The sequence below is a fragment of the Gelidibacter maritimus genome, assembly GCF_014062315.1.
In the GTDB taxonomy this organism is placed as follows: domain Bacteria; phylum Bacteroidota; class Bacteroidia; order Flavobacteriales; family Flavobacteriaceae; genus Gelidibacter; species Gelidibacter maritimus.
Map to the genome: position 1 here is coordinate 230687 of NZ_JACGLT010000003.1, position 115343 is coordinate 346029.

General features: G+C 38.2%; 85 protein-coding genes and 2 tRNA genes (2 of these 87 running past the window's edge). 58 read left to right on the top strand and 29 right to left on the bottom strand.

From position 1 onward, the window contains the following. Together H3Z82_RS05460 and H3Z82_RS05465 are read left to right on the top strand one after the other, a co-directional pair. Positions 1 to 2598: the 3' portion of a DUF3427 domain-containing protein gene (locus H3Z82_RS05460; RefSeq protein ID WP_182203396.1), read on the top strand. Its footprint begins 549 nt before the window's first position; 2598 of the gene's 3147 nt are visible here — the last part of the coding sequence; the start codon falls outside the window, past its left edge; the stop codon is at positions 2596 to 2598. A 191-nt stretch (positions 2599 to 2789) separates the two neighbouring features. Next, positions 2790 to 3590, top strand: coding sequence for an aspartate dehydrogenase domain-containing protein (locus H3Z82_RS05465; RefSeq protein WP_182203399.1), 801 nt, complete (start codon positions 2790 to 2792; stop codon positions 3588 to 3590). Here the strand turns inward: H3Z82_RS05465 and H3Z82_RS05470 are convergent. The 7 genes from H3Z82_RS05470 to H3Z82_RS05500 form a co-directional block, all read right to left on the bottom strand. Beyond that, positions 3577 to 4494: an NAD(P)-dependent oxidoreductase gene (locus H3Z82_RS05470; protein ID WP_182203401.1), complete on the bottom strand. Its 918-nt coding sequence runs from the start codon at positions 4492 to 4494 to the stop codon at positions 3577 to 3579. The two genes, H3Z82_RS05465 and H3Z82_RS05470, sit on opposite strands and share 14 nt — an antisense overlap. A gap of 306 nt (positions 4495 to 4800) precedes the next feature. Then, positions 4801 to 5199, bottom strand: coding sequence for a lipocalin family protein (locus tag H3Z82_RS05475; RefSeq protein ID WP_182203404.1), 399 nt, complete (start codon positions 5197 to 5199; stop codon positions 4801 to 4803). 186 nt (positions 5200 to 5385) lie between these two features. After that, the gene (polA, locus tag H3Z82_RS05480) at positions 5386 to 8268 is read right to left on the bottom strand and encodes a DNA polymerase I (protein WP_182203407.1); all 2883 of its coding nucleotides are present in this window, start codon (positions 8266 to 8268) and stop codon (positions 5386 to 5388) included. A 295-nt stretch (positions 8269 to 8563) separates the two neighbouring features. Further along, positions 8564 to 9781, bottom strand: a complete 1218-nt coding sequence (gene dinB, locus H3Z82_RS05485; protein WP_182203410.1) for a DNA polymerase IV — start codon at positions 9779 to 9781, stop codon at positions 8564 to 8566. Between the two features lie 137 nt (positions 9782 to 9918). After that, positions 9919 to 10344 carry a type II toxin-antitoxin system VapC family toxin gene (locus H3Z82_RS05490; RefSeq protein ID WP_182203412.1) on the bottom strand — a complete coding sequence of 142 codons (426 nt, stop codon included), beginning with the start codon at positions 10342 to 10344 and terminating at the stop codon, positions 9919 to 9921. Position 10345: 1 nt separating this feature from the next. After that, positions 10346 to 10597: a DUF6364 family protein gene (locus H3Z82_RS05495; protein ID WP_182203414.1), complete on the bottom strand. Its 252-nt coding sequence runs from the start codon at positions 10595 to 10597 to the stop codon at positions 10346 to 10348. Between the two features lie 87 nt (positions 10598 to 10684). Then, positions 10685 to 13744, bottom strand: a complete 3060-nt coding sequence (locus H3Z82_RS05500) for a DNA polymerase III subunit alpha (protein ID WP_182203417.1) — start codon at positions 13742 to 13744, stop codon at positions 10685 to 10687. A 185-nt stretch (positions 13745 to 13929) separates the two neighbouring features. Between H3Z82_RS05500 and H3Z82_RS05505 the strand changes: the two genes are divergently transcribed. The 3 genes from H3Z82_RS05505 (at position 13930) to H3Z82_RS05515 (ending at position 18854) form a co-directional block, all read left to right on the top strand. Continuing rightward, entirely contained in the window at positions 13930 to 14700 is a 771-nt protein-coding gene (locus H3Z82_RS05505; RefSeq protein ID WP_182203419.1) for an XRE family transcriptional regulator, read from the top strand. Further along, complete coding sequence (locus tag H3Z82_RS05510; RefSeq protein ID WP_182203421.1) at positions 14700 to 16085, top strand: exonuclease domain-containing protein; 1386 nt, start codon at positions 14700 to 14702, stop codon at positions 16083 to 16085. Before H3Z82_RS05505 ends, H3Z82_RS05510 begins: the two co-directional genes overlap by 1 nt. Positions 16086 to 16658: 573 nt before the next feature. Then, entirely contained in the window at positions 16659 to 18854 is a 2196-nt protein-coding gene (locus H3Z82_RS05515; protein ID WP_182203424.1) for a M43 family zinc metalloprotease, read from the top strand. 264 nt (positions 18855 to 19118) lie between these two features. Here the strand turns inward: H3Z82_RS05515 and H3Z82_RS05520 are convergent, their stop codons facing one another. Continuing rightward, the gene (locus tag H3Z82_RS05520; RefSeq protein WP_182203427.1) at positions 19119 to 20747 is read right to left on the bottom strand and encodes a sodium/sugar symporter; all 1629 of its coding nucleotides are present in this window, start codon (positions 20745 to 20747) and stop codon (positions 19119 to 19121) included. A gap of 281 nt (positions 20748 to 21028) precedes the next feature. Here H3Z82_RS05520 and H3Z82_RS05525 point away from each other — a divergent pair, with 281 nt between their 5' ends. From H3Z82_RS05525 to H3Z82_RS05535, 3 genes are all read left to right on the top strand, one after another. After that, positions 21029 to 21919 carry an aldose 1-epimerase gene (locus H3Z82_RS05525; RefSeq protein WP_182203430.1) on the top strand — a complete coding sequence of 297 codons (891 nt, stop codon included), beginning with the start codon at positions 21029 to 21031 and terminating at the stop codon, positions 21917 to 21919. Positions 21920 to 21929: 10 nt separating this feature from the next. Further along, a complete protein-coding gene (gene galK / locus H3Z82_RS05530) occupies positions 21930 to 23078 on the top strand; it encodes a galactokinase (RefSeq protein WP_182203432.1) in 1149 nt (382 codons plus the stop codon). 164 nt (positions 23079 to 23242) lie between these two features. Continuing rightward, a complete protein-coding gene (locus tag H3Z82_RS05535) occupies positions 23243 to 24265 on the top strand; it encodes a UDP-glucose--hexose-1-phosphate uridylyltransferase (RefSeq protein WP_182203435.1) in 1023 nt (340 codons plus the stop codon). Between the two features lie 123 nt (positions 24266 to 24388). Here H3Z82_RS05535 and H3Z82_RS05540 read toward each other — a convergent pair whose 3' ends face one another. Continuing rightward, a complete protein-coding gene (locus tag H3Z82_RS05540; protein WP_182203437.1) occupies positions 24389 to 25645 on the bottom strand; it encodes an oligosaccharide flippase family protein in 1257 nt (418 codons plus the stop codon). Between the two features lie 90 nt (positions 25646 to 25735). On the opposite strand from H3Z82_RS05540, the gene H3Z82_RS05545 reads away from it, so the two are divergent. From H3Z82_RS05545 to H3Z82_RS05580, 8 genes are all read left to right on the top strand, one after another. Further along, positions 25736 to 26716, top strand: coding sequence for a helix-turn-helix transcriptional regulator (locus H3Z82_RS05545; RefSeq protein ID WP_182203440.1), 981 nt, complete (start codon positions 25736 to 25738; stop codon positions 26714 to 26716). Positions 26717 to 27123: 407 nt separating this feature from the next. After that, complete coding sequence (locus H3Z82_RS05550) at positions 27124 to 27471, top strand: hypothetical protein (protein ID WP_182203443.1); 348 nt, start codon at positions 27124 to 27126, stop codon at positions 27469 to 27471. Between the two features lie 351 nt (positions 27472 to 27822). After that, positions 27823 to 28032: a DUF6140 family protein gene (locus tag H3Z82_RS05555; RefSeq protein WP_182203445.1), complete on the top strand. Its 210-nt coding sequence runs from the start codon at positions 27823 to 27825 to the stop codon at positions 28030 to 28032. 83 nt (positions 28033 to 28115) lie between these two features. After that, complete coding sequence (locus H3Z82_RS05560; protein WP_182203447.1) at positions 28116 to 29999, top strand: dynamin family protein; 1884 nt, start codon at positions 28116 to 28118, stop codon at positions 29997 to 29999. 5 nt (positions 30000 to 30004) lie between these two features. Beyond that, entirely contained in the window at positions 30005 to 30394 is a 390-nt protein-coding gene (locus H3Z82_RS05565) for a hypothetical protein (protein ID WP_182203450.1), read from the top strand. A gap of 5 nt (positions 30395 to 30399) precedes the next feature. Then, positions 30400 to 32253 carry a dynamin family protein gene (locus H3Z82_RS05570; protein ID WP_182203452.1) on the top strand — a complete coding sequence of 618 codons (1854 nt, stop codon included), beginning with the start codon at positions 30400 to 30402 and terminating at the stop codon, positions 32251 to 32253. Between the two features lie 2 nt (positions 32254 to 32255). Further along, positions 32256 to 34304, top strand: a complete 2049-nt coding sequence (locus tag H3Z82_RS05575; protein WP_182203454.1) for a dynamin family protein — start codon at positions 32256 to 32258, stop codon at positions 34302 to 34304. A 72-nt stretch (positions 34305 to 34376) separates the two neighbouring features. Next, positions 34377 to 34823, top strand: coding sequence for a hypothetical protein (locus H3Z82_RS05580; protein WP_182203457.1), 447 nt, complete (start codon positions 34377 to 34379; stop codon positions 34821 to 34823). A 96-nt stretch (positions 34824 to 34919) separates the two neighbouring features. Here the strand turns inward: H3Z82_RS05580 and H3Z82_RS05585 are convergent, their stop codons facing one another. Together H3Z82_RS05585 and H3Z82_RS05590 are read right to left on the bottom strand one after the other, a co-directional pair. After that, complete coding sequence (locus tag H3Z82_RS05585) at positions 34920 to 35093, bottom strand: hypothetical protein (RefSeq protein ID WP_182203460.1); 174 nt, start codon at positions 35091 to 35093, stop codon at positions 34920 to 34922. A gap of 70 nt (positions 35094 to 35163) precedes the next feature. After that, positions 35164 to 35334 (bottom strand): hypothetical protein, encoded by a 171-nt coding sequence (locus H3Z82_RS05590; protein ID WP_182203462.1) that lies wholly within the window; start codon positions 35332 to 35334, stop codon positions 35164 to 35166. 80 nt (positions 35335 to 35414) lie between these two features. Between H3Z82_RS05590 and H3Z82_RS05595 the strand changes: the two genes are divergently transcribed. Then, positions 35415 to 36308 carry a helix-turn-helix transcriptional regulator gene (locus H3Z82_RS05595; protein WP_182203464.1) on the top strand — a complete coding sequence of 298 codons (894 nt, stop codon included), beginning with the start codon at positions 35415 to 35417 and terminating at the stop codon, positions 36306 to 36308. 132 nt (positions 36309 to 36440) lie between these two features. Here H3Z82_RS05595 and H3Z82_RS05600 read toward each other — a convergent pair whose 3' ends face one another. The 4 genes from H3Z82_RS05600 to H3Z82_RS05615 form a co-directional block, all read right to left on the bottom strand. Further along, positions 36441 to 37367: a serine hydrolase gene (locus tag H3Z82_RS05600; RefSeq protein WP_182203466.1), complete on the bottom strand. Its 927-nt coding sequence runs from the start codon at positions 37365 to 37367 to the stop codon at positions 36441 to 36443. A 48-nt stretch (positions 37368 to 37415) separates the two neighbouring features. Then, on the bottom strand, positions 37416 to 39515 hold the full coding sequence (locus H3Z82_RS05605) for an amino acid carrier protein (RefSeq protein WP_182203758.1): 2100 nt from the start codon (positions 39513 to 39515) through the stop codon (positions 37416 to 37418). Between the two features lie 156 nt (positions 39516 to 39671). Continuing rightward, the gene (locus H3Z82_RS05610; RefSeq protein ID WP_182203468.1) at positions 39672 to 40121 is read right to left on the bottom strand and encodes a hypothetical protein; all 450 of its coding nucleotides are present in this window, start codon (positions 40119 to 40121) and stop codon (positions 39672 to 39674) included. A 153-nt stretch (positions 40122 to 40274) separates the two neighbouring features. Further along, positions 40275 to 40354: transfer RNA gene (locus H3Z82_RS05615), tRNA-Leu, on the bottom strand. Positions 40355 to 40510: 156 nt separating this feature from the next. Here H3Z82_RS05615 and H3Z82_RS05620 point away from each other — a divergent pair. From H3Z82_RS05620 to H3Z82_RS05640, 5 genes are all read left to right on the top strand, one after another. Then, positions 40511 to 41452: a ribose-phosphate pyrophosphokinase gene (locus H3Z82_RS05620; RefSeq protein ID WP_182203471.1), complete on the top strand. Its 942-nt coding sequence runs from the start codon at positions 40511 to 40513 to the stop codon at positions 41450 to 41452. A gap of 162 nt (positions 41453 to 41614) precedes the next feature. After that, positions 41615 to 42268 carry a 50S ribosomal protein L25/general stress protein Ctc gene (locus H3Z82_RS05625; protein ID WP_182203474.1) on the top strand — a complete coding sequence of 218 codons (654 nt, stop codon included), beginning with the start codon at positions 41615 to 41617 and terminating at the stop codon, positions 42266 to 42268. Positions 42269 to 42727: 459 nt separating this feature from the next. Then, positions 42728 to 43360 (top strand): aminoacyl-tRNA hydrolase, encoded by a 633-nt coding sequence (pth, locus tag H3Z82_RS05630; RefSeq protein WP_182203476.1) that lies wholly within the window; start codon positions 42728 to 42730, stop codon positions 43358 to 43360. 164 nt (positions 43361 to 43524) lie between these two features. Further along, positions 43525 to 44727 carry a porin gene (locus tag H3Z82_RS05635; RefSeq protein WP_182203478.1) on the top strand — a complete coding sequence of 401 codons (1203 nt, stop codon included), beginning with the start codon at positions 43525 to 43527 and terminating at the stop codon, positions 44725 to 44727. Positions 44728 to 44796: 69 nt separating this feature from the next. Further along, the gene (locus H3Z82_RS05640) at positions 44797 to 47115 is read left to right on the top strand and encodes an inorganic phosphate transporter (RefSeq protein ID WP_182203480.1); all 2319 of its coding nucleotides are present in this window, start codon (positions 44797 to 44799) and stop codon (positions 47113 to 47115) included. Positions 47116 to 47441: 326 nt separating this feature from the next. On the opposite strand, the gene H3Z82_RS05645 is transcribed toward H3Z82_RS05640, so the two are convergent. The 5 genes from H3Z82_RS05645 to H3Z82_RS05665 form a co-directional block, all read right to left on the bottom strand. Further along, positions 47442 to 50942: an efflux RND transporter permease subunit gene (locus tag H3Z82_RS05645; protein WP_182203483.1), complete on the bottom strand. Its 3501-nt coding sequence runs from the start codon at positions 50940 to 50942 to the stop codon at positions 47442 to 47444. Next, on the bottom strand, positions 50935 to 52122 hold the full coding sequence (locus H3Z82_RS05650) for an efflux RND transporter periplasmic adaptor subunit (protein WP_182203485.1): 1188 nt from the start codon (positions 52120 to 52122) through the stop codon (positions 50935 to 50937). The genes H3Z82_RS05645 and H3Z82_RS05650 overlap by 8 nt, the downstream gene beginning before the upstream one ends. Before the next feature lie 80 nt (positions 52123 to 52202). Beyond that, positions 52203 to 52580 carry a four helix bundle protein gene (locus H3Z82_RS05655; RefSeq protein ID WP_182203488.1) on the bottom strand — a complete coding sequence of 126 codons (378 nt, stop codon included), beginning with the start codon at positions 52578 to 52580 and terminating at the stop codon, positions 52203 to 52205. An 89-nt stretch (positions 52581 to 52669) separates the two neighbouring features. Beyond that, positions 52670 to 54013 (bottom strand): TolC family protein, encoded by a 1344-nt coding sequence (locus tag H3Z82_RS05660; RefSeq protein WP_182203491.1) that lies wholly within the window; start codon positions 54011 to 54013, stop codon positions 52670 to 52672. Continuing rightward, positions 54013 to 54615 (bottom strand): TetR/AcrR family transcriptional regulator, encoded by a 603-nt coding sequence (locus tag H3Z82_RS05665; RefSeq protein ID WP_182203493.1) that lies wholly within the window; start codon positions 54613 to 54615, stop codon positions 54013 to 54015. Before H3Z82_RS05665 ends, H3Z82_RS05660 begins: the two co-directional genes overlap by 1 nt. Before the next feature lie 121 nt (positions 54616 to 54736). On the opposite strand from H3Z82_RS05665, the gene H3Z82_RS05670 reads away from it, so the two are divergent. Both H3Z82_RS05670 and H3Z82_RS05675 read left to right on the top strand, forming a co-directional pair. After that, positions 54737 to 55711, top strand: coding sequence for a polyprenyl synthetase family protein (locus tag H3Z82_RS05670; RefSeq protein ID WP_182203496.1), 975 nt, complete (start codon positions 54737 to 54739; stop codon positions 55709 to 55711). A 36-nt stretch (positions 55712 to 55747) separates the two neighbouring features. Further along, positions 55748 to 56101, top strand: coding sequence for a hypothetical protein (locus H3Z82_RS05675; protein WP_182203498.1), 354 nt, complete (start codon positions 55748 to 55750; stop codon positions 56099 to 56101). 160 nt (positions 56102 to 56261) lie between these two features. On the opposite strand, the gene H3Z82_RS05680 is transcribed toward H3Z82_RS05675, so the two are convergent. Next, positions 56262 to 56531, bottom strand: a complete 270-nt coding sequence (locus tag H3Z82_RS05680) for a hypothetical protein (protein WP_182203501.1) — start codon at positions 56529 to 56531, stop codon at positions 56262 to 56264. Between the two features lie 173 nt (positions 56532 to 56704). Between H3Z82_RS05680 and H3Z82_RS05685 the strand changes: the two genes are divergently transcribed. Beyond that, complete coding sequence (locus tag H3Z82_RS05685; protein ID WP_182203519.1) at positions 56705 to 58117, top strand: aldehyde dehydrogenase family protein; 1413 nt, start codon at positions 56705 to 56707, stop codon at positions 58115 to 58117. 146 nt (positions 58118 to 58263) lie between these two features. Here the strand turns inward: H3Z82_RS05685 and H3Z82_RS05690 are convergent, their stop codons facing one another. Together H3Z82_RS05690 and H3Z82_RS05695 are read right to left on the bottom strand one after the other, a co-directional pair. Then, complete coding sequence (locus H3Z82_RS05690) at positions 58264 to 59574, bottom strand: sugar MFS transporter (protein WP_182203522.1); 1311 nt, start codon at positions 59572 to 59574, stop codon at positions 58264 to 58266. A gap of 89 nt (positions 59575 to 59663) precedes the next feature. Next, positions 59664 to 62636 (bottom strand): GH92 family glycosyl hydrolase, encoded by a 2973-nt coding sequence (locus tag H3Z82_RS05695; RefSeq protein WP_182203761.1) that lies wholly within the window; start codon positions 62634 to 62636, stop codon positions 59664 to 59666. Positions 62637 to 62751: 115 nt separating this feature from the next. On the opposite strand from H3Z82_RS05695, the gene H3Z82_RS05700 reads away from it, so the two are divergent. Together H3Z82_RS05700 and H3Z82_RS05705 are read left to right on the top strand one after the other, a co-directional pair. Then, positions 62752 to 63987 (top strand): metallophosphoesterase, encoded by a 1236-nt coding sequence (locus tag H3Z82_RS05700; RefSeq protein ID WP_182203763.1) that lies wholly within the window; start codon positions 62752 to 62754, stop codon positions 63985 to 63987. Between the two features lie 102 nt (positions 63988 to 64089). Further along, positions 64090 to 64386 carry a thioredoxin family protein gene (locus tag H3Z82_RS05705; RefSeq protein WP_182203524.1) on the top strand — a complete coding sequence of 99 codons (297 nt, stop codon included), beginning with the start codon at positions 64090 to 64092 and terminating at the stop codon, positions 64384 to 64386. A 212-nt stretch (positions 64387 to 64598) separates the two neighbouring features. On the opposite strand, the gene H3Z82_RS05710 is transcribed toward H3Z82_RS05705, so the two are convergent. Continuing rightward, the gene (locus H3Z82_RS05710) at positions 64599 to 65267 is read right to left on the bottom strand and encodes a polysaccharide deacetylase family protein (RefSeq protein WP_182203526.1); all 669 of its coding nucleotides are present in this window, start codon (positions 65265 to 65267) and stop codon (positions 64599 to 64601) included. Between the two features lie 6 nt (positions 65268 to 65273). Further along, positions 65274 to 68588, bottom strand: coding sequence for a glycosyltransferase family 117 protein (locus H3Z82_RS05715; protein WP_182203528.1), 3315 nt, complete (start codon positions 68586 to 68588; stop codon positions 65274 to 65276). 569 nt (positions 68589 to 69157) lie between these two features. On the opposite strand from H3Z82_RS05715, the gene H3Z82_RS05720 reads away from it, so the two are divergent. Next, positions 69158 to 69230: transfer RNA gene (locus H3Z82_RS05720), tRNA-Gln, on the top strand. A gap of 73 nt (positions 69231 to 69303) precedes the next feature. On the opposite strand, the gene H3Z82_RS05725 is transcribed toward H3Z82_RS05720, so the two are convergent. Then, positions 69304 to 69516, bottom strand: a complete 213-nt coding sequence (locus tag H3Z82_RS05725; RefSeq protein WP_182203531.1) for a hypothetical protein — start codon at positions 69514 to 69516, stop codon at positions 69304 to 69306. A gap of 22 nt (positions 69517 to 69538) precedes the next feature. After that, positions 69539 to 70363, bottom strand: a complete 825-nt coding sequence (locus H3Z82_RS05730) for a universal stress protein (protein ID WP_182203533.1) — start codon at positions 70361 to 70363, stop codon at positions 69539 to 69541. Positions 70364 to 70517: 154 nt separating this feature from the next. On the opposite strand from H3Z82_RS05730, the gene rimP reads away from it, so the two are divergent. Genes rimP through infB form a run of 3 tightly spaced genes read left to right on the top strand, consistent with a single transcriptional unit; the run spans position 70518 to position 75070 of the window. Further along, positions 70518 to 70985, top strand: a complete 468-nt coding sequence (rimP, locus tag H3Z82_RS05735) for a ribosome assembly cofactor RimP (RefSeq protein ID WP_182203765.1) — start codon at positions 70518 to 70520, stop codon at positions 70983 to 70985. Positions 70986 to 70997: 12 nt separating this feature from the next. Next, positions 70998 to 72230 (top strand): transcription termination factor NusA, encoded by a 1233-nt coding sequence (gene nusA / locus H3Z82_RS05740; RefSeq protein ID WP_182203535.1) that lies wholly within the window; start codon positions 70998 to 71000, stop codon positions 72228 to 72230. A gap of 29 nt (positions 72231 to 72259) precedes the next feature. Then, positions 72260 to 75070, top strand: coding sequence for a translation initiation factor IF-2 (gene infB, locus H3Z82_RS05745; protein ID WP_182203537.1), 2811 nt, complete (start codon positions 72260 to 72262; stop codon positions 75068 to 75070). Between the two features lie 150 nt (positions 75071 to 75220). Here the strand turns inward: infB and H3Z82_RS05750 are convergent, their stop codons facing one another. Then, positions 75221 to 75604, bottom strand: coding sequence for an SPOR domain-containing protein (locus H3Z82_RS05750; protein ID WP_182203540.1), 384 nt, complete (start codon positions 75602 to 75604; stop codon positions 75221 to 75223). 295 nt (positions 75605 to 75899) lie between these two features. Between H3Z82_RS05750 and H3Z82_RS05755 the strand changes: the two genes are divergently transcribed. The 12 genes from H3Z82_RS05755 to queG all read left to right on the top strand — a co-directional run bounded on the left by H3Z82_RS05755 (position 75900) and on the right by queG (position 92155). Then, entirely contained in the window at positions 75900 to 77192 is a 1293-nt protein-coding gene (locus H3Z82_RS05755) for a c-type cytochrome (RefSeq protein WP_182203542.1), read from the top strand. A 69-nt stretch (positions 77193 to 77261) separates the two neighbouring features. Further along, the gene (locus H3Z82_RS05760; protein ID WP_182203551.1) at positions 77262 to 80387 is read left to right on the top strand and encodes a TAT-variant-translocated molybdopterin oxidoreductase; all 3126 of its coding nucleotides are present in this window, start codon (positions 77262 to 77264) and stop codon (positions 80385 to 80387) included. 31 nt (positions 80388 to 80418) lie between these two features. Next, positions 80419 to 82170 (top strand): NrfD/PsrC family molybdoenzyme membrane anchor subunit, encoded by a 1752-nt coding sequence (gene nrfD / locus H3Z82_RS05765; RefSeq protein WP_182203553.1) that lies wholly within the window; start codon positions 80419 to 80421, stop codon positions 82168 to 82170. Between the two features lies 1 nt (position 82171). Beyond that, complete coding sequence (locus H3Z82_RS05770; RefSeq protein WP_182203555.1) at positions 82172 to 82705, top strand: DUF3341 domain-containing protein; 534 nt, start codon at positions 82172 to 82174, stop codon at positions 82703 to 82705. A gap of 5 nt (positions 82706 to 82710) precedes the next feature. Then, entirely contained in the window at positions 82711 to 83292 is a 582-nt protein-coding gene (locus H3Z82_RS05775; protein WP_182203557.1) for a c-type cytochrome, read from the top strand. A 2-nt stretch (positions 83293 to 83294) separates the two neighbouring features. After that, entirely contained in the window at positions 83295 to 84638 is a 1344-nt protein-coding gene (locus H3Z82_RS05780) for a quinol:cytochrome C oxidoreductase (protein WP_182203560.1), read from the top strand. 25 nt (positions 84639 to 84663) lie between these two features. Continuing rightward, on the top strand, positions 84664 to 85734 hold the full coding sequence (locus H3Z82_RS05785; protein ID WP_182203562.1) for a cytochrome c oxidase subunit II: 1071 nt from the start codon (positions 84664 to 84666) through the stop codon (positions 85732 to 85734). 32 nt (positions 85735 to 85766) lie between these two features. Then, a complete protein-coding gene (locus tag H3Z82_RS05790; RefSeq protein WP_182203564.1) occupies positions 85767 to 87563 on the top strand; it encodes a cytochrome c oxidase subunit I in 1797 nt (598 codons plus the stop codon). A gap of 472 nt (positions 87564 to 88035) precedes the next feature. Beyond that, positions 88036 to 88554 carry a hypothetical protein gene (locus H3Z82_RS05795; RefSeq protein WP_182203566.1) on the top strand — a complete coding sequence of 173 codons (519 nt, stop codon included), beginning with the start codon at positions 88036 to 88038 and terminating at the stop codon, positions 88552 to 88554. A gap of 218 nt (positions 88555 to 88772) precedes the next feature. Beyond that, positions 88773 to 89798, top strand: a complete 1026-nt coding sequence (gene ruvB / locus H3Z82_RS05800; protein ID WP_182203568.1) for a Holliday junction branch migration DNA helicase RuvB — start codon at positions 88773 to 88775, stop codon at positions 89796 to 89798. An 87-nt stretch (positions 89799 to 89885) separates the two neighbouring features. Next, positions 89886 to 91223, top strand: a complete 1338-nt coding sequence (locus H3Z82_RS05805) for a cytochrome P450 (protein WP_182203570.1) — start codon at positions 89886 to 89888, stop codon at positions 91221 to 91223. Continuing rightward, complete coding sequence (queG, locus tag H3Z82_RS05810; protein ID WP_182203767.1) at positions 91223 to 92155, top strand: tRNA epoxyqueuosine(34) reductase QueG; 933 nt, start codon at positions 91223 to 91225, stop codon at positions 92153 to 92155. The genes H3Z82_RS05805 and queG overlap by 1 nt, the downstream gene beginning before the upstream one ends. Before the next feature lie 119 nt (positions 92156 to 92274). Here the strand turns inward: queG and H3Z82_RS05815 are convergent, their stop codons facing one another. Beyond that, complete coding sequence (locus tag H3Z82_RS05815) at positions 92275 to 94137, bottom strand: hypothetical protein (RefSeq protein WP_235982379.1); 1863 nt, start codon at positions 94135 to 94137, stop codon at positions 92275 to 92277. Between the two features lie 363 nt (positions 94138 to 94500). On the opposite strand from H3Z82_RS05815, the gene H3Z82_RS05820 reads away from it, so the two are divergent. From H3Z82_RS05820 to H3Z82_RS05890, 15 genes are all read left to right on the top strand, one after another. Continuing rightward, entirely contained in the window at positions 94501 to 96816 is a 2316-nt protein-coding gene (locus H3Z82_RS05820; protein ID WP_182203572.1) for an NADP-dependent malic enzyme, read from the top strand. 45 nt (positions 96817 to 96861) lie between these two features. Next, positions 96862 to 97443, top strand: a complete 582-nt coding sequence (ruvA, locus tag H3Z82_RS05825; protein ID WP_182203574.1) for a Holliday junction branch migration protein RuvA — start codon at positions 96862 to 96864, stop codon at positions 97441 to 97443. 6 nt (positions 97444 to 97449) lie between these two features. Beyond that, positions 97450 to 104646 (top strand): T9SS outer membrane translocon Sov/SprA, encoded by a 7197-nt coding sequence (sov, locus tag H3Z82_RS05830; protein WP_182203576.1) that lies wholly within the window; start codon positions 97450 to 97452, stop codon positions 104644 to 104646. 57 nt (positions 104647 to 104703) lie between these two features. Then, positions 104704 to 105084 (top strand): glycine cleavage system protein GcvH, encoded by a 381-nt coding sequence (gcvH, locus tag H3Z82_RS05835; RefSeq protein WP_182203578.1) that lies wholly within the window; start codon positions 104704 to 104706, stop codon positions 105082 to 105084. Continuing rightward, positions 105077 to 105439 carry a VanZ family protein gene (locus H3Z82_RS19615; protein ID WP_182203580.1) on the top strand — a complete coding sequence of 121 codons (363 nt, stop codon included), beginning with the start codon at positions 105077 to 105079 and terminating at the stop codon, positions 105437 to 105439. Before gcvH ends, H3Z82_RS19615 begins: the two co-directional genes overlap by 8 nt. A 65-nt stretch (positions 105440 to 105504) precedes the next feature. Continuing rightward, the gene (locus tag H3Z82_RS05845; RefSeq protein WP_182203582.1) at positions 105505 to 106233 is read left to right on the top strand and encodes an energy transducer TonB; all 729 of its coding nucleotides are present in this window, start codon (positions 105505 to 105507) and stop codon (positions 106231 to 106233) included. A gap of 229 nt (positions 106234 to 106462) precedes the next feature. Next, the gene (locus H3Z82_RS05850) at positions 106463 to 107260 is read left to right on the top strand and encodes an energy transducer TonB (protein ID WP_182203585.1); all 798 of its coding nucleotides are present in this window, start codon (positions 106463 to 106465) and stop codon (positions 107258 to 107260) included. Positions 107261 to 107371: 111 nt separating this feature from the next. Then, positions 107372 to 109483: an energy transducer TonB gene (locus H3Z82_RS05855; protein WP_182203587.1), complete on the top strand. Its 2112-nt coding sequence runs from the start codon at positions 107372 to 107374 to the stop codon at positions 109481 to 109483. Positions 109484 to 110146: 663 nt separating this feature from the next. Continuing rightward, positions 110147 to 111040 carry a heme o synthase gene (gene cyoE, locus H3Z82_RS05860; RefSeq protein WP_182203589.1) on the top strand — a complete coding sequence of 298 codons (894 nt, stop codon included), beginning with the start codon at positions 110147 to 110149 and terminating at the stop codon, positions 111038 to 111040. A gap of 1 nt (position 111041) precedes the next feature. Next, positions 111042 to 111623 carry a cytochrome c oxidase subunit 3 gene (locus H3Z82_RS05865; RefSeq protein ID WP_182203591.1) on the top strand — a complete coding sequence of 194 codons (582 nt, stop codon included), beginning with the start codon at positions 111042 to 111044 and terminating at the stop codon, positions 111621 to 111623. 145 nt (positions 111624 to 111768) lie between these two features. Then, entirely contained in the window at positions 111769 to 112746 is a 978-nt protein-coding gene (locus tag H3Z82_RS05870) for a cytochrome c oxidase subunit 3 (protein WP_182203593.1), read from the top strand. Positions 112747 to 112767: 21 nt separating this feature from the next. After that, complete coding sequence (locus H3Z82_RS05875; RefSeq protein WP_182203595.1) at positions 112768 to 113163, top strand: cytochrome C oxidase subunit IV family protein; 396 nt, start codon at positions 112768 to 112770, stop codon at positions 113161 to 113163. Between the two features lie 196 nt (positions 113164 to 113359). Then, the gene (locus H3Z82_RS05880; RefSeq protein ID WP_182203597.1) at positions 113360 to 114073 is read left to right on the top strand and encodes a hypothetical protein; all 714 of its coding nucleotides are present in this window, start codon (positions 113360 to 113362) and stop codon (positions 114071 to 114073) included. Beyond that, on the top strand, positions 114057 to 114815 hold the full coding sequence (locus H3Z82_RS05885) for an SCO family protein (protein ID WP_182203599.1): 759 nt from the start codon (positions 114057 to 114059) through the stop codon (positions 114813 to 114815). The genes H3Z82_RS05880 and H3Z82_RS05885 overlap by 17 nt, the downstream gene beginning before the upstream one ends. Next, positions 114815 to 115343, top strand: the 5' portion of a protein-coding gene (locus tag H3Z82_RS05890) for a DUF420 domain-containing protein (RefSeq protein ID WP_182203601.1). It continues 17 nt past the right edge of the window; 529 of the gene's 546 nt are visible here — the first part of the coding sequence; its start codon is at positions 114815 to 114817; its stop codon lies beyond the right edge, outside the window. Before H3Z82_RS05885 ends, H3Z82_RS05890 begins: the two co-directional genes overlap by 1 nt.

A 115343-nucleotide genomic window follows, 5' to 3' on the forward strand; every position in this document is an offset into this window, starting at 1 on the left:
GGAAAATTAAGAGTTATTACTACCACCTATATGGGAGCATCGGATGCCAAAGCTATTGATTTTTTAAACCATCTGCCCAATACGCAGGTAAAAGTTTCCTACAACAATTCAAATGAAAGGCTTCACGCCAAAGCTTATCTTTTTTACCGCAATACCGGATACCACACAGGTTATATTGGCTCTTCCAATTTTTCTCGCTCTGCATTAACTGATGGATTGGAATGGAATGTAAAAGTGACCACCAAGGAGATACCTCATATTATCGATAAGTTTCAAAAAACCTTTGAAAGCTATTGGAATGATCCAGAATTTGAACTGTATGATTCCAGTCAATTTGATAATCTCGGAAAAATTCTTTTGCAAAGTCAATTTGGGAAGAGAACAGAAGAAATCGTGAACTTTTTCGATCTAAAACCTTACCATTTCCAATCTGAGATTTTGGAAAAATTAAAGGTTGAACGAAACGTTCATGATTCCTGGAAAAATTTAATTGTAGCTGCAACAGGAACAGGAAAAACAATGATTTCTGCTTTTGATTTCAACGCTTATAAACAGGAAAATCCGAGAACAAAATTTCTTTTTATTGCACATCGGATTGAAATTCTACGGCAATCGCTTCATACGTTTCGAAATGTTCTAAAAGATCAAAATTTTGGAGAGTTATTTGGTGATAGTTACGTTCCCACACAAAAGAATGCAGTTTTTGCTACCATTCAAACTTTGGCCAATCAACTAAATTCTTTTTCCTCACCTGAATATTATGATTATATAATTTTAGACGAAGTTCATCACGCGGCGGCCGATTCGTATCAAAAAATCATTAATTATTATCGCCCAAAAGTGCTATTAGGTTTAACAGCTACTCCGGAACGAATGGATGGAAAGAGCATTTTAAAAGATTTCAATTTTCGAACGGCGGCGGAAATTCGATTACCAGATGCGTTAAACAACAAGCTTTTATGTCCTTTTCAATATTTTGGAATTTCAGATTCAGTGGATTATTCAAGAATTAAGTGGAATAACGGAAGATATGATATAAGTGAATTGACGCACTTGCTAACGGCAAATGACATTCGTGTAAGAGATATTATACGCAATTTAAAAAATTACACAAAAGACATAAACTCTGTGAGTGCCATTGGATTCTGTGCAAGTATCCTCCACGCAAAATATATGCAGCAGAAATTTTCGGAGGCAGGTCTAAAGTCCGAGTGCCTGACTTCGGAAAATACCAGAGATCGGGTTGATATTATTCATAAATTCAAATCAAAGGAAATCAATTATCTTTTTGTTGTTGATATTTTTAATGAAGGCATTGATATCCCTGAAATTGATACGGTTTTATTTTTAAGACCAACAGAAAGTTTGACCATCTTTTTACAGCAATTAGGCCGGGGTCTTCGACTCCACCAAGGAAAGGATGTACTCACTGTACTGGATTTTGTGGGTCACGCAAGAAAGGAATATGATTATGAGAATAAATTTCGTGCTTTAATTGGTAAAACTAATACCACTGTCCAAAATGAAATAGAAAAGGACTTTCCCAATCTACCACTCGGCAGCGCGATTGTCTTGGAGAAACAAGCAAAGGAGCATATTTTAGAAAATATACGTCAGGCGACTGATATGAATAAACGGAAGTTGATCAACTTATTGGAAAACTATGGAAACCACACCCATCTTCCTTTAAACCTTGAAAACTTTCTCCATATATACAATCTCGAACTAAAACATATTTACAAACACCACACATTTAACTCTCTATATTCTGAAGCTTTTAATAAGAAATTTGACACTCTTTATTTTGATAACTTCAAATCAATGATGGGTAAAAAATGGATGGTGACGGAATCTTTGACTTATTTTAAATTCCTTCTGGAATTAATCAATGTCGATTTTGAGTTAGACGCGTTACCGACTTCACAACAGAATGAGAAAATCGCTTTGATGTTATATTACGATTTTTATAAAGATGCGATCTCAGAATTGTCTTTAAAAGAAGGTTTAAAAAGGATTGGTAAAAACAAAGAGATGAATAAGGAGTTGAAATCTTTTTTATCGATTAAAATTGATAAAATTGGCTTTGAAGAAATTCCATTCACTTTGGATGATGGTTCGCTTTTTCCCTTACAAATTCATTCAAGATATACTCGTGATCAAATTTTAGTTGCTATGGGATTGAGTACCATAGACAAGAAAAATCCGAATCGCGAAGGAGCCGCTTTGAATAAAGAAACCAATACAGAAGCCTTGTTTATCAACCTACATAAATCGGAGGAAGATTTTTCACCCACTACCATGTACGATGATTATGCCATCAATGAGACTCTTTTTCATTGGCAGTCTCAAAATCAGACTTCGTCCGAAAGTCCAAAAGGTCTCTCCTACATTAATCAAAAAAAAGACAATAAAACTATTTTATTGTTTGTTCGCGAAAGCAATCGCGATGCAGATGGCTTTACGCAGGGTTATGTGTTTATTGGCCCTGCAAAATATGTGGAACACGAAGGTTCAAAACCAATGTCCGTAAAATGGGAGCTTCACGAACCGATTCCTCACTATCTCTGGAAAGAGAGTGCAAAATTGCGTGTAGGTTAACTTTTGATATAGGAGCTTTATAAGAACATTTAGATTCAAATGCTTTACGAGGTTTCGTGTTTCCCGCCCTCATTCCCCAGAATATTCCCTAAATTTGCTCACATGAAATGAGCATGCTAAATACTTTATTAGCATGAGAATGGTTAATTGCGAATTGCATGTAACCATTGAAAAACATTAAAAATAAATACATGAAATCATACACACTGGCCATTGCTGGCTGCGGAAAACTGGCCCATATTGTTGTGGAAGCTTTATTGAAAGACTTATTGCCAAATTATAAACTGATTGGTACCTACTCCAGAACCTTTGAAAGCGCCGAGGAGATTGCCAAAATTATTGACACTTCAAATTCGGGATACACCTGTACCCCCTGCCACAGTATTCAAGAACTGTTGCAACTCAAACCTGATTATATCGTGGAGACGGCTTCTCCAACCGGTTTTAAGGAATTGGCCTTGCCTGCCCTAAAAAACGGATCCAATATAGTGACCTTGTCCATTGGTGCACTTGCCGATGCTGAGTTTTATAAAGACGTGGAAAAAACGGCGTTTGAAAATGGTACCCGAGTCCATTTGGCATCTGGTGCTATTGGTGGTTTTGATGTCATGCGAACCGTCGCGCTTATGGAAGAAAGTGAAGTGACCTTTACGACCGAGAAAAGTCCTAACTCACTAAAACGAACTTCGGTTTATGACGAGGTACTTCAAACCGAAAGGCGTGAGGTTTTTAATGGTGATGCCATAGGTGCTATTGCCCTTTTTCCAACCCACGTCAATGTATCGGTGGCTGCTGCTTTGGCTTCGGTGGGTCCTGAAAATATAAAAGTATCTATCAATTCCATTCCTGGTTTTGTGGGTGACGATCACCGTATTGAAGTCAAAAGCGAAAACATCCACGCGGTGGTGGATGTCTATAGCAAAAACGCAAAAATTGCGGGTTGGAGCGTGGTGAATACCTTACGAAATATCGTATCGCCTATTGTATTTTAGTATAGGCCGTTAAATTCGCCAATACTTTTTCGCTCAGACGCTTAAATGCCTGTTGGGTTCTCCCGGTAGACACTTGCAGGCAATTGACGTTCGGGTATTTTAAAAAGCGTTTGTCGCCCAATGCAATGAGCGTATCGCAATACACGACATTATCGCCAGCAGTCAGCCATTTTTCAAAAGGTTCGGCATCCCAGGAAGGGGACAATCCTGTGTTGAACAATATCTTTCGGTTACCAAAAGCTTCAAACTCGGCTTCGTGCAGCAAAACGGTGTTTTTGTTCAAACAGGTAATGACGACTTCACTGGTGGCCAATACTTCTTTTAGCGGTAAAAACTGATAGCCTTTGGCCTTGGCATCTGCTTTTTCACTGCGTGCGAAATAGGTGATGTCAGCGCCAAAAAAGCTTAGCGCATCGGCTATCATGCCACCGGACTTGCCCAAGCCGACGATACCGGCTTTCAATCCAGTGATCTCACGTGGAATCGTACTCCAAGGCTGTCTCGGTTTGCCATCAGAAGTGGTGCCAAAGCCGTGCAGACACCGCACCAATTCACTGATCACGTATTCCACAACGCCTTCATCGCCATAATCGCGGACGCCTTTGACCGTAATGCCTTGTGAATTGGCATAAAGGATATCGACGTTAGCACTTTCCGGAGAATATAGGGAGCAGCACATCCCAATGTATTTGATATTTGGACATTGCTCTAAGATATCCTTGCCTATGGTACTTCTATGACTGATCAACACGCCATCGGCATCGCCAATGCGCTTAACGATTTCTTCAGCGGTTGAGGGCTGGTTTTCATGTAAAATAAGCGTTTCCGCAAAAGATTCTAATTTTTTATTAGCCGAAGGGATCAATTCCAATGGCTCTATTCCAACAAGTTTCTTGAACTTCATTTTTTTATTATTTTTTGATTTTTAGGACAGTCAAAAGTGGACTGCCCAATTGTTTTTATTTCCAACAGGGATTTAAATACCCGAGGTTTTTTATAAACACAGTGGTTGGTGGTAGATTTTTAATTTCACAAATAGCACTGAGCTTTAGTCTGTTTTGAAAAATTTAAGTGCTTTTTTGTTTCGTGTATGGGCAGTGGCGTGGTTCGTCACGGACATTTGCAAACAGGTACTTGCCAGGGGTAAATCCGAAGGGTTTTCCAAGTAGGTAAGGACGAGCCATTGCTTATACTTTGTTGTAAGCAGCTTTTATTTCTTTTTATATTTCACTTTACAAGGTTCAATACATGGATAATTAATAATTAGTATGTTTCCATTTTGTTCAAATGTGAAATCATATTCTGGATTGTCACAGTCAGATGAATTAAAAGTCCATTTAGATTTAGAGTAGGTTCCAGAAGTCGGGTTACCCGCATTTATCCCCATATCACATAAATTTCCATTTGAGGCTATTATTCCTCCACTTTTAAAAGTTATAGTTTTGTCGCTTTCAACAGAAGAGAAGGTTCCGCTTCCATCTCCAGGGTCTGATAAAACTTCTATTAATTGCCAATTTCCAATTAAGTCGGTATTTAAGTTTGAATCATCATCATTATTACAGGAAAATAAAATTCCAGCAATAATTAAAGTAAATATTAATTTTTTCATAATTGAGGTTTCTTTATAGATGCTGAAATTCTAAATGGTTGCGTCAAATTGCTTACAACATAGGTTTTAGGTTAAGCTAACTTTTTTAAGTAATTAAAAGACGCCACTAAATCTTGATACTTGATTCTAAAAGCGAAGCGGTCTTGATTCTCTTATTTTTCTCCCCAATTCGATAATTTAGATACGTTAGTGCGCCTCCAGCCAATCCTGTCCAACGCCCAAATCCACAACCAAAGGCACCGCTAACTCATAAGCACTTTCCATTTCCGATTTGACCATTTTTTTGATGTCCTCCAATTCTGTCTGATACACATCAAACACGAGCTCATCATGCACTTGAAGGAGCATCTTGGTTTTGAATTTTTTGTCGACCAGTTTTTTGTGGATGTTGATCATCGCCACTTTAATGATATCCGCTGCACTCCCTTGGATTGGTGCGTTTACGGCATTACGTTCCGCGGCACCTCTAACTACGGCATTTCTGGAATTGATGTCTTTTAAATAGCGACGACGGCCCAAAACCGTTTGCACATAGCCGTTTTCTCGTGCTATTGCTATTTGATCGCTAATATAATTACGCAATTTTGGATAGGTAGCGTAATAGGTGTCAATCAAATCTTTGGCTTCGGTTCTCGATAAATCGGTTTGGTTGCTCAGCCCAAAGGCAGAAACACCATAGATAATCCCAAAATTGACCGTCTTGGCATTGCTACGTTGCTCACGGGTGACTTCCTCCAACGGTACACCAAATACTTTTGATGCGGTAGAAGCGTGAATGTCCTCACCTTTCTTAAAGGCATTGATCATATTCTCCTCTTCACTCAGGGCTGCAATAATGCGCAACTCAATTTGGGAATAATCCGCTGCCAGTAAAATGTAATTCTCATCTCTTGGTACAAATGCTTTACGGACTTGACGACCGCGCTCTGTACGGATAGGTATATTTTGCAGATTGGGATTGTTACTGCTCAAGCGTCCGGTAGCGGCCACAGTTTGCATATAGTCGGTATGGACCCGGCCAGTAGTTGGCTCTACCTGATTTGGTAGCGCATCAATATAAGTGCTTTTCAGTTTTGCCAGTCCGCGATAGTCTAAAATATGTTGGATGATTTTATGGTCCTTGGCCAAAACAGATAAAATTTCTTCGCCAGTGGCGTACTGCCCCGTTTTGGTTTTTTTGGGTTTTTCAACCAACTTGAGTTTATCAAATAAAATATCGCCCAACTGTTTTGGGGATGCAATATTGAATTCTTCGCCCGCTTCCTTGAAAATATCGGCTTCTAAAACTTTGATGTCGTTATCCAATTTTTCGGAAAGGGAATTCAAGAACTTTTCATCCAAGTTGATTCCTTCCAATTCCATATCGGCAAGGACGCGCAAGAGCGGAATTTCAATCTCATCAAATAGTTTTTGAGTATTGGCTTCTCCCAGCTCTTTTTCAAAATGTTCTTTAAGCTGTAAGGTGATATCGGCATCTTCAACGGCATATTCGGTTTGCTTTTCCAAAGAAACCGAACGCATGGACAACTGGTTTTTACCTTTTTTGCCAATCAAGGCTTCAATGGGCATTGGCGTATAGTTCAAATAGGTTTCCGCCAAGATATCCATATTATGGCGCATATCCGGATTGATTAGGTAATGGGCCAACATGGTATCAAACAATTTGCCTTTGACTTGAATATTGTACTTATGAAGGACTTTAATATCATATTTTAAGTTCTGACCTACTTTTTCTATGGTTTCAGATTCAAAAAACGGTCGCAGTTGCTCAATTAAAGCTTGGGCGTCATCTTGGTCTTCTGGAAATGGCAGGTAAAAACCTTTGCCAACTTCCCACGAAAAGGCAATCCCCACCAATTCGGCAGTAATGGGGTCTAAACCTGTGGTTTCGGTATCAAAACAAACGCTGGTTTGTTTCATCAGATTTTGAATAAATAGCTTGGTTGCCATGCCGCTCGCTACACTCTGGTAAAAATGAGTTGCTGTTTCTGCAGTTTTACGCGTAAACTCTGAAGCCGTTTCAGATTGATTACTGTCATTAGATGTAGCACCGCCAAATAAAGAGAATTGTCCAGCTCCTGCTGATCCTTTTGACTCGGTGGGCTTTTTGCCTACAGCCGTGTTTAGTGAATTTCCAGCGCCTGCAATTTTGTTATGTTCCGTACCTCCGTTAGCAATGGCTTCTTCGGTAAAGGTTTTTAAGAAATTATCGGTAAGACGTCTGAACTCTAATTCTTGAAAAATGGTTTTTACCGCTTCAATATCGGGTTCCGACATTTCAAAGTCGGTTTCACAAAACTCTACAGGTACATCCAACATGATGGTGGCGAGGGTTTTGGAAAGCATGCCCAATTCCCTATTGGCTTCAATCTTTTCTTTCATTTTGCCCTTCAGCTGATCTGTGCTTGCCAAAAGGTTTTCCATGCTTCCAAATTGCTTGATAAATTTTTTGGCAGTCTTTTCACCAACACCCGGAAGGCCTGGAATATTATCGGAGGAATCGCCCATCATTCCCAAGTAATCGATGACTTGTAGCGGGGTTTCAACCTCAAATTTCTTCTTTACCTCTTCAACGCCCCAGGTTTCATAGCCGCCACCAAAAGATTTCGGACGGTACATGAATATGTTCTCTGTGACCAATTGCGCAAAATCCTTGTCTGGAGTGACCATATAGGTGGTGTAACCTTGGGCTTCAGCCTGTCTTGAAAGCGTTCCTATGACATCATCAGCTTCAAAACCCTCCTTAACGATAATTGGAATATGCATGGCTTCCAGTATATTACAAATATGCGGAATGGCCGTTCTAATGCCTTCGGGGGTCTCGTCCCTATTGGCTTTGTAGTCTTCAAATAATTCCACCCGGTCCACACTGCCGCCCTTGTCAAAACAGACCGCCAAATGATCTGGACGCTCTCTTTTAATAACATCTAATAAGGAGTTCATAAACCCCATAATGGCGGAGGTGTCTTCACCCTTGGAATTGATTTGAGGATTCTTGATAAAAGCGTAATAACCTCTAAAAATTAAAGCGTAGGCATCGACTAAAAAGAGTCGTTTTTTTTCTGACATGAATGTGTTTTTTTGAAGTTTATAAAATTACAAAAGATAATTTGATTTGGACCTTGGGATGTGCTTAATGTGAATATTATGCGAGGTGTCGCCGCGTTACACTGAACGTTTGAGGATGCAGCGTACGTGGGATTGTGGGTTGATGCGATATTTGAGTACCAATTTACATGTCTTCATTATTTTATAACCTATGATATTTCAAAAATTTATTTTAATTAAACTCCTAAACTCCAATTAAAATTGCCTACGCGATTGCAGCAAAGCAAAGGCGGTAAACCTTGACTCTGAAACCTAATTACGACTTTCGATGCGGTAACAACGGAGGCGGTTCGCCATTAAACGGGTTCCATCGGCCAATGGTTCGCGCTTCCATGCCGGCGGCATTGATTACAGCCCTGTCGCCATAGCGTTCACGCATTTTGTCAATGGCGGTGTTTAGATTTAGAAGCTTGGTATCGTCGTCAAACAAATTGACCTGGTGGCCACCTTCTACCAAATGGCTGAATTTGACCCCAATCAGCCGTACTAAAAGTCGGCGGTTATAAAGTTTTTCAAACAGATTGAGCACTACGGGAATGATATTGTGATCCATGGCACTGTACGGAATGCGTTGCTGTTGCGTATAGGTCTGAAAATCAGAATAGCGGATTTTAAAAGTTACACATGCCGACAGTTTATTGCCACGGCGCAATTGATAGGCCAGATTTTCAGCCATGGCAATGATAATACCTTTCAATCTGGTCACGTCTGTAGTGTCTTTATTGAAGGTGCGTTCTGTGGAGATGGATTTGCGCTCTTGGTATTGAACCACTGGCGAATTGTCGATACCGTTGGCTTTGTTCCAAATGCTCAAGCCGTTTTTTCCAAGGACTTTGTACATGAGTTCCATGGGCATTTCCTGAACGGTCCTGATTTGTTTGATGCCCAAGTCGCATAGAGATTTATAGGTGACATCGCCAACCATAGGGATTTTCTTAACGGACAAAGGTGCCAAAAAAGGTTTTTCATCGCCTGAGAGAATACGGATTTCATTATTGGGTTTTGCTTCTCCAGTGGCAATTTTTGATACGGTTTTGTTGAGCGACAATCCAAACGAAATGGGCAATCCGGTTTCTTTGATGATGCGTTGACGCAATTCAGAAGCCAATTTATGACAGCCAAAAAACTTGTCCATCCCCGTCAAATCGATATAAAATTCATCAACCGATGTTTTTTCATAAAGCGGAACGCTGTCTTTGATCACATCTGTAACATTTTGTGAAAACTTAGTATAAGTGCCGGCGTCGCCGCGAAGAATAATGGCTTCGGGACATAATTGTTTTGCCATGCGCATGGGCATTGCGGAATGGATGCCAAATTTCCGTGCCTCATAGCTACAGGAGGCCACAACACCTCTATCGCTCGTGCCGCCAATCAGGACCGGTTTCCCAATCAGGCGACTATCGAGCAGGCGTTCGCAGGACACGAAAAAAGTGTCTAAATCCATATGGACTATGGAGCGTTGGTGGGGCATTTTTTCTTTAAAGAATTGAGAATTAAGAATCAAGAACAAGGAACAAAGAATCGAGACTGTTTCTAAAAAGGGTGCTTTTACGAAAGGAAATCAAGATTTGCTTTCGACTCATTAATGAATAACGTTTTTTAGATATTTTATTTGATGTTAGAGTTGCCTTTCAAATACATTTCAGGGGTCATTATGGCTAATGTGCTTTTTTTAAAATCTTTTATATTCCTTGTTAAAATGACTTTAATTTTTCCTTTTCCTATAGCAGAGAAATTTTGTAAAGCATCTTCAAAATCCTTGAATTGAGAATTTAACGCATTTAAGACGACGGTTTTATCCATCTCAGCAATGTCGATAATGGTTAGAAGCTGTTTTAATCTTTCAATAATAATGTCATGCTTTCCAATTTTTCTCAATAAATAATAAATATTTGAAATTGCTACAGGAGTTATAAATCCTTTTATTTTTTGTTCTTCACATAAGTTCAAAACTTTTGCGGCATATTCGGAATAGGGTTCTCGATCAAAGAAAAAATCCAATATGACATCGGTGTCTATAAGTACATGGTCCATTCTATAAATATTTTTCTTCTAATCGTTTCGTTAATTCTTTCTTGTAATCTATTTTTTTAGATGTTTTAAAAGAGCCTTTTAGGGATTTTACAATTGAATGAAGAGTTTTCTCGCTTTGTTGACGTTCTTCCATGGTTAATATTTTGAGATAATTTTCAATAATATCAGATAGGCTACGATTTTTCTCTTTTGCATATTTTTTTGCCTTTTCTATGACTTCCTTTTCGATTGTCAATGTCAATTTCGTACTCATAACTTGTTGTTTTTTATAAAGATAATAAAAAAATAAATGCACGTATATTATTTAATATATCTATACGTATTCTTAATGGTTGTCTACCTATCGGGAAGCGGATATTTGAATAGGTGATCTTTTAGGTTTTAATCTCACTCTCGGCATCATTCCGCTCTGAAAATCCTCTTCCTCTCGGGAAAGGGATTTAGAGGATGGGATTTTATACCTCGGATCTTCAATCACCGCCAAGTGTTCCATACTGCTCACTTCAATGCTTACACAATCAAATTCAACTACTATTTTGCCGGTAATGCTATAAATACCCTTGCCTCTAAATGGAAATTTCGCTGCCACCGGCGGAAAATGTACGGTATCTACAAAATCGCCATCACGATCCAAAAAGTTTCCAAAATGCATGATTTTGCCATTGGTGGTCTTGGTGTTTTTGAGGGTGATAAGGTAACCTTCAATGGTGACCGTCTTTCCTTCCAGGGCTTGCAAATCTTTTGCGCGTAACGGATTTGCCGAACGTTTTTTCAATAGGTGAAACGGGTTGCAAAGCGGAAAGCCTAACAATTCAATTTCGTCAAAAGCATTTTCCAAGGCTGTACTTGGCAATTCTGGGGTTTTATACTGGATTCGTTCAGTCTTGAATAATGTGACGACATTCTCTTGTACGGCATGTTTGCTGATTTTTAAATGAGCTTCCCAGAGCAGTTCGCGTTTGTTGTTTCCGGTAAATCGGAAGGCATTTATTTTTATCAAGATCGAAACCTGTTCTATGGAAATGGGAACCCGTTCAATGAAGTCATCCAAACTTAAAAAGTTGCCTTCTGCCTGGCGTTCTTTTACAATATGCTTGATGGTTTTTGACTCCAAGGACTGTAGGAACATAAATCCGAGGTAAATGGTTTTACCCTGAATGACCGTTTGCGTAAAGCTCGTGTTGATGCATGGTGCCTCTATGAGGCCACCATCCATTCGCGCTTCATGGACATAGAGTTCAGTGCTGTAAAATCCGCCAAAATTATTTATGGTCGCCACCATATATTCCAATGGGAAATAGGCTTTCAAAAACAAACTTTGGTAACTTTCCACGGCGTAAGATGCCGAATGGCCCTTTGCAAACGCATACCCGGCAAAACTTTCAATCTGTCGCCAAATATCGGATACCAAACCATCAGGTTTTCCTGATTTTTTACAGTTGTCAAAAAATTGTTGTTTCACTTTTAAAAACTCATCGCGCGATCGAAATTTCCCGGACATGCCACGACGTAGCATATCGGCTTCGCCAAGCGTGAGGCCACCAAAATAGTGTGCTACTTTTATAACGTCTTCCTGATAGACCATCACGCCAAAGGTTTCCGGCATAATTTCAAGTAATACTTTGGGCGCATCCTTTCGGCGTTGTGGGTCACGATACCGCAGAATATATTCCCGCATCATGCCACTTTTGGCGACGCCAGGACGAATTACGGAACTTGCCGCCACCAAGCCCAAATAGCTATCCACTTGCAATTTCCGCATCAGCATACGCATGGCTGGAGACTCTACATAAAAACAGCCGATGGCCTTAGCATTTTTAAGCAAATATTTGATGCGTGCATCTTGTTTGAACCGTTGAATATCGTGGATGTCGATAGGTGGTTTTTCGGGATGGTTATAGGCGACAATCTCTGTGGCTTCCTTGATCTTCCCGAGGCCGCGTTGGCTCAAAATATCAAATTTGTACAGACCGATATCTTCCGCTACAACCATATCAAATTGAGTGGTGGCATAGCCTTTTGGGGGCATAAAAGTAGCGCCATAACAATGAATGGGTTTTTCCGAAATAATAATACCACCGGCATGAATACCCAAATAATTAGGAAAGCCTTGAATATACGTGCTGTATTTAATGACGAGTTGAGACAGGTTGTCCAATTGATTAATATGGTATTTGCCTCTGGTGAGCTTGTCCATTTCCGATTTTGGTAAACCAAATACCTTTCCCAATTCCCGGACGGAGGCTTTAAACTTAAAGGTGTTATACACGGCAATCAAAGCTGTGTTTTTAAATCGGTTGAAAATAAAAGCGGTGATATCATCTCTATCCTTCCACGAGAAATCAAGATCAAAATCGGGTGGATTCTGTCTGAACACATTGATAAAACGTTCAAAATAGAGATCGAGTTCCACCGGATCCACATCGGTTATCCGAAGCAAATAAGCAACAATGCTATTGGCCCCACTGCCACGGCCTACATAAAAATAGTTCTTGCTGCGTGCATATTTTAAGATCTTCCAGTTGATCAAAAAATAAGACACAAATCCTTTTTGTTCAATGATGGACAGTTCTTTCTCGATACGTTTAAAAATACGTTCTCCAGGATTTTTATAGCGGTAATGGATGCCATCGTAGGTGAGCTTCTTAAGCAATTTGAAATCCAATGCTTCATTGTGGGTGTAGCAACGTTGGTTGTTGGGGTTTTCATGTGAAAAGTCAAAATTAATCTGACATTTTTCAAGAATGGATGCTGTGTTTTTTAAAAGCTCTGGAAACTCATTATAAGTATCGCACAATTCCTCATAGGGCAACATTCTGTCCGTCTCCTCTCCCTGCTCACTTTTAGCAAGTTTGCTCAATAGGGTGTTATTGTCAATAGCACGCAATAAACGATGGGTGTTAAAATCCTTCTTACTCTGAAATGACACGGTTTTTAATACGACCAATTTGTTGCGTAAGGTATTCCATTTGGAGAATTTGAGATGGTTCAAATCCTTTGGTTTGATGCCTAAAAATTCGTTCTCTTTGAGTTGGTATGTTTTTTTATGGATGTATGGATAAATCACAAAGACATCTTCCAGTTGGGGAGCAATTTCAGGGATTTCCAATTCAGGATTATGTAAGAATTCTGATAGGTAATCGTTGATATTCTTAAACCCATGGTTGTTTTTGGCAATGAGGATAAATTGCTGTTGGGCACCATTTCTGAAATCAATGCCCAAAACGGGTTTGATTTTATATTTTGAGGACAATCTTACAAAATCCAAACAGGCGGATGTGCTGTTGATATCCGTTAATGCCAAGGTCTGCAAGCCGTTTTCTGAAGCGATGGCAAGCAACTGCTCAGGCTTAATGGTGCCGTAGCGAAGGCTGTAGTAAGTGTGGCAGTTGAGATACATTTTTTCTTATTTATTGATATTTTTCAAAGTTAGCTATTATATGTAGTATTGATTGCTTATATTTGTAGTAAGTTGTAGATTCAAGATTCAAGATTCAGGATTCAGGATTCAGGATTCAGGATTCAGGATTCAGGATTCAGAATTCAGGATTCAGGAATTGTGGCAGAAATAAAATGAAATAAAAAATGAAACATATCCAAGCAAATATCAAACACCTACGTTCATTAAAGCAACTTTCGCAAGAGCGTTTTGCAGATGAATTGGGTTGGTCAAGATCCATCGTAGGATCTTATGAAGAAGGACGGTCCGAGCCGCCCATTGACCGATTGATCGATTTGTCCAATTACTTTAAAATCCCCATTGACATTCTGGTCAGAAATGATTTGCGAAAAGCCAAAGACACCTCTTTTATTGACATTGGCAGCAAGCGGGTGCTGTTTCCGATAACGGTCAGTGAAGCTAATGAAGACCTCATAGAGATTGTTCCGGCAAAAGCTTCGGCAGGTTATTTGTCAGGCTATGACGATCCGGAATATATTGAACAGCTCCAGAAAATCAAGTTGCCTTTTCTTCCCACCGGTACCCATCGTGCCTTTCCTATCAAAGGCGATTCGATGTTGCCCGTAAAGGATGGTTCTTTTGTGGTCGCAAAATTTGTGGAAGATATTCAAGATGTGAAAAATGGACGTACCTATATTGTATTGACCAAAGACGATGGCTTGGTATATAAGCGTGTTTATAATTTGATGGAGGATAAAAATGTTTTGTTGTTGAGCAGCGACAATAAAGCGTATCAACCGTATGAAGTCCCTATTGAAAATGTATTGGAGCTTTGGGAATTTACCTGCTGTATCAACACTCAGGAATACGACGAAAAAGAACTGAAAATGAGCAGTATTATGGCGATGTTCCAAGAGTTGAAAGTGGAATTGGAAGCAGTTCAAAAAATGGCATAATGGCAAAACCCAAAACCACTTATACCATTATTGATGTCGAAACGACTGGGCGAGGCAATAAGATTACTGAAATTTCCATTTTTAAACATGATGGTGAAAAGGTTCTTGAAGAGTTCACCTCGTTGGTTAATCCGGAAGCCTTGGTTCCAGACTATATTACTGCACTGACAGGAATTGACAATACATTGGTTGCTGATGCGCCAACCTTTGCTGAGATTTCAGATGCCGTTCTTTCCATTACGGAAGATAGTATTTTTGTGGCCCATAATGTCAACTTCGACTATAACGTGATCCGTAATGAATTTAAAGCAATTGGCGTCGATTTTAGACGACGGAAGTTATGTACGGTACGACTATCGCGAGCCTTATTCCCCGGATTCCGATCGTACAGTTTGGGGAAATTATGCCACTCTTTGGATATTAAATTGGTGGATAGACATCGTGCACGAGGCGATGCCGATGCTACCGTCACGTTGTTTGAAAAATTATTGGCTCACGACCATTCGGATACTGTTTTTACCGACTTTTTGAAAAAGGGATCTAAGGAAGCGACTTTGCCATCCCATTTGCCAAGTGCTATTTTTGAGGGCATTCCCAATAGTCCGGGTATTTATTATTTCAAAAATAAAAAGGGAAAAATAATTTATGTTGGGAAGGCCATCAATCTTAAGAAACGCGTCTTAGGACATTTCTACGATAAAAAGGAAAAGGAACTCAATCTTTGCAGAGAAACCGCCCATATTGATTTTGAACTTTCGGGCAGCGATCTCGTGGCCCGACTGATGGAGGATGCAGCCATCAAGCATCATTTCCCCATATATAACCAAGCGGCCAAACGCGTGCCAAAACCGTATGCCGTGTTTAGTTATGAAGATCGACAGGGCGTTCAACATTTGGCTTTCAATACGCTGAAAGCAACACCCAATCCGTTACGGATTTTTCACAGCATTCGCGACTGCCGATTGTATTTGGAGCAGGTATGCGAGCAGTTTGAACTGTGTCCAAAATATTGCCATTTGCAGGAAAATGTATGGACCTGCTCGCATTACAAGCTGACCACTTGCAAAGGGGTCTGTAGAGATGAAGAATCGGTTGTAGCTTATAATGAACGCGTGAAACTGGCAATTGATTATATGGCCAACTCCAATCAGAACTTGGTTTTAAAAGAAAAGGGGCGACACGTGGAAGAAGAAGCTTTTGTGCTCATCAAAAACGGGCTCTATCTTGGCTATGGATTTATTGAGAAATCAGAACAGATTTTAAATACCGACGATTTGGAAACTTTTCTTATACCACAAAAGGAAACTATGGAAGTGCAAGGGATTTTGAGAAAGGTTTTATTGCAAATACCGCAGGACCGTTCTTCTGAACTAATAACACTGTAGCGGGCAAATGCTTCGCAACGTGGCTGTTGATGGCCAGAGAATTTTCCGAGTGCCAGTGTCAATATTTTGATCATAAAAATTGTTTAGACAAGCGCTAACCAAAATAGTTTGTGGGCGCAAAGTTTATAAACTAAGCCACCCCTATGACGTTGATACTTTATTTGTGCTGAATATCTTCGCTAAGAAACAAGACCCTTTCTCAGGCGGAAGCAAAGAGCATAGTTCTTAATTCACTTTTACAACCCATCTGTTTTGCAAGTGCTCATGTGTGGACGGTGGTATTTTATATTGTCATAAAGAGTACGTCTAAGAAACTTAGCCTCACTGCTTAGTTGAAAAGCACATTTATGCAGGTTGTGCTGACCAAAGTTGATGCGTTTTGATCATAAATTTCCATTTGTAAAAATTCAATAAACTTCATTCTGTCTATAGGTTTGTTAATTGCTTTCTCTATCGTAACTATCACTAAATGAGTAACTTATTTCAATTTATTTTTGAAAAACGCTTGTTTTTGAAGTTTATTATAATTATTTTGGTAGGGTCGTTCTTATTAATTTTAATCCACCCTCAGTTATGAAAAAGCGCTATAATTTTTTCGCAACCATTTTCGCCGTTCTTTTTTTTACCCTTCAAAATCATGGGCAAAACCTTCTACCGGCGAATATTTCCCACAAAGGAACAGTTGAAACTAAAAGCATCACCATTAATAAAGAGCTTTGTGGTACAGATTTCATGCATGATCAGAAAATGAAAGAAGATGCTCAGTACCGAGCCGGTCATCAGCGTACTCTACAATCTATGCAAAAAGTGAGCATGCAAAAAGGTGTATCGGCCAACGGTGTTATACAAGTTCCAATTGTAGTTCACGTTATGCATAAAGGCGAGCCTGTTGGGATTGGTACTAATATTTCTGATGCCGATGTGAAAAGAGGTATAAGGTATCTGAATAATTATTGGAGAAAAACAGAGGGTTCACTTGGTGATGGGGTGGGCGTAGATATGAACATTGAATTTGTTTTAGCTGTTCAAGATGAAGACGGAAATTGCACCGATGGTATTTTGAGGATAGATATGAGTGGTGTAACTGAGTATGTCAGTAACGGCGTTAATATAGATAGCACAGACGGGATTGAAGATTATACCGCTGGAGGCGGTGTAAATTCTCTTAAGGAATACAGCATTTGGGACCCAAATAAATATTATAATGTTTGGATTGTAGATCAAATTGACAGCAAGAATTGTTATAATGCCGGTTCAGAATCATATACCGCAGGATATGCATATTTTGCGTCGGCGCATGGTAGACCTTATGATGGTACGGTAGTTTTAAGCTGCTCGTATTTAGATGAATTTTCCAGTACTTTTGCTCATGAGTTAGGACATGCCTTTAACTTACCCCATACTTTTAACGGGGACGACTCTAAAGGAGATGGAAAGGGTGATCAATGTGGTGACGATGGTATTTTTGATACGCCAAGCCATATGAGAATAAGCGCAATAGATCCGCCTATTTATTGTGACAATAGTGATTCTAATGAATGTGACGCGTCATTTGATCAAATAACAAACCCGGATACAGGCTTCAGAAGAAATACAGGGACACATCAAGATCACATGAGTAATTATATGAATTATACAAGTTGCCGCAATGAATTTACTGGAGGACAAAGAGCGGTCGTGAATACTGCACTGAATGGCATGAGAGCTTCTTTCCTAACGAGCACGGCATTAACGCCAACTTCGCAAGTGGAAGTTGAGTTCACATCTCAATTGGACCTTGCATGTTTGGGAGAAGAGGTGAGTTTTTACGATCAATCAACCTGTTCGCCCAATAGTTATACGGATACTAGTTACGACGATACATCATTTCTTTGGACTTTCGATAACAACGTGGATGAACCTTATACTTCAACGGATCAAAACCCTAATATAATATTTAATAACGCTGGCATTTATGATGTAACGCTTGCCATTACAAATGCACATGGAGCATCCAGTTTAACCAAAGCGGAAGGTATAACTGTTAGTGCAGGAATGGTGTCCGCGTGTGATCTCACCAGTTATAATAATGACCAGGATTATGGTCTCGGGGTTACCAATGTGTCATTTAATACCATCAACAAAGAAACCTATACTTTTATTCCAAAAACGGCCATGCAAGATTTTACCTGTTCTGATAACACAACTATTCATCTTGGGTCTTCTTATGATTTAGTGGTCACCTACAAATCAAGAGATAGTGGTACACAACATACCGAAGTATGGATAGATTGGGACAATAATGGCATATTTGAAACTTCAAACAGTCATGGAGTCAATGAACGTGTTTTAACTCATGATATTGGGGTCAATTCAATCGGCTCACCTTCAGTCAGTATAACTCCACCTGCTACGGCTACCCTAAATACCATATTGAGGATGCGGGTTATATCAGAATATACTAAAGCCCCTGTGGTGTGTGGCGATGGGTTGGCACAACGTGCGGATGATTATGGCGTGATGGTAGCAAATACGTTAAGCGTCAGTGCGTTTACAAGTCCTAAATTTATGCTGTATCCGAATCCGACCAAGGATGTTTTAACCCTTCATTTAGAAAACAATGGCCAAATCAAAGGATATAAAGTTTATGATATTACGGGGAAGGAAGTAATGAATATTGCAAAAATCGATAAAAACTCCATTGAGGTGTCAGGGTTACCAAAGGGTTTCTATTTTGTGAAGGTAGAAACAGATACTGCAGAATTGGTAGGTAAATTTATTAAGGAGTAAAGAATTCGATGTGAATTAGTGCGTGGACTATTGTTCCAAACTAAAACATTTAAGAAGCCCATCAAATAGTTTTGAGTCGGCTTCTTTCATGAAAAGTTAGACCAATTAACTACCTAATATCGTGTTTGGTCGTTCAGTTAAGTATTTTAGATTTTGGACATTGATTTCTTTTCCACAATCGACATTTTTGTTAAAACGATAAAGCCCTTTCTCAGGATAAGAGAAAGGGCTTTGTTTTAAATGATGATAATTTTTAATCTACCATTACCAAAACAATGCGTATAAAACTGCGGTAATAATACAAACGACCATCGCACCTACATTGAACAAAGGCGTCGTTTTAAATAGGTCTTTTGTAAACACTATACCTTTAGCATCGTCAGCACCTTTATTTTGAAGATAGCTCAATACGATAATGATGAGCATGGTGAGCACTGCCGTGATTCCCATTTGATGCATCCAAGGTTCTAACGCATCAATTGGCGCAAACTTAAGCACTAAGGCAATTGGAATGGATAGAATGGCGCCCCAAATTGCAGCGTTATTGGTGGTTTTCTTCCAGAATAGACCTAATATGAATACCGCTAAAATTCCCGGACTTACAATACCAGTATATTCTTGAATAAACTGAAACGCTTGATCGATACCTCCTAAAAGTGGTGCTACAATAACGGCGATAATTAAGGCTATTGCGCCCGAAATACGGCCCACACCAACCGTCATCTTATCAGATGAGTTTTTATTGATGTATTGTTTGTAAATGTCCATGGTGAAAATGGTGGACGTCGAGTTGATCATGGAAGCCAACGATGATACAATCGCTGCCGCAAGCGCCGCAAAGGCAATCCCTTTTAATCCGGTAGGTAAAAACTGCAATAACCACGGGTAGGCTTTATCGGCTTGGTCTGAAGTGGGAACGTTTGATATGCCTGCTTCACCCAAAGTGGCCATAATAGACGGATCATTAATCATGACATAAGCCGCAATACCAGGAACGACAACAATCAATGGGATGAGGAGCTTTAAAAACGCTGCCAGCAAAATACCTTTTTGAGCTTCTTTTAAAGATTTGGCCGCTAAAGTTCTTTGAATAATATATTGATTGAATCCCCAGTAATATAGATTGGCCACCCACAAGCCTCCTACCAGTACCCAAATTCCGGGAAGATTGTTGAAATTATCATTAGCCTCATCGAGTATCATGTGGAATTTTTCTGGTGCTGCGTCCAAAATAGCTGAAAAACCTGCCATGGCACCTTCGCCTCCAGATACGGTGTTTAAGGCCAAGTATGTGGTTACCAAACCACCTAAAACTAAGAAAACCACCTGTATGACATCGGTCCATGCCACAGCAGATAATCCCCCATAAAGAGAGTAGGCCGCTGCAAATAAAGCTAACCCGATAATGGCATAGATCATATCTACGCCCATAATTGTTTCTATAGCTAAACCACCGAGATAAAGTACCGAAGCGAGATTTACAAAGACGTAAAGACCGATCCAAAAAACAGCCAATATGGTCTTCAGATTTGTTGAGAAACGTTTTTCAACAAACTCTGGAATGGTATAAAGTCCTTTTTCAATAAAAATGGGTAAAAAATACTTTCCAACAATTAGAAGTGTTAAGGCAGCCATCCATTCATAGGATGCAATAGCAATACCCAGTGCAAAACCGGAACCAGACATCCCAATAAACTGCTCCGCCGAAATATTGGCAGCAATTAATGACGCCCCAATTGCCCACCAAGGCAATGATTTACTTGCTAAAAAATAATCCTCTGCATTTTTTTGGTGCCCTTTTTTATCTCTGGAAACCCATAAGCCTACGCCTAAAATAAGTGCTCCATAGGCAATAAAGACCACATAATCCCACGAATGAAAACCTGATGCCATAAATAATTGATTGTGTTAGTTTAGTTTTTCATTTCAAATATATGTAAATATTCCGTTTGACTATGGTTACATTTTAATTTCTTAAAAACAAAAAATGTTTTAGTAAGGCTTTTCTATATATTTGTAATACTGCGGTTTCAGATGAGGTCAATAAAACCTAATAAAAATCAAAAATGGAGACCATTAGAAACTATTGAAAGATCGTTGCATCTGATTTGTTCGAAGCGAAATGCATTAAAATGAGATCGGCCTTAGAAATTAGTGTTTAAGAATTCTATATTATGTACAGTATCACACAAAATGATCAGTCGGGAAGTGTTGAAATAAAGAATGTTGCTCAAGGCGTGTATGCTAAGATATACCTTAATGACGGCGGCAGTTTGCAAGAACTCACTTTAGATAACGTGCCGCTCATTGTTGATTTGGCACCATTAACATATGATACTACCTATGCTTCTGCTATATTGTTCCCGTTCGCAAATCGGATAAAGGATGGGCAATACCGTTTTAAGGGCCAAGAATTTCAACTGAACCCAAATCAAAAAGAAGAGCATAATGCGCTACATGGATTGGTATATAACAAAACTTTTTTAGTGACGCATCAATCGGTTCAGAAGGAGCGTGCTGAAATTATCATGGAATATGATTACAAGCAGGTGGAGGCTGGTTTTCCGTTTACTTTTAAGATGCAATTAAAATATACGTTTACCCAAACTGGTCTGAATATAAACATTTCGGTAATCAACACATCGGAAACTGCTTTTCCTTTCACCATAGGTTGGCATCCCTACTTTTTGAGCGAAAATCTTGAAAATAGTATTCTTAAATTTGAAAGTGAACACAAATTGAATATTGGTGAACGTAATATTGGATCCCATTTAGAGCCGATATCTCCTATTGATTCCGTAGTTTTAAAAAATAAAGACTTAGACGATTGTTGGCAGATAAAAGGCACCGACGTAAAATTTGATACACCATTTTACAAATTAGTGCTGTCCTCGTCGGAAACCGATGCTTTTTTACAGCTCTACACACCGCCAAAAGAACATATAATTGCTATTGAACCAACTACGGGAGTTTCTGATAGCTTTAATAATAACATAGGATTAAAATTCTTAGAGCCTAGAAAAACATTCGAAATCGACTGGGCTTTAAAAGTTTACACCAACTAAAAACGATACGATGATTGCAAATTTGGTTAAAGAGGTTGAAAGCTCTTTTCAAAAACAGTTTAAATCAGAACCTTTAATTGTGTTTTCGCCTGGGCGGATCAATCTGATAGGAGAGCACACCGATTATAACGAAGGTTTTGTATTCCCAGCTGCCATTGATAAAGGAATTGCATTGGCCATTCAAAAGAGTGAAGACAGCAACAGTAAGGTTTTTGCAGTAGATAAAAGCGAACTTTATGAGTTTTCTTTGGATGATATTAAACCTTTAAAAAATGGCGATTGGCGAAACTATATCCTGGGCGTCGTTGCTGAATTGCAGGTTCTTGGTAAGGAAGTCGGTAATTTTAACGGTGTCTTTTCTGGAAATATCCCGGGTGGTGCCGGTATGTCTTCTTCGGCAGCTTTAGAAAATAGTTTTGTATTTGGATTGAATGAGCTCTTCAATCTCGGTCTGACAAAAGAAGAAATGATTTATGTGTCCCAAAAGGCAGAACACAATTTTGCGGGTGTAAAATGTGGCATTATGGATCAATATGCCAGTATGTTTGGCATAGAAGACAGTGCGCTGCTTTTAGATTGTAGGACGGTGACTGCCAAACCCTATCAAATCGATTTTAAGGACTACGAATTGATGCTGATCAATACCAATGTCAAGCATGATTTAGCTGAAACTGCCTATAACGATCGCCGTGCCGTTTGTGAAAACGTATCTGAAATGCTTGGAATTGTCGCGCTAAGGGATGCTACAACCTCCGATTTAGATAAAATTAAAGAGGATATATCTGAGGAAGATTATCAAAAGGCCTTGTACGTCATTGAAGAAAACAATCGTGTAAAGAAATTTGCGGCAGCCATTGAAAAAGATGATTTGGGTACTTTGGGCAGTTTGCTCTTCCAATCGCATGATGGGTTGAGCATTCAATATAAGGTGAGCTGCACCGAGCTCGATTTTTTGGTGACCCAAGCACAGGGAAGTTCCGATGTTATTGGCGCTCGGATGATGGGCGGTGGCTTTGGCGGTTGCACCATAAATTTGGTGAGAAAGAGTGGCATGGAGAAGTTCAAAAAGCAAGTCTCAGAAAACTTTAAAGATGAATTTGGAAGAGACTGCTCTATTTATGAAGTGAAACTTTCTCAAGGAACACATTTGGTAAATTGACTTAGACATAAAGAGCAAAGAACTAAGAATCAAGACTCAATTGATAGAAAAACAGGTGTTTTCAGCTTTAAGAAAGTTGAATGCTCTTTTGAATTTTTAAATATTTTACTATTTTAAGCGGAGAACCCCTATTGAAAAGTGAAATTAAAATAACAGAAAATACCATGGACAATAATTTACAAGACTATTCACATAAACGCTACAATATCCTTACTGGCGAATGGGTATTGGTATCGCCTCATCGCGCAAAACGGCCATGGCAGGGACAGAATGAGGAAATTTCTGATGAAGAACGCCCAGCGCACGACCCAAGCTGTTATTTGTGTGCAGGCAATACGCGAATTAATGGCGAGCAAAATCCTGATTATAAAGATGTCTTTATTTTTACGAACGATTTTGCGGCACTACAGACCACGTCACCTAATTTTTCTGTAAACGACGGGTTGTTTAGAGCAGAAAGCGAACAAGGGATTTGTAAAGTTATTTGTTTTAGTCCTGACCATTCAAAGAGTTTGGCAGATATGGACGTTCAGGATATTGCTAAAGTTGTAGAAGCTTGGAAAAATGAATATATAGAGTTAGGCGCCAACGAGCTTATTAACTACGTTCAGATTTTTGAAAATAAAGGAGCGGTCATGGGCTGCAGCAATCCGCATCCGCATGGGCAAATTTGGAGTCAATCTACACTTCCTAATGAGGTTGAGAAGAAAGATCAGCATCAACAAGCTTATTATAACCAAAATAAAAGTAGTCTCTTGGGAGATTATCTAAAGCAGGAATTGGAAGTGAATGAGCGTATTATTTATCAAAACGAAGATTTTGTGGTACTCACGCCATTCTGGGCAATTTGGCCTTTTGAAACCATGATTGCACCTAAAAAGAATTACAAAGATATTTCAGAACTTTCAGATGACGAAGGGGTGGCGTTTGCAGATGCTATTTCAAAAATCACTAAAGCTTATGATAAGCTGTTTCAGACCTCATTCCCGTATTCAAGTGGAATTCACCAAGCACCAACCAACGGTGAGAATAATGAACATTGGCATTGGCATATGAGTTTTTATCCGCCATTATTACGAAGCGCCACAGTAAAGAAATTTATGGTAGGCTACGAGATGTTTGGTTCCCCACAACGTGATATTACTGCGGAGCAAGCGGTGGATAGGTTGAAAGCGTTAATATCTTAATGTAGTCACCAAATCTGTAAACGCATTTGTAGGCTTCCAATCGGATATTGGTTCAAAATAGTTATAGGCCTTTGCGGATAGGGTCAAACACTACGATTATTAGAAAGAATCTTTCATAGTTACTTAAAACAGCTTCAGCACCTGTCTTCTGCTGTCTTTATCGATAAAAACATATAGTATATTGGTAACAAAATGGCTTGTTAACACAGCTATTGCTGCCCCAATTGCATGCCAAGTGGGAATTAACAAATAATATAAAATGAGGTTTGTGCAACATCCCAAAATAAATCGGTACACGTTTTTTTGTAAATCGTTAGTGTTGACCAAATGCTTCTCGTAAATCATTCCTATAAAAATAAAAAGGGGAGCCCAACAGAAAATTAATAATGGAAGTTTTGCTTCAGCATAGGAAGCTGTGAAATATTTATCCAGAATAATACTGCCGAATAAAGTGTATATGGCACCGATGGACAGTCCTAAAATTAACATAAACTTGATAAGGCTTTTAATTTTTTTCTGATAGCGATAACTATCGCTTTTATAAGATTCCGCCAAAGATGGATATAGTGCATTGATGACAGAAAAGCCGATATTCCAGCTTAAAATGATGACCAAAAATTGCACTGTGGCAAAAATGCCGTTAGCATGGTCACCATGGTAATATTTCAGAAATAATTCGTCAATAGTAATGTAAAACATGATTAGTGCGTTGGAAATGATCAATGGGAATGACATTTTTAATAAGGATGCTCCCAAGGTCCAAGAAAATGTCCATTGCCTAAATAGCACAAGTTTTTTATGCTTCAGAATGATGATATATATTAACCCTTGTATGAGGAAATCAAAAACAATGAGCTTTGCAAAATAGTACACATCAAATTGGTTCTTAACCCCGTAGTATTGCAATGCTACAATTATAGCTAAGCTCGTTATCTTGCTGATAAAAATTATTTTCGTCCATTTTTTAGCAAGTAGATAATATTCAAAAACATTGGTCAATTTAAATAAATAGCTACACGCTATGATGAGGTATAATCCTGTTAAGGGACTTTCTTCGGTAAAATTAAAATAGAGGATGATTCCTAAAAATATCACACTCCAGCTAATCAATCGCAGATAAAACGCCATGGCCAAAATACGCTGCGTGAACTTTGAATAAAAAATAATTTCTCGGATACATATGGCGGACAAGCCAAGCAAAAATAATGGCGATAAAAGTTCCAAAACAGATTCAACAAATTTGAGTCGTCCAATATCAACAGTTCCTAATGTGCTAAAAATTTTTGGTACTATAAAAACACCGGAAATGAGTTGAATGATCTTTTCGAGCGTAAACCATTTGGTCGCTATAAAATCCTGTTTGCTAAAAACGTAGGTCATTGGGAATAATTAGGCAGCCAAATATATTAAAACTGAAAACTTTTAACGATTTGAAAGTAAATTATTACATTCGTTTTTATAAATATCGCTATGACCCCAGAGTTTCTCCGTCGATACTATATTCTACGTATCATCTCCAATCCTAAAGTGTACGGAATTGAGAAAAACGGCTATGTGCCACTTCCCGATTTGCAAAAAGCACTTGATCAATTGCGTGTTGATAATATAGATGATGCGCTTTACGACAAGTTAAATCAGTATAGTCAAAAAACAGTTAAACGTGATCTGGAAAAAATAAAGTCCTACTATCAAACTGTAATATTATTTAAGCGCAATTATGGCTATTATATTGAAGGTTATGAAATAAGTGATGTTTTAAAAGATGTTTACGAAAAAACAGAAATCTATTTGCTTCATCATCATGCCCATTCTTGGAAAGCCCATGTTACAACGTCTCGCACTTCTTTAGGGCCCGAAATAGATTTAGTGCCACTTATCCACGCTATAGAGCATCAGTTTTTAGTTGAGTTGGAATACCGTGGTTGGTATGATGATAATGGTTTTCAGGCTATAACGGGGTTTTTTCAACCGCTTCATTTAAAAGAAGTTAAAAAGTCATGGTATTTAATAGCGCATAACAAAAAAGTGGGCATATATGCTTTTTGTTTGGATGAGCGGATGACCAACCTGCGTATTACAAAGCAGGAGGTCAAACACCCAATTGCCTTTAATTCCTTTGAATATTTTAAGCATGCCATCGGTATTCTTAAGACGGATATATCTCCAGAATGGATCCACATTCAAGTGGCCAATCATCATTTTAAGTATTTAAAAAACAATCCCCTTCATCATTCCCAAAAAATAGTGGCCTATCCTCAGGAGATGAATACCCCCGAATTGGATTATGGCAATTCAAATATTTGGGGTGAAATTAAAGTGTTTTTGGAACCCAATTATGAGTTTTTAATGGAGGTTTTAAAATACAACCAATGGGTCAGGGTTACCAGTCCAGAGCATGTCAAGGATTATGTAAAGCAGCACTTGAGCTGTATTGTGGCATATTACAAATAGGATGTCACCTTTACAAAAACACTGAAGTTTTGTGAAGCTACACTAAGAGTTTTATAAGGGTATTACTACTTACCGCCTAATCTAACTTTTTTTAAATCATATCTTCTAACTGCACTCTCAACTTCCATTTCAATTTCCACTTCAACTTCAATTTCAATTTTCCACTCCATCTTCTAATCCCTCATTTCTAATCTTCATTTCCCTGTATATCCTTTGTTTTATGTATTGTTTTGATTTTTAAACACAAAAAGAACGTCTACTTTTCAATATTCCCACTATATGGGAAAGCATGTGTCTATCATTGCATTATTAAAGTAGAGCATTAGCGCTAATGCTTTCGAGAAACCAAGTTAAAATATAGAACAACATTAAAACAAATAAATTTTTAACCTCTTAAATATTTTATAATGACAGCAGTATATATCATCGGAATTGTAATTGGAATTATTTTATTCTTTGTGCTCGGATATTATTTATGGTCTACGGCGCTTGATAAATATGACTATAACATATTTAATTTGGGCGTAATAATTAGAGGATTAATTGCAATGGGTTGTTTATGGTTTGGAATAGTTATGATTGATGCTGCCGATGGTTCAACAACTGTTTGGCTCATTGTTTCGGGTGTTTTATGGGTATGGACCTTTGTGGCTACGGCATCCAGAACCAGTATACCTATAGCTGTCTTTTCATTAATTTATCAGCTATTTGCAGTAGTGTTAATTAAATCGGCCATTAATAAAATCATGAAATAGAGCGGAATGGATAAAACAGATTAGGTTCATTATCTCATACCTTAGTATCCCCAAAATATGGAAAAAGTATCTTCTAAAATTGCAGTAGCAACGAAATTGTTTTGAAATAGACATATTTTGTCCGTTTCAAATATAGTTTTGAACATTTACCAACCTAAAATGCCCAAACCTAGATTTATGGCTACCTACACCTGCTTAAAATGTGGTATCTCAAAAAATGATACTCTAAATTCCCAATTAAATACGCGTGTTACCTGTACTAGTGGTAATAAAAACGCTGAAGTTGCTTTCCATAAGTGGGAAAAGATTTCAGAAGAGGATTTGTTTGTCTAATAACCATTAACAATTTATATGGCAACATTTGAAATTAAAACAAAACGCGCAATGAACGTGCAAGGCGAGTTTGTTGATGCTGGTTTAACGGTGCAGATCAGCAGTATGTTTAACAATCCTTTTGATGAGGTTGATAAAATACATAAGGCGTTTATGAGAGTACATGGGATAGACTTGAAGCCTGAGGGATATTTGAGTTTGGGGTGGTTGGTTTTCGTGAGAATATAAAAGTTTTACTTTATATGTAAATCCAACATTTAAATATAACATTGTTATTGCAGATTTATTAATAGAAAAAATTAAAAAATAGAATGGAAAAATTAGACTATTTAATAGAAGTTGCTAGTTCTTTAAAATCGAATGATGTATTGGCAGAGCTGATTTATATAAAGAATCGGTTAGCATCAGATGCATCAGAATTGATATTACCAATTGTTGGAGAGTTTAGTTCAGGAAAAACGACTTTCATTAATAAATTAACAGAAGGGAAGAAACTAGAAACGGCTACTAAGCCAACAACTTCAGTTATTTATGAAATCTATTTTGGCAAAGAGAAAGAAAAGGCTGAAATCATATTTGAAAATGGGGTCGTGAAAGATGTAGAGGATATTACCTCTATAAAAAACGATCACTTAAATAATGTAAAACGCATTAAAATATACGATACGAGTCAGAAAATAGCAAACAAAACTATTTTGGTTGATACGCCTGGGATATCTTCAAATAATCCTAAGCATTTAGAAGCACTAAGTAGTTATTTGCCTGAGGCAGATGCAATATTTTTATTTTCGGATGTTAATCAACAAATTACCAACTCGCTTTTAGATTTTATTAGCACAAATAACATAGTGCATTTACCGCTGTATTTAGTGTTGACCAAAAAAGATGATAAAACTAAAGAAGAGTTAGAGAGTATTAAGCAATATATAACTAAACACATCGGATTAGATTTAGATAATATTATCAGTATTTCCGCAAAGAATAATGATTTAGATGAGTTTTTTCAATTAATGCATAAAATTCAGGATGACAAAAATAATATTATTAATAAAGCTTTAGGATATAGGATAGAAAAAACAGCTCATTATTTGAAAGCACACATTGAAAACTTAATAGAGAATACAAGCTCTGAATCTAATTTTCAGGATGAAATAAAAAATGAAAGGAGGAAGCTCGATAGGACAATAACCGCCATAGATAACCTAATTCATGATATCCAGAATGAAATAGATGATATTGAGTATGATGCTGTTAAACAGTTTGAGAGCCAAATACATTCTAAATTGAATAGTTTAATTACTAAAAATAGTGAGAATATAGATAATGAAGCCGTTGGCATAATTAATAGTACAGCTAATTTAGTTTTCTCAAATTATCAAAAGGAAATTCAAAGAAAGCTATATATGACAGCGTCAGAAAGGAGAAGTTCAGAATTAGTGCCATTGAGGTCAATAGAAGGTATAGATTTTTCAGGTATTAGTATTGGCCAATTATCTTACGGAATGAATTTATCTGAAGCAGGTCAGAGTACCGTTAAGAATATAGCAACAGGTATAAAGACCGCAGCGGTAATTGGCGCAGTCGCAGTAACTGTAGTAACTGCAGGAGCTGCTGGCGCAACAGCAGCCGCTACAGCTACAGCTACAGGTGCTGCACCAGCAGCAACAGGAACAGCAGCAGCCGTTAGTTTAGCAAACAAAGCTACAACAGCTATTAACGTCGCAGATACTGCAAGTGATCTTGCTAGTATGCATTCAAATAGACGTTTAAGAAAAAAAATAGCTGAACAGGCTCAACATGCTGGTAAATATATGGAACATTACAAAAAGCATGTGAAAACCTATGATGACTACAATAAACAAGCTGGACAAATGATAAAGCCCAATCAAAAACTCGGATTTATGGAAGGTGCTATTAGCACCGCAACTGATGGAATTATTGGGAAGCCAGAAAGGAAAAGAATGATAAATAACTTTTTAAGAGAATCTCTTAATCCTGAGTTCAAAAATAAGTTAAAGACTATTTCTAGTAATCTATTAAATGATATGCGAAATTCATTAAACCAAGAGGCAACTATAACCATCAATCAAATCGAAGAACATTTGATCGAGTTAGAAGAACTGAAAAAGAATGAAAAAGAAGGTTTTGATGCTTACATGAAATCACTAAGACAATATTTAGAAAAACTATCATAATTAATATGAGTGGATTAATATTTATTATTGGTGCAGCTGTAGGCGGAGGAGCATGTTATTTTTATTTTTCGAAAAGTGACAAAGCTTTAAAACAGCAACTTAATGATGTAAATCAGAATCTTCTAACACAACAAAAAACAGCTTCTTTAGAGCTGAAGGATTTGGAGTATGAATTACAATTAAAAGGTCATGAATTAAAAAAAACACTAAAAGAAAATGACTCAACTGAAGATAGAATTGATGATTTACATTTTGATCTTTCTAAATTAAAAAAGGAAAATCAATACTTAAAGGAAGAAAACGAGAAGTTTTCGTCAATTACTAGAGAGTATGAAATGCTTTTCAAAGCAAAAAAAGATGAAATAGCAAAATTAAAAAGTCAACTGAATAAGTAATTTAAATGGATTATCTAACAATTATAATTGCCGTAGTAGCATTATTACTTGGAGCAATTTTAAGCTTTTTTTTTGCCCCGAAAATTAGAAAGGAAAAAAAATTAAACACTAACCAATCACTGAAAGACAATAGTATCCAGGTAAAGAATTCAACAAGCGAGGATTTGTTCATATTAGAAAATGAGATTTCTAAACTGAAAGAAGAGTTGACGGAATCGGAAGCTAAGATTTCCGAGTATGAAGAAGAAAATAAATCTATAAAGACTGATGGTGATATAATTTCTGATTCAGATCAAACTAGTGATGAGAAACTAAAAGAATTAGATGAAGAAATTACTCAATTGAAAGATGAAATTGAAGATTTAGAAGATGAGATTTCTGACCTAAAGAAAAGCAACAATCGAGTAAAAGAAGAAGTAAGTGCTTTAGATGAAAAGGTTTATGTAATTGAAAAGGAAAAAAGGGAAATTACCGAAACTTATCAACAAAATTTAAAAAAACTAGAAGAAACTGAAAATGAAAACAAGGTACAGAAAGAAAGTTTAAGCTTTGTTAGTGATATTTTAAATGCAAATAATGCGGTGAACGAAAAATTCATAGAAGTTGCTCATAAAACCTGGGAGATTTATTCTACTATAAGTAATGACTTACGATATTCTTTAGGGTATTTGGAGAACAATTTTATTTCAGATGATTTTTTAGAAGACTGTTGGAACTGGCGAAATCAAGAGGTTAAAACCTGGATAAAGGACAAAAGAGTAGTGGCCATTGTTGGTGAATTTTCTGCAGGAAAAACATCGATTGTGAATAGAATTCTAAAACAAGATGATCCCAATGCTGTTGAATTACCTGTAAAATCTACAGAAACTACCGCAATTCCAACTTATATTTCAAAAGGAATAGATTTTAATTGCCAATTCTATTCACCTTCTGGTGATTTAAAAAATATTTCTGTAGAATCATTTCAAAAAGTAACAAAATCAGTTTTAGATGATATCAATATTTCTTCGCTTGTGAAATATTTTGTGCTTTCCTATAGCAATAAAAACTTATCTGATATCTCTATTTTAGACACGCCTGGATTTGGCTCAAATAGTGATGAAATTATTAGTAAAACCACGGAGGTTGTAAAAGAGGCCGATGCTTTATTCTGGGTTGTTGATGCCAACACTGGAGAAATAAACAATAGTTCTATGAACGTTATTAAAGAGAATCTTCAAAAAGTACCGCTTTATATTATTATAAATAAATCTGATACTAAAAGTCAAAATGATTTAAATGATTTAAAAACGAAAATAGAAGAGACATTGAATAAAAATTGTATTAACTATCAAGAAGTAATCTTATTTTCTCACAAATATGAGATAGATGAGTTGATGGGTATACTTAATGGCATAGCACCTAAAAAAAGCCCAAAAGTTATTAGTAGAGTAAATGAAGAAATTAACAGAACATTAAAAATATCAAAAGCTTCATTAAATAAATTAAACAAGGAAACAATAGACCTTAATTATGACGTGGATGATAGCATATCTATATTAGAACAAACAATACAAAATATTGGACACTCACTTGAGGACATGGATGATGTTATTTCATTTGAATATCCTCTTTTTAGTAAAAATTATTACAAAATAAAAGAGAGTGATTATGGGAGATTTGAAAAAGGGATGAGTCAAATAATAGAGTCTACAAATAGTCTACCAGACAATATAAATGAGTTTAGATCTAATAGCGAAAATTATTCTATGAAAATTGACGAAACAAATGAAATAAAACATTATATCGACTATTTATCAAAATCAAGAAAAACCTTTATGGAATTAGTAAATGCTTATAACCCAAAATTATTAAATTAATTATGAGTGAAAATATATTTAAAAATATAGCTGATAAAAAAGAGCAATTTAAACAATATGCTAAAAAAGCTCACGAATTTGAATGGATAGATAATGATGAATATAGTGACATAATTACAAAGCTTGAAACCGATGTCTTAACTATTGGGGTTATTGGGCAAATGAAGTGTGGTAAATCGACCTTTTTGAATGCTTTAGTGTATGGGGAGGAAGTCTTGCCTGCTGCAACAACTCCTATGACCGCATCTCTTTCTGTAATAACCTATGGAGAACAAAAAAAGTTAGAAGCTGAATTTTATACGTCAAACGAATGGGAGGAATTAAAACATCTTGCAAATAGAAGTTTAAATGAAATAGAAGCAGATGAAAATCAAAAATCAAAAATAAAGGCAGCACAAGAAATAGTAGAAAAATCCTCAAAAATTGAATTTGAAATTAGAAATCTGTTAGGTACTAAAAAAGAGGATAGTTTTGATAAATTGATTGATTATGTTGGAGCAGATGGTAAATACATTGCTATTACTAAATCGGTTAAAATTTATATGCCAATAGATTATTTGAAAGGTGTTGAAATTGTGGATACACCTGGTTTTAATGATCCAATTGTTTCTCGTGTAGAGCGTACCAAAGAATTTTTAGCAAAGGCAGATGCTGTTATAATGTTGCTATATGCTGGTAGAGCATTTGATTCAGTTGATAAGGATATTATTTTTAATCAGCTAAGGACCATTGGTATTGGTAAACTATTGATAGGTGTTAATAAATACGATTTATGCATTGAGAATGAATCAGAAACTGAAATCGTCTCAAATGTTAAAAACCAATTATTTCAAGCAAGTAGAGAATTTTCTAATAATTCAATTGCTGAGTTAGCCACCGAAAAGGATCCCTTATTACTTTCTGCAAGTATGGCATTGATGTCTAAAATGAATATGGACATGATATCAAAAGATAGTAATTTAGATTTCTATTACAAAAAAGCTTCCGATGTTTTTGGCATTAGCAGTCAAAAGGAAATGCTCGAAAAAAGTTTGTTTCCTGATTTCGAAAAAGCTTTGATGGACATTATTTTTAAATCTAAAGATGAAATCTTACTAAAAAAACCAAAGAATTTCATTGATCAAAAGGCAGAAAATAAAAAGGAGTTATTAGAAGAAGCTTTAATGCAAACAAAAAGTAATCTCACTATTCTTAACAAGCCAGATAATGAATTAGAAGAACTATTAAGAAATACTAAAAAAGCAGAAAGGAAAATTAATAGAAAAATTGATAATATTGAAATTGAAGAAACTTTAAAGAGTGGCATTAAAAGTTTATCTCGAAAGACAAAGGATATAATATTTGCATCCAAGCAGAAATGTATGGAGGTAATTAAAGATCACGGAATTGTTCTAAATGCAGAAAATTTACATCTGAATCTAAATTCTGAATTGGAACGTCTTGAACAAGAGTTAGATCGGCTTTTTGAAAGAAGTAATAAAGACATTAATAAATCTTTAAAAAGAGTTATTAATGACTTTATAAGTGATATAAATGAAATTGTCGAAGAATATTTAGAAGAATTTGATATGCACGACTATATAGCATCCTATAGAAATGTATTATCCAGGGATATTATAGAAATAAACTTTATGGATTTAATACCAGTCCCGGAAGAAAGCCCAAAAACTGAAGATAACTTATTGTCAAAAGCATTTGTCGTGACTGGTGCCTTTGTTGTTGGAGCTACTTTTGGGCTTCCAATATTAGCAGCTAATATTTTATCAGGGAAAAGTGATGCGCGAGAATGGATTGGTAATTTTTATTCTATATTGGATCTTGAGCCAATAGAACAAGAAATCACAGCTAATGGAAATAGTCTTATGATAGAAGTAAATTCTAAATTTAAAGATGATTTTTTAGGCCCCATCATCGAAAAAATGAACGAAACAATTGAAAATAAAGCTAATAGGGAAAAAGACCTTATACAAGCCAAAACTAAATTATCTGAATTAGAAAAGGATAAACAAAAATTAGAAGAAGAGATTAGGGTAGTTGGATCAATACTGTAATTAGGGCTGTTATTATAAAATAGAGAAGTAGCTTATTATTTATATGAATTTTAAAGAAACAGATTATTTTAAATGGAATATAGCCCAACCCGCCCCTACCACCGCACCGAAATAGACTTGCTCTTCACAAAAGTAAAATCCCAAATGCACCAAGAGGCTTTAGCCAGAGGAGGCAACGGTATCGCGCTTTACACCGATTGCTACACAGGAGAAATCTTGCGCGGTGGCGATCGATATGATTACGAGCACATTCGTTCTGCAGAAGCTATTTTTATGACGTATAGAGATAGGCTTACCAATCACGAAATTGCCGAAGTAGTTAACTGTCCAGAAAATGTTTCCGTAACATTACGAACTATTAATCAATCTAAAGGAAAGATGAAATTGGAGGATTGGTTATTAAATACTAATAATATTACAAATCACGGAATTAATGTTGCATTGGCGCGGAAAACTTTAATTAATGCAGATGTTGGAATTCAAAAGAAGGTGAATGAAATTTTAGCAAGAAGGGCATAAATGAAAGATAAGTGGTGAGCGGCGTTGCCATGCTGTTCAGGTAGTAAAAGAAGCAGATTTAAACCCCAAAGCCTATAACTTCGGGGTTAAATAAATTCAAACTTTAGTAGCCTTCGCTATCGCATAGCCAATACAAGCTATGCCAGCACCAAGCGCAACGGGTACTGCAAAGGCAATTCCTGCAGACGTAGCGATTAGTGCGCCAACGCCGGCACCTGCTGCCCCAATGGTTGTTACTAATCCTGTTTCTGTTGTTTTTTCATCTTTCATAAATATTTGGTTTTTAAGATTGGCTCTCCTTATTTTTTGATTGGTCTTTGAGCTTATACCAAAATAATTGCTAACTGTTTAAAACGCGTAGAAATCCAGTAATTGCTAATGTAAAACCTAAGCCTAATAGCGTTACCGTGGTTTTATCTTCGCCAGAGATCTCAGCAATTTCGGCAGAGGTGTTCGCGCTGCTTTGTAATAGGCGGCCAATTTGATCCAATTGTGATTTTTGTAAATCCATAATTCCTTGTTATTTATTGTTTGAAACAAAGTTAAACTGTAGCTTTCCCAGATAGTGGGAAAGTAAAAGAATGTAATATTATGAGTAAAGATATTAGACGGTATTTAGTTATTCTGGAGCTTTTGCAAAGCGCAGATTTAGTAACCACTAAGCAAATTGAAGCAGAGCAAAAGAAAGAAGGTTTAGGTTTTTCGACCTCTACCTTGAATAGGGACTATAAGTTTCTAGCTGACCTTGGGTTTAAAATTCATCTTGATAAATCGAAAGGCTACACCTTAGAAATAGAGAATACAGAAGAGTTTTCATTCTTAACCAACATCTTTAAGCGGATCGCTTTATCTAATTTGCTCAATAAAAGCATCACTTTAGAGAAAGACACCCATAAGTTTCTGGCCTTGGATGAAACCAGTTTGGTCAATAATTTTGAATATTTTGATGTCATTTTGGAGGCTATTAAAAACCGAAAGGAAATTAATTTTCAGCACAACAGCTTCTATCATTCCGATAGGACAGCGCCTAAAATACATACCATAAAACCGTACTTACTTAAAGAATATCAAAACAGATGGTATGTGGTAGGAGAAACTGAAGAAGGTTTTCGGGTATTTGGATTGGATAGAATAGGGGAATTAAGGGTGTTAGATAACAAGCCTTTTAGAAATAAAACGGAAGAAGCCAATGAGAAACTATCCCATACTGTTGGTTTAAATTTTAGTGATCATAAGCCGACACGAATGGTTCTGCGATTTCATGTTAGCCAAAAGCCTTATTTGGAGTCTTTAAAACTGCATCACTCACAAGAAGTGGTAACAGATGGTTTAGCCGGTTTTTACACGATCAAACTCTTTGTAAGTTATAATTTCGAACTGAGGCAGCAATTATTGAAATATGGTAGCTTGGTTGAGGTTTTAGAACCTGATTTTGTGAGAGAGGATATTAAAGCAGAATTAGAAAGAGCTTTTAAGTTGTATTAATAAAGACAAGATAGATCTCTCAACCTCTAATTTGCAGTCAAGATTAATCGGTTTGAAATTTTTCATGCTTGCACGTTTTAGGATTTCTTTGTGAAGATTATAAAAATCCTCATAAAAAGGAATAGAAACAAATCAATACCTCAGTCCTTTTACCAATTCCGCAAACCCATTTGCAGGTTTCCATTCTGAATTCGGCTCAAAATAGTTCCAGAGATAGGCTGAAATGTTGCGTTGCAATTGCCATGCTTTATTATCGAATCCCCAAGATTGATCCGCATTGTTTTTAGTAGCGATATAAAAGACATAATCGCCACTTGGCGCATTTACCATAACCAATTCCGATCTTGATTTATTGACCATGCCCTGTTTAGCAGCGGTTTGAACGTAGGGCGGAATCTGCGAAAGCGAATAATCCGTATAGAAGGAATTAGACATAATGCGATACATTTCATCACTTGAAGCCTCATCAATCAATGTTCTTTGCCTCATCTTAATCAATAATGAAGTCATCTCTCGGGGTGTAGTCTGTCCCCAGCCATATTTCTCCCAGTCTTCGGATCTACCTTCCGTTCGGCTGTTGACCCTAGTGTGGGCCAAACCTAAATCGGCCATAGTCTCATTGATTGCCAATCCGCCACCTACAAGCTCTTGACACCACAGCGACGTTGTATTATCGCTTATGGTAATCATCAATGAGGCTAAAGTTCGGAGATCGGTAACAGTACTGTCCTTATAAAACTGCATGAGTCCAGAGCCGCCATACTTTCTTTTGGCATCATAAACCAAAGTGTCATTATAATGAAGACCTCCCTCTTTAATCTGTTTAAAAACCTCAATCAAAATAGGGACTTTAACGATACTTGCCGTCGGGAAAATAGTGTCGGCGTTAATTGCAGCTTCTTTATTGGACTTAAGATTATAGACGTATATACCCACATCGCCTTTAAAGTCTTTTACGAGATTGTTAAGTTCATTTTCCAATATTTCATCGGTTTGTTGCGCTATAAGCATGAGGTTGCACGATAAAAAAAGAAACAAAAAGAGGAATATTTTTTTCATTATAAACAGGTATTCGTTAAAAAGGCAATAATTTATAAAATTTTATAATCACTCTTTGGCTTTGATAAATTTCGGATTGATATAGAGTTTTCCGTCTTTTAATTTCTGCCAATAAATTTTCATATCGGCATTTATTTCGGGAGCCATAATATAGAGTCCGATGATATTTGGAAAGGACATGGCAAGAATCATCATATCGGCAAAACTTAGAACGGCGCCTAAACTGACGGAAGCTCCCAATACCACGAAAACGAGGTACATAACTTTATATACCAATTCCAACTTTTTACTTCTTCCGAAGAGGTAACTCCAAGAACGCATGCCGTAATACGACCAGGACACCATAGTGGAAAAGGCAAATAATACCACGGCTAGTGCAAGTACGGCAGGGAACCAGGAAATGACGGTTCCGAAAGCATCTGCGGTAAGTTCTACACCGCCCATGCCGCTATTGATTTCATGTTTCCCGGTGAAAATAAGCACCAATGCAGTCATTGTACACACCAGCATCGTATCAATAAATGGCTCAACCAATGAGGTGAAACCATCGGCAATAGGATGATTGGTTTTAGATGCACTATGGGCAATTGCTGCCGAACCTACTCCAGCTTCACTGGAAAAAGCAGCACGTTGTAAACCTATGATGAGCACCCCAATAAACCCGCCTTTCATGGCTTGGGCAGAAAATGCGCCATCGAAGATAGCAACAAAGGCACCACCAAGAAATTCGAAGTGATAGCCGATGACCACCAAACAGCCCACCACGTAAAAAATGGCCATCACAGGCACTACTTTCGCAGTCACTTTTGCTATACTTTTAATTCCCCCGATAATCACTGCGCCGACCAATATGGCAAAAACAATTCCAAACCAAAACCCTTGGCCCTGTAACACTGGAACCTGCTCTGATACGATTTTAAAAGCCTGATTTGATTGCAGCATATTGCCACCACCAAAGGAAGCACCAACCCCCAGCACCGCAAAAAGTATTGCTAAAAATTTCCCTAAACGCTTAAGATTCTTCTTTTCCAGGCCGTAGCGCAAATAGTTCATCGGACCTCCAAATATGCGCCCTTCATCATCAATAAACCGATACTTCACGCCCAATGTACATTCTGCGAACTTTAAAGACATTCCGAAAAAACCAGCGAGAAACATCCAAAATGTTGCGCCTGCCCCACCAAGAGAAATGGCAACGGCAACGCCAGCGATATTTCCTAATCCTACGGTCGCAGATACCGCGGTAGCCATAGCTTGAAAATGCGTAATGGTACCAGGAGCATCCGGATCGTCATACTTTCCTCTTGCCAAATCCAAGGAATGCTTAAAACCACGGATATTCACAAATTTCAAACGGAGGGTAAAGAAAATACTACCTAAAATAAGCCAGACCACTATAAAAGGAATGGTGCTGGTTTTTGTATCGCCATTGGGATGTAAAAGAGGTTGTGGGGTTTGAAAATTAATGACGCCTAAGCGTGGCACCCTGTAAGATCCGGGTTTGGGCATTCTTGAAATGACAGAACCTTCTTCAACCAGGTGTTCTAAAGCGCCGGTATCTGGAGCATACACCGACAATTCAATGTCTTGATGGCTTAACAGTACGGCTATTTTATCGCCTTTTTTAACTTGGCTGCCATCGGGAACCAACCAATTTTTTAAATGGTATTGTCCTTCACTGGTTGGATCTTCTAACGGCAGTGCAACGTTTTTATGGGAAGTGTATACCACAGGATCGTATATGCCGAGCGCGGCAAAAGCATCCCAAAATAAAACGGCACCCAACACATCTACGGCAGGCTGTACGCTACTATTGAAAATTTCAGTAATTGATTCTGCCGGTATGGTAAACTGCTTGGTGATGGTGTTTCCGTTGGCATCGCTTACGGTTACAGAATGTTGCATGCCTTCAATTAAGCCAAAGGAATCCGCAGCATTTAAGGAAGTGCTTACATTGCTCCATTTGTATTGATAAGGAGGTTGTCCGCCATCGACCGTTACTTTCGCCACACCATTATTAATTTCGGAGGAAGGGTTGATCAGTTCTAATTGTACGGTCATTTCGCCATTAACTTGAACTTGAGCGAGGCCATTTGCAAAGGTTATTAATAAGAGCGTTAAGAAGGCTAAGTGCCTGTATCTAATCATCAAAATAAGTATGTGTTTTAGTTTACATAATTAAAAAAACACAATTTAATGATAAGCGGAACTCCTCCCAAGCCATTTAGGGTGTTTTTTTGAAATTGCGAGAAATGACACTATAAAAATGAAGATTTAGAGACTTTTTCGTGAGCGAGCGGGTTTTTATTCAGATGCCACTTTGACTTGGGTTTTACCATCTTCGCTTGGGATTTCAGAAACTAAAAAGACGGACTTGTTTTTTTTAAATTCAGAAAATTGGAAATTCTCGAGGCCGGTGTAGGTATATCCTTTTGAAATCAGTTGGTCTTTAATTTCTTGAACGTTATAATTTTTTGCGAGAGATACATCTAAAACATTGGACGTATCATTTGAGGAGATAACTTTAATGACAACCGTATTGTCCAAGTCGTGTTTGTAAGTTTTTCCGTAGGTGCTTTGCAAATTGTCTTTATTATTTCTGATCTTTTCAAATCCGTAATAGTCGATCATATACCTATCTAATGAAGCGAAAGATTTACTTGTTAGATTTTCTAACAGAATGATGTCCAAATTTTTGGACATGGCTGTATTGGCTAAAGAAAGGCATAACGCTAAGGTAAGAATCTTTTTCATGAGGATTATTTTTTATTGAATATCGCAATTGACGGTACAAATTAAGAAAAATTGATGAGATTTCAGATTGAGATATGAAATTAATGGCATTGTTCCTCTTTGACAAAATCGAGAATAAAAAAAGCTCCAACATTTCTGTTGAAGCCTTTGCAGTACTCAAGGCGGGAATCGAACCCGCACTCCGAAGAACTGGATTTTGAATCCAGCGCGTCTACCAATTCCGCCACTTGAGCAAAAGATGTTCTAAATTGGATTGCAAAATTATAAAATTTTTTTCTTCTAACAACTAAAATATCTTTCTTTTATACTTTTTCTGTTCAATTAAATTGTTAAATTTGCAGCCTGTTAAAGAAAACGAGGATTAATGCGTTATAAAACACACTATTACAATGCCTAATTTTGTTCCTGAAGCTAAGATTTTTGCGTGTTCACAGAGCACAGAACTTGCTGAAAAAATAGCAGCAACCTTTGGAGTGCCATTAGGAAATGTTATTACGTCCACTTATAGTGATGGAGAGTTTCAGCCGTCTTATGAAGAGTCGATAAGAGGAACGCGAATTTTTATTATTGGTTCCACGCATCCCGGTCCTAAGAATTTAATGGAAATGTTATTGATGATAGATGCTGCAAAGCGGGCATCAGCAAGACATATTACCGCAGTGTTGCCTTATTTTGGATGGGCAAGACAAGACAGAAAGGATAAACCGAGAGTGCCGATTGCCGCTAAACTTGTAGCAAAAATGCTGGAAGCAGCGGGAGCAACCCGAATCATTACTATGGATTTGCACGCCGATCAGATTCAGGGCTTTTTTGAAAAACCTGTAGATCATTTATTTGCATCTACTGTGTTTTTACCTTATTTAAGAAGCTTGAATCTTGATAACCTGACGATAGCTTCACCAGATATGGGGGGCTCTAAAAGGGCGTATGCTTATTCTAAAACCATGGAGAGTGACGTGGTCATCTGTTACAAGCAACGTGAAAAGGCCAATGTTATTTCGCATATGGAATTGATTGGCGATGTGACTGGAAAAAATGTGGTATTGGTAGATGATATGGTAGATACCGCTGGAACATTGACTAAAGCTGCTGACTTGATGATGGAGCGTGGAGCATTGAGTGTTAGAGCAATTTGTACGCATCCTATATTGTCTGGAAATGCCTACGAGCGTTTGGAAAACTCCAAGTTGGAAGAATTGATCGTTACGGATTCCATTCCTCTAAAGCAAAAAAGTGACAAGATTAGAGTGCTCAGCTGCGCCGATCTGTTTGCTGGGGTGATGCATAACGTGCATTATAATAAATCTATCAGCTCAAAGTTTTTAATGTAGGCTGTGACAAGTTCAGTCCACATCTGAAATAATACAACTGATCAATAGTTAATAAGTAATAGTAACCTTTAATAATTAAATGAAAACGAATTGGAGCAGAACACTTGGTCCTCTTTCAAAAAAGTTTCTATAATACCATTAAATAACAATAAATAAACAATTATGAAATCAATTACAATCAACGGATCTCAAAGAGAAAGCGTGGGCAAAAAAGCAACAAAAGCCTTACGTAATGCTGGCCAGGTTCCTTGCGTATTATACGGAGGAGACCAACCAGTGCATTTCTCAGCACCTGAATTGGCTTTCTCTAAACTGGTTTATACGCCTAATGCGCATACAGTTGTGATTGCCTTAGAAAACGGAACGTCTTATAACGCAGTTATGCAAGACATCCAATTCCACCCAGTAACGGACAGGATACTGCACATCGATTTTTATAAGCTATATGAAGACAAAGAAATCACCATGGAAATTCCTGTGCATGTTATCGGAACTTCAAAGGGGGTTTTAAATGGTGGCGTATTGCAAAGAAATCAGCGTAAGCTTAGAATAAAAGCAATACCAGCAAATCTACCTGATTTTATAGAGGTTGATATTACACCTTTAAAAATTGGAAGTAAGTTGTACATTACTGAACTTGAAAATTCTAACTATGAATTCTTACACCCAGATAACACCGTAGTGTGTCAAGTAAGACGTTCTAGAGCAAGTATTGCTGAGTTTGAAGAAGAGCTTGAAGAAGAGCTTGAAGAAGGTGCAGAAGGCGCGGAAGGAGCTGCTGAAGGTGCTGAAAAACCAGCTGAAGGTCAAGAGTAAATCTTGTTTATACCAAATATTTAAAAGCATTCTGTTTATTCAGGATGCTTTTTTTAGTGAAACCCCTATCTGCCGAGAGGCAGACATATTCCAAAAGCCACAGACCCATTGGAACACGTTGGTTTTTTCCGATGGTTTTCGGGCTAATATCTCTCGATTGTTGTCGGGACTGGCGGTATCATTAAATATCATGCACTATTTGTGTTGTAAAAGCCGAAGTCGCATTAACTTATCGGTTCGTAATATGGCCAGTAATGTTTAATTTTTTAAAATTGACCGGATCTCTGTCCTCACTTTAGTTTCACGAAAGCTGCTGAGGTGGATGTATAAAATCTCTGGTTAGTCATATATTGAAATGTGTTTTGCTTCTTACTTGAAGATTGTTTGTAGGAATAATTCTGAAATTTTATTAAAAAAACGTTATTTTTCATTTTGACAGAAACACTTTAAGTAATTTTCATGCTTCGCTTTTTACAAACAATTTTCAAATCGTCAAACAAAACAACACCTGTAGAAGAAAATACTATGAAAAAATATCTCATCGTAGGATTAGGCAATATTGGAAGTGAATATGCCAATACACGCCATAATATTGGTTTTAGGATTTTAGACCATTTAGCGAAAAAGGAGAATTTAAGTTTTGAAACTCAAAAGTTGGGTGATGTCAGCGTGTATAAATTTAAAGGACGACATTTTACCTTGTTAAAGCCCAATACTTATATGAATTTGAGTGGAAAGGCCATCCTCTATTGGTTGAACAAAGAAAACATTCCTCTTGACAACTTATTGGTGATTACTGACGATTTGAACTTGCCCTTTGGCACCATTCGTCTAAAAACCAAAGGTAGTGATGGCGGGCACAACGGATTAAAGGATACGCAGGACAAATTACAAACTACCAAGTACAACCGGTTTAGATTTGGTATTAGTGATGCTTTTAGTAAAGGCAGACAAGTAGATTATGTTTTGGGAGAATGGACTCCAGAAGAAGAAGCCAAATTGCCAGAACGCTTGGATAAAGCCTTCGAGCTTATCAAATCTTTTGGAACAGCTGGCGTAAATATTACTATGAACACGTTTAATGGCCAGTAGAAGAAGCTGAATTTATAGACGACTTCTCACCTCACTAATACGGTACTTTTTTAGTAATTATTTTGATAAGCAGTGTTAATTATAGGTGTTTTTAAAAAACTTAACGATTACGAAACATTAAATTAACATTGAAATCAGTTCTTTGTGGCCAAAGAACTGATAGAATGACATTTCGGCCAACACTTTTAGCTTTATTTTTTGTTATATTTTCAATGGGTCATGCACAAGAGATCAAAGCTCCTGCGTTTGGAGATGGTATTTTAAACCTTAAAGCCAAAGACAGCACTTGGTCTATGAAAGTGGGAATGCAGTTGCAATTTCAAGGATTTGCAGATTGGGAAGATGAGAACACTGGTTTTTCCAATGCAGAAACTAATTTTTTGATCAGAAGAGCACGTCTTAAATTTTCTGGTTTTGTTTACTCACCCAAATTAACCTACAAATTGTCTATCGGTCTTTCTAATCGGGATATTTCTGGAGCCTCAAAATACACTTCCAATGCGCCACGATACCTTTTGGATGCGGTTATGAAGTGGAATTTTTATAAAAACTTCGAATTGTGGTTCGGACAGACAAAACTTCCTGGTAATAGGGATGACCTCACCTCTTCAAGCAGTCTTCAGCTTGTTGAGCGGTCGCTTGTAAACGGGGCCTACGCTGTTGAGCGCGACCTTGGGTTTCAATTAAGACATCATTTTAAACTTTCCGAAGATTTTATTATTAAGGAGGCATTTGCAATATCGCAAGGCGAAGGACGCAATATCACCTCGGGAAATATTGGCGGTTTTCAATATACATCGCGACTTGAATTTTTGCCGTTGGGCGATTTTATAAAAAAAGGCGATTATGTAGGTGGCGATATCTACAGAGAGCCTACCCCAAAATTGGCCATTGGTGCCACTTACGACTTCAACAACAAGGCCGTAAAAACAAAAAGCAATCGCGGCACCTATATGATTACCGATACAGGATTTTATGAAACTAATATTTCGACATTGTTTATTGATGCCATTTTTAAATATCAAGGATTTTCATTGATGGCTGAATATGCGGACAGAACTGCTGCCGACCCGTTGGCAAAGCATTCTGACGGAACCCTGACCGGCGATAGCGTTCAAATAGGAAATGGTGTTAATTTTCAGGCAGGCTACGTGTTTGAAAATAATTGGGAGCTTACCGGACGATATACCAATATCAATTTTGATAATGCCATGATAGTCAAAAATCTCCAAAACCAATACACGCTTGGTGTTTCAAAATATATTTTAGGTCATAATTTAAAAGTCCAAACCGATGTGAGCTATTTAACGATGAACTTATCCAATGACGAACTGCTATGGCGACTGCAATTTGCCATTCACTTTTAATACTTAACGTTGAGGTAACATACGCTTCGAAAACTGTAGGGATATTTGCAAACAATATTAAACTAAATTATGGAAAATTTTTACTTGTATATGATCATTGCCTTGGCCATTTTAGCAGTGGCTGATTTGGTGGTTGGTGTCAGTAATGATGCCGTCAACTTCTTAAACTCGGCAATGGGTTCAAAAGCAGTTTCTTTTAGAACGCTTATGATTGTTGCCAGTCTTGGAATTGGGATCGGCGCGATATTTTCAAGTGGCATGATGGAAATCGCCCGGAGTGGAATATTCCATCCTGAACTGTTTATGTTCAGTGAAATTATGATCATTTTCATGGCGGTCATGCTGACAGATATTTTATTGTTGGATTTCTTTAATTCCATGGGACTGCCAACGTCAACCACGGTTTCTATCGTTTTCGAGTTGCTTGGTGCGGCTGTAGCGATGACTTTGATAAAAATCAGTCACAGTGGCGGCGGTTATATGGCCGTGTTCAATTATATCAATACAGACAAGGTCACAGAAATTATCTTTGGAATATTGCTTTCTGTCGTCATAGCCTTCTCTATTGGTGCCTTTGTGCAATGGGTGGCGCGATTATTACTGTCTTATGATTTTGAAAAGAAAGCCAATTGGGTAGGGGCTTTATTTGGAGGATTGGCATTGACATCCATTACCTATTTTATTTTCATAAAAGGTATTGGTGGTACCAACTTTGCCAACGAGCGCTATGACCTTATTGGCGGTGAAACCATAAAAGAGTTTTTAGAGCATCAGGTATTTTATATTGTAACCGTCAGCTTGGTTTTTTGGGTTCTGTTGTCTTACGCTGTTATTGAATTCTTGAAAACCAATATTTATAAATTGGTCATTCTGGTGGGGACGTTTGCCTTAGCGCTTGCATTTGCTGGAAATGATTTGGTCAATTTTATCGGGCCTACCATAGGGGCCTTTCAAGCCTATTCTGACTTCACGAACCCTGCGGTCAATACGCTCGGGTTACCAGCTTCTGAGTTCTCCATGTCGAGCTTGGGTGAAGCTGCAGCAACACCGACGTTGTTATTGTTGGTAGCAGGTGTCATTATGGTGGTGACGCTCTGGTTTTCTTCAAAAGCTAAGAATGTGGTTAAAACCTCAATTGACTTGTCAAGCCAAGGCGAAACTAAAGAACGCTTTCAACCCAACTCGTTATCAAGAGTTTTTGTAAGGATAGCGATGGGGTTATCGCAAGCAACATCCTATGTTTTACCGAAATCTTGGGAAGCAAAGATTGATAAACAGTTTGAACCGCCTGTAATTAAATTGGCAAGGGATAAAGTGCACGAGTTGCCTTCCTTTGACTTGGTAAGGGCTGCTGTTAACCTTATGGTGGCAGCAGTGTTAATTGCTATTGCAACCTCTTGGAAATTGCCTTTATCCACAACTTACGTGACATTTATGGTGGCGATGGGTACATCTTTAGCGGATCGTGCTTGGGGCGCAGAAAGTGCTGTTTATAGAGTAGCGGGTGTTATCAATGTGATTGGTGGATGGTTTTTTACTGCTTTCAGTGCCTTCTTTTCAGCCGCTTTAGTAGCCTACTTGCTGAATCTCAACATCAAAATCATGTTCCCAATCTTATTGTTGTTGGCTTTTGGATTGCTCATCAAGAGTTCTATTGCCCATAGCGAAAAGATAAAAGAGACCAAAGCTGAAGACCGTTTGAGTAAAACAGAAAGTAGCTCGGTACAGGGTGTAATTTATGAAAGTGCAAAGAATATTGCCAATGTTGTAAAACGCGGCAATAGGATTTATACCAATGCTATTAACGGACTTGCCTTACAGGATCTCTCATTATTGAAGAAGAATAAAAAGCAAGTTCGAAAGCTCTCTGAAGAGGTTGATGAGCTGCGGGACAATATCTTCTATTTCATTAAAAATTTAGACGAATCGAGCGTTGGTGCCAGTAATTTCTACATCAATATTTTAGGGTTCTTGCAGGATATGACCCAATCGTTGGAGTATATTTCAAAAGTGAGCCACAAACACATCCATAACAACCACAAGAAATTAAAGTTCAGTCAAATAAAAGAGCTGAAAGAAGTGGATGAGCGTTTTGAGCGTTTATTCAATAACACCCGAAATGCCTTCGAGTCGCATTCCTTTGAGGAAATTGGAATCATTCTTGGGAGGAAACAGGAAATTATATCCTTGGTGACAGGCAAGATACAGAAGCAGGTAGAGCGTACCCGAACAGAAGAATCAAGTCCAAAGAATACCACCTTGTATTTCAGTATTCTGTTGGAAACAAAAGACTTGTTAATCGCTACCATGAACCTATTGGAAGAGTATTACCATGCGCATGATAGTTCGGTGAAGCCTATCCCATTTCCTGATAAACAAAAGAAGTAAGAGCGCATAGCCTTAACAATTTATAATAAAACACCCTAAATGTATATGATGCTTTTAGGGTGTTTTTTTATACTATTTTATTCAGTAATAGGTGTAATACATTAAATACCAATAGTGGGTTTAATGTCCACAGGGTTGTCTCTAAGTTCTCATTTGTTTAGTACCGTGTATGTTTTAACCAAAGGCTTTTGATTTCATGGCGCTCTCAATTCCAATGGAGATAATACCGCAATAGATTTAAAAGAGTATTTAAACATTAATTCGAACCATAAAAAAAGACCAACAGGACAGTGCCCGTTGGTCTATGATATTATTTATTATAGGCACTATTCTGCCAATTCCTGATTCAGGTCTTTATTGACCGATTTAATTTTAACCTGCAACCACATTTTTAATTTGGTCACCAAAAAGAATAAAATCGGCACCACGATCAAAGTAAGAAAGGTTGCAATCAATAATCCATAAATCACTGTCCAAGCCAATGGCCCCCAGAAAACAACGTTGTCACCACCCATATAGATATCGGCGTCAAACTCTTTGAACAATGAAAAGAAATTAATATTTAGACCAATAGCCAATGGCACTAGACCTAAAATAGTAGTTATCGCTGTTAGCAAAACAGGTCGTAAACGTGCTTTCCCAGCTTTTACAACGCTTTCAAAAAGATCATCAGTTTCTAAATAATCACTCTTATCAAGGTTGAGTTCGTGTTTTCTACGATCGATCAGCAATTCGGCATAATCCAAAAGAACAACGCCGTTATTCACCACAATCCCTGCTAAGGAAATAATCCCTACCATGGTCATCATAATCACAAAGGCACTTCCTGTAATTACAATACCACCAAACACACCAATAAGGCTTAAGAATATGGCCAACATGATAATGGCAGGTTTTGATATAGAGTTGAATTGGAAAATCAGAATAAAGAAAATTAAACCAAGTCCCGTTAAAAAAGCACCGATTAAAAATGTCATCTGTTTTTCTTGTTCTTCAATCTGGCCCGTATAATCAATTTTGATATTTTCGGGCATTCCTTCGTAGCTTTTCATTTCATTCTGAATTTGAGCTACAATGGCACCTGCATCGGTATAACCTGGAGTTAGTGCGGAATAAACGGTAACCACACGCTTGGTGGCCTTGTGTTTAATGGCACTAAACCCTGACGTATTTTCATATTTAATAAGTGTGGATAATGGAATGTCTTTTATCTGACCTTTATTATCTCTAAAAGTAATGTTTTGGTTGAAAAGCGCATTTAGATTGTAACGGTTCTCTTCGTTAAAGCGCACATAAATATCATAATTATCACCTGCTTCTTTATAGATGCCCGCTTTTGCACCAAATATGGAGTTTCGCAGTTGCTGTCCAATCTGAGCGGCGCTGACACCAAGTTCACCTGCTTTTTCACGATCGATGATGACGCGCATTGTAGGCTTATCTTTATTGACATCAATTTTAAGTTCATCAATACCCGCAATGTTTTTATTGTTTATAAATTCGCGCATATTTTCAGCAACAGCAATCAATTCGTTGTAATCTTCTCCTTCAATTTCAATATTGATCGGTGCCCCTACAGGTGGGCCATTGGCATCTTTTTCTACAGATATCAACACCCCAGGGTAGATGCCCACCAAGGCTTCCTGAACTTTTTGGCGTAGTAGCTCACTGTCAGCACCATTTCGGTATTTGTATTCGCGCATAGAGGCGGTAATCTTTGCTTTATGAGGCATTTCGGCAGCAGAGCCCATATCGGCTTGAGGGTCTCCGGCACCTTCCCCAACTTGGGATACAGCACTTTCTACCATGAAATTATAATCGCCTTCACGGTATTGTTCATCATTGATAACATTATAAACACGTTTCTCAATCAGTTTTGTGATGGCATTGGTTTTTTCAATGGCCGTACCTTGTGGGTATTCAATATATACAATGATTTGATTGGGTTTGTTGTCAGGAAAAAATTCTACCTTGGTACGTTTGGCATTTAAAGAGGCACCAAACCCTATAAACGCTAAAATCAACAGCGCAAAAGTTCCGAGACTCAATATGTATGGCATCTTCCCGGAAAGCGCACTGCGTAGTTGACGTTCATACCAATTTTCTAATTTGACCAATGTACTATTTTGAAAGCTGTTGGCCCATTTTCTCAAGAAAAAGCGATAGACCCAAAGCATAATGGCCGTAAACACCATTAACGATCCGAGCGCACGGTACTCGCCAGCTACCAAAAATACGATCAACCCGAGAATGGCCATCACGCTTGTTGTAATGATAATCCGTTTTAATGGCATGTTTTTATCTTCGATGCTCATAAATTGCGACACCAATACGGAGTTGAAAAATATAGCAACAAACAGTGAAGATCCGAGAACTACCGATAGGGTAATGGGAAGAATCATCATAAATTCACCCATAATCCCTGGCCATAATCCTAATGGAATAAAGGCTGCAACGGTTGTAGCCGTTGAAATAATAATAGGAAATGCAATTTCCCCAATACCTTTTTTTGCGGCCTCTACACGGGTCATGCCTTCTTCATCCATGAGGCGATAGACATTTTCAACCACCACAATTCCGTTATCAACCAACATTCCGAGACCCATAATCAATCCGAAAAGAACCATCGTATTCAAGCTGTGACCTAACATGTTTAAGATCATTAGGGACATAAACATCGACATCGGAATTGCAAATCCGACAAAAATGGCATTCTTAAACCCTAGAAAGAACATCAATACCGTGACCACCAAGATGACCCCAAAAATAATGTTGTTGACCAAGTCTTCAACCTGCCCGATGGTTACGGAAGATTGGTCGTTGGCAATAGAAATATTAAGGTCTGTAGGGAGCACGTCGGTCTGAGCTTTATCAAGAATCACCTTAATCTGCTCTACCGCATCCACCATGTTTTTTCCGGCACGTTTTTTAACGTCCAACATCACTACAGGATCCCCAAACTCGCGAGCAAAGGTGGTTTTGTCTTCTTCCTGAAACGTAACGGTAGCCACATCCTTAAGATAAATGGCGTTACCATCTTCTGATTTTATGACGAAATTCTCTAACTCGTGTGGCGCATCAATTTCACCCAAAATACGTATGGTACGTCTTTGGCCACTGGCAATTAAATTTCCAGCCGACATGGTGACATTCCCATTTTTGATACCGCCAATAATATCGTTAAAAGTAACTTGTGAAGCCATCATTTTATAGATATCCACCGCCACTTCAATCTCTTTTTCTTGGGCACCACGAATGTCTGCTTTTTTAATTTCTTGTATATCTTCAATTTCATCCTGCAAGTATTCGGCAAACTCTTTGAGTTTTTCCACCGTATAATCGCCTGAAATATTGATATTCAGAATCGGCATTTCTTCAGAGAGGCTCATTTCAAAAACATCAGGAACAACCTTTGCGTCGTTAAAGGTTGGCCAATCTTCACTGGAGGTCTCACTGTCTATTTCATCTTTGACCTTTTGCTTGGCCTGTTCAACTGTAATGTTCTCATCAAACTCCACCACCACCATAGAGAAGTCTTCTTGCGATGTTGAGGTAATCTCCACAACATTACTTAAAGTTTTTAATCGGTCTTCTAGCGGATCTGTTATGAGTTTTTCAATGTCCTCTGCAGTATTTCCAGGGAAAATAGAACTCACAAAAACTTTAGTGATATTGACCTCCGGGAAGCTCTCTCGCGGCATACTAAAGAACGCGGAAATTCCTAAATAGAAAATCACCGCAATCAGCACGTACATGGTTGTCTTATTGGTAATTGCCCATGAAGACAAGCCAAATTCCTTTTCCATGCGTTTATTCTTTTTAGTCATTCCTATTATTATCTATGATTAATACTTCCACGGTTTGTCCGTCTTTGACACTTCTTGCACCTTCTTGAATCAATTCGGCATTGCTCTCTATACCTTCCATAACTTCAATAAGATCACCTTGGGCACGTCCGGTTTTTATGATAACACGATGAGCAGTGCCTTGGTTTTTATCATTTTTGTCCTCTACAACATAAACATATTGCTCTCCTTCGGCATTCTCAGAAATAATGCTTTGTGGAATCAATATCGCATCTTCATTGGTATAATCGTTGATTTTGAGACGTACCGTGAGATTGGGTTTGAATACGTTGTCCTTATTAGGGATGGCAATTTCTGCCTTAAATGTCCTGTTGGAAGGGTTAATGACATTACTGGTTTGACGCACCTTAGTATTGATGGTTTTACCGAGAATTGGGAAAAAGACCTCCACATTTTTTCCTACGGTAATTGTACTGAGGTGACGTTCCGGAACCTCAGTTTCAATATACATATTATTCAGGTTTACAATCCGCATTAATTGTGTTTGCCCCGCCGCAACCACGCTACCTTGTTCTGTTATCACAGCATCAATGGTTCCCGAGAAAGGCGCTTTGACAATAGTTTTTGCTATTTGTTGTTTCAATTGGTTTACCGCTTCCACTTGTCCTTCATAATTGGATTTTGCTTGTAAAAATTGAATTTCACTTCCAATCTCTTGATCCCATAATCGTTTTTGACGCTCATAAGTGGTTTGGGCTAAATCGGCTTGAATTTGCAGTTGCGCCAATTGTTGGCTTAATCCACCATCGTCAATTTTAGCGAGTGATTGGCCTTTGTTTACCCATTGCCCTTCTTTGACGTACACATTGGTAAGAATGCCATTATACTCCGGGGTAATAGTCATTAAATCTTTTGTAGTTACATTACCCTGCAGCTCCAATACGTGGTTAAACTCTTCTGGCGTAGCTTTGAAGGTCGTGATAAGTGGAACGTTTTTAGTAGTGTCCAAAACAGAAATCTTTTTATCAAGCCGCACAATCTTATCATGAAGCACCTGCTGTTCATCTACAAGTTCAGCTCTTTTTTTTCTGATGGTCTCAAGGTCATTGCTCTCCAATGCTTTTTCAACCGTGTTCTTTTTTCCATCACCACAGGAGGTCAGTAGGATGCTAAAGGTGAGTATGGTGAGTATGTATTTCATGTTTTTTAAATTTATGAGGTGGGAGTTTATGGGTTTAAAAGTTTTTGTGTAAAGCAAAAAAAATAGCAACGTATGGGTCTTTATGAAATTGACTTGTATTGTTTTGATTGTAATTTGTAATGAGCATCCAGCATGGCTGTGATCTCTGTGAGATAGTGTCTTATTTCTTTATAAAGATCATCAGACAGAAATCCCAAATTATTGGATAAAATTGACTGATTCAATAATTCAAGGGCAGAGCCGTAAGCAATTTCGGTAAAACGTGCTTTATCCTTATTTGAGTGTCTACCGGTTCTTTCGGCAATGTTGAACGACATTGAAATTGAACACCGACGCATTTGATTACTTAACCCAAAACATTCATCTTCTGGAAAATGTTTGGTGGTTTTATGAATTACTTTAGACAGCTCTCTTGCTTTCTGCCAAACTTTTAATTTTTCAAAAGAAAATGTTTTCATAATTGTATTATTTGGTTGTTATGTTTTTTGAGGATTGATCTGTTTAGACTTCAATTTAAACTCCTCAACACTATAACTCCTTTATTTTTTTAATCGTTTACCACATTCAAGGCCGTCTCCAGTTCAGCCTTCGCATTTATCACGTCCAACATGGCTTGTAATAGTTCTTGCTGTGCAGCATATAATTGCGTTTGTGCTTGCCGCAAATCAAAACTGGACGAAATACCTTCAAAAAATTTGATTTGATTTTTTGCTTCAATACGCTCAGCAAGCTTTAAATTTTGTTTTTTATTGTCATAATCTTCAATGGCGAATTGGTAATCGCTTTTTGCAGCTGCAATCTCAAATTGAATGTTTTGTTCTTTTTCAATAAGATCGGTTTTTGCTTTTTCTAAATTGATCTGTGCACGTTGTGTAGCTGCACTGCGCATTCCAGAACTGAAAATTGGGATGTTAAGACTGACCCCAAAAAGTGAAGACCCGAACCATTTTTGGTCTTTGTCCATAAAACTGAATTCATCCGAATAAGCCGAATATCCGCCGTTGATAAAGCTGGTGAGCGTAGGGAGGGCCTTGCTCTTTTCTAGCTTCACTAAAAGCTCCTTTGAAACTTTGTCGTTCTCTGCAATTTGATAATCAATGGTGTTTTCAACTTGGACCTCAGTGTCCAGCAGACCTAAGGAAATGTGCGCTTCAGTTAATCGCTCCAAATCATCGGTTATAATAGTCGGCCAATTGATTTCCAAACCAAGGGTCATATTGAGCATTTGGTAAGCCAAGGTTTTCATTCTGCTCGCATTATTCAGATTACTTTCAATACCTGAAAGTGTAATTTGAAGCTGCTCCACGCTTTCTTCCTCTTCCAATCCGTTTTCAAATATTTTAGTGGTTTCGTTAAGGTTTTTTTGGAGTACCTGTACATTCCGTTCTAAAATTTGAACCGTTTCTTCGGCCATCAAGACATTGCCGTAAGCGTTGATTACGGCTTTTCTCACCTCCAATTCTGTTTTAGTATTGGCGTTCTGTGAGATTTCCAAAAAGACTTTGGCACTCTGTAAACCTACCAAATAAGAACCATCAAAAATTTGCTGACTTAAGGTTGCGGTGGCGTTCATATTTTGCTTGGTACCAAAAATGACCTCTGCAAACTCTCCAGGGGTTCCGCCAAAAAACTCAGCTGGAATTACTTGAACCGACTGTTTCAGAAAATTTTGATAGTCAACTGAAGCATTTATTTGGGGTAAGCCACTGGCGGTTGTTTCCCATTTTTGTGCTTTTGCAGCTTCAATATCCCGCTGTGAATTGATGGCCCTTCGGTTGTTTTTAAGAGCAAAATCAATGGCTTCCTGCAAACTGAATGTTGTTGGAACCTCCTGCGAGATGGCAAAAAATGGGACAAGGATCAATAAAAGTGTATAAAACGTGTTTCTCATTAGACTTGAGTGTTGATGATTTTTTGAAGAGCTTCCAGACCTTTTGGCGTGCAAATGCCCCTAACGTGATATTCCAGATAAAGGTTCATTAGAGAGGTCATAGAGAGATTTTTTAACGGAAATAGTTGCTTATTCTTTAATGCCATTATGGAGGTGAAATACATCTTTGAAATGAAGTCGATTTCTAAATTCTCTCGATACACACCAAGGGCAATACCACGCTTTAAATTGTCTGCAACACATTCTTCCATCAAATGGTATTGTTTGGACCTTAGTGAATTGAAAATTTTAGGGTAGTATTTTTGTAATTGATGGTAGGGCGACGATGTTTCATTTTTTAAGTGCTCCATCACAAGTTGCTTTATGTCATAGATTTCCTCAATAGGATCTTTCTGTAATTGACAAATGCAATCAATACCATGGGAGATAAGCTCAAACATTTCTAACGTTGTGGACTCCACCAATTTGGTCTTGTTTTCAAAATGCACATAAATGGTTTTCTTGGAAATACCAAGTTCGTTGGCAATATCATCCATAGTCACACTCTTGAACCCAAGGGTCAAAAATAATTCTGTAGCTTTATCTATAATTTTTTCTCGCATAATCGGCGGCGAAAATACAACAGGAAACTTAAAAAACCAAAAAAGTTTCCAAAGTTTAATATATTTTTAATAATAATTTTTAGGTTCGTTTTCCTTCGGCTATTTGTGTTATTTTTGTCTCATGCAAAAAATTTCTCATTACCACTCTGCGTTTGTTTCCTATTTAGAAGAAAACATCCAATCAAAGGAGCCGGCCTCACTATATGATCCTATTCTTTATATATTAGGATTAGGGGGAAAGCGCTTGCGGCCCATTTTAACCTTAATGACTGCCGAAGCTTTTAGCGATTGGTATAAAAACGCTCTCGATGCTGCTTTGAGTGTTGAGATTTTTCACAACTTCTCTCTGATTCATGATGATATTATGGATACGGCACCCTTGCGCCGTGGCCAACCAACAGTTCATGAGAAATGGGATGTCAACACTGGTATTTTATCTGGAGATGCCATGCTGATTTTGGCCTATCAGCTTTTTGAACGCTATGATGCCAACACCTTTCAAGACCTGGCCAAATTATTCAGTAGAACGGCACTTCAAGTTTGTGAGGGTCAGCAATACGACATGGATTTTGAAACTAGAGAGGATGTGTCTGTCGCTGAATATCTTAAAATGATTGAATTTAAAACTGCCGTATTGGTTGGAGCCGCAATGAAAATGGGTGCCATAGTGGCTTCTGCCTCGAAAGAGGATCAGAATTATATTTATGAATTTGGACGTCTATTGGGCATAGCTTTCCAGCTCCAAGATGATTATTTGGATGCTTTTGGCGATCCGAAAACTTTTGGCAAACAAGTAGGTGGTGATATTATTGAAAATAAGAAAACCTTCCTTTTCATTAAGGCTTTAGAGTTTTCTAATGAAGACGACCGATTAGAGCTACAACATTTATTTGGAATCACACCATCAGACCCCTCAGATAAAATAGAAACGGTAAAGCAAATTTTTCAGACCAGTGGTTCTGCAGATGCCACGCGTAAGGAAATAGAAAATTACACAAAAAAGGCATTTACGGTACTGGACAAACTATCTATTCCTGAAAATAAAAAGGAAGCGCTGAAAATTTTTGGCGATGATTTAATGAACAGAAGAGTCTAACATCCTATTTAAATAACCCAATTGGAACATTTTTTAATGAAAGACCTAAAAACCTTTGACGACTTGATGGATGAAGCCAATAAATGGGAACTGTATGGCAAACTAGTGGGGCAACTCAATAAAGATTTGGCCTTGGCAAATGTAGATTTGGAATTTGATGTGGAGGTATTGCCAACAAGTTTAAAGTTGCTCTTGCACGAAGAAATTTATCGTCTTATTCAGCATAAGTTCATGGACTATCTGAACTTGTTATATATTGTTGATGTTTCTGAAGAAAAAATAAAGCAATTGGATGGGAATGATGCAATACAGTTGGCGGAAAATGTCACCTTACTAATTCTACAGCGCGAATGGCAAAAAGTGTATTATAAAAATAAGTTTAGTTCCTAATCGTCCATATTTTTAAGACGGCTGTGTGAAATTGTCTCCAAAACAGCATCAATTGTTAGATCAGCGTCTTCCGTACCTCGTTAAAAAAAATCGAGGCATTTCAAATTTAGAAATACCCCGATGGCTAATTATAAGTAATGGATAATTTAGAAATATCTATTTAACAGATCTTAACCTCTTTTGTTCTAATTTGAAGGCTTTTTCTGTAGGCTTTAATACTAATAAGTTCAATGCTCTTTTTGTAGCTTAAGTTGGTCACTTCGTTTTTGGTAACAATTGCAATAGCTGTGTTGCTGTTTATAATTTGCTCAATTGTAACCGCTTTAATGGTAATGATGTCATTCTGTTTTACCTGAGCTTTGGACATGTCTTGACTAAAAGACACTATTGGTAAAACAATTAAAGCAATAAGCATTATAAGTTTTTTCATGATGTCAGAGGGGGTTTGGATTAATCGTTAACACAAAGAAACAACAGAATGTGAATAAAATATAATATATTAGATATAAAACATCGATAAACGGTTGATATGAAATTCTACTCAAAAATCATCGATGAAATACATAAATGAGGCGCGCAGCCCACTAAATACGTTTGTGACCAATGACGCAATATATAGATAATGAGTTCATCAGCTTGTTCAATCGACAAAAGGACAATCAGTTTAAAATTGGAAATTCCACCTATAAAGAACGCATCAGAAAACTGGAAGCGCTTAAAAAAGCCTTGGAGTTTACCTATAAAGATAAAATCAGGGAGGCGATGTATGCCGATTTTAAAAAACCTTTTTTGGAGACTGATCTTACGGAAATTTATCCAGTGCTTAGCGAAATAAAATTCGCCAAAAGCAACCTGAAGTCTTGGTTAAAGCATCAAAAAGTAGACACACCAATGGCCTTGCTTGGCGCGTCATCTTATATTAAATATGAGCCTAAAGGGGTGTGCTTGCTCATTTCTCCCTGGAACTTTCCGATCAATCTCACTTTCGGACCGTTGGTTTCCGCTATTGCAGCGGGAAATACGGTTATTATAAAACCTTCTGAAATGACACCTAATGCCTCAGGCGTTATGGCCGATATCGTAAAAGATCTGTTCAATGAAAATGAAGTCGCTCTTATTGAAGGTGAAGTTGAGGTGTCAGAGGAGCTCTTGAAACTCCCTTTCAATCATATCTTTTTTACGGGCTCACCTCAGGTTGGTAAAATTGTAATGAAAGCGGCATCAGAGCATCTAACTTCCGTAACTCTGGAGTTAGGAGGAAAGTCTCCTACAATAATTGATGATTCCGCCAATCTTGGAACAGCGGTCAAAAGAATTATTTATGGAAAATTCACCAATGCAGGACAGACTTGTATTGCGCCTGATTATGTGCTTTTAAAAGCCGAGTTGAAAACTGAATTTACGACACTCTTCAAATCTAAAATCGCAGAATTTTATTCGGAAAAGCCAGAAAACTCAGCTTCCTATTCCAGAATTGTCAACCCTAAGCATTTTAATCGATTGGTATCTTATATTGAGGAGGCAAAACAAAACAAGAGTGATATTACTTCAGGAGGCCGTTATAATGGAGACGATAACTATATTGAACCCACGTTGATTTTTGATATGCCAGAAGACTCTAAGTTGATGAACGATGAGATTTTTGGACCAATTCTTCCTGTAAAAACTTATTCAAACATTGAAGAGATGGTGTCTTATATCAATTCCAAAGAAAAACCTCTGGCCTTGTACATCTATAGTAAATCTAAAAAGAATGTAGATTTTATTATGAATAACACACGTGCTGGAAGTGGCTGTGTAAACCATAACCTTATCCAGTTTTTGAATCATAATTTACCATTTGGAGGCAGTAATAACAGTGGTATTGGAAAAGCCCATGGGTTTTATGGATTTGAAGCTTTTTCCAATCGACGCGCTATGATGAAACAACATACTTTTGGAGCGACAGATTTTTTGTTGCCACCATATTCCAATTTTAAACAAAAATTGGTGGACTTGACTTTGAAATGGTTTTGAGAAATGGTTTGAAGTCTATTCTTCGGTTTTCAGTTTGAATTTTATGGCAACATAAGATGTTAGCAAACGCAATAAAATAAGCGGCCCACCACTATGGGAGGCAGGCCCTATTTATAATGCAACCTATAAAGCTCATCGCCTTAATATTAAATACTCACCTGCTTTTTACTATTTCTAAGTCCGTAGTAAAAAATATAGGCATAGCATAAAATAACGAAAAACAATGCCGATTTAAATCCGATTTGATCGGTTAGAAAACCAAACGTTGGTGGAATGACTGCACCTCCGACAATTGCTGTACATAACATCCCTGACGCTTTTGGCTTCAAAGACCCGATGCCATCAATAGCCAACGTAAAAATAGTTGGGAACATGATTGAGTTGAACAATCCGACCGCTAAAATACTCCACATGCTGACTAAACCGGTGGTGCTAATAGATATTAAAATTAATGTGATAGCAATGCTCGCAAAAATTCCCAATACTTTTCCTGGTTTAATAATCTTGGTTAAATACGCTCCTGCAAACCGGCCAATCATAGCGCCAGACCAATAGAAGGTTACAAAAACACCAACAATGGCTTTGTTGTCACTTTCGGTCATGCCTGTACTGAGAATAGTATCTACAATAGATCTCATAAAGCCATTCTGTTTAATGACCTCCACCATATTCATGTCTAAAAAGTAATTGACCAAATAGCTCCCAATGGCTACTTCGGCACCTACATAAAAGAAGATGCCAATAATTCCCATAACGAGGTTTTTTTGCTTTAATGCATCTTTATAAGATCCAACCGTCGTTTCATTGATCAGTTTTGGGGGTTTTGCGAAAAAGAAACCTCCTGCAATAATAAAAATGAAAATAGCCAATCCCAGAAATGGTTTTTGAACAGCAGATGCTTCTGTTGCCAAATAAAGACCTTTTTCAGAATCCGTTAGAATCGCAATTTCTTCAGTTGTTTTAATCTTATCGCTTAAAATAAACATAGCGCCAATTATAGGTGCAATGGCCGTTCCTAAGGAGTTGAAGGCTTGAGAAAGGTTCAAACGGCTAGAGGCACCATCTTCAGAACCTAAAACGGCAACATATGGGTTGGCAGCTACTTGTAAAATGGTAATTCCGCCCGCCAATATAAAATAGGCCACCATGAAAATTCCAAATATTCGGTAGGATGCTGCCGGATAGAATAGTAGGCAGCCCACGGCCATAGTACATAATCCTAAAATAATCCCTTTTTTATAGCCTATTTTAGTCAAAATATAACTCGCCGGAATGGAGAGTAAGAAATAAGCACCAAAAAAAGCGAACTGAACCATGCCCGCCTGAAAATATGTAAGCGTAAATAATTCTCTAAGTCGGGGAATAAGCGAATCTACCAAAACGGTTATAAATCCCCATAGGAAAAATAAGATGGTCAATAATATAAAGGAGGAACGATAGGATTTTTGTTGGTTCATAATATATGGTTAATGGTGTTAAGTTCAGAGTTATGCGTTAAAATTTCTTATTAAAATGATGTTTTAATCTCTACACGTGGGGCTTCTTTTTACGTTTCTTTATTGTTAGCAACTGTCTTCTCAAGATTGCCTGCTGAAGACTGGATTTCAATTTCATCTACAAATATCCAGCTTTTACCTTTAGTTTTATAACCTGCATGCCATTTAGGGAGTCTGCTTAATTTTTTAGCAACCACTTTAACGTATTTTGCATTCTTATCGTGGACATCAAAAGTCATGGTCTTTACTTTGACCTCGTCTGACCTATTAATTGCATTGATGCTTTGCTTGCTAATCAATTGAAAGTTTTGATTATCGGCAGAAACATAACATAAAACTTCAGTGGGATAGAAAATAAAAGAACGCTGATCTTGTAAAAAATTGACCGCAACGGATTGGATGGTTTGTATTTCACTTAAATCGACTATCGCAATTACATCTTCACCTTCATAACCTTGCCATGCGCCTCCGCGGAAATCCTTTGACCCTTTCAAACCATCAATTAAAGCATTGGTGCCGCCCGCACTGTATTGCTTAGCATAATTTGTTTTTAAGACGATAGTCCGATTAGGATCAATTTTATAAAAATCAGTGGTAATAGTAGCACTTCTTTCATCGTCCTTTTCAGAATATACATTTAGCGTGGAGGTTTCTGAAATAATAAATGGGGCTTCGTATTTAATGTAAATGGAATCGTTTAAGGTATAGAAAATATCGGTTTCTTTTTGAGCATTCTCTAACACCACTTCTGTTTCACCTTTAAATGCAATATCACCTTTTGCAATAAAAGGTGCCGGAACTATTTTAAAGTAGTCAATGGAAGTAGTTGGTACATCATCGTCGTCACTTCCCCAGTCGGATGGGGAATCGGTCATATAAAACTCCAAGGTACCACCCGAAAGGATATCCTCTGAAGCAATATAGCTTTGATGTAGTTTACGGCCATTAAGTCTGACATGATCAATGTATTTGTTGTCGTCAGAAAGATCAAATGCTTTGATGGTGAAGTTTTTTCCATTCTCAAGATTGATCGTTGCCTTCTCAAACAACGGCGTTCCGATAATATATTGATTGGAACCTGGCGTAACTGGGTAAAAGCCCATGGATGAGAACACATACCAAGCGCTCATTTGTCCGCAATCTTCATTACCAGCAATGCCATCGGGCTGGTTTTTATAAAGTTCAGTCAGAATTTGATGGACCTTTTCCTGGGTTTTATAGGGTTTGTTGACAAAATTATAGAGATAGGCGATGTGATGGCTGGGTTCATTACCGTGCGCATATTGGCCAATAAGGCCCGTAATATCCACCATGTCACGTCCCGAAGTTGAAGTTTTAGCGTTAAACAAACTGTCTAACTGCGCCTCCAACACTTCTTTACCTCCCAAGAGCTCTATAAATCCTGAAATGTCCTGTGGAACAGAAAAGCTGTACTGCCAGGCATTGGCTTCGGTATAGTTGAAATTGACCTCATAGGGATCAAAAGGTGCGAACCACGTATTTTTGAAACGGCCTCTCATAAACTTTGTTTCCGGATCAAAGACATTTTTGTAGTTCTGCGCTCGTTTCATAAAGATTTCAAAATCCTCTACATTTTCCAATGCGTGGGCCATTTTTGCAATGGTCCAATCGTCATAGGCATATTCCAAAGTTTTAGAGACCGATTCGCCCTCTTCCTCAACGGGAATAAAGCCAAAGGCCTTATAAGTTTCTAAACCCCGATGATTTTGATTGGCCGAATGTTTCATCGCTTTAAATGCTTTATCGGCATCAAAACCTCTTATCCCCTTTAAATAGGCGTCGGCAATAACGGGTACGGCGTGGTAACCTATCATGGTGCCGGTATAATTGGCACTTAAATCCCACATGGGCAAAATGCCACCTTCATCATACTTTGCAATTAGTGTGTTAATGAAATCGGTGGTACGCTCTCGTTCAATAAGGGTATACAAAGGGTGTGCCGCCCTATAGGTGTCCCATAATGAAAAAACCGTATAGTAATCAAAATCTTTGGTGGTGTGGATTTTCAGGTCCATGCCTCTGTACCGCCCATCGACATCTTGGTAAAGATTGGGTACAATCATGGTGTGGTAAAGGGCCGTATAAAAATTTATCTTACGGTCTTGGTTTTTCGTTTCAATAATGATTTTTTCCAGCTGATTTTCCCAAACGGTTTGAGCATTTTCCTTGACCTCATCAAAGGTTTTGTCACCTATTTCAGTCTCCATATTTTTCTTAGCGCCTGCTTCATCAACGGCGCTGATACCAATTTTTACATAAACAGGTTCGTTCTTGGGATTGTCAAATTGGAAAACCGCCTTTTTATGAGTCAGTTGTTGCTTTCTGGCAATTAAATCGACCGACACAGGATGCGAGAATTTAATATAATAAAACAATTTCTGATTGGATGCCCACGATTTAGAATGGCGATATCCGGTGATTTCAGTTCTTGAGGTCTGTTTTATTTTTGAGCCCAATAGCTGATCACGATGCTCTAAATCTAAAACGATTATCTGGTTTTTAGCAGTTGGGAATTGGTATTTATGCACGCCACTGCGCTCAGAAACCGTTAGCTCAACATTAATATCTGTATCTGCCAGATGCACTTGGTAATAGCCAGGTTCAGCTTTTTCGTTATCATGGGAAAATTTTGAGCGATAGCCTTTTTTGCCATCACTGCCATTATTGGAAACCACTTCGTTGGTGGGCATGAGCAAGATGTCACAATAATCACTGACCCCTGTACCACTCAGATGGGTGTGGGAAAATCCATAAATATAGTCGTCACTATAATGATAGCCAGACGCGCCATCCCAGCCCTCCAGGCGAGTGTCAGGACTTAATTGCATCATCCCAAAAGGCATGGCTGCTCCTGGATAAGTATGACCATGACCACCAGTGCCGATAAAAGGATTGACCAATGATATTAAGGATTTATCTTTTTTAGCTGGGGTTGTTTTAGGGCGCTCAGAGCAGCCTGTTAGAAGAAACAGGACCATAAATGCTAAAAAAAATGACTTCATCATTTAAGGGATTGATATTGCTGCGGAAATATACTAAATCTTAAGGGACGGTTAAATTTTATCCCAACATTTTAATACCAGCTTAATTCATTTATCTTTGAAGAAAACTGCTCTTATGCTGCGATGGGTCCTATTTACCATTTTTTATATTCTTATCTCCTTATATGGGTTTCAAGCCATTAGGACCATCACCAAAAACGTCTGGTTTCATTATCTGTTTATAGCTATTGGTGTTATTTTTGCCGGTAATTTAATTCTCCAATTTAGTTTCGGCTCCGGAGGACGCGTGCTTTCAGCGGCCAAAAGTTATGCTTTCGGATTTATTCTGACCTATATGCTTTTCAACTCGGTGATGATCCTTTTTTTATTTGGTGAAGATATTGTGCGGTTTTTTATAGGTGTATACACAAAGTACTTAACACCTTCTGAAACGTTTTATATGCCCTCAAGACGAAAATTTATTAGTGGAATAGCGTTGGGGGTAGCGGCAATACCATTTGCTTCCATGCTTTATGGCATGTACAAAGGAAAATATAACTTTAGAGTTATTAAGCATACTTTACATTTTGACGATTTGCCGGAGGCATTTGATGGCTATACCATTACACATATCAGTGATATCCATTCAGGGAGTTTTGACAACCGATCAGAAGTGGCTCACGGGATAGATTTAATCAAGGCACAAAAATCGGATGTAATTTTATTTACTGGAGACCTGGTCAATAACCGAAGCTCTGAACTGTTGCCTTGGAAAGACTTGTTTTCTGAGTTAAAAGCTGATGACGGCGTGTTTTCAATACTGGGGAACCATGATTATGGCGACTATATGAATTGGGATTCTGCCGCAGAAAAAGAGCAGAACTTTGAAGAGATTAAACAACTCCAAAAGGATATGGGCTATGATTTATTGCTCAACGAAAATCGATTTATTGAACGTCATGGGCAACGCATTGCGCTTTTGGGCGTTGAAAATTGGGGTAGGGGGTATTTTAAAAAAGCTGGTGATTTAGATAAAGCTGCAGAAGGCGTTAAACCTGACGACTTTAAAATATTAATGTCTCACGATCCGAGCCATTGGGATGAGGTGGTCATCAATGACGCATACCATTATCATTTGACATTGAGCGGTCATACCCACGGCATGCAATTTGGAGTCGAGATTCCGGGATGGTTAAAATGGAGCCCCATAAAATACAGGTACAAACGTTGGGCAGGGATTTATAAAGAGAAGGGACAATACATTAATGTGAATAGAGGTTTTGGCTATTTAGGCTTTCCGGGGCGTGTTGGAATTTGGCCAGAAATAACGGTGATTGAACTTAAAAAGGGTCAAAAAAACCGAATCGCATAAACTGCTTGTTGCCCATGTTATAGCTATTTACGTATGTCTTAGGTTAATAAAAAAAAAATAAGTAGGTTTGTAATAGCACATCCGATCTAAACATTAAAATGTATGTCAAAATTTGGAGAACTCATAGATGTCGATATTCCAGTGTTGTTGGATTTCTTTACAGAATGGAATGAACAGTCTATTGCAATGCATCCTGTGTTAAGAGATGTAGCTGCTGCGCTTGGAGACAAGGCAAAAGTCATCAAGATAGATGTTGATAAAAATAAAGAATTGGCCGAAGCACTCCGCGTTAAAGGTTTACCTACACTTATTATTTATAAAAGAGGCGAGATGAAATGGCGCCATAGTGGAGAGCAAGACGCTGATTCACTGATAGAAATTCTCCAAGAATACATCTAACTTATTCCTGCGTAGGCAGGAATCCCCTCTTTGAAAGTCCATCAAGGTTTTTATTGAAAATAGCACATTTAGAGCTATCAAAATTTTAGTCTTGCTCTAAAATCTTTTCCAATCTAACAATCAACGGTAATATCATTTTTTTTTTGATAAGATAGAAACATGATAAAATAAGTCATTAAAACTCTTGGATAATAAGACTTTTCGGGGGGTGATTACAGGCGTTCAAACTTAAATCCTGCCTTATTAAAATGGTGCAATACCTTTGGAAGTGCAAATATCATATTTTTAGCAGCTTTCACACTGTCATGAAAAACGATAATGCTTCCCGGTCGGGTTTTGGAAATGACATTTTTTGCACATTGCTCTTCTGATATGGAATCCTTCCAGTCAAACGCTAAAATATCCCACATAATAATTGTATAGTCCAACGCCAACAGTTGCTTCCCTTGTTGACCAGTAATCTGTCCATAAGGCGGTCTAAATAGTTTTTGTCTTTCTGATTTGGGGTTTGGGGATTGAATATTGAAATTTTCAATTCGGTAATCGATGAGACCCTGTGTCTGTATGACTTGATCTACATAAGTGTCCTTATTGGTTGTCCAGCCTTTTGGGTGGGCGTAGGTGTGGTTTCCAACGGTATGTCCATCCCTGATAATAGCATCAAATATCTCCGGGTGCTTTTCAATATTATTGCCAATGCAAAAAAATGTGGCCTTGGCATGATATTCTTTTAAAAGCTTTAAGGTCCAGAGAGTTATATCTGGTGTTGGTCCATCATCAAAAGTCAAGTAAATTTTTTTTTGATCCTGTGGCATATTCCAAATATAGTTCGGGAATATGCCTTTGATCAATTTTGGTGTTCTAACTGGAATAAGGTTCACAAAAAATTACTCGAAATTTATTAGATCATCTATAGTATCGGTTATGATATCGCGCTCTTCCCTCGGCACTTCACGCTGTGGTTGGTCTTCAGCCATAAAATGCTTGAATAATTGGAGGAAATTGTTGAATTTTTCAGTTTCTTCCAATGCGAAGTCTTTGTCATTATATACCACGGTAATATCAACCAGACTTCTATAACGCTCAATGTCCGTAACAATTTCATCTAAATAGCGTGTTTGGTTTTCGAGAGTAAGTCCGCTATAATAAGTTAAACTTTCTTGGTATTTTTTAGTGACATCTTTATAAAGTTGTCTTGCTTTTTCTGTGCTACCAACTTCATAATAGCCACTAATATAAGGTTCGAGAAGGGTGTAATAGCCAAAATAGTCGACAGGCATTTTTTCCATCGCCAGATCGGCTATTTTTTCAGCCTTTTCAGGTTGGTCCTCATTGATTAATTGCTCCATTAAACGGGCCAGGTTGCCTCTATAGGTAATGCCGTTTTTGCGGGTTTCCACGTCGTGGTAAATATCAGGGCTACCACTGTTGCCCCAATCCCAAGACATTACTTTATCATACATCAACTCTGAGTCCACACGCCCCATGTCAAACGGATTGGCTCTATCAACCGGGGTTCTAATTGGCACTAATTTGTAACATAGGCCATCTAATTGCAGATAGTCTTTCATCCAGATATAATCATCGTCACCAAAGCTTCCTCCTGTAAAATAGATTGGGCGCTCCCAATTGTTATTGGCCAAGATGTCCAACATCATCAAGCGCTGTTTATAAAGTGCACCGCCAGTAATTTTAATGACAATATCGTCCACAATCTTATCGGCATCTTTCTGCTTTACAATACCATGTTCCAAAACAGAAGCTTTATCTACAGGAATACGCACAGACTTAGTAGGATAGTAATTGGTGTTCAACATATTTGGCGGGTAACCGCTGATGTCTCTTCCTTCCTGTTGTAAGGCATATTTGAGCTTTGTTCGAGGATTGTCACTACTGACAAAATCCATGAACTCCTTAAGGCTTAAGGTGTCTTTTGTAATTTCCTTCTCAACGATGTAATCACGTGTGCCGTAGCGGTATTGTTCGTGAGTCAGTTGTGACGGAATAGGATCGCTCGTATAGGCCTTTCGTTTCATTTGGTCAATATACCAATCGGTTTGAAAAAGACTGGTATTGATTACCCTAACATCCCTTCTGATGCCTTCAATTTCTTGGGCATACCATAATGGGAAGGTGTCATTATCTCCAATAGTGAATAAAATAGCGTTGGGCGCGCAAGATTCTAAATATTTTACGGCCATGGCATGTGCTGTTTTCCTTCCTGATCGGTCGTGATCATCCCAATTGTTTGCTGCTAAAATGCCTGGCACCAGGATTAAGCATACTGCAGTAATAGCGTGGGGTAGAAACTTTGAAGCCGAGTATTTTCGAAGTGCATCAAAAATAGCGTACACTCCAAAACCTATCCAAATGGCAAAGACATAAAATGACCCAACCACAGAATAATCACGTTCTCGAGGTTCAAATGGTCTGACGTTGGTGTAAAATTGAATGGCAAGTCCAGTCATGAGGAAAAACACCAAGAGTGTCCAGAACAGTTTTTTATCCCTTCCAATTAAAAATAAGAACCCAATCAGACCAAGAATAAGCGGAAGGAAGTAATAGGTGTTTCGGGCTTTATTATTTTTAACATCGCTTGGCAAATTATCCTGAGACATATTAAGATGCCAAGCATCAATAGGTTTGATGCCACTGATCCAATTACCATTCAAGTCGTCATATTTTCCTTGAATATCATTTTGACGTCCAGCAAAGTTCCACATAAAATAGCGCCAATACATGTACCCAAACTGGTACTCGAACATATACGCAATGTTTTGGGCCAAGGATGGTTTTTGAATATCTAAATATTGACCAAATTGTTTCAGAAATTTATGATAATCGCTGTAATCAACTTGTCCTTGTCTGACATTCATCTTAAAATCAGCCACAATATCTCTGATTTGGGGCTCCATCATATATTCCGCTTTGACGCTAAAGTCTAGCAGACCGGTAAACATCATATAGTTTTCCGCGTTTTCGGGGCTCCACATCCGTGGTAATATTGAGGCCTGCTCAGAATTATAGTTTTGTTTAGCGTTCTTATAGTCGTTGACAATTATGTATTTCCCAGCTGCTTCATCCTTTTCATAATTGGGCTTATCGTCAACGTAAGGCTCATTGGCATCAAGTCCTGTGTACTGCTCCGTAAAAAGTGGTCCGTAAAAGAGGTGGGTTTCAGGATACTGCTCTAAGTTATAATAAGCTAGTAGTTCTCGTGCATCTGAAGGGTCATTCTCATTAACCACCACATTGGCATTAGCTCTAATTGGAAGCATCAACCAACATGAAAACCCTATAAATATGAACATCAAGCACAGCACTAAGGTGTTGGCCACATGCTTTTGGTGGTCTCGAGTATATTTTAATCCAAAGTAGAAAGCAGCCACCACAATAATAAAAGCGATGATGGTTCCGGAGTTAAAAGGCATACCAAGACTGTTGACAAAGAAAATCTCTGAAGCACTAAAGATTTTCAATGCATTGGGAAGCAGTAATTTAAAAATGAACAATAAAATGGCTGCAGAAACCACGTTGGCCACTATAAAATTAGTGACCGTTATGGTCTTATAGTTTTTAAAATAGTAAATCAATCCAATGGCAGGGATGGTTAAAAGACCCATAAAATGCACACCAAAAGACAATCCAATTACAAAGGCAATTAAAATGAGCCAGCGGTTGCCACGTGGTTTATCCATATCCTGTTCCCAACGTAAAGCCAGCCAAAACATAACAGCCATAATTAAGGTAGCCATGGCATACACCTCAGTTTCTACCGCATTAAACCAAAAAGAATCTGTAAATGTAAAGGCTAAACTTCCAACAAGGCCACTGCCAAGTATGGCTATTTTTTTTGTGACTGTGAATTCTTCATCTGTTTTGACCAATTTTTTAAGTAGCAAGGTGATGGTCCAAAACATAAATAAAACGGTGAAGGCACTTGCTGCGCCACTCATCATATTCAACATCGCTCCAATTTGGGAAGGTTCTAAGGCAAACATTGAGAAGAACGCGCCAAGCATTTGGAACAAGGGGGCTCCTGGAGGGTGGCCCACCTGGAGTTTGGCGGAAGTCAAGATGTATTCGCCTGCATCCCAGAAACTAACGGTCGGTTCAATGGTCAATGCATAAACCGTAAATGCAATGGCAAAGACAAACCAACCTAAAATGGTATTCCATTTTTTAAAGTTGAAATGATTCATAGATTTTTTGTTGAAATTGAGTGGCGAATTTAAGAATAATTATATAAGAGGGGAAAGTTTTTAAGTAAACGTTAAGGAAATATAGGAGAAGCTGTATCGTGGCCGTAAAAAATGATCAGACCTGATAACTAAAAACGGCAATTTTAATAGAAGATGATATCAGTTGTTTTTTATTTTTTTAACTGATTGGTGTTAAACAGCGTTGGATTTAATTGCTCAGAACATCCATTAAAATTAATGATAGAGGTGTTTTCTGGTGAAAATGAATAATGACTTATTCTTCTTTAATTGAGGTCATCGGGTGTCCATCCGGCTGGCACAGACGGAAAAACTCGTAAGGTGTATCTAACAGTCTTTTTAATAGAGACGTGCTTCGGTGTATTAAAACCCATTGCTAGAAATAATTCAAATTTAAAAGTATAGACCATCCGACTAATTCAGTGGTTGTCAAGGGTTAGTTTTAACTAATTGCATTTTGAGAATACGGAATAATTAAAATTACGTTTTTTCTGTGCAAAATATTTGTAATAATAAAACATTGTAGTAGATTTGCATCCTCAAATAGAGATTGGCCTATGGTGTAACTGGCAACACGTCTGGTTTTGGTCCAGAAGAGTCTAGGTTCGAGCCCTAGTAGGCCAACAAAAGTTGAATTCCCGATATAGCAATATGTCGGGATTTTTGTTTTACGGGGTTGCCTACTTGGGCGAGAAGTTTATCCCGATATTTCGGGAAGCCCTAGTAGGCCAACAAAAAGTTGAAATCCCGATATAGCAATATGTCGGGATTTTTGTTTTACGGGGTTGCCTACTTGGGCGAGAAGTTTATCCCGATATTTCGGGAAGCCTAGTAGGCCAACAAAAGTTGAAATCCCGATATAGCAATATGTCGGGATTTTGGTTTTTTTACATAATTTGTCTTGGCTCATAAAGCGAAACGGTCTTTATTCTTTAAATTTTAAACGTAATCACCGGTCGCTTTGAATGATTGACCACATCTTCACCAATACTGCCGCTGAAGAAATGCGAAATACCTTGTCTGCCGTGGGTACTGATGCCAATTAAATCGGCATCAATATCTTTTGAGAAATTCAAAATTCCACTTTCAACACTTTCATCATTATATATATGGATGGCATAATCTTTAAAGTCATAATCTTTTATAAAATTGTGAATCCGATTCTCAGCTTCCGCAGTTGAAAGGAAATCATTGGCGGTGTTGACCATTAATAAGTGCATTTTCGCTCCAAATGATTGAGCAATCTCAATGGCCTGTCGATACGTTTCTTTATTGTCTTTTTTGAAATCAGATGCAAAAACAAAGCGTTCCACTTTAAAATCAACATGTTCGCCTTTAATTACTAAAACTGGGATGTCTGAAGTGCGGACCACTTTCTCAGCATTTGATCCTATAAACATTTCTTTCAGTCCGCTGGCGCCATGAGATCCCATTACAATCAGGTTTACTTGGTGCTCGTGGCAGGTGTCCACAATACTGCTGAACGAAGGGTAGTTTTTTACAATATCATGAACCTTAATGCCTTTCAGGTAATTTTTGGATAGTAGAAGTTCAAATTTTTGCTCTGCAAGCTTCATGAAAAACATGGCTTCTGGTAAAGCACTTGGTGTACTGAGTGCATCAATTTCTTGCAGTGGAATTTCTAGCATGTGCAGCAGGTAGATTTCAGAGCCGTGTTTTTTTGCCAATTGTGCAGCGACTTTTAAAGCATTTTCTGCTTGTTCTGAAAAGTCAGTGGGTACAAGAATCTTTTTCATGGAGAGGAAGTTGAATGTTGAAACATAAATTTAATAATAAAAATCGACTTTATATCCTTTGGATAAGTCAATAAAAAAATCGTATATTTGCACCGCTGATTGATAAAAGAGAACACGAGGGGACATGAAAGTCCCCTCTTTTTATACTAATATAATGCTGAGCGAAGACACTGTTAAAACGTTGGTAGATAAAGGATTGGAAGAAAGATCGGATCTTTTCTTGATCGATCTAAAAATTGGTGCAGGTAATAAGATCAGTGTCGTGATAGATGGTGATAATGGTGTTACTGTTGATGATTGTATCTTCATGAGTCGTGCTATTGAGCATAATTTGGACAGAGAGGAAGAGGATTTTTCACTAGATGTAGCATCTGCTGGAGCAACTTCGCCATTGGTCAGTAAAAGACAGTATAAAAAGAATATTGGCAGGGCATTGGGCGTTAAAACCAATGCTAATGCTAAGTTTGAAGGTGTGTTGACTGAAGTTGATGATAATGAATTGACTTTGGAATGGAAAGCAAGAGAGCCCAAGCCCGTAGGGAAGGGTAAAATAGTGGTAAATAAGCAGGCTAAGATCAAGTATGATGATGTCTTAGAGGCTAAAGTGATAATAAAATTTTAATTCGAGGTAGTTATGGAGAATATTGCGTTAATTGATTCTTTTTCTGAATTTAAGGACGATAAATTAATCGATCGTGTAACGTTGATGGCAATTCTAGAAGATGTGTTGAGAAATGCACTAAAGAAGAAGTATGGTGATGACGATAACTTTGATATCATTATAAATCCTGACAAAGGCGATTTGGAAATATGGCGAAATAGAGTGGTTGTTTCTGATGGAGAAGTAGAAGACCCAAATCAGGAAATTGAACTGTCTGCGGCACGTAAAATAGAACCGGATTTTGAGGTTGGTGAAGACGTGGCTGAAGCCGTTAAACTAATTGAATTGGGAAGACGCTCAATTTTGGCATTACGTCAAAACTTGATTTCTAAAATTCATGAACATGATAATACCAATCTCTATAAGCAATTTAAAGATTTGGTTGGAGAGATTTATACTGCTGAGGTCCACCATATTCGTCACCGAGCCATCATTCTTTTAGATGATGACGGAAACGAGATCATCCTTCCAAAGGAAAAACAAATTCCTTCAGATTTCTTCCGTAAAGGAGAAAACGTAAGAGGTATAATTGAAAGTGTTGAGCTTAAAGGCAATAAGCCAGCCATTATTATGTCAAGAACAGCGCCAGTATTTTTAGAAAAGCTTTTCGAGCAAGAAATCCCAGAGGTTTTTGACGGATTGATCACCATTAAAAAAGTGGTGAGGATGCCAGGTGAAAAAGCAAAAGTAGCAGTTGACTCCTACGATGATAGAATTGATCCTGTTGGTGCTTGTGTGGGAATGAAAGGTTCAAGAATACACGGGATTGTCCGAGAGTTGGGCAATGAAAATATTGATGTTATTAATTACACAAGTAACGTTCAGTTGTTTATCACCAGAGCATTGAGTCCAGCGCGGGTAACTTCGGTTAAACTCAATGAAGAGACGATGCGTGCTGAGGTGTTGCTCAAGCCAGAAGAGGTGAGTAAGGCTATTGGTAGAGGTGGTCATAATATTCGTTTGGCAGGTCAGTTGACTGGCTATGAAATTGATGTCTTTAGAGAAGGGGCAGAAGAAGATGTGGAGTTATCAGAATTTACTGATGAGATAGAGGGCTGGATCATTGCAGAGTTCAGCAAGGCAGGATTAGACACTGCAAAAAGTATCTTGGAACAAGATGTTCAAGATTTGGTTAAAAGAACCGATTTAGAAGAAGAAACCATTTTAGATGTTATCAGAATTCTTAAGGAAGAATTTGAAGAATAACACATATTAAGTTATATTAGAAGCAATTTATGGCTGATACAATTAGATTAAATAAAGTATTAAGAGAACTCAATATTTCTATTGACCGTGCCGTCGATTTCTTGGAATCGAAGGGCATTACTGTGGAAAAGAGTCCCAATACGAAAATATCAGATGATGTTCATATGGTTCTTTCCAATGAATTTCAAACTGATGCCAATAAAAAAATGGCCTCTCAGGAGGTTAGTGAGGCTAAGTTGAAAGAAAAGGAGGAGTTACGTGAACAACGTGAGCGAGAGATTGAGGAGAAGCTGAAACGAGAGGAAGCCAGCAAACAAGTTGTGAGAGCTAAAGCGTCTTTTAGAGGTCCAAAACAGGTTGGAAAGATTGATCTGGATCCGAAAAAGGCAGAAAGCACTGAAAAAACAGAGCCAGCTGAGCCGGTTAAGCCAGTTGAATCCGCAAAAACTGAGGCGCCGAAGGCAGAGAAGGTGCCTGAAGATTTAAAACAGCCTGAAGTTTCAGAAAAGGAAGTTGCATCGGAAGAGAAAACGATCAAGGAAACACCTAAGAAAGCCGAAAAAGCAAAAGATAAGGAACCTGCCAAGGTGACCGAAGCAACTGAGAAAGTTGCTAAAGATAAAGAGGCCGAAAAACCTAAAAAGGTTGAAGAAGCTGAAAAGCCTGAGGCTGCTGAAGCTGAGGACGAATTGATGAAAACGCAATATCAAAAGTTGTCCGGTCCCAAGATTGCCGGTGAAAAAATAGACCTTTCGCAATTCAATAAGCCTAAAAAGAAAAAAGAAGAAAAGAAAACTGCGGCTGGAGATTCCAATAAGAGAAAAAGACGTCGGATCAGTAAAGGGCCTGCAGCCCCAGGATCTAAACCGACTTACGGGAATAGAGGTCAAAAAGGAAAAGCAGGTGGACGTGCAAGCACAGTAAAAGAAGAGCCGAGCGAAGCAGATGTGCAAAAACAGGTTCGTGAAACCCTTGAGAAACTTCAAGGAAAAACTAACCGAGGCAAAGGTGCTAAGTACCGACGAGATAAGAGAGATCAACACCGTCAGCAGACCGAAAAGGATATTGAGCAGCAAGAAGCGGAAAGCAAAGTGTTAAAAGTTACGGAGTTTGTTACGGCAAGCGAAGTAGCAACGATGATGGACGTCCCAGTGACCCAAATTATCTCAGCATGTATGTCTTTAGGTATGATGGTGACCATGAACCAGCGTTTAGATGCTGAAACACTATCGGTCGTTGCCGATGAGTTTGGATATGAGGTGGAATTCATAACCTCAGATCTTGAAGAGAATATTGAAGTTGTTGAAGACAATCCAGAAGATTTAGTGCCACGTGCACCAATTGTTACGGTCATGGGTCACGTAGATCACGGTAAGACGTCCTTGTTGGATCATATCCGTCAAGAAAACGTCATTGCGGGAGAGTCAGGAGGTATTACACAACATATTGGCGCTTATGCAGTAGAACTGGAAGGCGGTCAAAAATTAGCGTTCCTTGATACGCCTGGTCACGAGGCCTTTACAGCCATGCGTGCCCGTGGAGCTCAGGTAACGGACTTGGCAATTATTGTCATTGCTGCGGATGACGCCATTATGCCGCAGACCAAGGAAGCAATTTCCCATGCTCAAGCAGCTGGCGTACCAATAGTATTTGCGATAAACAAAGTGGATAAGCCAACGGCTAACCCAGAAAAGGTAAAAGACGGTTTAGCACAAATGAACTTATTGGTTGAAGATTGGGGTGGAAAAATCCAATCTCATGACATCTCAGCTAAGACAGGGCAAGGCGTTAAAGAGTTATTGGAAAAGGTGCTTTTAGAAGCCGAATTGTTAGAGCTTCAAGCTAACCCAAATAAACCTGCTGTTGGAACAGTAGTGGAGGCGTTTCTTGATAAAGGGCGCGGCTACGTATCTACCATCTTGGTACAAGCCGGAACTTTAAAAGTTGGCGACTATGTACTTGCTGGTAAAAATAGTGGTAAAGTGAGAGCTATGCATGACGAACGTGGAAAAGACGTTGCTGCTGCAGGGCCATCAACGCCGGTTTCAATCTTAGGATTGGACGGTGCGCCACAAGCTGGGGATAAGTTTACAGTATTTGCTGACGAGCGTGAGGCACGCCAAATAGCAGCCAAACGTACCCAATTGCAACGTGAGCAATCGGTTAGAACGCAGCGTCATATTACTTTAGATGAAATTGGACGTCGTATAGCGCTTGGAGATTTCCAAGAGTTGAATATCATTCTTAAAGGTGATGTGGACGGTTCAGTGGAAGCGTTGACCGATTCCTTCCAGAAACTATCAACTGAAGAAATCCAAGTTAATATCATCCATAAAGGTGTAGGTGCCATTACAGAGAGTGATGTGTTGTTAGCCACAGCTTCTGATGCCATTATTATCGGGTTTAACGTACGTCCGATGGGTAATGCACGTCAAATTGCAGATCAAGAGGAAATTGATATCAGAATGTACTCTATTATCTATGATGCCATCAATGATCTTAAAGATGCTATGGAAGGCATGTTGTCTCCAGAGCTTAAGGAAGAAATTACTGGAACTGCAGAAATTAGAGAAATATTTAAAGTTTCTAAAGTTGGAACCATTGCTGGATGTATGGTGACTTCCGGTAAAATATTCAGAAACTCAAGCATCAGATTAATTAGAGAGGGCGTTGTGGTTTATACAGGTGAGCTGGCGTCGTTGAAACGATTTAAGGATGATGTTAGAGAAGTGTCGAAAGGTTATGATTGCGGTATGCAAATCAAAAATTACAATGACATTCATGTAAATGATGTTGTTGAAGCTTTCCACGAAGTTGAAGTCAAAAAGAAATTGAAATAAATTTCACATGTAGATAAAAAAAAGCGATTCATTGAAAAATGAGTCGCTTTTTTTGTGCCTATAACTAAGGGTGGTATTCGATTTTATGTTGCGATTAAAAATTCGAAACAAGTGCCGGAATTCTTAAGCGTATAAAGGAATTCTTAAACCTTATCTGTTCTTTTTAGGGCGTAACACCAACGCGTCTGGATAGGTTTTCTTAACAGTCATCAAAGCACGGTCCGCTTCCAAACGCGTCCTAAAGTTTCCGAGCCATATCTTATAGTTTGGTGACTCATATTCAATAGAATTGCTCCAGTCTGGAAATAAGTTTGAGATGTCGCTTTTGATAGTTTGGGCGCCACCGCGGGAGCCGTTATACACTTGAATGACAAAAGCATCCACCGTAGCCTGTGCGTCTCTTTTAAATTCCAAGAGCCTGTCAATCTCTTTGTCTTGATCAATGGTAACCATACCTTCTTGAGCGATTGAGGCAACTGGTATTGCACATAAGGCCAGTCCTAAAATGGCGGATTTTAAAATGGGTTTTATCATGGTGTAGGTGTTTTTTAAGAGAGAAATCTCGATTTACTTAATAATTGGATTATTTTTTCACAAATCATATTCAGCAAAAATATCAAAATTAATTTGTAATGTCCTTATCTGAAATCAATAAACTAAATAAGCCTATTTTTATTATTTAGAATGTTTATAAATTATCAATTAACACTTCTGTAACATTTCCCAAATCGACTTTAAGTGTTACTTTTGCGAGTGATTTTATAACTGTATTTTTTTCTTTTTAACGAAAAAATCGTACCAAAGTTTGGAAGATAATTCAACGAATAATATGAAACAGGTGATACACTGTAAATTGGCCACTAAATTTCTTCATTTAGGGTTTTTTATTTTACTTACGTTTTCAGCATCGCTTCAGGCCCAAGATGGAGATCCTGCCAAAGGGAAAACATTATACAATGCTAACTGTGCGGCATGTCATAAATTAGACGGGCCAATGACCGGGCCTCCGCTTCGAAATATTGAACAGAGATTGGCCGATGAGGAAGGTCTGGATAGAGAGTGGTTGACTGCCTGGATCCATAATAGTATGGGCATGGTCAATGCTGGCGATCCTTATGCTGTTAAAATATACAACGAGTATAATCAATTGCCAATGATGCCGTTTCCGCAGTTGTCGGACGAAGATATTAGTGATATCTTGGCCTATACTGCTCAGGAGAAAAAGGCGCCTGCTCCTGTAGCTGGTGTTGAGGCTGCTGGTGGACAAGGTGGCGAGTCTGGGACTTCAAACCAATTGATTCTTGGTGCATTAGCGCTATTGTTTGGTTTGCTTGCCATGGCTTTGGTGTTGGTGAGACGTACTTTAAATCGTTTTGCTGAAGCTAAGGGTGTTGTCGTTGAAGATGATAAGAAAGCTTCTATTTGGAGAGCCTTTGCTCAGAATCAGTTCTTGGTTTTAGTAACGGTTATTATGTTATTGTTGGCCAGTGCTTATTTTGTTTACGGCTATTTCATGCAAATAGGGGTTGATGAGGGGTACGCACCTGTTCAACCAATCCATTATTCGCATAGAATTCACGCTGGAGATAATGGAATTGATTGTAAGTTCTGTCATTCTTCTGCACGGGTAAGTAAAACTGCCGGTATTCCGTCATTGAACGTGTGTATGAATTGTCACAAGTCAGTTTCTGAAGTTTCTGAAGATACATTTGCGGAAGGTAAATCCTATGGTGTAGATTATAACGAAGAGATTCAAAAATTATATACGGCAACAGGATGGAATCCAGCTGAGCAGGATTACACGGGAGAACCACAGCCTGTAAAGTGGATTCGTATTCATAATCTGCCTGACTTTGCTTATTTCAATCACGCACAACACGTAACGGTTGGGGGTATTGAGTGTCAAACCTGTCACGGTCCGGTAGAATCCATGGAAATCATGTCGCAGTTTGCGCCGTTAACTATGGGATGGTGTATTGATTGTCATAGAACAACCGATGTAAAAATTGAGAATAATGAATATTACACCAAAATCCACGAGCAGTTATCTAAGAAGTATGGTGTAGAAAAGCTGACCGTTGCACAAATGGGAGGTTTGGAATGTGGTAAATGTCATTATTAATAAATTAAAGATACAGTCATTGGTTTTGATTAAAAACCTCTAACTATCAACTAATAACTATTAAAGAATATGTCATCAAACAAGAAATACTGGAAAAGTGTTGAAGAGCTAAACACAGACAGCTCTATTGTTGAGGCGCTTAAACAAAGAGAATTTGTTGACGAAATTCCTACAGACGAATTTCTAGGTAATAAATCCAACTTGGAGTCGTCTTCAACAACACGTCGTGATTTCTTAAAATATGTTGGCTTCAGTACGGCCGCGGCATCTTTAGCGGCTTGCGAAGGGCCAGTTGTTAAATCGATTCCTTACGTTGTTCAGCCCGAAGAAATCATTCCAGGGGTGTCTAACTTCTATGCGACTACAATTGCGGATGGTTTTGATTTTGCAAGTGTTTTAGTGAAAACACGCGAGGGACGTCCAATCAAAATTGAAAACAACGATTTGGCAGTCACTCAAGGTGGTGTTAATGCAAGAGTACACGCTTCAATTTTAGGACTGTACGATAACTTGAGGGTCAAAGGGCCCCAAAAGGAAGGTGCTGATATTTCATGGGACACGTTTGACTCTGAAACCAATCAGAAGTTAACCGATGTGATGAACGGTGGAAAATCTATCGTATTATTGACGCAAACTTTTGCAAGTCCATCAACCAGTAAATTAATTGCCGATTTTAAGGAGAAATATGGCAATGTGCGCCACGTAGTTTATGATGCTGTTTCAGAATCTGCTGCATTAGATGCCTTTCAGGCTAAATATGGAGAACGCGCTTTGGCAAACTATGATTTCTCTAAGGCATCTACTATAGTTTCGGTGGGGGCTGATTTCCTTGGAGATTGGCAAGGTGGTGGATTTGAATCTGGATACGCGAAAGGCCGAGTACCTACTAATGGGAAAATGTCAAGACATATCCAAATTGAAGCCAATATGTCGTTAACAGGTGCTAATGCCGATAAACGTATTCCGGCAACCCCTTCACAGCAAAAACAGGCTTTAGCCAAGTTGTTTAGTTATGTTACCGGACAATCTGTTTCAACAGACCTGCCGGCACATATTGATGAAGCCATCCAAAAAGTTGCCTCTGAGCTTAAAAGAGCAGGTAGTAATGGAGTTTTGGTTACAGGAATCAATGATGTGAATGCACAAACAGTGGCATTGGAAATAAATGCAGCTTTAGGAAGTAAGGCGTTTGATACGGCATCTCCAATTAAGAAAAGACAAGGTAGTAATAAAGAAGTGATGGCTTTAGTAGCAGATATGAATGCTGGTAAAGTTGGTGCCATTATTATGAATGGGGTCAATCCACTGTATACCTTACCAAATGCAAATGAATTTGCAGAAGGCTTAAAACAAACAGAACTGTCTATTGCGTTTTCTATGAAAGCTGATGAGACTGCTTCTGAATCTCAATATATTGCTGCCGCACCTCACTATTTAGAATCTTGGGGTGATGTGGAGTTTAAAAAAGGACATTTCGGATTAATGCAACCAACAATCCGTCCGTTATTCGATACACGTCAATTTCAACAAGCTTTATTAAAGTGGGTTGGTAGTGACCTTAGCTATTACGAGTATATTAAGGAAAACTGGAGCACAGGTATCCTTGGTGGGGCGTCATTTAGTCAAGCGTTACATGATGGAATTTTCGTTGCTAGCGGATTAACTAATGTTTTGGCATCTGGTCCATCGTCCGAATTGGAGGGTGATGCGGCTACTGAAACAGTAACTGCCGCTTCAGGTGGAGGTGCTGCAAGAGCTTTAGCTTCGGCTGGAACTTCAGGCGGTATGGAATTGCAACTCTATACAAAAACCGGGATGGGAGATGGTCAGCAAGCCAACAACCCTTGGCTTCAGGAATTTCCAGATCCTTTAACAAGAACTTCTTGGGATAACTACGTTACAGTGTCCAGTTCTGATGCTAAGAAATTAGACATCAAAAATTGGCATGTTGCCGATGGTGGACTTAACGGTAGCTTAGTAGAATTGACCGTTAATGGACATACCATTACAGCTCCCGCAATTATCCAACCGGGTCAGGCAGTGGGTTCGTTGGGGCTTTCATTTGGATACGGACGTACCAAAGGGCTTAAAGAGGAAATGCAAACCGGTAAGAATGCCTACCAGTTTTATAAAGACTTCAACAGTACCCAAACTGACGTTTCAATTAAAGTTGTTGGCGGCGTTCATGAATTTGCTTGTGTGCAGTTGCACAACACGTTGATGGGTCGTGGCGATATTATTAAGGAAACTACCCTTGAAATCTTTAATACAAAAGATAAGGAATATTATAATCCACTTCCGAAAGTATCTTTAAACCATATTGAAACGCCTTCTACTGAGGTAGATCTATGGGATGAGTTTGATAGATCTATTGGGCACCATTTCAATTTATCTATTGACCTAAATTCATGTACGGGTTGTGGGGCTTGTGTCATTGCTTGTCATGCAGAAAATAACGTTCCGGTAGTAGGAAAATCTGAAATAAGAAAAAGTAGAGATATGCACTGGTTGCGTATTGATAGATACTATTCTTCTGAAGATACCTTTATAGGTGATATTGAAAGAAAGGAAGCAGCAGACGGTTTATTGGGCGATACCGGTATCAAAAGCACGTTGCACGAAATGGAAATTGCAGCCGACAATCCGCAGGTAGCTTTCTTGCCAATGATGTGTCAGCATTGTAACCATGCACCATGTGAAACCGTTTGTCCTGTTGCGGCAACTTCCCATGGACGTCAAGGTCAAAACCACATGGCCTATAACCGTTGTGTGGGTACACGTTATTGCGCTAACAACTGTCCTTATAAAGTACGTCGTTTCAACTGGTTCAGATACAATAAAAATGATGAATTCGATTACAATATGAACGATGATTTGGGTCGTATGGTATTGAATCCTGATGTTGTTGTACGTTCGCGTGGTGTTATGGAAAAATGTTCATTGTGTATTCAGAAAACACAAAAAACAATTCTTGATGCCAAACGTGAAGGACGTGAGATTAAAGATGGTGAATTCCAAACAGCGTGTTCTGCAGCTTGTGGCACAGGAGCAATGGTATTTGGAGACATCAACGATAAAGAGAGTAAAGTTGCAAAACTTAAAGAGGATAAACGGATGTATCACGTACTTGAGTATATTGGAACACAACCCAACGTTCAGTATCACACAATTGTGAGAAATACAACGGAATCATAATTATTAATTAAGAAATAATTCTAAAAGCATTATGGCGTCTCATTACGAAGCACCTATTAGAAGACCTTTAGTTTTAGGTGAAAAATCATACCACGATGTTTCTGTGGATATCGCTAAACCTGTTGAAGGGAAAGCCAATAAATCTTGGTGGATAGTTTTCTCTATCTCACTTGCGGCCTTTCTATGGGGAATTGGCTGTATTATCTATACCATCAACACAGGGATTGGAGTTTGGGGCCTAAATAAAACCATCGGTTGGGCCTGGGACATTACCAACTTCGTTTGGTGGGTTGGTATCGGTCACGCAGGTACATTGATTTCTGCAGTATTATTATTGTTCCGTCAAAAATGGCGTATGGCAATTAACCGTTCCGCGGAAGCGATGACTATCTTTGCGGTGATCCAGGCAGGATTGTTCCCATTGATACACATGGGACGGCCGTGGTTAGGCTATTGGGTTTTACCAATTCCAAACCAATTTGGGTCGTTGTGGGTTAACTTTAACTCACCGTTGCTATGGGACGTATTTGCAATTTCAACCTATCTATCGGTATCTTTAGTATTCTGGTGGACTGGATTATTACCTGACTTTGCGATGATTCGTGATAGAGCGGTAAAGCCTTTCCAAAAGAAAATCTATTCCTTATTGGCATTTGGTTGGTCTGGAAGAGCAAAAGATTGGCAACGTTTTGAAGAGGTATCCTTGGTCCTGGCCGGATTGGCAACACCACTTGTACTCTCTGTACATACTATTGTATCTTTTGACTTTGCAACCTCAATAGTACCAGGATGGCATACCACAATTTTCCCTCCCTATTTCGTAGCAGGAGCAGTTTTCTCTGGTTTCGCCATGGTAAACACACTTCTGATCATTATGAGAAAAGTGGTGAGCTTGGAAGATTATATTACGGTTCAACATATAGAATTGATGAACATTGTTATCATGATCACGGGTACAATTGTAGGTGTTGCTTATATTACTGAGTTATTCATTGCGTGGTACTCTGGGGTGGAATATGAACAGTACGCCTTTTTAAACAGAGCAACGGGACCTTATTGGTGGGCATACTTACTAATGATGACTTGTAACGTGTTTTCACCACAGTTCATGTGGTTCAAAAAATTACGTACAAGTATTATGTTCTCTTTCTTTATTTCGATTGTGGTAAACGTAGGGATGTGGTTTGAGCGATTTGTAATTATTGTAACCTCATTGCACAGAGACTATATGCCTTCAGCTTGGACCATGTTCCAACCAACATTTGTTGATATAGGAATATTTATTGGTACCATTGGTTTCTTCTTTGTATTATTCTTATTGTACGCCCGTACATTCCCTGTGGTTTCACAGGCAGAGGTAAAAGCAATTTTGAAAACTTCTGGTCAGCGCTACAAACGTATCAGAGAATCTGGCGGTAGTTTAGTAGGGACCGGTACTGATCCACGGACCCATAATGTGAATCCTCATGCAGGAACACCTATAGTTGATGAAGGACCTGCAGTTAAGGCGCATGACCCAGAAGCTATTAATAAGTTGATGGAGAATGTTGGTACATTTGATCCGACTACGCAAACCAAAGATGATTTGCAGCAAATTAACGGCATTGGTCCTAAGATGGAAGATGTCCTTAACAGTATTGGAATCTATTCGTTCTTACAAGTAAGCAATATGACCAAGAGAGAATATGACTTGTTGGATGAAATCACCGCTGCCTTCCCAGGAAGAGCAGAGCGCGATGATTGGGCAGGACAAGCTAAAACATTAATTAATAACAAAGAATAGTATGGAAGGATCTTCAAAAGTTATTCACGCTATCTATACAGATGATGATGTCTTGATGGCTGCCGTTAAGAAAGTAAGGGCAGAGAGATATCATATTGAAGAAATATATACGCCGTTTCCGGTACACGGATTGGATAAAGTTATGGGGCTGGCACCAACAAGACTTGCCATCACGTCTTTTCTATACGGTTTGGTAGGGTTAGTAGTTTCTATCGTTATGATAAATTATATGATGATTGAAGACTGGCCACAGAACATTGGAGGGAAGCCAAGTTTTTCCTATCTCGAGAATATGCCGGCGTTTGTACCAATCATGTTTGAGTTGACCGTATTTTTTGCAGCGCATTTAATGGTAATTACATTTTATCTACGCAGTAGATTATGGCCATTTAAAGAAGCAGAGAATCCAGATATAAGAACAACGGATGACCATTTCTTAATAGAAATCAGTGCCGGGACCAATGTTGACGAACAGTTTGATATATTAAGAAATACAGGAGCGGTAGAAGTTACCTTAATTGATAAAGCACACTAATACACATGAAAAGCTTATTTAAATTAACAATATTGATGGTTGTTTTGGTTTTTTTTGCATCATGTCAGAATAAATCGAAACCTAATTATCAGTTTTTTCCAGACATGTATGAGCCTATAGGTTATGAAGCTTACAGCGAAGTTGAGTTTTTACCTGATGGCATGGAAGCAAAATTGCCTGCTGAAGGAGCCATAGCCAGAGGCCACGTTCCTTTTGATATTGATGGTAGTATCGAGGGCTATAACTTAGCAAAGGCAAGTTTAGTATCACCTTTGGATTCTACTCAGATTGATGGGGTTAAAGGAGGGCAATTATATGATATTTACTGCGCGGTTTGCCACGGTAAAAAGGGCGATGGCCAGGGAATTTTGGTACAACGCGAAAAGATCTTGGGAGTACCTGCCTTTGATGATCAAGGAAGAGCTTTAACTCAAGGAAGCGTTTATCACACCATTCATTATGGTAAAAACGTCATGGGATCTTATGCCAACCAATTGAATGAAGAAGAGCGTTGGCAAGTTGTAGATTACGTGATGCACTTAAAATCAGAATTAGGAGGAAGTCAGACTGTTAAAGATTCAATATAGATATGTATACAATTTCAAATAGATTAAAGACATTTTCCATCATCCTAATCGTTTTGGGTGTGTTAGGGGTGGCCTATGGTTTTATGACATCTCAAAAATCTTTGGAAGAGGTTAAGACAATGCTTGTTGAGGAGCATGCCCATACTGAAGACACTGAGATTTCCGTTGCAGAACATGCCGAAAGTGCAGCACCTACGGGAACTGAACATGCTGATGTCTCACACGATGATGAGCATGCCGCACATGTTCAGGAACAATTGGCTAAAAGACCTTGGTCAGCGCTGTATGTGTCCGCTTTATTTTTTATGACAATTGCTCTTGGAGTACTTGCTTTTTACGCAATTCAAGTTGCTTCCCAAGCAGGTTGGTCTCCAGTATTGTTTAGAGTAATGGAAGCCATTTCCGCTTACTTATTACCAGGTGCTATTATTGTGATACTTCTTGCGGTAGGTTCTCATTTTATTGGACACCACAACGAAATTTTTATATGGATGAACCCAGAAGTGGTTGCTGATGATAAGTTGATCCAAAACAAATCTGGATATTTAAATATTACGGCATTTTTAATTAGAGCTATTATTTTTATAGCAGGTTGGAGTTTATACCAATATTTTGCACGTAAATTCTCAATCGCTCAAGATAATGCGGAACCAGGAGATAAGAGAAACTTTAAAAAGTCGTTTAGAATTGCGGCCGGATTTTTAGTGTTTTTCATTTACACTGAGTCTATTATGTCTTGGGATTGGATTATGAGTGTTGATCCACATTGGTTCAGTACACTATTTGGATGGTATGTTTTTTCAGGGATGATTGTCGCTGGCGTAACTGTTATTGCCATGTTAACCATCTATCTAAAAGGGAAAGGACTTTTACCATTGGTAAATGATAGTCATATCCATGACTTGGCAAAATATATGTTTGGATTTAGTATTTTCTGGGCTTACCTATGGTTTTCACAATTTATGCTTATCTGGTATGCCAATATCCCAGAAGAGGTGGTGTATTTTGCAGCACGAATAGAACATTATAAATTACCGTTCTTTGGAATGTTAGTGCTTAATTTTGTGTTCCCATTCTTAGTTTTAATGCATAGTGATTATAAACGTGTGCCGTGGTTTGTAATGATGGGCGGTGTTATAATTTTAGTTGGCCATTATGTCGATTTGTTCGTTATGATTATGCCGGCCACCGTGGTAGATAGATGGTATATTGGAATTCCGGAAATTGGATCTATTTTGTTACTTGGAGGTTTGTTCATGCTGGTAGTCTTTACGTCCTTGTCCAAGGCGCCATTAACACCTAAAGGCAATCCATTTATTAAAGAAAGTGAAAATTTCCATTATTAATAACCTATAAAGAAGAGAAACGACAATGACTGCTTTATTCATAATTATAATAGTACTTTTTGCAGCGGTTGCCATTTGGCAAATGGTCAAAATATTTGATTTGGCCCAAATTAAAACGGACACCTCAAATAATGGAATAGCAACTGATTACGATAATAAGGTCAATGGTTATTTGATGTTGGCGTTTTTAGCCTTTATATACATCATTACCATTATTTCATTTGTGTATTGGGGCCATTTACCATTAATGTCTAACGCCGCTTCAGAGCATGGGGCCGAAGTTGACAATTTGATGATGATTTCCATGATTGTTATTTTTACGGTGCAAATCATCACCCAGTTTTTGCTGCATTATTTCGCCTATAAATACCGCGGAGAAAAAGGCAAGAAAGCTTTATATTTTGCAGACCACAATACATTAGAAGCCGTTTGGACCATTATACCAGTAATCGTTTTGGCAGGTTTGATCATCTATGGTCTCTTTACATGGAATTCCATTATGAATATTGATGAAGATGCTGATCCGATGGTAGTAGAGCTTTACGCTCAACAATTTGGATGGACGGCTCGTTATGCTGGTCAGGATAATGTTTTAGGCTTGGCCAACGTAAGGTTGATTGATATTGACAAGGCGAATGTCTTGGGTATTGATGAAGCCGATCCGAATGCGGCAGATGATATTATTGTCAAAGAATTGCACTTACCTGTTGGTAAACCGGTTCTTTTTGAAATACGTTCGCAAGATGTGTTACACTCGGCATATATGCCACACTTTAGAGCACAAATGAATTGCGTGCCTGGCATGATCACAAAATTTGCGTTTACACCAACCTTGACCACTAAGGAAATGCGTGAAACCCCAGAAATGATTGCCAAAGTTGAAAATATCAACAATATAAGAGCTGAGAAGAGTAAGGAGCTATTGGCTAAAGGAGAAGAGGAACTTGATCCTTACGAGTTCCACTACCTTCTACTTTGTAACAAGATTTGTGGGAAGTCTCACTATAATATGCAAATGAATATTATTGTAGAAACCCAAGAGGAGTATGATGCTTGGATTGCTGAGCAAAAGACTTTCAAAGAATCATTGAATTAATAATAAATCGTTTTAACAAGTATATATAGATTATGTCAACACACGCAGTAGATATTCACGCACATGACGACGGTCACGGACATCATCACAAAGAAACCTTTGTAACCAAATATATCTTTAGCCAAGATCATAAAATGATCGCAAAGCAATACTTGATTACGGGAACCATTATGGGAATCGTTGGTGTAATGATGTCACTAATGTTCCGTATTCAGATTGCATGGCCTGAAGAGCCAAATATTCTTTTTGAAGCTTTATTGGGCAAATGGGCACCAGGTGGTGTGATGGATGCCGATATCTATTTAGCATTGGTCACCATTCACGGTACAATCATGGTGTTTTTCGTTTTAACGGCTGGTTTGAGTGGAACTTTTAGTAACCTATTAATTCCGTACCAAATTGGCGCCCGAGACATGGCCTCAGGATTTATCAATATGTTATCGTATTGGATATTCTTTGTGTCGTGTGTTATCATGATGGGGTCCTTGTTTCTTGAAGCTGGTCCCGCTGCTGCAGGATGGACCATATATCCTCCTTTAAGTGCCCTACCTATGGCTCAGCCAGGATCAGGTTGGGGGATGACCCTCTGGTTGATATCTATGGCATTATTTATTGCGCAATCTTTATTAGGTTCATTGAACTATATTGTAACCGTTATTAATATGCGTACAAAAGGAATGTCAATGACAAGGTTGCCATTAACCGTTTGGGCATTTTTTGTGACTGCAATTATTGGGGTGGTATCCTTCCCAGTTTTATTGTCTGCAGCCTTATTGCTAATCATGGACAGAAGTTTTGGTACCTCTTTCTTCCTATCAGATATTTTTATACAGGGTGAAGTTTTACATTATCAAGGCGGATCACCTGTACTTTTTGAACATTTATTCTGGTTCTTGGGGCACCCTGAAGTTTATATTGTGATTTTACCCGCCATGGGACTTGTGTCAGAGATTATGGCAACCAACTCCCGAAAACCAATTTTTGGATATCGTGCGATGGTGGCGTCCATTTTGGCGATCGCATTTTTATCCACTATTGTTTGGGGTCACCACATGTTCGTTTCAGGAATGAATCCATTCTTGGGGTCTGTGTTTACTTTTACAACTTTACTGATTGCCATACCCTCTGCGGTAAAGGCTTTTAACTGGATCACCACCATTTGGAGAGGGAATATTCAGATGAACCCTGCCATGTTATTTGCCATTGGTTTTGTATCTACATTTATCACGGGAGGTTTAACAGGAATTATTGTTGGAGACAGTGCCTTGGACATTAACGTACATGATACCTATTTTGTTATTGCCCACTTCCACTTGGTCATGGGAATCTCGGCTATCTACGGAATGTTTGCAGGAATTTACCATTGGTATCCAAAAATGTTTGGTAGAATGATGAATAAGAATTTGGGATATATCCACTTCTGGATTACGGCCATCTCTGCTTATGGCGTATTCTTCCCGATGCATTTTATCGGAATGGCTGGATTACCAAGACGCTATTATACCAACTCAGCATTCCCATTATTTGATGATATGACGGATGTGAATATTGTAATTACCGTATTTGCATTAATTGGTGGAGCAATTCAGCTCGTTTATTTATATAACTTCTTCGTTAGTATTTTCTATGGTAAAAAAGCAACCATGAATCCTTGGAGATCGACGACATTGGAATGGACTACGCCTGTAAAACATATACACGGCAACTGGCCAGGAGAAATTCCTCATGTATACCGTTGGTCTTATGACTATAGCAAACCAGGACATGATGATGACTTTGTACCGCAGAACGTTCCTTTAAAGGAAGGTGAAGAGGAGTTGCAGCATTAATCACCAATTCCTGCGAAGGCAGGAAACCTTTAGGTTCAGCGTAGCTAATCTCAGAATCCATTCCTGCGTAGGCAGGAATCTCATCATAAATATTCACAGACCCCCGGATTGCACTATCTTTCTGGAGGTCTTTTTCGTTCGTGTTATTCTATCTATTAATTTGGTCTTTTTGTACATGAGATTCCCGCTTTCGCGGGAATTTGTCGGAATGATCCTATCATTCTGAAGGTCTTTTTCGGTTTTTTTCGCTTTATATTATTGTTTTTGAATAAGAGATTCCCGTTTACCTATCGGCAGACAGCACGCGCGGGAATAGATTATATCAAAAGCCTTTCTGAATATGAAGGGCTTTTTATTGATGATTGCATCATTTTAAAAATTCATCATAAGTATTATCCTAACTTGTTTTTGGTTTTCAATGTTTTATTTTGTATGTTTGAATTTAACGTAATAACCTGAAAATTAGAGAAATATGAAAAAACATTTGACTTTATTCTTATCGTTTTTATTGTTTTTTTCTTGTGGAAATGAAACTTTAAAATCTGAAGATCCCAACGCTATTGCAACGGAAAGAGCTGAAGAAAATTTTACTGTTAATGCACGATCAGCGTATAATTTTGATGAATTAACTAATACTGCTATTGGTTATGATAATAATGGCGTTGTAGAATTAGGAGTTTCAAAACAAAAAGTAATGGAAACATTTATTATGTTTTCCATGCTACATAATGAAGAATTAAAACCAAAATCTTTTGAGATTATTACTATTGATGATTTTCATTATTTGCGTTTTTATTCAGAAGATGATATCGTTTCTACAATAGCTTTAATAAAAAATGATAATGATCAATATATAACAGGACGAACTGTATGCGAAACTAAACGTTGTGCTGATGGAGGTGGATGTATTCCAAATGGAGATTATTGTACGCCTTGTGTAAGAAATGATGTTCCTGGCGATTGTAAAAGAACCACGATTTCAGAACCTTGATATCCTGATGCATAATTTTGTCTAAGTAAATTATTTGAATAAAATCCTTTCCAAACGAGAGGATTTTTTATTTAACCATGTAATACATTCAAAATCCTTCTTTAATAATCTTCCTTATTCGTTATCTTTGTTTTCTATCAATTGGATACGAGCCGAGCGATAATAATATTAACTTAAAATGATCCCGTAGTGTCGGGACTGCCTTCGCAGGAATGAGTATGAACGATAACCTAAACCCATCCAACGACAACTTTTCACCAGAAGAATTTGATGTTGAAAAGAAATTAAGACCCTTATCCTTTGATGATTTTACAGGTCAGGAGCAGGTGTTGGATAATTTAAAGATATTCGTAGAAGCTGCCAACCAGAGGGAGGAAGCTTTGGATCATACCTTGTTTCATGGGCCTCCAGGTCTCGGGAAAACCACTTTAGCACACATTTTAGCGAGCGAATTGGGCGTTGGCATTAAAGTAACCTCAGGACCTGTTTTGGACAAACCAGGTGATCTTGCAGGTCTTTTGACCAACCTCGATGAACGTGATGTATTGTTTATTGACGAAATCCATCGTCTCAGTCCAATTGTTGAGGAATATTTGTATTCCGCTATGGAAGATTACAAAATAGATATCATGATTGAGTCGGGGCCAAATGCAAGAACGGTTCAAATTAACCTGAATCCCTTTACGCTAATTGGTGCTACAACACGTAGCGGACTTTTGACTTCGCCAATGCGGGCACGATTCGGAATTCAAAGCCGATTACAATATTACAACACTGAATTATTGACTACCATTACCCAGCGTAGTGCGTCTATACTAAACGTGCCGATTTCTATGGAAGCAGCCGTCGAGATAGCTGGCAGAAGTAGAGGAACGCCGAGAATATCGAACGCTTTGTTACGTCGTGTCCGTGATTTTGCTCAAATAAAAGGGAATGGTAGTATTGATATCGCTATTGCCAAATTTGCACTTAAAGCTTTGAATGTGGATGCGCACGGGCTTGATGAAATGGACAACAAGATTTTGATGACCATTATTGATAAATTTAAGGGCGGACCAGTAGGTATTACAACCTTGGCTACTGCCGTTAGTGAAAGTGCTGAGACCATTGAGGAAGTTTACGAACCGTTCCTAATCCAGCAAGGCTTTATCATGCGGACCCCACGAGGAAGAGAGGTGACAGAATTGGCATATAAACATCTCGGGAAAATTAAGAACAATATCCAAGGCGGATTATTCTCTTAAGCTCCTAAACTGAAAGGCTTCAGTAATATTCCAAAAAAAATTAGCGAACTTGAGAGCTTCACACCTGCCAAAAATGAACCCAAAGCAATGGCTACACCTAAAGAAATCCCATCTGTTCCTTTATTAAGTTTTATAAAGCATTCATTGGAGATTCTTAAAAATCCGTTGAATTTTCATCATGCAAACTTCACCGCCAAGGGCGATACGTTCAAACTTAAGATAGGTCTCTCTACGGACATTGTTTTTTCGCGTGATGCCGCCTTTGCCGAATATGTTCTGAAAAAGAATCAGCGCAATTATACCAAATCCAAAATCCAGACGGAAGATTTGGTCAAATATGTGGGGAAAGGATTGCTGACTTCTGAAGGAGAATTATGGAAAAAGCAACGCCAGCTTATTCAGCCTGCGTTTCATAAAAAGCAACTGGCTACTCTGTTGGATAAAATACGAGAGGCCATTTTACTGGAATATAGACACATTGAAGTGGATAAAAAACTTGATGTTTTTCCTCTCTTTAATGACCTCGCCTTCCAAACTGTTGTTAAATCTTTATTCAGTAATGCTGCAGATGCAGAAGCTATCAGCCGATTACAATTTATAACGGAAGCTGCACAGAAAATGCTGGTCAGAGAACTGAGGCAACCTTACTTAGGCTGGTGGTTCAAAGCAAGCGGCACCATCGAAAAACATTTGGAACTGACTCGTGAGGCCCGACTAATTCTTAAAAATAGTGTCAAGACGCGACGGGAATCGCATATTAAGCATGGCGACTTATTGGACATGCTAATGGAAGCACAATATGACGACGGCAGTTTTATGGAAGAAGAACAGCTGATAGATGAAATCCTGATTCTTTTTATCGCGGGACATGAAACAACCTCCAACGCCCTAACTTTTATCTTTCAGCTTTTGGCGAAACATCCAGAATGGCAAGAGAAAATTTATCAAGAGAACCTCCAAATCACAAAAAACTCAGAGGATTTGATGCATTTGGTGACCACGTCTAATGTCTGCCGGCAAGTCATTGAAGAAGGAATGCGCTTATATCCGCCAGTCTATTTTATTGATCGTGTAAATATTGAAGACGATGAATTTAACAATATGATCTTCAAAAAAGGTTCGAACTTGTTGTTTTCTATTTATGAAATTCACCGTCATCCGAAATTGTGGGAAAGAGCCAACGAGTTTTTACCAGAACGTTTTGCAGATGGCGGACGAAAATTTTCATCGCAATACTTTCCGTTTGGCGCAGGCCCAAGAAAATGTATCGGGAATAATTTTGCTATGTTTGAAATGATTATTGCCGTCACTGAATTGGTAAAAAACTATAAAATTACTGCCGAATTTGATGCCATAGAGATCACGCCTTTAATTACTTTAAAACCTAAGAATGCTTTTTTAAGATTTGAAAGTAGAACGAAGTGATGAACAATAAAGCCAAATACAGCCAACTCATAAAATCTGAAGCCAAACGTCTGGGCTTCCTTTCCTGTGGCATCAGCAGAGCCCAATTTCTTGAAGAAGAGGCACCCCGACTCGAAAAATATCTGAAGAATAATATGAATGGTGAAATGCACTACATGGAAAACCATTTTGACAAACGCTTGGATCCGACTAAGCTTGTTGAAGGTTCTAAATCCGTCATTTCTCTTTTGCTAAATTATTACCCAGACGAAACTCAAATTGAAAACACCTTTAAGGTGTCGAAATATGCTTACGGCACCGATTATCATTTTGTGATCAAGGATAAGTTAAAGGAACTTTTAAATTTCATCACTAAAGAAATCGGCGAAGTCAGTGGTCGTGCCTTTACGGATTCTGCACCAGTTTTGGATAAAGCTTGGGCGGCCAAATCAGGATTGGGATGGGTTGGCAAACACACCTTGTTGTTGACCCAACAAACGGGTTCGTTTTATTTCGTGGGGGAATTGATCATCGATTTGGAGTTGGAATATGACGCACCCACAACCGATCATTGTGGCACCTGCACAAAATGCATCGATGCCTGCCCAACACAAGCCATTACGGAACCTTATGTGGTTGATGGCAGTAAATGCATCTCCTATTTCACCATAGAGTTGAAAGATAAAATCCCCACCGAATTTAAAGGTCAATTTGACGATTGGATGTTTGGTTGCGATATTTGCCAAGATGTGTGTCCTTGGAATCGCTTTTCAAAAGCACATAGTGAACCTTTATTCAATCCGCACCCAGAATTATTGTCTATGACCAAAAAAGATTGGGAAGAGATTACTGAAGATGTGTTTAAGGACCTCTTTAAAAAATCCCCTGTAAAACGAACCAAGTTTGAAGGTTTGAAACGGAATATTGAATTCCTACAAAAGGAGAAACCTTGATCTTTTGTCGTCAAATTTAAAATTGACGTCAAACTTGTTTTTCCTAATCTTTAACCTGCCCGTACCTAAAGGGTGCGTTCGGGCAAGTCCCCCAAGCTCATCACCTCAAGCCTAATCCCTTAATTATACCATACAGGTGTCGGCTTACCCAAGTCGAAATCCTGAAAGCCAAAGTCTTCGGTTTCGTAGGCATTCGTTTTAAAAATATTGTTGCCTTGACCAGGAATCTGCGGATAAAAAGAAAATGATAATTGAAAAGAATTGAATACCAAATAATCATTTCTGATAATAACACCTGCACTAAACGAAGCGTATAATTTACTTTTTATGACAGATTCATCTTCATTGCCCAGAGCAGCGGCACTCAAATTAATATACGGATTCAATCGAAAGCCCCACAGCTCCCAAGGTGAATAAAACTGGGTCTGTAGGGAAAGGACGTATTTCTTGGTTCCCATTCTATCACTGTCAAAACCAGGAATGCCAGCACCTTGTTTTAGATCAAAATTATTGTCATAAACGCCTCTAAATTTATTTTCTTGATCAATTGTAATCCGATCGCCTTCAGAGGGCAATCGGTTCGTCCCAATGAGAATTTGTGGTTTTACAAACTGGCGCATCTTCCAATGGTTGCCTAAAGAGATCAGATTTGTAAAGTACTTGGCCTGTAACGAAATAGTCGTTTGTTCAAGATGGCCATGATCTACAAAACTGCCAAATTCAAAACTGGTGCTTAAATGACCCCACTTGAAATAATTTCCGTGCGATGCTTTGGCACCAAAATACATGCGGTTCTTTTGATTCTTCCTTTGATAGCCTCCCGTAATAGCATAAACCGTACCCACAGGAACATCCTCAATGGTGCCATCTCTGAAGATATAATCGTCTTTTACGAACTGTCGTGAGGCAAGACCCAAACTCCCTAAATAAAACGATTCGTTGGCAAAATACCCAATACTGTCATAAGTGGCAGAAGGTCGTTCACGATATCCTACATGTAAAAACCTCAAACTGCTAATGAGGTTAGTGGTACGTTCTTTTTCTGAATTACCTGCAAAAATTCTGAATGCATGCCCACCCCAAAAATCTTGAGTCAGATATCTAAAATGCTGTAAATTAGGTTCACCTTGGCCATTATCCAATTCGTCCATTCGGAATTTTTCATCAAGATATATGCCACCAGCCCAACGTGCCAAGGGGGAGTAAAAAGGGCGTTTAATATCTAAGATTTTACTATACTGTCCTTCTAAGTCAATAGTGTAAGCCAATGTTGTTTCGATAAACGTGTTGTTAATATTGGGTACAGTATAGTTCATTTCGTAACCGTAATTCCCGTTGTCCATACGCTTGGTAACATTGTTGTTAAACTCATGTCCAAACCCTAAAAAATTCCGATTCTTTAGTCTGATCCTGGTTTTTGAGGTTGAAATGCTGGCTGAAGGAATTAAGCTCCATGCATCCAAAACTTCAACATGAAGATCAACAGAGTCGTTAGACGTGCCTGCATTTTTGGCGGTAACTTCAAGTCTTCGTATATAACTCTGAGACCTGATGAGCCGCTCGGACTCACTTAACAAAAGTGTATCTAAAGGCGTATTTTCCTTAATGAGTAAGGTGTTTCTGATGGCAAATTCTTTGGTTTTGATATGTATGAAATTACCGGTTTTTTCAATCCAACTATTGGCTGTTTGGGTACTGTCCGTAAACGAAAACCCAAAAGGATCATGGCTTTCAATGGTAATATTCCGGATGATTTTCCCTTCAAATGGTGCGAGATCCTGTTTCGGTCGGTTGTGTTCAGATTTTACAGGACGCTTTGTAGTGGATCTAAAAAGAAGTTTATGAAGCGTTTTGGTGACTTTCGTTTTCTCTGAATAATCCTCTATCTTTTGATATAAAGAATCTTTCTTGGTTGGAGTGACTTGTGCCTCAACAATCAAGTGACAAAATAAAATGATAAAAATTGTTACGAAGGTTTTCAATAGCGTCAGACAAATGGGGTTCAAAAAACACCTGCAAATATACTTTAATTCAAGACGTTAAAATTACTTTATCGTGGTGAAATTCTGTATTTGATTAACTGTCTTATTAATTGTTGTAAGAGGTTTAGAACTGGGTAATCATCTTACCTTATTTGTTCTTTGATTGATCATAAATTGGTGCATAATCAAATAGCATTAGATTAAGGTGGTTGGACTGATCCTGAACAAAATTGGACGCATTAAAACCATGCTAAGTTCTTAAATTTTGGTCAACAAATAATTTTATATCAAATCCAATTAATGTCTCTTTTCTTTTCTCATAAAACAGTTACCTTTGTTCTTTAGCTAAAAATTTTAAAATTTATGAGCAAGCAGAGCAAACGTAGAGAAGCATTAGTATATCATGCCAAACCAACTCCTGGTAAAATTGAGGTAGTCCCTACCAAAAAATACGCAACACAACGCGATTTATCTTTGGCCTATTCTCCAGGGGTGGCGGAACCCTGTTTGGAAATTGCTAGAGATGTCAATAATGTTTATAAATATACAGCCAAAGGCAATTTGGTGGCCGTGATAACCAATGGGACGGCAGTTTTAGGATTAGGGAATATTGGCCCGGAAGCATCAAAACCGGTGATGGAAGGGAAAGGCTTGCTCTTTAAGATTTTTTCTGATATTGATGTGTTTGATATTGAAATCGGTACTGAAAACGTAGAAGAGTTTATTCAGACCGTTAAAATGATTGCACCAACTTTTGGCGGTATCAACTTAGAAGATATAAAGGCTCCTGAAGCTTTTGAAATAGAGCGTCGCCTGAAGGAAGAGTTGGACATCCCGGTCATGCATGACGACCAACACGGTACGGCAATTATTTCTGCAGCCGCCTTGTTGAATGCTTTGGAGCTAGCCGATAAAAAAATTGAAGAAGTTCAAATAGTCATTAGTGGTGCTGGTGCAGCAGCGATATCATGTACACGATTGTATCAAGCTTTTGGAGCCAAGCGGGAAAATATCGTAATGTGTGATAGTAAAGGTGTCATCCGACAAAGCCGAACAAATTTAACCGCAGAAAAGGCAGAATTTGCCACGCAACGTGAGATAGAAACCCTTGAGGATGCGATGAAAAATTCGGATGTCTTTATTGGGTTGTCCACTTCGGATATTGTTTCTCCTGAAATGCTGTTGTCTATGGCAGATAATCCTATTGTCTTTGCTATGGCCAATCCAAATCCTGAAATTGAATACCAATTGGCGATAGATACGCGGAAAGACATTATTATGGCCACTGGGCGCTCTGACCATCCTAATCAGGTGAATAATGTTCTTGGTTTTCCTTATATTTTTAGAGGAGCCTTAGATGTCAGAGCCACTAAAATCAATGAGGCCATGAAAATGGCAGCGGTTGAGGCGCTCGCTAAATTGGCAAAACAAAATGTACCGGAACAGGTCAATATTGCATATGGCGAAACCCGATTGACCTTTGGAAGAGATTATATCATTCCTAAACCTTTTGATCCACGTTTGATCTTTGAAGTCCCTCCAGCTGTAGCTAAAGCAGCCATGGATAGTGGCGTAGCAAAGGAGCCAATTACCGACTGGGAGAAATATCAAGACCATTTAAGAGAACGCTTGGGCTCTGATAATAAAATTGTCAGACTGCTGACCAATAGGGCAAAAATGGATCCTAAGCGCGTTGTATATGCAGAAGCAGATCATCTTGACGTGCTGAAGGCAGCACAAATTGCTTATGATGAAGGCATTGCCATCCCGATTTTATTGGGTAGAAGAGAAACCATTTTGAGTTTGATGGCTGAGATCGAATTTGATTCTGATGTTGAAATCATCGATCCTAAAACTGATGACGAAGAAAAGCGTCGCAACAGATATGCGGAAGTATATTGGTCGCAACGTAAACGTAAAGGTGTTACTCTGTACTCTGCACAGAAGTTGATGAGAGAGCGTAATTATTTTGCCGCAATGATGGTCAATGAAGGTGACGCTGACGCCTTAATTTCTGGATTTTCAAGAAGTTACCCATCGGTGGTAAAACCGATGTTGGAACTTATTGGTTTGGCAAAAGGAGCGTCTCGGATTGCAACAACCAACCTGATGATGACACGTAGAGGACCTATGTTTTTAAGTGACACATCAATAAATATTGATCCTCCAGCTGAAGACTTGGCCACCATAGCGCAAATGACTGCAAGAACTGTAAGAATGTTCGGGATGGAGCCGGTCATGGCTATGATTTCGTTTGCCAACTTTGGGTCTTCTCCAAGTCCTAAGGCAACTAAAGTCCGGGATGCCGTGAAAATTTTACATGAATCCAATCCTGATTTACTGGTGGATGGTGAGCTGCAAACTGATTTTGCTCTCAATCAGGAAATGCTTCAAGAGAATTTTCCGTTTTCAAAATTGGCCGGTAAAAAAGTCAATACGCTTATTTTTCCTAATTTGGATGCAGCAAATATCACCTATAAACTCTTGAAAGAACTCAATGGCGCGGAATCCATTGGACCAATCATGATGGGAATGCGCAAACCAGTACACATCCTCCAGCTGGATGCCAGTGTAGATGAAATTGTCAACATGACTGCAATTGCCGTGATTGATGCCCAACAAAAAGAAAAAAGGGAACAAGAATTGAAAGCGGCTTTAGAAAAAGAATCAGCTTTGTAATGAAAATAATTTTATTACATTTGAGTCTTTAACCAAAGCCACTACATGATTACCCATATTCAAGGAAAACTTGTTGAAAAGAATTTAACTGATGTTGTAATTGATTGCAATGGTCTAGGCTATTTGATCAATATCTCACTGCACACCTATTCTCAGATTCCGGACGGCGATTATCTTAAACTGTACACGTATTTGCAAGTCAAGGAGGATTCGCATTCCCTGTTTGGTTTTTCTTCTAAAGCTGAACGCGAAATTTTTAAACTTTTAATATCTGTGAGTGGCGTAGGGGCAAGTACAGCCCGTACTATGTTGTCTTCATTGAGCCCAAAACAGGTGAGGGAAGGAATAGCACATGGTGATGCGGCATTAATGCAATCAGTCAAAGGGATTGGTGCAAAAACCGCAGCGCGTGTCATCTTGGATTTGAAGGATAAAGTGCTGAAAATTTATGATATTGACGATGTTTCTACAATTAAAAACAATACGGACAAAGATGAAGCGTTATCTGCTTTAGAGGTTCTCGGATTTGCACGAAAACAAGCAGAACGTGTTGTCGATAAAATAGTCAACAACCAACCCGATGCAAACGTAGAAGTCATTATAAAAGAGGCATTAAAAAATTTATAACCGATTTTGAGCACAACCAACCCTAGCTTATCATTATCACTAACACGTTTATGGCTCATAAGCTTGGCTTTATTACTAGGTCAAATTGGGTTTGCACAAGAAACGCCTCCCGCCCAGGATTCTACTAAAACAGGATATGCATTGGGCAATATCAAGATGCCTGATCCCAATAGTATTGTGTCAAAGTACACATACGATCCCAATACAGATCGCTACATTTTTACCCAAACAGTTGGAAGTTTCAATATCAATTATCCGTTAATCCTGACTCCAAAGGAATATCAAAAATTGGTGCTTGAAGAGAACTTAAAGAATTACTACAAACAAAAGGTTGATGCTGCCGAAGGTAAAAAAGAAGGGACTGAAGATCAACAGAAAAATCTGCTTCCTGAATTTTACGTTACCTCAGGGTTTTTCGAGACTCTTTTTGGAGGCAATACCATTGAAGTCATTCCACAGGGTTCGGTAGAAATGGATTTGGGGGTTTTATTTACAAAACAGGACAATCCGTCATTTTCACCACGTAACCGGAGTAATTTTACATTCGATTTTGATCAACGAATCAGCTTAAGTTTATTGGGTAAAGTAGGAACGCGACTTCAAGTCACGGCTAATTATGATACCCAGTCTACTTTTGATTTTCAAAATTTGATCAAATTGGAATACACACCAACTGAAGACGATATCGTCCGGAAAATTGAAGTAGGTAACGTGAGTATGCCACTCAATAGTTCATTGATTACGGGAGCTCAAAGTTTATTTGGTGTCAAAACGGAATTGCAATTTGGTAAAACTCGGGTCACCGCTGTTTTCTCTGAGCAGAAATCGCAGGCGCGCTCTGTGGTTGCGCAGGGGGGTGGAACCCTTGAGGAGTTTTCATTTTATGCCCGTGATTATGATGAAAATCGACATTTTTTCCTCGCCCATTATTTTCGAGAACGCTACGATGCTGCTTTAGAACGGTATCCGTATATCAATAGCAATGTCCAAATTACACGTATTGAGGTTTGGGTGACCAACAGAAGCAACCAAACTGATAACGTCCGTAACGTGGCCGCTTTCCAAGATCTTGGCGAATCGCAGCGGGTGGGTTCAACGGTTAATATTTTAAGACCAGGGCCACTTCCAGATAATAAAAACAATGGATTTGACCCAACCAATATTGGTGGTGCAGGTTCAAATTTAACGAGTGCCGTAAGAGATATTACACGCGTTGAACAGGGCATAAATATTCCTGCCAATGAAGGTTTTGACTTTGGGAAGTTGGAAAACGCCAAAAAACTGATTGAAGGTTATGATTATACACTCCAAACCCAATTAGGATATATCTCCTTGAACCAACGTTTGCAAAACGATGAAGTTTTGGCCGTTGCATTCCAATATACTGTTGGAAATAATGTTTACCAAGTAGGAGAGTTTGCCAATGATGGTGTAGAAGCTACAGGGTCGTCCACAGACCCGGTATCGGGAAATACGGTAGTCAACAATAACAATCTTGTTTTAAAGATGTTGAAAAGTGCCATCACTAATGTCAATCAGCCTATTTGGGATTTGATGATGAAGAATATTTACGACTCTGGCGCCTATCAACTGAGTCAGGAAGATTTTAAATTGAATATCTTTTATACGGAATCTTCGGCATTAAACTATATTAAACCTGTTGATGGTACTACCTTCCCGCCGTTTGACAATCATACCACAGACCCTTCGGATGATACGCAGATTACGGAAACGCCATTGATCCGACTATTTCATTTGGATCGATTGAACTATAATAATGATCCGCAGCAAAATGGTGATGGGTTTTTTGATTTTGTTCCAGGCATTACGGTTTTACCACAAAATGGGAAGATCATCTTTACAAAAGTGGAACCTTTCGGGAAATATTTATTTGATGTATTGGCCGATCCGGCTTACCCTACAGACTATAATGATCCAACCTATACCAACCCCAATCAGGAGAAATATGTTTATGACATTCTCTACAAAGGCACAAAAACAGCGGCTTTAGAGGAATCAGAAAAAAACAAATTCCAATTAAAAGGGCGTTACAAATCGTCAGGTGGTGACGGGATTGCCATTGGTGCGTTTAACGTGCCAAGAGGTTCTGTAAAGGTTACTGCCGGTGGACGTGTGTTGGTTGAAGGCGTAGATTATACCGTAAATTATCAATTGGGGCGCGTAGAAATTTTGGATCAAGCCTTAAAAGCATCCAATACGCCAATTAATGTGTCGGTTGAAAATAATGCTGTTTTCGGTCAACAGACCAAACGGTTTACAGGTTTGAATGTGGAGCATCAATTCAATGAGAACTTTGTATTGGGAGCTACTTTCTTAAATCTCAACGAGCGTCCAATTACCCAAAAGTCCAATTATAATTCTGAATCCATTAACAATACCATTTTTGGATTTAATGGTAATTACTCTACAGAGGTGCCATTCTTGACCCGATTGGCAAATAAGTTGCCAAATATAGATACTGACGTTCCATCCAATCTTTCTGTAAGGGGAGAATTTGCCTATTTATTGCCAGGAGCGCCAAAAGGAGCCGATTTTCAAGGTGAGGCTACGGCGTATATTGATAATTTTGAAGGATCTCAAGGGAGTATTGACTTGTTATCTCCTCAATCTTGGTTTTTATCCAGTCGTCCTAAAGGTTTAGGCTTAGCGCCCAATGAGGACGAGATTGGAATTCAAAATGGGTTTAACAGAGCGCACCTTAATTGGTATACTGTAGATCCTATCTTTTATAGCAATCAACGTCCAGGAGGTATCACAGATAATGATGTGTCAAATCTCTACACCAGACGTGTATTTATTGACGAAATTTTTCCACAAAGAGATTTGGTACAAGGTCAGAACACCTATATCCGAACTCTCGATTTGGCATATTATCCAACCGAAAGAGGACCTTATAATTTTCAGACGCAAAATATCGATTACCCAAACACCTTGACCCGCCCACAAGATAGTTGGGCAGGAATCACACGGGCCATCACCAGTACTGATTTTGAACAGGCCAACGTTGAGTATATTGAGTTTTGGGTACAAGATCCATTTTTGGATAATACGTCCAACCCGGGAGGAAAGTTACTCATCAATCTTGGTAATATTTCAGAGGATATTATAAAGGATGGTAAAAAACAATACGAGAATGGACTTCCTGAAAATGGCGATATAAGTGGCTTGCAAGTCACCGATTTTGGAACCGTAGTGCCACGCAACCAGTCGTTGATTTATGCATTTTCGAGTACGGGAGACAATCGCACCAACCAGGATGTAGGTTACGATGGTTTTGATGATGCTGAGGAAATTGCAAGGTTCGGATCGCAATTTGGTGCCGATCCCTCAAATGACAATTACAAATATTTTCTTCAGGCCGACGGTGATATTTTTGACCGCTATAAAAGATACAATGGGTCAGAAGGAAATTCACCAGATATTTTTTCAGATACCAATCGAGGATCAACCACACAACCTGATGTAGAAGATATCAACAGGGATAACACAATGAACACCATTGATAGTTATTTTGAATATGAAATTGACATCACGCGTGCCAGTTTGGATAATCCAAATAACAGCCTGATCAACGATATAAAAACCAGGAATATTACCTTACCAAATGGTGATAACCGCGATGTCCGATGGTACCAATTCAGAATTCCAATTGATGCGTCTACAAGAGCCATTGGTGGCATTTCAGATATCAGATCCGTACGTTTTGCGAGAATGTATCTCAAAGGGTTTTCTCAAACCACAGTCATGCGTTTTGCTACTTTGGATTTGGTCAGAAGCGATTGGAGACGTTACACTTTAGATTTAGACAATAACCAGAACAATAACAGTACCGACGCCTCATTTAGTGTTGGGGTGGTAGGCTTACAAGAAAATGAAGGGAATTATGTGTTGCCTCCAGGCGTGGAGTTGGAGCAACTTAACAACAATAACAATATCATCAGACAGAATGAGCAGTCATTGGTAGTTGAAGTGTGCGAACTGGAAGGTGATGATTCTCGCGGAGTTTATAAGAATATTAGCATTGATATGCGCCAGTATAAAAAGCTGAGAATGTTCATGCATGCTGAGGCTTTGGAAGGAAGAACATTAAATCCGGGCGAAATGATTGGGTTTGTTAGAATGGGGAATGATTTTACCCAAAATTTCTATGAAATTCAGGTGCCTTTAAATGTCGTGGCTGGCACGGCACGAGATCAGGTATGGCCATCTGAAAACGAAATTGACATTAGCTTGGATGTGTTACAAAAAATCAAAGCCTTGGGCATTAGTGATGGGTCGTTATCCAATCAGGATCCAACGGTTTATAACGTTACGTCTTCAGGGCCAGAAATTATAGCTTCAGGAGACAATTTTGAGGTGGGTCAAACCCGTGTGGCCATAAAAGGAAATCCGAATTTTGGTGATGTGAGGGTGTTAATGGTCGGCGTTAAAAACAATACCACGGCTACCAATTTGTGCGGAAAAGTGTGGTTTAATGAGCTCCGTCTCTCTGATTTGGACAATGAAGGCGGTTGGGCCGCTGTTTTGAGCATGGACTCCAATATAGCCGATTTTGCTGATATCAGTGCTACGGGAAGACAAAGTACCGTTGGTTTTGGAAGCTTGGAACAGCGACCAAATGAGCGCAGCCGCGAAGATGTTAAACAATACGATGTGGTTACCAATGTGAATCTTGGTCAATTATTACCTAAAAAGTGGGGCGTACAGCTCCCATTTAATTACGCGCAAAGTGAAGAAATGATCACCCCAAAATACGATCAGTTTTATAATGATTTAACTTTGGATTCAAGACTTGATGCGGCAAGCTCTTCTGCAGAGAAAGAACAAATTTTAGAGCAGTCTGAAGATTTTACCAAACGTAGAAGCATCAATTTTATAGGGGTCAGAAAACAACGTACGGGCGATGGGAAGCCACGATTTTACGATGTAGAAAACTTGACTTTTAATTACTCCTATAACAAGGTACATCATCGTGATTTTGAAATTGAAAATGCCTTGGATCAAAACGTCCGTACGGGTGTTAATTATGCTTATAATTTCGAGCAAATAGCCATTGAGCCTTTCGCAAAAAATGATTCCATATTTAAAAGCAGGTACGCCAAAATTCTGAAAGACATAAACTTCAATCTATTGCCTAACAGCTTTACGGTTAATACTGATATTTTACGCCAGTTTAATAAACAGAAGTTTAGAGAAGTAGAATTGGGTGGAAGCAATATTGGGTTGGAAGAACTGTTCCGAAGAAACTACAGATTTGATTTTCAGTATGCGATAAATTATAAATTGTCGAAATCTTTGAACTTAAATTTTTCGGCTAATAACACCAATATTGTCAGAAACTATTTTGTAGATGATATTATTAATGGCAGACAGGATCCTTCGCTCGATATCTGGGATGGCTTTTTTGATCTGGGCGATCCTAATATCCAAAACCAACAGTTGCAACTCAATTATGAAATCCCTTTATATAAGATTCCTACGTTTAGTTTTTTAAAAGCAACCTATTCATATACGGGCGATTTTCAATGGCAAAAAGGATCAGACTTGAATAATAATCTTCCCTTGGTTGATGAAACCACTGGAACCACACGTACTTATAATCTCGGAAACTCAATACAAAACGCTAACACCCATAACATCAACTCCACTTTCAATATGGAAACGTTGTATAAATATGTTGGTTTGGTGAGAAAGGATGATAGAAAGAGCAACGCCCGCAGCAGAAATTCTGGGCCTCCGGGCATTGAAAGACGCGGTGCGTCTGCCAATAGAGAAAACGGTGCCAACGTAATAGATGAATCAAGTACCGGTACAAAAGTGTTCAATACTTTTGTTGATATTGCCACAATGGTCAAGCGTCTTCAAATCAATTACAGTGAGAACAACGGAACTTTTTTACCGGGATATTTAAGAACACCAGGATTTATTGGCACACTTAAGCCAACTTTCGGTTATACTTTTGGTAGTCAGAGTGATATTAGACATATGGTGGCAAGAAACGGGTGGTTGAGTGTTTATCCTGATTTCAATGAACAATATACTGAGGTGACCAACCGTAGTTTGGATGTATCTGCCAATATAGAAGTGATCAAAGATTTAAAAATTGATTTGATTGGTAGCCGAATGTATTCTGAAAATACGAATGAAAACTTCAATGCCATCGATAGCAATGGCGATGGACTTAGCGATGTTTACAATTCATTAATTACAAATTCTTTTGGTAATTTCAATATTTCCACATCACTGATTAAAACGGCCTTCAGCCCAAGCGATGAAACCCAGTCCGCTGCCTTTGATGATTTCAGAGCCAATAGATTGGTTGTAGCTAGGCGTTTGGCCCGTAATTTTTATGGTAATGACACCTATCCAGTAGATACTGAAGGCTACCCTGTTGGGTTTGGTAAAAATAATCAAGCCGTATTATTGCCGGCATTTTTATCGGCTTACCAAGGTTCCAATGCCGAGAGTGTCAGTTTGAGTGCGTTTAGAGATATTCCAATTCCTAATTGGACGCTGAAATACACTGGCTTGATGCGCTTAAAATGGTTTAAGGACAAGTTCAAGCGTTTTTCAGTAACACACGGGTATCGCTCTGGATATACCATTAATCAGTTCCGTACCAATTTAGATTATGATGAAAGCAATCCGGAAGCACTTGATCAAGGTGGGAATTTCAAAAATCGCACCATATTCAGTAATATCAACTTAGAAGAACAATTTAGTCCGCTGATGAAATTGGATTTTGAGATGCAAAGTTCTGTGAAGGTGATGGCTGAAATTAAAAAGGACAGGATCCTTTCCTTGAGTTTTGACAATAATTTATTGACAGAAATAAAAGGAAACGAATATACGTTGGGCTTGGGATATCGCATTAAGAATGTAAGGATCCGATCAAAAATGGCCGGGCCTACACAAATTATTACGGCCGATTTGAACATGATGGCCGATATTTCTGTACGAGATAACAAAACCATCATCAGGTATCTTGACTTGGAAGACAATCAAGTAACTTCAGGACAAACCATTTGGGGCGTAAAATATAAAGCAGATTATGCCTTCAGTAAAAACCTAACTGGGATTTTCTATTTTGATTATACCTTTTCTGAATATGCCATATCAACGGCATTCCCACAAACAACAATTAGGTCAGGGATTACCTTGCGATATAATTTCGGCAATTAATTTTGATTAAAGGATTTTAAAAAAGTACATTTGCTTCACTATAAAATTGAATCTAAAATGAATATACCAGCAGAATTAAAGTACACAAAAGACCATGAATGGATTAGTATTGATGGCGATGTTGCAACTGTAGGGATTACAGACTTTGCTCAAGGCGAATTGGGAGACATTGTATATGTTGAAGTTGAGACCTTAGATGAAACTTTGGAAATTGATGAAATTTTTGGCACGGTTGAAGCTGTAAAAACAGTTTCTGACTTGTTTTTGCCACTTTCAGGAGAAATTATCGAGTTCAACGATGCTCTTGAAGATGAGCCGGAAAAGGTAAATTCAGACCCTTATGGCGAAGGTTGGATGATCAAAATTAAAATTTCAGATCCTTCACAAGTGGATAATTTGCTCTCAGCTGATGCCTACAAAGAGGTGATAAGTGCATAGGAATCTTGCATTGACCTTGTTGATAGTTTACGCCATAGTTCTTTTGGTGTTAAGCTTAGTAAGTATTGGTGGTTTTGAAACCCTTGGCTCAACGCATGACGATAAACTCCATCATTTTGGAGCATATTTCGTTTTGACCATATTGATTGCTAATTTTTTTAAAACTTTAAACCTCAAAAGAGGACTGTTATATGCCTTAATCATCGCCTCTGCTTACGGGGTTATAATGGAAATCCTCCAAAATTATTTAACGCAAGAACGAATGTTTGATGTATTTGATATGATTGCAAATGCTTTTGGTGCAATTATTGCAGTACTCGTAGTGATATTCTATAGAAAGTTAAAGTTAAAATAAATTAATCCCTTGCTTTTTTAACAAATTATTGGTTATTTTAGCATTCCTTAAAACACTCTAAGCATATGGAACCGAAAAAAAATGTAAAAGCAGACGTTTCGCGAAATAGTTCTATCTATTTTGCAGTTGGTCTTGCTTTAATGTTATTGCTGACCAATCTGGCCATCAATTACAAAACATACGATAAAGAGGATATTGATATCGGTATGATTAATATGGACGATGAATTGGAAGAAGAAATTCCAATTACTGAACAAATTAAGACACCACCACCACCACCGCCACCGCCACCAGTTGCACCGGAAGAGATTGAAATTGTTGAAGATGAGGAAGAGGTTGTAGAAACCGTCATTGAGTCTTCTGAAACCAGTCAGGATGAAGAAATCGCTGAGGTTGAAGACGTGGTTGTTGTGGAAGAACCTGAAGAAGATCTTGAAGTACCATTTGCGGTTATTGAAAATGTACCCGTGTTTCCTGGTTGTGAAAATGAGGCTGGAAACAATGCGAAAAAGCAATGTATGTCTGATAAGATCTCTCAATTTGTAAATAGAAAATTCAACGTGGATTTAGCTTCAGAACTGGGACTTTCAGGTAGACAGCGTATCAATGTGATTTTTAAAATTGATAAAAGCGGTAATATTACCAATATTCAAGCAAGAGCACCACATCCTGGTTTAGAAAGAGAAGCACAGCGCGTTATCGGTTTGCTTCCTAAAATGAAACCTGGTAAGCAACGTGGTAAAGCGGTAACTGTACCGTATTCTCTGCCTATTCTTTTCCAAGTGCAAGATTAACTTTTATAAATAAAACCAATTGACATTGAGTGTTTAATTGGTACACTATAAAACCCTGAGGCGAAAGCTTCGGGGTTTGTTTTTATAGGCCATTTGCGTTTTAAGAGAGGACCTTTAGAAAGAATTGAGTATCAATTTAAAAATCCCGACTAAATACTTAGACGGGATTTTTGTTTTGGTACGTTTGTTGTGATTTTATCATAATATTAACATTTTAAATACACATATTATGAAAATTTTTAAAAATTCATGCATTGCTGCTGGTCAGAGCAACATGCGCAGGAAAAAACCACACAAACATGATGCAAATTTACGAAAAAACTCAGCCCTTTACTTTCAGGTAGGTTTGATTCTTTGCCTACTGTTTACTTACGGACTCTTTGAAATGAAATTTGAAATAAAGAATGATGATCTTGCTAAAGTCGATTATATCGATACAGATGTAGAAGTCATGCCCATCAATTTTGCTTTGGAAAAGGAGGTAAAAGAAATAGAAATCACTAAAAATAGTATGGTTTTAACCAAGGATCCAATTATTAAAGATGATGATTATGTTGAAATGTTACCGACGGAACTTCTAACTGAAAACAAGACTCTTTCCAAAGATCCCATTAATATTGACGACATTATAATCTATAAGAAAGATGATAGTGAAGATCTTGATTTAAAAGTCTTTAGTACTCTTGGGGTTGAAAGAGCGCCTGTTTATCCGGGCTGTGAATCTGAAGAAGATAATCAAGGCCGCTTAAAATGTATGTCTGATAAATTATCAAAACTGGTGCAAAGGAAGTTTGATAGAGATATGGCTTCGACCCTTGGTTTATCTGGAATTCAAAAAATAGATGTAGTGTTTAAAATAAATAAACTCGGAGAAGTTACGGAAATTCAAACCCGAGCGCCACGTCCTGAACTAGAGAGGGAGGCCAAGAGAGTAGTGGAGCAAATACCCCAAATGATGCCTGGGAAGCAAAGAGAACGTGCCGTAACAGTTCAGTACGTATTGCCGATTATCTTTAAGGTGGAATAATGTCGGTCCATAATTTTGAAGAAACCGTTATGCATTCTGATAGCGGTTTTTTTATGTTCTCATTTTGAAAAAAACAGTATCTTTCGAGCGTTAAAAAGCTTGTAATCATCTATGAAGAACTTCTTCTTAATTATTTTTGTCAGTATTCAGCTCAATAGTTTCTCCCAAAATATTGAAATTTACGAAAAGCCTCCAGTGTTCATAGGCTGTGACGACCAGGCTATTAGCAATTTAAAAACCTGTTTTAACAGTAAGTTAAACCATTACATATTTGAAAACTTTAGAGTACCGCAGGAGGCTATCCAAGATGCTTACAAAGGTGATGTCACAGTGTTGTTTGAAGTGGATAAAACAGGTCAGATAAGCGTTATATATGTAGATGCCATTTATGATGCGTTAAAGGAGGAAACCAAACGCGTATTCCAATCGTTGCCAAAGATTCAACCCGGAACATATAATGGGGAGCCAACTTTTTATCAATATTCTTTAACCATTAAAATTCCCTTGACCGACCCCGAAGTCATTAAAGCAAATGCTGAAAAAAAACAAGAAGATCTTAAAGCCTACGAGGATCTTGATGCGATAGTTTCCAATGAGTTTGATAGTGTTACCAATCATATCGTAAAGTATCAAGACCTTGAATATAACAGTCAGTTAAACATTCCTTTCACCCATCAATATTATTCGCGCTTTGATGCCAATATGAATGGCTTGGGAACAAATAGCCATACGGCAGCAAAACCTTATGTTTATGAAGATGTAGCTCGATATTATGATTTCGAAGCTGAAAAAAAGGCACTTGCAAAAGGTTCGGACGGTTGGTGGAGCAGAAAGTTGTGGGATGAGCACATGGTTCAAATCCAGGGTGAAGATTACTGGTTTACTATTGATCCTGTTTTTGATTTACAGGTAGGGAAAGATACAGATGCCGATTTTAATACTACGTTCAATAATACGCGCGGTATTTACGTTCAGGGCGGCCTAGGTAAAAAGTTTAGTTTCTCTACATCGGTTTTTGAAAGTCAAGGAAGATTTGCGCAATATTACAATCAATATGCCGAAAGCTTAAAAGCATTTGGTCCTGATCCCGCCATTGTGCCTGGCAGAGGGATAGGCAAACGCTTTAAAGACGATGCCTATGACTATCCGGTGGCCGAAGCGTACTTATCTTATGCACCGGCAAATTTTATTAACTTTCAATTTGGACATGGTAAGAACTTTATAGGAGATGGCTACCGTTCTTTATTTCAAAGTGATGTGGCAGCACCACAGACGTTTTTAAAATTTAATACCAAATTCTGGAAAATTAAATATACAAATACCTGGATGTGGCTCAGGGATGTGCGCGATGCCGTTATTGAAGATAAAGCATTTTTAACCAAATATATGGCCAATCATTATTTAAGTTGGAATGTGTCCAAACGACTCAACATCGGGCTTTTTGAGTCCGTTATGTGGACCGACACCAACGGGCGAGGTTTTGATATCAATTACCTTAATCCCATCATCTTTTTTAGAGCTATAGAATTTGAAGCAGGGCAAGGTTCGGGTAATGCCATTGTAGGTGCTTCCGCAAAGTACAAATGGAATAACAAAATCAATGTATACGGACAGTTTATTTTGGATGAGTTTTCTTTGAGCCATATTAAAGCAGGGGAGAAAAGTTGGAAAAATAAATATGGATACCAATTGGGTGTTAAATATTATGACGCCTTTAAGGTTGATAACTTGATGTTGCAATTGGAATATAACCAAGTAAGGCCTTATACGTATTCGCACAATACCATTGTCAATAACTACGGTCATAGCAATCAATCCATGGCACATTTATGGGGCGCCAACTTTAGGGAATTTATTGTTATAGGACATTATAACTACCAACGATGGTTTGCCGATGCAAAATTTATTTTTGGAACCCGTGGTCTGGATTTTAATGATGGTACTGATGATTTTAGTTATGGCGGCGATATATACAGAAACTATAACGAACGCCCTTTTGATAAGCATGTAAAGATTGGTCAGGGCAACAAGACAACAACCTTCAACGCCGAAGTACAGGCCGGTTATATCATTAACCCAGTAAGTCATTTAAAGATATTTACTAATATTAGTTATAGAAACTTCAACCCAGAGGCCAATACGGAAACTACATTTAAAAACAGTACCGTCTGGTTTAATCTTGGACTCAGGACAGATTTGTTCAATTGGTATTTTGACAATTAAGAATTCCTGCGCAGGCAGGAATCTCCTTTACATCGGCATCATCTTCCAGTTATATACTTTTTTAATAGGATGGTGAGGCGATATGAGTCGTACAGTGTAGGTTATTTCAAATTTCCTGATGAAAAACACCAACACTGGCATCATTCAGAATTCCTGCGCAGGCAGGAATCTCCTTTACATCGGCATCATCTTCCAGTTATATACTTTTTTTTTAATAGGATGATGAGACGATATAAGTCTTTCAGTGTAGATTATTACAAATTTTCTAATGAAAAACACCATTGTTGGCATCATTCAGAATTCCTGCGCAGGCAGGAATCTCATGTCCAAGCGCGTTTTTATATAGTTATAATCTATCCATGAAATATATTGAGCAGGACCTTGCCGTATAAGTAAAAATCTTTTAATCAAATTTCAGCTTTTAGTAATTTGAGATAGTGATAGTATTCAATCCGTACCGTTTCATCTACAGGTTGTGTATACAAAACGGCAACACCATTTCAGGCCATCAATTTATACAAATTGCATATCAATATTATGTCTCACGTTTTTTGAAAAAACCGTCATTTTTCTGAAATTTATTTATTCATTAATTGAATTGCTCAAAACCAATTTTCAAAGTATCTTTGCACTCGCATTTAAAAGCGACAAATACAACACCGATTGGCGACAACAAATTCTTCTATATCAAAGGTCTCAGTTATTTCTGATTTCAAGGAGGTAACTAAAATGAGATTATCATTGAGTGTGGTGTTTTCAGCAGTGGCTGGATACTTATTGGGTGCAACAACTATCGATTTTGGTACTTTGGTACTGTTGGCATTTGGAGGTTATTTTATGGTTGGCGCTTCTAATATTTACAATCAAATTATTGAACGCGATCTGGATGCATTGATGAATCGTACCAAAAACAGGCCAATTCCTGCAGGGCGCATCTCTGTAAACTCGGCCCTTACCATGGCGATTATTTTTACCATACTTGGGATCGCTACGCTTTATGTCATCAATCCTCGTACCGCCATGTACGGCGCTATATCCATATTTTTGTATACCAGTGTGTATACGCCATTAAAGACCAAAACACCATTATCTGTTTTTGCTGGCGCTATTCCCGGAGCCATTCCTTTTATGTTGGGATGGGTAGCCGCACGAAATGCTTTCGGAATTGAACCTGGAACCTTATTCGCCATACAGTTTTTTTGGCAGTTTCCTCATTTTTGGGCCATTGGCTGGTTCTTGTTTGACGATTATAAAAAAGGAGGATTCTTCATGCTCCCAACAGGAAAACGCGATAAGGGGACAGCTACACAAACCATAATGTACACCATTTGGACGGTTTTAATATCGATTGTGCCTGTATTTGGTGTCACTGGCGATTTAAAATTGTCTATTGTAGCAGCCGTAATAGTCTTCGCAATAGGATTGGGATTGATATATTATGCCTTGCAATTGTTTGTTAAAAGAAGTGAGCAAGCGGCAAAGCATCTCATCTTGGCTAGCGTGATATACATTACTCTATTACAGATTATTTACGTTGCAGATAAATTTATAAGATAATATGGATTTTACAGAAGGAACCTTTGAGGAAAAACATAACAGGGCAAAAAAAATGATGCTTTGGTTTGGTATCGTTTCGTTAATCATGTCATTTGCCGGATGGACAAGTGCCTTTGTGGTTAGTAGTACAAGAGAAGATTGGCTTCACGATTTTCAATTGCCAAATGCATTCATCGTTAGTACGGTAATGGTTGTGCTGAGTAGTGTGACCTTTGCCTTGGCACAAAAAGCACTTAAAAACAACCAAAGACAATTAACTTCTATTTGGCTAATATCAACCTTGGTGCTTGGAATTGCATTTATTACCAACCAATTTTTGGGCTTTCAAGAGATCATTGATATGGGGTATAATTTTACCGGACCTACCAGTAATATTACCATGTCTTATATTTATTTGATCGCCATGGTGCATATTGTACACGTTTTAGTTGGGCTCGGTTGCATTTTGGTCGTAATTTATAATCATTTTAAACAGAAGTATAGTGCCACTGATCGACTCGGTTTTGATCTTGCCTCAACTTTTTGGCATTTTATTGATATTCTGTGGGTCTATCTCTTTTTATTTTTATATTTTGTAGGATAATTGCGTGTATTTATTAATGCGAATTGTTTATCAACTATAGAAAACCTTATTTATAGTGTTTCAAAATTCAATAAGGATGTTTCTTTAGATGAATAAAATGATTATTTTTGTGCAACTTTTTTAAACTAAAAACTAATCACTACATATGGATTCGACTGTTGTGAACACTAGTGCCGAAAACAAGCGTTGGGGCGGAGGTATAGAGCCACTAAAAGCAAGTTACGGTAAAATGATGATGTGGTTTTTCCTCACTTCAGATTCACTAACCTTTACTGGGTTCTTAGCAGCCTATGGCTTCTCAAGATTTAAGTTCGCCGATTCTTGGCCAATTGCAGACGACGTGTTTACGCACGTGCCATTTATACACGGAAACTATCCGATGATTTTTGTGGCTTTCATGACTTTCATTTTGATTATGTCTTCCGTTACCATGGTACTGGCTGTGGATGCCGGACATCAAATGAACAAAGCCAAAGTGAGTTTGTATATGTTCTTGACCGTATTGGGAGGTTTTGTGTTTTTAAGCTCGCAAGCTTACGAATGGAGCACTTTTATTAAAGGCGGTTATGGTGCGGTTGGAACTCATGGGGGTAATATCATCCAGTTTGTTGACGCTAAAGGCGAGCGTGTGGCACTAAAAGACTTCGCTATCGCGGAATCTACTGAGCGAACCCAACATACACGAAAAGATGGCCTTTGGTTCTCTGGTGAAAAAGCGCTTCCAAGTTTTACCTTTGAAGAAGTCCTTGCCGGATTTGAAGCAAATCCTGAAGTGTTTGTAAGAACAACATATACTGCTGAAGATGGTCATAAGACCATTTTATCTCGTAGTGAATCGCTCAGGGAATTAAGAACTAAAGGCAAGAATGTGGTAGAAGGTGCTAACCTTGTACAAAATGAATACGGTCCAACCTTATTTGCAAATTACTTTTTCTTCATTACTGGTTTCCACGGATTTCACGTGTCGATAGGGGTGTTGTTAAATATAATTATATTCTTTAACGTCCTTATAGGTACTTACGAACGAAGAGGAACTTACGAAATGGTCGAGAAAGTCGGGCTATACTGGCATTTTGTTGACTTGGTTTGGGTATTTGTATTTACCTTCTTCTACTTAGTATAATTTTGATAATTTATTTTAAACATGGAACCACACGCACAAGCAGAACCACATAAATTGGCCATATTTAGAGGCTATCTAAAGTTTAAATCCAATAAACAAAAAATTTGGGGTGTATTGATTTTTTTGGCAATTGTTACTGCCATTGAAGTTCTTTTAGGAATTTATAAGCCTGCAATCTTGGATGTTGAGGTTATGGGAATGAAATTGCTTAACTGGATATTTATTATTCTGACCATTGTAAAAGCGTATTATATTACTTGGGATTTCATGCACATGAGAGATGAAACTGCAAGTTTGAGACGTATGGTGGTTTGGACAGCGGTCTTTCTGATTTCATATATAATATTTATTTTATTACAAGAAGGAGGCTACGTAGAGAGCGTCTTTTCTAAAGGTTTTGTAAAGACCGATTTTTAAAATATCTCTTTCTGACAGAACAGTAGGACTTAAGTGTTAAACATAGATAAAAAGGCGGTTATATGAACCGTCTTTTTTATTTTTGCACCTGTGTTAATCAGCCTATATTTATTAACCAAATATGCCTGATGGAAGAGTGTTGTACTAATTAAACTTTTGAATGTTTATTTGGTATTAATCGTGCAAATATGTTTAAATGAATAAGAAACTTGTTAAACGCTATTCAGTACTAATCATCCTGTTTTTTCTCCCTGTGGCGTTTCTTTTGATGCTCTACCCCGCAAAGCATAACTATATTGCGCTTGATGTCATCAAAGAAAACGTTAAGGATATTGCATCAGTCACCGATGTTGAACTTCAAGACCATATCACAGTGTTGGCGTTTTACGGAAAGACACCGTTGGTGAGAGCCACCGCAGCCTCTAACCTAAAGCAATTGATTTACGATAAGTTCAAAGGATTTAAAAGGTTCCAGGTTGTATCAATAATGGCTCCAGAGGCAAAATCGGATCTGCCAGTACTTAGAAAAGAAATAGAGTCTCATGAAGATTTGAAGTATTGGCATTTCGTTTTTTTGGAAGAGGAGGACATACAGGAGCTTTATTCGAGTTTGAAATCTGATCTACCCTTAGATGAGAACCTTTCAACTTCAAGAGTCTTTATTGTGGATGGCGACCTTAATCAGCGAGGTCGATTGGATGATAGAACAGAAATGGAAAGTGAAAGAAATGCTGAAGTATATGATTTGACATCCTATGATGGTGTAGAGGTTGCAATCATAAAAAATAAAATGAGTGAAGATATACGGGTGTTGTTTACTGAATATAGAGATAAACGTAAGGGTAATTTTGACTCTTCAACACGCCGTGCAAATGAATTAAAAGGTATTAACAATGAGCAAGAAGACTAATTACTCTTATGTGGGAGTATCGTTTATTATCCTTCTTTTTGGAATTTACTTTGTTCCAAAAATTATTGATCGAGTCAGCAATAAAGATGTGGTAAGAGATGAAAGTAGAAGCGAAGACATCAATCATAATCCTAAAAAACGACCTGGAACCCTTTCCGATTTACAATTTATAGAAATCAACGGCGTTAGAAAAAAAGTTCCGGAGTTTAGTTTTACAGATCAAAATGGCAACACCGTTTCCAATAAGGATTACGAAGGTAAAGTTTATGTGCTTGAATTCTTTTTTACAACCTGCCCAAGTATATGCCCAAAAATGAATGCCAATATGGTAGACATCCAGAACACCTTTCCAAATGAAAAGGATTTTGGGATTGCCTCCTTTTCAATTACGCCACATATTGACACGCCTGAAGTGTTAAAGGCATACGCTGAACAAAACGGGATCACTAGTCCTAATTGGCATTTGATGACTGGAGATGTTGACGAGATATATAAGTTAGCGAATGAAGGGTTTTACCTTTATACCGCCAAAGATGAAAATGCAGATGGCGGATTTGAACATTCTGGTAATTTTGCGCTTATTGATAAAAACGGATATATCAGATCAAGATCAGATGCTCAGGGCAGTCCGATTATTTATTATAACGGGATCATTTCAGAAGAGGAAAAAGTAGATGAGGCTGGTATGGAGCAGCAAATTACTTGGTTAAAACAAGATATTGCAAAGTTGTTGAAGGAATAATGGAAACAATTAATAGAACAGCAGAGAAAAAATATAATAAATGGATTGTCCTACTTTCCATTGCTATCCCATTGATTGTAGCTGCACTTTTTGGTGTTAATTTACGAGATATGGGTTTTGATGTGGAACCACTTACGTTTTTACCGCCAATTTATGCCACTATTAACGGACTTACAGCCGTGCTGTTAATTAGCGCATTTGTGGCAATTAGAAAAAAAAATATCGCACTCCACAAGACGTTGATGACTACTGCAATTGGTTGCTCAGTTCTTTTTTTATTAATGTATATCGCCTATCACATGACCAGCGATTCTACACCTTACGGAGGTGACGGCATCATGAGATATATCTATTTTTCCATTCTTATTTCACATATATTATTATCAATTATAATCATTCCATTTGTGCTGATTACCTATGTACGTGCAATAACAAATAATATTGAACGCCATAAAAAAATAGCGCGTATTACATTCCCAATCTGGTTATATGTTGCCGTTTCTGGAGTGATTATTTACATTTTGATTT

Bases quoted from the DNA above. Each gene is read 5' to 3' on its own strand.
- nusA (WP_182203535.1), top strand. From the start codon at position 70,998: ATGGAGAATATTGCGTTAATTGATTCTTTTTCTGAATTTAAGGACGAT.
- H3Z82_RS05640 (WP_182203480.1), top strand. From the start codon at position 44,797: ATGGAAAATTTTTACTTGTATATGATCATTGCCTTGGCCATTTTAGCA.
- H3Z82_RS05525 (WP_182203430.1), top strand. From the start codon at position 21,029: ATGTACAGTATCACACAAAATGATCAGTCGGGAAGTGTTGAAATAAAG.
- polA (WP_182203407.1), bottom strand. From the start codon at position 8,268: ATGTCAGAAAAAAAACGACTCTTTTTAGTCGATGCCTACGCTTTAATT.
- H3Z82_RS05610 (WP_182203468.1), bottom strand. From the start codon at position 40,121: ATGAAAAAGATTCTTACCTTAGCGTTATGCCTTTCTTTAGCCAATACA.
- H3Z82_RS05605 (WP_182203758.1), bottom strand. From the start codon at position 39,515: ATGATTAGATACAGGCACTTAGCCTTCTTAACGCTCTTATTAATAACC.
- H3Z82_RS05475 (WP_182203404.1), bottom strand. From the start codon at position 5,199: ATGAAAAAATTAATATTTACTTTAATTATTGCTGGAATTTTATTTTCC.
- H3Z82_RS05805 (WP_182203570.1), top strand. From the start codon at position 89,886: ATGGCTACACCTAAAGAAATCCCATCTGTTCCTTTATTAAGTTTTATA.
- H3Z82_RS05855 (WP_182203587.1), top strand. From the start codon at position 107,372: ATGAAGAACTTCTTCTTAATTATTTTTGTCAGTATTCAGCTCAATAGT.
- H3Z82_RS05675 (WP_182203498.1), top strand. From the start codon at position 55,748: ATGAAAGACCTAAAAACCTTTGACGACTTGATGGATGAAGCCAATAAA.
- infB (WP_182203537.1), top strand. From the start codon at position 72,260: ATGGCTGATACAATTAGATTAAATAAAGTATTAAGAGAACTCAATATT.
- H3Z82_RS05600 (WP_182203466.1), bottom strand. From the start codon at position 37,367: ATGAAAAAAATATTCCTCTTTTTGTTTCTTTTTTTATCGTGCAACCTC.
- H3Z82_RS05500 (WP_182203417.1), bottom strand. From the start codon at position 13,744: ATGTATCTCAACTGCCACACTTACTACAGCCTTCGCTACGGCACCATT.
- H3Z82_RS05750 (WP_182203540.1), bottom strand. From the start codon at position 75,604: ATGATAAAACCCATTTTAAAATCCGCCATTTTAGGACTGGCCTTATGT.
- H3Z82_RS05685 (WP_182203519.1), top strand. From the start codon at position 56,705: ATGACGCAATATATAGATAATGAGTTCATCAGCTTGTTCAATCGACAA.
- H3Z82_RS05845 (WP_182203582.1), top strand. From the start codon at position 105,505: ATGGAACCGAAAAAAAATGTAAAAGCAGACGTTTCGCGAAATAGTTCT.
- H3Z82_RS05565 (WP_182203450.1), top strand. From the start codon at position 30,005: ATGAGTGGATTAATATTTATTATTGGTGCAGCTGTAGGCGGAGGAGCA.
- H3Z82_RS05635 (WP_182203478.1), top strand. From the start codon at position 43,525: ATGACATTTCGGCCAACACTTTTAGCTTTATTTTTTGTTATATTTTCA.
- H3Z82_RS05490 (WP_182203412.1), bottom strand. From the start codon at position 10,344: ATGGACCATGTACTTATAGACACCGATGTCATATTGGATTTTTTCTTT.
- H3Z82_RS05730 (WP_182203533.1), bottom strand. From the start codon at position 70,363: ATGAAAAAGATTCTTGTACCCACTGACTTTTCAGAACAAGCAGAAAAT.
- H3Z82_RS05575 (WP_182203454.1), top strand. From the start codon at position 32,256: ATGAGTGAAAATATATTTAAAAATATAGCTGATAAAAAAGAGCAATTT.
- H3Z82_RS05705 (WP_182203524.1), top strand. From the start codon at position 64,090: ATGTCAAAATTTGGAGAACTCATAGATGTCGATATTCCAGTGTTGTTG.
- nrfD (WP_182203553.1), top strand. From the start codon at position 80,419: ATGGCGTCTCATTACGAAGCACCTATTAGAAGACCTTTAGTTTTAGGT.
- H3Z82_RS05820 (WP_182203572.1), top strand. From the start codon at position 94,501: ATGAGCAAGCAGAGCAAACGTAGAGAAGCATTAGTATATCATGCCAAA.
- H3Z82_RS05700 (WP_182203763.1), top strand. From the start codon at position 62,752: ATGCTGCGATGGGTCCTATTTACCATTTTTTATATTCTTATCTCCTTA.
- H3Z82_RS05595 (WP_182203464.1), top strand. From the start codon at position 35,415: ATGAGTAAAGATATTAGACGGTATTTAGTTATTCTGGAGCTTTTGCAA.
- H3Z82_RS05865 (WP_182203591.1), top strand. From the start codon at position 111,042: ATGGATTTTACAGAAGGAACCTTTGAGGAAAAACATAACAGGGCAAAA.
- H3Z82_RS05880 (WP_182203597.1), top strand. From the start codon at position 113,360: ATGAATAAGAAACTTGTTAAACGCTATTCAGTACTAATCATCCTGTTT.
- H3Z82_RS05715 (WP_182203528.1), bottom strand. From the start codon at position 68,588: ATGAATCATTTCAACTTTAAAAAATGGAATACCATTTTAGGTTGGTTT.
- H3Z82_RS05580 (WP_182203457.1), top strand. From the start codon at position 34,377: ATGGAATATAGCCCAACCCGCCCCTACCACCGCACCGAAATAGACTTG.
- H3Z82_RS05870 (WP_182203593.1), top strand. From the start codon at position 111,769: ATGGATTCGACTGTTGTGAACACTAGTGCCGAAAACAAGCGTTGGGGC.
- H3Z82_RS05620 (WP_182203471.1), top strand. From the start codon at position 40,511: ATGCCTAATTTTGTTCCTGAAGCTAAGATTTTTGCGTGTTCACAGAGC.
- ruvA (WP_182203574.1), top strand. From the start codon at position 96,862: ATGATTACCCATATTCAAGGAAAACTTGTTGAAAAGAATTTAACTGAT.
- H3Z82_RS05470 (WP_182203401.1), bottom strand. From the start codon at position 4,494: ATGAAGTTCAAGAAACTTGTTGGAATAGAGCCATTGGAATTGATCCCT.
- H3Z82_RS05780 (WP_182203560.1), top strand. From the start codon at position 83,295: ATGTATACAATTTCAAATAGATTAAAGACATTTTCCATCATCCTAATC.
- H3Z82_RS05680 (WP_182203501.1), bottom strand. From the start codon at position 56,531: ATGAAAAAACTTATAATGCTTATTGCTTTAATTGTTTTACCAATAGTG.
- H3Z82_RS05540 (WP_182203437.1), bottom strand. From the start codon at position 25,645: ATGACCTACGTTTTTAGCAAACAGGATTTTATAGCGACCAAATGGTTT.
- H3Z82_RS05850 (WP_182203585.1), top strand. From the start codon at position 106,463: ATGAAAATTTTTAAAAATTCATGCATTGCTGCTGGTCAGAGCAACATG.
- H3Z82_RS05590 (WP_182203462.1), bottom strand. From the start codon at position 35,334: ATGGATTTACAAAAATCACAATTGGATCAAATTGGCCGCCTATTACAA.
- H3Z82_RS05660 (WP_182203491.1), bottom strand. From the start codon at position 54,013: ATGAGAAACACGTTTTATACACTTTTATTGATCCTTGTCCCATTTTTT.
- queG (WP_182203767.1), top strand. From the start codon at position 91,223: ATGAACAATAAAGCCAAATACAGCCAACTCATAAAATCTGAAGCCAAA.
- H3Z82_RS05785 (WP_182203562.1), top strand. From the start codon at position 84,664: ATGACTGCTTTATTCATAATTATAATAGTACTTTTTGCAGCGGTTGCC.
- H3Z82_RS05760 (WP_182203551.1), top strand. From the start codon at position 77,262: ATGTCATCAAACAAGAAATACTGGAAAAGTGTTGAAGAGCTAAACACA.
- H3Z82_RS05585 (WP_182203460.1), bottom strand. From the start codon at position 35,093: ATGAAAGATGAAAAAACAACAGAAACAGGATTAGTAACAACCATTGGG.
- H3Z82_RS05515 (WP_182203424.1), top strand. From the start codon at position 16,659: ATGAAAAAGCGCTATAATTTTTTCGCAACCATTTTCGCCGTTCTTTTT.
- H3Z82_RS05695 (WP_182203761.1), bottom strand. From the start codon at position 62,636: ATGAAGTCATTTTTTTTAGCATTTATGGTCCTGTTTCTTCTAACAGGC.
- gcvH (WP_182203578.1), top strand. From the start codon at position 104,704: ATGAATATACCAGCAGAATTAAAGTACACAAAAGACCATGAATGGATT.
- ruvB (WP_182203568.1), top strand. From the start codon at position 88,773: ATGAACGATAACCTAAACCCATCCAACGACAACTTTTCACCAGAAGAA.
- H3Z82_RS05775 (WP_182203557.1), top strand. From the start codon at position 82,711: ATGAAAAGCTTATTTAAATTAACAATATTGATGGTTGTTTTGGTTTTT.
- H3Z82_RS05650 (WP_182203485.1), bottom strand. From the start codon at position 52,122: ATGAAATACATACTCACCATACTCACCTTTAGCATCCTACTGACCTCC.
- H3Z82_RS05690 (WP_182203522.1), bottom strand. From the start codon at position 59,574: ATGAACCAACAAAAATCCTATCGTTCCTCCTTTATATTATTGACCATC.
- H3Z82_RS05570 (WP_182203452.1), top strand. From the start codon at position 30,400: ATGGATTATCTAACAATTATAATTGCCGTAGTAGCATTATTACTTGGA.
- H3Z82_RS05670 (WP_182203496.1), top strand. From the start codon at position 54,737: ATGCAAAAAATTTCTCATTACCACTCTGCGTTTGTTTCCTATTTAGAA.
- pth (WP_182203476.1), top strand. From the start codon at position 42,728: ATGCTTCGCTTTTTACAAACAATTTTCAAATCGTCAAACAAAACAACA.
- H3Z82_RS05510 (WP_182203421.1), top strand. From the start codon at position 14,700: ATGGCAAAACCCAAAACCACTTATACCATTATTGATGTCGAAACGACT.
- H3Z82_RS05795 (WP_182203566.1), top strand. From the start codon at position 88,036: ATGAAAAAACATTTGACTTTATTCTTATCGTTTTTATTGTTTTTTTCT.
- H3Z82_RS05560 (WP_182203447.1), top strand. From the start codon at position 28,116: ATGGAAAAATTAGACTATTTAATAGAAGTTGCTAGTTCTTTAAAATCG.
- H3Z82_RS05790 (WP_182203564.1), top strand. From the start codon at position 85,767: ATGTCAACACACGCAGTAGATATTCACGCACATGACGACGGTCACGGA.
- H3Z82_RS05555 (WP_182203445.1), top strand. From the start codon at position 27,823: ATGGCAACATTTGAAATTAAAACAAAACGCGCAATGAACGTGCAAGGC.
- H3Z82_RS05725 (WP_182203531.1), bottom strand. From the start codon at position 69,516: ATGAGCCAAGACAAATTATGTAAAAAAACCAAAATCCCGACATATTGC.
- H3Z82_RS05550 (WP_182203443.1), top strand. From the start codon at position 27,124: ATGACAGCAGTATATATCATCGGAATTGTAATTGGAATTATTTTATTC.
- H3Z82_RS05645 (WP_182203483.1), bottom strand. From the start codon at position 50,942: ATGACTAAAAAGAATAAACGCATGGAAAAGGAATTTGGCTTGTCTTCA.
- galK (WP_182203432.1), top strand. From the start codon at position 21,930: ATGATTGCAAATTTGGTTAAAGAGGTTGAAAGCTCTTTTCAAAAACAG.
- H3Z82_RS05770 (WP_182203555.1), top strand. From the start codon at position 82,172: ATGGAAGGATCTTCAAAAGTTATTCACGCTATCTATACAGATGATGAT.
- H3Z82_RS05625 (WP_182203474.1), top strand. From the start codon at position 41,615: ATGAAATCAATTACAATCAACGGATCTCAAAGAGAAAGCGTGGGCAAA.
- H3Z82_RS05520 (WP_182203427.1), bottom strand. From the start codon at position 20,747: ATGGCATCAGGTTTTCATTCGTGGGATTATGTGGTCTTTATTGCCTAT.
- H3Z82_RS05885 (WP_182203599.1), top strand. From the start codon at position 114,057: ATGAGCAAGAAGACTAATTACTCTTATGTGGGAGTATCGTTTATTATC.
- dinB (WP_182203410.1), bottom strand. From the start codon at position 9,781: ATGCCCCACCAACGCTCCATAGTCCATATGGATTTAGACACTTTTTTC.
- H3Z82_RS05665 (WP_182203493.1), bottom strand. From the start codon at position 54,615: ATGCGAGAAAAAATTATAGATAAAGCTACAGAATTATTTTTGACCCTT.
- H3Z82_RS05465 (WP_182203399.1), top strand. From the start codon at position 2,790: ATGAAATCATACACACTGGCCATTGCTGGCTGCGGAAAACTGGCCCAT.
- H3Z82_RS05875 (WP_182203595.1), top strand. From the start codon at position 112,768: ATGGAACCACACGCACAAGCAGAACCACATAAATTGGCCATATTTAGA.
- H3Z82_RS05505 (WP_182203419.1), top strand. From the start codon at position 13,930: ATGAAACATATCCAAGCAAATATCAAACACCTACGTTCATTAAAGCAA.
- H3Z82_RS05495 (WP_182203414.1), bottom strand. From the start codon at position 10,597: ATGAGTACGAAATTGACATTGACAATCGAAAAGGAAGTCATAGAAAAG.
- H3Z82_RS05535 (WP_182203435.1), top strand. From the start codon at position 23,243: ATGGACAATAATTTACAAGACTATTCACATAAACGCTACAATATCCTT.
- H3Z82_RS05545 (WP_182203440.1), top strand. From the start codon at position 25,736: ATGACCCCAGAGTTTCTCCGTCGATACTATATTCTACGTATCATCTCC.
- H3Z82_RS05655 (WP_182203488.1), bottom strand. From the start codon at position 52,580: ATGAAAACATTTTCTTTTGAAAAATTAAAAGTTTGGCAGAAAGCAAGA.
- H3Z82_RS05755 (WP_182203542.1), top strand. From the start codon at position 75,900: ATGAAACAGGTGATACACTGTAAATTGGCCACTAAATTTCTTCATTTA.
- rimP (WP_182203765.1), top strand. From the start codon at position 70,518: ATGCTGAGCGAAGACACTGTTAAAACGTTGGTAGATAAAGGATTGGAA.